Source organism: Pseudothioclava nitratireducens, assembly GCF_029210495.1.
Lineage (GTDB): Bacteria > Pseudomonadota > Alphaproteobacteria > Rhodobacterales > Rhodobacteraceae > Pseudothioclava > Pseudothioclava nitratireducens.
Genome location: NZ_JARGDK010000011.1, coordinates 1 through 90007, shown reverse-complemented (window position 1 = coordinate 90007; position 90007 = coordinate 1). Strand labels below are relative to the sequence as shown.

Sequence of the window (90007 nt, the reverse complement as noted above, 5' to 3'; positions counted from 1 at the left end):
TCAGCATAACCACGAAAGCCGCCTGATCATGACCTCAGGCCATCTGGGAAATTACACCACCTTGACGGACGCTACCAGTGCCTTCGCCACCGTCCACTTCAGGATCGGCGACCCCTGCAAGGTCAATTTCAGCTTCGAGTTCAATGTCTGGCTGCGCGAGATCATCGAGCACCTCGCGGATGGCGGCGCGGATCAGGTTCCGGGTGTCTCCGACGGTTGATTGTTCAAAGGCCTGCGGCGCCAACCGGTCGGGCAACGCCAGAAGGCGGGTGCGCAACAGCGCCAGCACGGCGATCCAGGCGGCCTCGATCTGTTCGGCCGCGATCAGCGACCGGCGCTTTTCTTCGGCTTCCATCTCGGCAAGGTCCGCCCGCGCTCGGATGAACCGCGCACGTTCAGCCGCATAGTCAGGAGCGCCCGCCTGCGCCTTCAGCGCCTGATCGCGCAGATAGCGGACATAGCCACGCACGGAGCCGATCAGATCATACTGGCCGCGCTCGGCCTTGGGGATCACGCCCTCGCGGCTCAGCTGCTGGACCCGCCGTTCCGAAAGATCCAAAAGCCGCGCGATCACGCCGATGGGCTGTGTAGCTGTCGACATTCGCAGACCTCGAGAGTTCTATTAACCGTATGGATTTGCGTCGAATTCACTGGATAAGCTTGGCCACCAGAGCGAAGGTCACGACAGCAGAAAACACAACTCAGGACGCCTCGAGATGAGCCACCGACCAACAGCCAAAGACGCGTTCATCGCCAAGAAGGCCGCGATCGACACGATGCTCGCGCGGCTGCAGGCGCTGAGCGCAGAGCACTTCGACACCCATCCCGACGAGGTTCATTGGGGGCATGTCGGCAACCTCGACTACTACGCCGAGCTCCTGAAGCGCATCACAGACAGCGCCTTCAAGGAAGGCGAGCACGCGGAGTAAACCCCATGGAAAGCACCAGCATTCGCCTCCCCATCCGAAACCTGCCCGAGCATTTTGACCGCAGCCGCATCGCCGTCGTCCTTGAGGAGATCGAAATGGCATTGATGGACGATGGCGGCGTTTACGCCCAAACCTCAGCCGACAGCTTCACCATCAAAATCGAAGTGCCGACCCATCAGCTGATGGACACAGCCAGCTGCCTGAAAGGCCTAGGTCTGATCTAGCCCTCGGGTTTTGCCACCCGAATAGCCTCGAAGAGCCGCCGCAGCAGGAACGAGCGGATTATGCTGACGCCGGTGAACAGCAAGCCCATTTGCAGATTTTGCGCGAGCGTCGTGTGCAGCCCAAAGATCGGAAAGATCAGGATCTGCGTCACAACCGCGACGCCATAGCCGACGATCACGTTGGTGATGGCCTCAACCAGAGACATGAGGCGCGACTGTTTCATGCCTCAAACCCCAAGCGGTTCAGGGCATGGCGAAAACTCGCTTCCTGAAACTCCCGATTCATGCTGCCATTTTGGAGGTAACGTTCACCTGGAACGCGCAGGGCAATGGTTTGATTGGAGCAATCAATGGCCGGTAGATAGGCGATTGCCTGTCTATCGAGCGCGACGAGGGCGTAAAGGTCGAACGCATTATCTGGATACCGACGCCGCCCACCTTTACCGGCGCGTCGAAGTTGGAACAAATACCCGGGCGTGACCCTTGTCTTAGGATCATGGTTTTTCGGCTTCCGGGTTGATTTGACCTGAACGCGAAGAAGCGACCCATCGACATCCACCAAGATATCGTACGGCAGGCCTTGATCGCTTAGAAACGCGCGATAGCCGCTCAGGATGAGGTCGGCACACACCAAGTGCTCGGCAGCCTTGCCCACTTCCAGATCATCACTGCATTCGACGTCTGGCCTGTCAAACTCGCTGTCGGGCAAATCAAATCCCAGATGTTCAAACAGCGATTGCTGCATGTTCCGCCTCCCGGCTCCGTTCGACGTCACCGAAGGTCTGTCCCGTCTGCGACAACTGCGCCTCTCGACCAGTGAACTCTTGCCAACGGCGGATGATGACATCGACGTATTTTGGATCGAGTTCGATCAGCGATGCGTGGCGCCCCGTCTTTTCAGCAGCGATCAGCGTCGTGCCGCTGCCGCCAAACGGGTCGAACACCAGGTCGCCTTTTCGGCTCGAGTTCCGGATAGCGCGTTCGACCAGCGCCACCGGCTTCATGGTGGGGTGCAGGTCATTCTTTGATGGCCGCTGGATGTTCCACACATCGCCCTGGTCCCGATCGCCACACCAGTGGCGCTTTACGCCGTCAGGCCAGCCATAGAGGATCGGCTCGTACTGGCGCTGGTAATCAGCACGGCCCAGCGTGAACCGGTCCTTCGCCCAGATGATGAAGGTCGACCAATGGCCGCCTGCCGACTTGAATGCTGCCTGCAGCGTCTGCAACTCGCTGGACGACATGCAGATGTAGACCGCACCGTCGGTATGCGCGTTGATCAGCACGCAGGCGTCGTAAAGGAATTGGCCGAAGCCATCGCCCAAGGCGTCATTCTTGATCCGCCGCCCCTTGCCAGCCTTCTCCGCGCCGACGCCGCCGGCGTAGTCCACGTTGTAGGGCGGATCGCAAAAGCAGAGGTCTGCCTTCACATCACCCAGCACCTTCTGCACGTCGGTAGAAACCGTGCTGTCGCCGCAGAGCAGCCGGTGATTGCCGAGGATCCAGAGATCGCCAGGTCGGCTGATCGGGTCTTCCGGCGTGTCCGGAATGTCGTCTTCACCCTCTTGCGGGCCAGTGCCCGCATCGAGGCTGTTCATCAGCCCGTTCAATTCATCATCCGTGAAGCCCGTCAGGCCAAGATCGAAATCAGCCTCCAGCAAGTCGGCCAGCTCAAGGTTCAGCAGATCCTTGTCCCACTCGGCATTCTCGCTGGAGCGGTTATCCATGATCCGGAAGGCGCGGGCTTGGGCCTCGGTCAGCCCCTTGGCCACATGCACCGGTGCGGATTTAAAACCGAGCTTGCGCGCCGCTTCCAGCCGCGTGTGCCCAGCCAGAACGACCATTGCCTCATCGACAACGATGGGCTGGCGCCAGCCAAACTCCTGGATCGACGCTGCGACCGTGGCGATGGCCTGTTCGTTGCGCCGTGGGTTGCGCGCATAGGGAATGATCTGCGCAAGCGGCAGGTCCAAAACGTCCATCGGTGTTTCCTTGGGATGTGTGACAAGCGAACGATACGTCCGCGAAACGAAACGGGTCTGGCCCGCGAAACGAAATGGGGTCAGACCCCCGTTTCGGTTCAGGCGGGTTGTGTCAGGCCGTCAGGCCTTTGTTTTCTTAGGGTTCGCGGCAAACCGAAACGAAACGGGTATTTTCAGGGGCGTCACTGGGAAACCCTCGCGCCTCGCCCCCCCGAAGACGGTTACAAACAGGAGGGACCCGTTCAATTTCAACAGGTTACGCGGCGCAGCATTTTGGGCGGAGACAGTTTTCTCGGAAAACCGGTAACCATTTGCCCCGAGAAAACCGCCAATCACACCTTACAGGAGAACGTTTTGGGCAAGGTAAGCGGTGGGAAATTGCCCCTCGCGCAACCCCGCGACCATCCCATTTCTGATCACCGTTGGACCCTGGCTGGTTTCCCGACTGGACCCCAGTGTCCTTCAGAGGATCGCCCTCGCTGTTTAGCTAAAGATCGAAGGCGCGCGTGGCTGGTTGTTTCCTCAGCTTGCAACGGCGGCTTCGAAATGGACGTTGGTCTGATCGAGATCGTGGATGATGTTGTTTATTGATGCAGTCAGAGTCTCAGTAACAACACAGAAGATGTCACCATGGGTTGGTTGGGCGGTACGGCTCTCGGTAGGTCTTTTTCGGTTTGTCCCACGGTTCGACCCGACTGGGCGGACGCCCTGGCAACAGGCATGGTGCACGCTTGGGAAGGTCATTGGTTTGCCGATACCAATCGTCATAGAGAAACTCCATCTCCAACTGGGTAAGGTTCCAGATCCCAATTTCTGAAATGGCACGATTGATCAATGCTTCCGCTTGCTCGGGCATCATATCAAACCATTCCCCACGGATGTTCCGTTCTGCCTGTTCGCGTTTGAAATCTGCCTCAATCTTTGAAGAAATCGCTATTCCGGGCAGCCACCAGAACCGGTGGAAAACCAGCTCCTCGTAATGGCCAGCCTGAATTGTACCAAGGCGCTGTATTGGGTCTTCGGATATTCCAATTTTTACCGGGGCGCCGAATACAGGAGTGATCAGGTAGACGGTGCGAAATCCATTGGAACGAACATAATCGCGAAATCCAATAGGACGCGCTTCAGCCATCGCCTCAGCCTTTCGACAGTTTGTCTTGGGATTTGTCAGCGCTGCAGGGTCATCCAACCGCAACTTCGCCATCATAGCTTTTCTATACCCTCCTGGAAGAAATCTGTCTTGCTTTCCGGTGTCTCACCAAAAAATTACCTCACTCACACAAAAGGGGTTGACAACAAAAACAGCGCTCAGACCGGCAATGGCTCAGTGCCACGGTCAAGAAGATCAAGGTAGTCGGTATATGCATAGATCCGATCACGCTGCTTGCCGGTCGTCTCACGCACGATTTGCAGCGCCACAAGCCTCTCAAGTGCCCCTCGAGCCGTCGGAAAGGACACTTGCAACGTCTCGACGACCGTCTGGATCGTTACGACAGGCCGGGCTTGCAGGAGTTCATGCACACGCAGCACAGAGGGCGCTGAACGTCCGAGCGCGCCTATTTCTCGGCGATGCTTGTCGAACATTGCGATCAGGGCACGCGCGGTCTCGGAGGCCTGTTCCGCCGCTTCAGCGACCCCTGTCAGGTAAAATTCCATCCATGCTTCCCAAGCCCCTACCTGCCGAACCTCTTGCAGCAGCCGATAATAGTCGTCACGGCGCGATTTCAGAAACAAGCTTAGATACAGGATTGGCTCACGCAAGATACCGGCATCGACCAGGATCAACGTGATCAACAAGCGCCCAAGCCGTCCGTTTCCATCAAGGAACGGGTGGATGGTCTCGAACTGGACATGGGCCAAGCCTGCCCGGATGAGCGGCGGAAGCCCCCGATCATCCTCATGCAAAAAGCGCTCGAAGGCATCAAGGCAGTCATTGAGCAAATGAGGCGGCGGCGGAACGAATAGAGCATTTCCGGGCCGCGTGCCACCGATCCAGTTTTGCGACCTGCGGAACTCTCCAGGCTGTTTGGTTGCCCCGCGGCCAGATTTCAGGATGATGGCATGCATTTCACGGATCAGGCGCAACGAAAGCGGAAAGCCGCCGCGGATGCGCTTAACGCCATGTTCGATCGCAGCAACATAGTTCGAGACCTCAGTGACATCGTCGAGCTCGACCGTCGGTGCTTCGTCACTCTCGAACAGAAGCAGGTCAGAGAGCGAAGATTGCGTTCCCTCGATCTGAGACGACAGCAATGCCTCCTTGCGCACGTACATGTACAGGAAGAGCGGCATGGACGGCAGGATCGTGGTGACATTATCCAGCCGCCCAACGGCGGCAACCGCCCGCTCGTAGACGTGCATGAGGTCTGACAGCTTCAAAGGCGGGTCTGGTGGCAAGCTAGCCGGGACATAGGCCCGTACACGTTCGCCACCAACGATTGTCTCCGCAAAGGTGCCCAGCCGTTGATTCCGTGCTTCCATCATCATCTCATCCTTTAATAGGGCCTCCGCGCTATTAAAGGATAATGCCTTAACCTTCAATAACGGTCCTGCCTTATTAAAGGTTACGGGACGCTCGCGATCACGAACTCCATCGAGCGCTTGCGAGGCACGGTTTTGCCGTTGAGTTTCCAGACGATCACGGCCAATCCAAACTCATGGCGCCGGTTTGCCGTAGCTCTGCTGACCCCATGTTCCCAACAGATCCCCTTCCAAGCTTTGCGGTTGGCCCGCGCCCAGAGGATCTGGCCGATGTCCTTGTCCACCCACCGCAACCAGAGCATCGCCTCGTCGGCCTGCGTGATCATCCGCGGTGATGGCAGAGGCTTTTTCATCCGCGGTTCCTGGCCCACCTGATCGGCGAAGGTTGAGAGGTATTCGGGCCAAGCGCTAACATAGCCCTGTGGACGGACCGGCGGCATGGACCGCATCACGTCGGCCGCGAGATCCAGCCTGTCCGCCACCATTGCTCGTGTCCATTGATCAGCCATGGCGCACCTCCCTCACCGCGGGCAGCGGCCCGTAGAGTTTGTCCCCCAGTTGGCGGACGAGTTCACGCTCGGGCCATGTCAGACGCGGGTCATCAAGGGACACGGCGAGCATGCGCTGCTCGTGCCAGCCGTCACGTTTGACCTGTTCGGGATCGCGGCGCTGGCCGCCGTAGCCTTTGGGGTAGAGCCTCATGCTGCACCTCCCTGGTTCTCCAGAGCCCAGTGCAGGATTGCGATCGCGTCAGCCTCGTTGTCGTCCGCTGGGCTGTAACCGCGCGCGCGGGCCGCCGCGATCATGGCTTGTTTGTTCGCATTGCCATGGCCTGTGGCATGGCGCTTGATGGTGCCCACGGGCACGCCCTCGTATGGAATGCCGCGCAATTCCCCCCACGAGGTCAGTGAGGCCATCAGCCCCCCATAAACATGGGCGGCGTCAGTGCCCGCATGGCGGCGGACCTCTTCGAACCAGATGGCTGAGATGGGTCCGGACAGCCGGTCGAGTTCCGTCAGCCAGTTGGTGAAGCGCAGGTAGCGCATACCGCCGCCGTCATAGCGTCCGGGTCGGAAACTGGCGGTGCCGGTCGTGATCAAACCGTCATAGCCACGGATCGCCCAGCCGGTGGTCGTGCCGAGATCGAGCGCCAGAATGCAGCGCAGGTGTTCGTTGGATTGGGTCATCGAGACCTCCTCTTCGCTTTGGCGAGCGTGGCGGGAGGGCTGGCCGGTGAGGGCTGCGGTCTCGCCAGGCCCCGAAGGGTGGTCTGGTCATGTCAGGCGCGGGGCGAGCGGGCCGCCCGGCATATTTTTCTTAGGCTTCAAAGAGCCAGAATGAAGCTTTTGCCTCGCTAACCCATTGGCGTCCCTATATAATATATATTATTCATATTATTATATAGTTATAGGAGGTAGTCATTCTTTTATTTAACCGCGCGCGCGTACACGCGTAAGGGATAAGGTGTCCTCTTGAAAGATTGAAGGACGTGATGGTTCCCACTTTCTCCATCATTATCATGCGCTTAAGCATAATCAAACTTCCTTCTGCAGGATTTTGCGCCCTGAAGCATCCCGCCAGGGGCCGCCCCAATGGGCCATGCGATAGACCATGGCCTGCCTTGTCGATGAGCCGCGCATGCCAGTTGTGATGTCCCTGCTCTCGATCAGGGTGAGCAGGATTTCATCGCGGTCGCGGGATTTGAGCCACTGTGAAGCCCGGGTGATCTCGGACTTGGTGATGCCCTTGGCACCTGACGCGCGGACGATCTCCTTCAGCCGCTTCAGGTGTGCCTCGGTCTCAGTGTCCGCGACATGCCGCTCGACCGCCTCCATGGTCCGCTGAGCATAGTGCCGCACGAAACTGATGGCCCAATCCGCCGCCGTGATCTCGATCTCGGGGCGTGCTGGATCGCGCCCCACCGCCACGATGAGTGCAAGCTTCAGGGCGTTTTCCCCGATGCGGGCGAGGATGGCCGTGAAGGCTGTGCCAGCGGCGGCGCGCAATTCCTCGGTCAGCTCGATGCTGAGCTGGCGGAACCGGGCGCGCGCCTCCTCGGTCATGGGCACGATCATCGGGTTCACGGCGGTGTTTTGATCGGCGGTCTTGCCTGTCAGGTTGCCCTTCTTGGTCCCACCGCCCGCCGCTATCAGTTGCAGCCCCAGGATCAGCGCGGCCGGCGCCTGCCGGATGCCGACGGCAATGTTCTCGTCGGGATAGTCCTCGTCGCTGGGCAGGATCAGGAAACGGGCAAGCGAGCCATCGACAACGTTGGCGCCCTGCAGCGCCCCCCAAAAATGCAGCGGCGTCGTGGTGCCATAGACGCAGAGGCATGGCTGATTGATGTCGCGCCTCTCATTCGTGCCGTCTCGGTTGGCATATTCTGCCCCGAGGAAGATCCCGCCGGCCGAGGTGTAGAGCTCAGTCATGTTATCGAGGATCTCGGTGATGTGGCGCGGGCTGCGCTTACGGTCGGCGGCGGCTGACAGGAACATGCCAAACTCGTCGATCTGAAACAGGATCGCGGGCTGGCGATGCAGCGCGGTCAAAAGCCCCGCGCCAGAGGCGATCTTGTTGCCCCCGAGGTGATGCGCGAGCCCCGCCTCGAAGAAGGTTTCGTTGATGATTTCTCGGGCGTGGTTCTTGCCAGATCCACTGTCCGCGATGCCCACGACATAAAGGTTCGAGCGCAGGTTGCTTTCGGTGCGGTAGTTTCGCCCCATCAGCGCGCCGATAGCGCAGAGGCTGGCCCCCAGTGACAGCAGCGGCTGCGGGCGCCGGGCAGTGGTCAGCATGTAATTGGTCAGATCGCCCACCAACCCGTCAGGGATGGCCAGCGCGAACGGCGGTGCGGCTGGGGCCTGAGACGCTGCCGTTGCTGTCACATCCAGCCTCGCCAGTAGACCCGCCGCTGGATGGTCTTCGGTCTCGGGTAGGCTGCCATCCAGACGAAGTTCCGCATCGGGCTGCCAGCCGCGTTCCATTGCCAGATGGTAGATCGTGCCAGCGCCGATCCGGTCGGGCTTGAAGCTGGCCCAAGCCTTCATCGTGGTGGCCGGCACATCCTTCGCCGCTTGCGCTGACCAATCGGCAAAGAGATCGACCCCGGCCGCGCCAAGTGCACCTTTCAGGGCCATGCCGACCCGCATCCAGCTGTCATAGTCCAGCTCGGCATTGGGCAGCCAAGCGAGCGCCGCCTCGATCGCGGGCAATGTGCCGATCTGGCTGTGGGAGCGCGCGATTTCGGCGGGTGCTACTTGGGAAGCAAGCCCATGCTGACGCAGTGCTTCCGGCAACAGCGCATAGGCCTCGTCCAGAAACGCTGCAGCAGCCTCGGCCGTGATTTCCGGCAAGTCGATGATGTCGATGTCCGCCAAGCCCTCCTCGGGCCACGCATAGGGTGCACCCGTGCCCGGGTGGTTTGCATAGGCGACGAACTGCTGCCCGAGGCAGAGCACCTCCAGCGGATGGCGCTTGATGCCCCGAAACGGGACGGCCGTGCGATAGACCAACATGCGCTTCGGGGCCCGACCAATACGCAGGGCGGGCGTATCACCGAGGCGTTCACGCGCCAGTTGCTCAATCCGTAAGGCAAGGTCAGCGTCGTCCTTGATATCGATATCGACCGCCGCAACAGCGCCACCGACAATACCCACACCGCACTCCGGCCAGCTGGCCCATGTGGCCACCTCGACCTCGGTGGTGCCGCGTTCTGCATGGCGGTTCCATTCCGGATAATCCGCCCAGGATCCACGCTGGAAGCGTCCGGGTTTCTTCGTGCCCGGGCCGATGGGCAGGATGGCATAGCCATTGGTCACAAGCCGCGCGCCGAAGCGCGCCATGAAGGATGTGTTGGTCATCAGAAAGGCACCTCGGGGGTCATGGCGTCGAGGCGTGTGCGGTCGTGGCCCGCCAGCTCGCGCAAGTGGTCGCAATATCCGGTGACAACCGCATCGATGAAGCGGTCCCACTCGGTCTCGGTCAGGGTGGCGAGATCGGATTTGCCGATGCTTTCGAGATACGCGCCACCTTGTTGGCCGCCGACAGTCATCGCCTGCATCTCATTCGGGGTGGGATCGATCATGCCCGTCCTCCCGTGGCAGATGTCTTGGCAGGTGCGGCTGCAGAGGTGCCTGCGGCTGGCATCACGGCGCGGGTCCGAGACCCGGAAATTCCGGTCGAACCAGCCAAACCCGCGAGGTTGCCGGTGGCAGACGGCGCAGAGGCCGGGGGAACTTTGGCGCATGGATCAAACCTGTAGCCGGAGACTTCGACATAGCGGCCCGCGGGGCGTACCGAGATTGCGCTGGGGCGCATCAGCTCTTGGGCCTGCAAAATGGCCTCATCCACGCTGAGCGGCACCGGACAGCCGGGGGCGCGCTTGCGCCACCACTCAGCCGCCTTCTGGCGCGCATAGCCCTGATGCTCGATGCAGACCCACTCACTGTAGGATTTAATCCCGCAGCTATAGATGACTTTCAGCGAGGGCTGCCCACCCAGCTTGTCGTGGCGGCTGTAGGAGACGCCGTGGACGGGCAACCATTGCAATTTCGGCGATAGGACCGGAAGTGTTGCCGCCGTCGGCGCGATTTTGACCTCGCGGGCCGGAAAGACGTAACCGCAGTCCGGACATTCCGCCGCCGAGAGCGCGATGATGCTGTCGCATTCGGGGCAGAGCTTGGTCGGGGCCTCGCCGACACCGGCCTCGCCGGGTCGTCGGGGCCGCACCAGATCGATGGGCCCGTGGCGGCGGACATTGCCCGCAAAATCGAGGACCAGGCAGTTTTCCTTGCCGGGGGCGAGGCGCGTACCGCGGCCGACCATCTGCACATAGAGCCCTGCGGATTTGGTGGGGCGCAGGAGCGCAATCAGATCGACCCCAGGCGCGTTGAAGCCGGTGGTCAGCACGCCCATTGAGGCGAGCGCCTGGATTTCACCGCGCTTGAAGGCGGCGATAATCGCGTCACGCTCGTCCTTTGGCGTATCGCCGAAGATCGTGCGGCAGCTGATGCCCTGGCGGGCGAACTCTTCGGCGACATGACGCGCGTGCTCGACGCCGGAGCAGAAAGCCAGCCAGGATTTCCGCTCGCGGCCGTGTACGATGATCTCGCTGACCGCCGCCTGCGTGATGGCCTCCTTGTCGACGGCTGCTGCCAAGTCACGCTGGATGAAGTCGCCTGCGCGGGTGCCGACCTTCGAGACATTCAGTCGAGTGGCGGGCTGTTTCGACACGAGTGGGCTCAGATAGCCCGCGTCGATCAGATCCCGCACCGGGGCCTCATAGGCGATGTCGGTGAACAGCGCGTTCTTGCCCTCGTGCAACATGCCGCTGTCGACCCGGAACGGCGTAGCAGTCAGCCCGATCACCTTGAGTGCAGGATTGATGCGGGTGAGGCCATCAAGGAAGCGCCGGTACATCGTGCTGGAATTGCTAGGGATGAGATGGGCCTCGTCGATCAGCACGAGATCCGTATGGCCGATTTCAGCCGCGCGGCGGTGGATCGACTGGATGCCTGCGAAGAGAATGCGGGCCTGTGCCTCGCGCTTGCCGAGGCCCGCCGAGTAGATCCCGGCAGGCGCCTCGGGCCAGAGGCCGATCATCTCGGCATGGTTCTGGGCGATCAACTCTCGGACATGGGTCACGATCAAGATGCGCTGGTCGGGCCAGGATTTCAGCACACCCTCAATGAAGGCGGCTGCAACGAGCGACTTTCCCGCAGCTGTTGGAAGAATTACGATAGGGTTACCTTTATTTACTTGGAAATAGCCGTAGATCGCGGCGATCGCGGCCTGTTGATAGGGACGCAAGGTCAGCATGGCGCGGCCTCCGTTGTGCGGGCGTCGTTTGCCCAGGTCGAGCCATCGGCCATGCGGTAGGTGACGACATCGTCGCCCGCATCGATGACCTCGCCCGGAACGAGATCGGGGATGAAGAGATGGCGGATGCAGGCCGCACGCTGTTCGAGCGCTGTCAGCATTCGGTCATGGCGGGCGCAGTGCCAGCCGCCCTCATTATTGCTGATCGCGCTTCCGGACGAAGAACCGGTGTCCACTTCTTCTGGAAGCGCTCCGACGGGCGTTGCATGCAAACAGGACCGGCACGTCACGGCCGCCCCACCACCCTCATGGCAGGCGCCATGGTGATCACAGAACCGGCATTCGAACCAGGCCGGGTCCTCGCTGATCCGCGTGGGCGTGTGCTGGGCGAAGATGATGCGCCCTGCCTTTTCCAGCAGGCGCTCGGCCATGGCGCGGTCCGCCTCGATGCGCTCGATATGCAGCGCGTCGGTGTCCTTGCAGACCGCGACATACAGCGCGCGGGTGATCCCCGTCAGATGCATGTAGATCTGCATCTGCGCGGCATGCTGGGGCTTGGCCAGAACGACACCCTTGGCGGTTAACTCGTTGAAGCTCTTGACCCCATGGGTCTTGAACTCGAGCACATGCCAGGTCTTTGGGGCCTCCAGAAGCCCAAGGGCCACGCCGTCGAGCGACCCGCCAAAATGCCCGCCATGGGCCTCGACGCGGAACTGACGGCCGGTTTCGGGATCGACCTCGAGCACGGTCGCGCCGGTGGCGCGCAGATTGCGTACGAGGCGGTCCTCTTCCAGCTGGCCGGTCTCAAAGAGGCGCAGCAGGCGACCGGAATAGCGCGCAGGCGTGACCCAGCGGAAATCATACCAGAGTGCGCGTGCGCAGGATTTGCCGATGATCGACGCCCCGAGGTGGTCGCGGAAACCATCACCCTGGCGGGCCTCGTAATCGGCATAGATCGCCGTCAACGTCGGTGTGGGGGCGCAGGGCAACTCTGCCATCACAAACCCTCCCGTTCACTGCGGGCCTGTGCCTCGGCCAGAATGCCGCTCCAAGTCTCGGGCTCATGGCGTTCGCGCAGGATGCCGATCAGAGCGTCCTTGAGTTTCTCTCGGCGACGGCGGCCGGTGCCTTGGGCGAGAAGTTCTGCCCGCTCGCGGCTCAGATGGCGGAGTGCCGTGCGGGCCCGGTGGAACCAGTCCGGGTCGATCGGCTTTTGGCCGCGCTGCCGGGCCAGATCGGCTGTGGCGATCTGCGTGCGGATCTTGGCAATGGCATCGTCGAGCTCGATCAGTCGCCGCTGGTCTTCAGGCAAGCCGGGGGTGTTCGCAGCCGCAGTGGCTACGTTGGTCATGTCAGTCATGGAAATGTCCTCAGATGGGGTTGCGCGCTGCCCAGTCAGTCAAGGCGCAGGGCAGCGCGAAGGCTCAGCCTTTCTTGTTCCAGGGTGCGGAGGCCATTTTGGGCGGCACCGCAGATCCAGCCGGGTCAGAGGCAGGCTTAGCCGGGCGGGTAGCCGAGGCTGCGCCCTTTTCAGGCAGCAGGTAGGCAATCGCGTTGCTCTCGCCGTAGCCGTTCTTCGGCGGCCGGATCTTCACCTGGATCGTCATCGGGATCAGGTGCAGCTCCTCGCTGTCGCTGACATGCATCCGGCCCGTGGCATGGCAGATCGCCGAAAGCGTGCGCTGCGCGATTTCCACCGTAGTCGGGTTCGGGTTCACCAGGTTCAGCTGGTCGAAGATTTTCCGGCCCTTCTGCTCCCCGTCGAGAATGTCGATCATCAGCCAGAGAAACTGGCCCATGCCGTTCTTAGTAACGCGCATCTCGCTCTCGACAATCTGGGCGCGGTATTTGCCGGCGGGCAGCAGTTCATAGGCCGTGGTGGGTTCGACGCTGGTGGCGTCAAAGGAGGTGTCGAAACGTGCCATGGTCTTATCCTTTCAAGGCGATCATTCAGGTTGGGGCATGGCTGCGAGGAACTCCGACCACTCAAGCGGCAGGGTGTCCGGCAGGCCGTAACGGTTCTTGGCAAGGAAGGCGGGGCGCTCTTCGGTGTGCATGACGCGCGCACCGGACCCGAGCGCCCGGGTCACCTTCTTGTTGAAGCCGACATCGGATTTGGCGACCGAGATCTGGTAGTTGGCAAAGAGCACGACATCTGAATGCTCCTGCAAGAGCGCCGAGGCGCGAGTCTGCAGCTTGATCACATAGCGGTCGTAGGGCTCGTGCTCGGGGCTGTCGAAACGCTTGATATCCGTATGGGCGATCTGGATGACCACCATGCCTTTCTGGTCCCGAAGCGCATTCAGCTTGTCGAGATACTCCCGCCAGACATTCAGCGCTTCGGCGTAGCCCTTGCCGAACCCTGGTGCTTCGATCGAGACCCAGTTGCTGCGCTTGCAGGTCTCAGCCCAAATGAGCGGCTCGAGCCAATCGATGCTGTCGATGACCACCGTGCCAAAATCGTGGTCCTCGTTCAGAAGCGCATCGAGGGCTTCAGCCACTTCTGCGTAGCTCGTCGCCAGCGGAAAATGCGGGACCTGAAGTTTGCCCAGGCCATCCTCGGTCATGATGAACACCGGCCGATCCGCAGCGGCGGCAAAGGTGGATTTGCCCACCCCGGCCACGCCGTGGATCAGAATGCGCGGTGGCGTCAGCGCAGAGGTCGTGCGCAGGGATGCGAGGGAAATGGCCATCAGTTCGCCTCCTCATTCAGAACCAGCCGGAACTTGGGCTTGCCAGTCCGGACAGTGCGCGCGGGCTCGAACCCCTTGCGCCAGCTTTCCGGCAGGGCACCGTATTTACGCTCGGAGACCGACAGCTTCGTATCGATGAATTCGGCCGGGTCTTCGCCAGCGGATGCGATGTTTGCAGCGATCTGGGCGAGTTTGGCCTGGTCCCAATCGATGCGCTTGGGCAGTTCGGCGATGACGGTGACGCCGTTATCATCGAAACGCGTCTTGCCCGTATCCTTGCCGTCTTCGCGGCGGCACTCTGAGGCTCGGGCGGCATAGCGTACTTCCAGCGCCAATTCGAACCGTTGCACGACCGCCTTCATTCGCTCCGATGCGGCATCGATTTCTGCTTGCACCGCAGCAAGCAATGCAGGCGGCATGAGTGCCAGCTCGGTCACCGGCATGTTGAGCATGTCATCCACGCTCGGGATGTTTTCGGGGAAAGCCATAGGGGCTCCTTTCAAAAAGACGTCAGTGGGCTGCGATCAGCCGTTCGGGGATGGACGGTGTGGGAGGTTTCGGCCGGGCGATGGCGCGGTACTCAAAGAGATCCGGGCCAAGGCGTTCCTGGACGAGATGCACCAGCTGTTGCTCGGAGGCCCGCCAGGCGGCATCCGCGATGCCGCGCAACGTGGCCTGCTGCGAGGGTGTCAGGCGCGACAGGAGCGAGCCGGTATCAACGGCCAAAAACCCACGGTGGTAGCTGACACTTGCACCTGCGTCTGCGAGCGAGACCCAAGCGTAAAAGCCAATGTCATCGCGTATCTGCGACGCCATCACGACACCTTTGCGCTTTGGGAGGCATCGCCTCGGCGCAAGGCCGCCGCCTCAAAGGTCATGATATCCTCGAGCCGGTAGATGACCCGCCCGCCGAGTTTGAGATAATCGGGGCCTTCGCCGGTCCAACGCCACCGTTCCAGTGTGCGATGCGAGATCGCCCAGCGTCGGGCCAACTCCTTTTGCGTGAGGCAGAGTTTTGACTGCATCCTTGTCTCCTGTCTTGGTTACCTGGAGACAATGCGAAACGCCGATGTGGGATGTCGTCGGGATCGCGGTGGGATGCAGTGCCGGATGAAGACAATTCGAAATTTCAACGCTCTAAAATGAAGTGGGGGATGGGCATCCGGCACCCATCCCCCAGCAGATCCCACACCCATCCCACAGCGGGCACAGTTGCGTGGCCCTTAATCAAAGCGCAATCGGTAGTTCCCGCGTCCGTCAGATTGAATCAATTCGCGCCACTCGGGCTTTGACTTGAAGACATCGACCATCTTCAAGCTGCGCGATCCGGCTGCCGTCAGAAGGGTTTTACCGTTTTGCCAAGGCTGACCGGCTTCAGCTGCGGCATGGAGCGCCTGCACAACATCGGCCTGAATGGCACCAAGTTGAAAGCAAAAACCGCGGCTGCGCACTTCACGGTAGCCGACGGTGTAGATGAACCCTTGCTCTGGAGTTTGCCCATCGCCTCTGTGAAATCCTGCTTTGATTTCATAGCGATCGCGCTCATGGCGGCGCATCAAAAGATCCCCAATAACAACGTATTGTGGTGCATGTGTTTCCGGAAACGCAGCGTAACCGCATCGATCATGGCAGAACTCATTCAGATGGGCTTCACCGCAGCGAAAGAGGTGAAAGACGTCGCAAGCGTGCAGATCGAGCAAGCCGCTGAACACCCTCTCCTCATAGGGCACCCGAAACCGCGCCCCATTGATGTCAGCGTCATAGTCGCCAAACTCCAGGAGTTGATTGAAGACCCGAATGGATAGACGGACTTGGTTATTTTCTGCGAGGTAGATCAGATCGTCTTCCTCAATCGACCAGCGCCGAAGGATCTCTGACAGCGAATAGTACTCCTTCTCAATCCGCATGGCTGCCTCCGACTCTCACCCCGCATATTCAATTATTGTTCTATCGTCTTGACGATCCCATAGCAATCATGTCTTATCCTATTATATCCACAACCGGATGGGGATAAGATGACCTCGCATCATAGTTTGGCCGACCGACTGCAGGCGCGTGCGGACCAGCTTGGGCTCAGCCCCGCGCATGTTGCCGAGATGGCCGGGGTCAATCGCTCCTTCGTCTACGACATCCTGAGAGGCCGCTCCTCTCGGCCTGGGTTAGACCGATTGATGGAGGTCGCGCGTGTTCTCAAAGTCGAGGTGGATTGGCTCATCCACGGCATCGGTGAAGTTGAGGGGCCACCCCCTTTCTTGGAGAACCCTGACGAAACCTTTGTGCCGATCGCGCAAGCTCCCGTGCGCCCCTCAATGGGCGGAGGTTCAGTCGTCCTCGAAGACCATGAAGAGCCAGGTCGCGCCTATCACTTCCGGAAGTCCTGGATCAAACACGGCTTGAAAGCTGCGCCCTCCCAATTGCGCATCATGAAGGTCGAGGGCGACAGCATGGAACCCACGCTCTTCGATGGTGACACCGTACTTGTGGACATGGATCGTAAGGCCCCAAACCCACCGGGCATCTTCGTTCTGGATGATGGCATGGGCTTAGTGGCGAAACGCTTACAGCATGTCCCGAACAGCGATCCGCCCGCCGTCCGCGTGATCTCGGACAACAAGCTTTATCCGGAGTATGAGCGCACGGCAGATGAAATCGTCATCGTCGGGCGCATTCGTTGGTTTGCACGGGAGATTTGAGGTGATCGAGTTCCGTTCCCTTGCAGACGATGAGCCATCCCTTAGCTATTCGCCGTTGCTGAGAGGCTTCCTCAAGACCTTCGCCTATGTTGCCGAACACGGTGGCATCGGCCTTACGGCCTCCAAGGGCTTCAAGCGCAATTTCGTGCATTGGGCTGCAGCCGAATTTGACTGGCCGGGCCATACCGAGGCGGACCTCTTTGCCGTGAACAAAGTCCTGAACGAGCAGGATTTCATACCGCTCAGCGATATCCACTTTTTGCTGACGACCCTCAAGATGGGGCGGCACTACAAGGGCCAGTTCAAGCTGATAAAGGCAGGCATGGAAGTCAGCCAGCACCCGGGTCGGCTCTTCGGGATCATTACGCCGTTTTATCTTTTCGAGATCGACCACAGCGTCTGGACCCGGTTTCCGGACACCGAAATCATGTTGAATTGGAATGTGTTTTTGAACGTTATCAACGTAGAGGCCGAAAACGGTGCCCTCGGTGCTGACCTGCGCCGAACCTTCTACGGCGAACCCACAGCGGAGCACTTTCCTCATTATGATGTCGTGATGGCCAATCTTTACACGCAAGTCTTGCGGCCATTGATCTGGACTGGCCTCCTCCAGGAAACACGTCCGGCAAAATCCTTCCGGTCGCAAGAGAGCGTTTTTATGAAGACGCCCCTGTGGAACGCGGCACTCAAGCTTGAAACAGACCCCCAAGTGAAGCGCGCCACGCTGCACTGACGGTGTTCCTCCCCGGTCCCTAGCACATACTCTAGACACCGCAGACCTTCACCAACCGATTGTTTCGGCTTGATTATCAGGCGCTATCGGGGCCCAAGTGGCTTCACCAACCCGAAAGGCGCTCCCATGCTTGATGAATTCGAAACCCCGGTTTCGGGGCCCAATCCCCTATGCCCTGATCGCATGTCAGCCGATGCACGTCTTGCCGAGATCGGGCGCATCCTGGCCGCAGGCGTGGTTCGGCTGAACGCCACGAAGTCCAGCGGTTTATCTGCCAAGAACGGAGACAGTTTCGTGGACTTCTCGCCCCGAAAGAGCGGTGGTCGTCGTGCAAAACGCATCCGCATCGGAGGAATTCATGAAGCATCACAATAAGATAACCCCTGCGCAACCGGGTCATGATCCACGCCTGGATCAGACGGTGCTATCGCGCCTGGCCGCCCTGAAGGCACTGTCGGTCAAGGAGCTGAAAGCAGAATGGGAAAAGCTCCTCGGCACCTCGGCGCCGAACAACAGCCGCGCGTTTCTCGAGCTGCGGATCGCGTATCGGCTTCAGGAACTGACCTACGGCGGACCTGACCGCGAGACCCGCCGCATGCTGGATCTTCTGGCCGATGAAGTCGAAGGTCATGCCCGGCGCAAGCACCAGATTGCCGATCCTCGCAATCCCGTGGCGGGCACGAAGCTGCTGCGCGAATGGGATGGCATAGAGCACACCGTCATCGTGCTGAAAGACGGCTTCGATTGGCGGGGACGTAAATTCAAATCGCTCTCCGCCGTGGCTCGCGAAATCACCGGCACGCGCTGGAATGGGTATCGATTCTTTGGCCTGCGAGAGCAAAATCGGGGAGGCAAGTGATGGATATGGCTTCCAAACCGGCGCGCCGCCTGCGCTGCGCCATCTATACCCGCAAATCCAGCGAGGAAGGCCTCGAGCAGGAGTTCAACAGCCTGCACGCGCAGCGCGAGGCCTGTGAGGCCTATATTGCCAGCCAGCGCTCCGAGGGCTGGGCTCTGGTGCGCGATCAATATGATGATGGAGGGGTATCGGGCGGCACCCTTGATCGCCCCGGCCTGAAGCAGCTGCTGGCCGATATCGACGACGGGCTGATCGACGTGGTGGTGGTCTACAAGATCGACCGCCTGTCGCGCTCGCTGATGGATTTCTCCAAGCTGGTCGAGGTGTTCGACCGCAACGGCGTGACCTTCGTCTCGGTGACGCAGTCTTTCAACACGACCACATCCATGGGGCGGCTGACGTTGAATATCCTGCTCAGCTTCGCCCAGTTCGAGCGTGAGGTCACTGCCGAGCGCATCCGCGACAAGTTCAAGGCCTCGCGCCAGCGCGGGCTCTGGATGGGCGGCTATGTGCCCTTGGGCTACGATCTGAACGAGCGCAAGCTGGTGGTGAACATGGCTGAGGCGGCTTCGGTGCGTCGGATTTTTGAGCGCTTTGTCGAGGTGGGTTCCGCTACCGCTCTGGCGCGAGAACTCCGCGCGGAGGGGTTCCGCACCAAGCAGGGCGCCGCCGCCGACAAGGGTTATCTCTACCGCCTTTTGACCAACCGCATTTACCGCGGCTATGCCGTTCACAAGGGGCAAGCCTATCCCGGCGAGCATGAAGCCATCATCGATGAGCGTCTTTGGGATCAGGTCCATAGCATTCTGGGCGAAAGCCCCCGCAAGCGCGCGAATAACAGCCGCGCCCAGACCCCTGCCCTGCTCAAAGGGTTAATATTCACCGCCACCGGCGCCGCCATGACCCCCTCGAGCACAAAGAAAGGCACGCGGCGCTATCGCTATTACGTGTCCATGGATCTTCTGAAAAATCGTGGCGCATCTGACGATGTCATCCCCAATCGCTTGCCCGCCGATACCGTCGAAGCCGCCGTTGTCACCGAAATCCGCCGCAGCCTGCGCACGCCGGAAACCACCGCACAGGTTCTGGCAGCGCTCGCGCACGATGGGAGTGCGGACATTTCTGAGCCCGAGGTCATTGCGGCGATGCAGGGATTCCAGGATCTTTGGGCGCAGCTGTTCCCTGCTGAGCAGGCCCGCATCATCCAGCTCCTCGTGCGCCGCGTCACCGTGACCCGCGATGGGTTGGTGATTGATCTGCGCACCGAAGGCATCACGGGCGTCATGCGGGACTTGATGACCAAGCCTAACTTGGAGGCGGCAGAATGAACGCTGAGCCAGACTCGATCCAGATCTTCGTTCCCCTGAAACTGCGCAAGAAGAACGGGCGGCCGAAAATCATGCCGCCTGCGGATTATTTACCCAGCGAAGACAACACCCAAGACCCGCATATCCTGCGCGCCATAGGCCGCGCCTGGTCCTGGCGGCGGCGCATGGAGGCGGGGGAGTTCTCGACCATGCAGGATTTGGCTAACGCTGTCGGCGTCAAAGACCGCTACATCGGGCGTCAGATTAGGCTGGCCTATCTCGCCCCCGAGGTGCTGAGGCGGCTCGTCTTCAAGCGCGAGGTTCCAGCAGTGACCCTCGTTGCGCTTGCGGATTGTGTCGAGCTGCCGTGGTGTGAACAGGCAGAGGCGGTGTTTGGTGGTGGCGCGCGAGAAAATTGATACAGTCGCGCCATGTATGCGCTCGTCATTTCGGGAGCAGGCAGCTTTCGTTTGGAAAGGCTGTTTTACGGCCTCACTGTGTTCATCACCCCTTATAAAGGCCAATTTGACGCCGCAGAAGTGCTTCCAAAGGCCGCGCATCGCCAAGATATGCCGCAATGGAAGCATCGATCATCTCCGCAGACGTCACGTTCTCCCAACTCAGCGGGTGCCCCGCTCGTTCTGCCAGATACCGAACATATTCTCGCAGCGCCCGGCCATTTCCCTCTCGAAACGGGTGCAGAACATTGAGTTCCCCCATGTAGTGCGCCATGCGTTGAGAAAATTCGTCTGGCGAAAGGGCTTCAAGCCAGTTCTCTGCGGCGAGCTCCTGCGTCAATCGCTGCCCTTCGGCCACAATATGCTGACAGTTTGCGAACCGCGTTGCCCCCTTGGAGATATCGACATCCCGAATATCGCCCGCCCACGCATAGACATCGCGAAACAGCGCGCGATGAACCTGCAGAAAATAGCTGAAATCTGGTCCCGTTTCTGGTTCGGGCAGAGGATTTTGCGCCAACTCGAAGGCGGCAAGCAAAACAATTGCAGCCTCAGCCTCGTCGAGTCCTGCCTGATCTCGGATACCGAGCTTATTGATCAGAACATCGGTGCCCGGATAGAGGCGGTGCTCACCGCCATCATAACGCGACATGGATCAGTTGGTGCCGGCGGGTTTGGCGTAGCGATTTAGCAGGCGCTGGCGCAGGTCGGACGCGCTCATCTTACCCGCCGCAAGGGCGCTAAACTCAGCGGCGGCGCGGGTGTCAAGCTCAAGCCCCTCGATACGCTGACTGGCAAGCGCGCTGGCCAAAATCCGCTGCGGGGCCAAGCTGACAGACAGGCGCTTCTTTGTGACGACTTTGAGTGCGGGCATGACAGATATCCAGATGTCTTTGGCAGAGAATAGCAGACCGGGAAAGCAAAAGCATTAGCAAGTTACCTTACGCTCGGCTGCGTGGCCCCACTTCTACCACCGCATGCCGCATAGATTCCGGCGCCTGCACCCCTCGATTGCCAAACCCACTTTGATTCCAAGCCATTGAAATCATTCATGCCCGCTGAGGGTTCAAATCCCACGTGCTCGCTCACCTCCAACAGCCAACCTCGTCGCCGCACGCTCGTTACGTGGAATAAATCTGGTGGACCGCGCTAGGCCCGACACTCCAGCTCACCGTGCCGCTTGAAATCATTACGCCTGAGAATATCTGGGTTTAAAAACTTAAAAAGAGAGCGTTAATCGTTCCAATTGGTGAGCACCTCGTCCCTGCATAATGCAGGCTTCCCCTGATGGATACGCTTGGCAGGCATCGATCAAACGTCGATCGCGAGATCAAATGGTACATACGGCGCTAAAATGTATTCCGCCGTCTCTGTATCAAAATCAGTGATTCGCAACCCACGATCGAAAGCATTGCGAAGTGCGGTGCGAGCGCGCAGTCGTTCTGACACAGCACGCTCCATATCATCCCGAAGGAGCGCGGCAAAATCGCTGGGAATGGCGATACGCTCAGTCACGCCCGTTTCGGTGCGCTGGTACTCGTTTGCGGCACGAAGCGCTACAGATCTGGCGTTAAGATCCCATTCGGCCAGCAGTCGATCAGAAGGGACGCCAGCGTTGATCCCTTCCATTTCGCCGTAGTAATCTTCGAAATAGGTTTGCACAGTCGCCCCAAGCCGAGAAATGTTCAGCCCTGCATTGATCCGACGCAAGGGGTCATAAGTCCATCGCACCATTGATATGCCGCGTTTCAGGCACCAGTCGCGCTGATACCATTTCAGCTTTTGACCGAGCCCCATGCCCTGACTGTCTGGGTGCACGGCTAACCGGTGCGAATGCTGAATCTGGGGGTCACTCGTAGGAAATCCGAACAAGAACCCGAGCATTCGCCCACCCACAAATGCGCCTGCGACGAGCCCGCCTTCGTGCTGGATCGCCAGCATCAAGTCCGAGTTGTCCGGAGGGTCGTCCGCGCCCCAGACCTCGCGCTGGAAGGCCTCAGAGCGTTTCAATTCGTCCACACCGTCAAGCTCACGCAGAACCAGATGTTCAATCATCGCATTCACGGGCGGATCTCCTTGGTTAGCTCGGTAACGGTCTTAAGATAGACGCGATCAAGGGTTACCCCGATGCCGGGACCCGATGTCGGGACCGGCATTTTACCGCCGACTGCCTCTAGCTGTTCGTTGATAATGTCGCGCTTGAAATAACGGCTAGCGCTGGAGGTATCGCCTGGCTTGGTGAAATTTGCGAGCGTCGCAAGGTGGATGTTGTGCGCACGCCCGATGCCGCTTTCAAGCATGCCGCCGCACCAGACGGGAGCCCCGAAGGCCGCGCTGATATCATGGATTGCCCGCGCGGCGGCAAAGCCTCCGACACGGCCGACCTTGATATTGATGACGCGTGCGGCCCGTGCCTCAAGCGCCTTGCGGGCATCGACAGGCGAGCGAATGCTTTCATCCAGACAGATCGCGGTTTTCAGAGCTGCTTGCACCTGCGCGTGGTCATGGATGTCGTCAAAGGCAAGAGGCTGTTCAATGTAATCCAAGCCAAACTCATCCAGCGCCCGCAGCGTCGCAAGATCGGCCAGCCCGTAATCGGTATTCGCGTCCACCGTCAGCTTGATATCTGGGAATGCTTCGCGCACCGCCTGAACGAGCGCAACATCATGGCCCTGCGCGATTTTCAGCTTGGTTCGCTTATAGCCAAGGTCAACGGCCTCTTCGACGCGCTCAAGGGTCTTTTTAATTGGAGCTATTCCAAGGCTGACACCGACATCGACCGCATCGCCCACCCCGCCAAGTGCAGCCTTAAGTGGCAATTTCAGGCTTTTGGCCCAAAGGTCCCAGAATGCCATCTCGACCACGGCCTTTGCCATGCGATTGCCACGCCAGGGATCAAGGATCGGCGCGAGTTCATAGGGCGAGCTAAAGCGCTTCCCAACGATCTGTGGCAGCAATACATCCTGCAAGAACGCCATCGTGCCCGCAATTGTTTCCTCCAGATAGTCTGGGGTTGGGTCCATGACGCCTTCGGCAATCCCCTCGATCCCTTGGCCTTTCAAGATCAGCAAAGGAAAGGTCTTGGCCGTCATCGTTCCGGTCGAGATCACGAAGGGGGTGAGCAGCGGCAAATGAACGATATGCAGCTCTGCCGCCTCGATCAAAATGGCGCCACGGGCAGTGGGCGAGGACGAGGGAATGACGTGTTCTTGCATCTGATGCTCTATTCTAACAGGGCTGGTGGGTCAGCGCGTGTTCGCGATGAACCGTTCGAAAACTTCGTTTCTGGGGTGGGTGAATATCTCGTCGGGCGGACCTTGTTCCGCGATCCGTCCCTGATGCAGAAATATCACCTCGGACGAAACCTCACGTGCAAAGCCCATCTCATGGGTCACCACGATCATCGTGCGCCCTTCGGCGGCCAAGTCCTGCATCACCTTCAGCACCTCACCGACGAGCTCTGGGTCCAGCGCCGAGGTCGGCTCATCGAATAGGATCGCATCCGGCTCCATCGCCAGCGCGCGGGCAATCGCGACGCGTTGCTGCTGGCCGCCTGAAAGCTGCGTGGGGTACATGTGCATCCGATCAGCAAGCCCAACACGGGCAAGCAGTGCCTCGGCCTTGTCGCGCGCTTCGGAGCGGGACTCGCGTTTGACTTGGATCGGGCCCTCCATCACGTTTTCCAGAGCGGTCCGATGGGTCCACAGGTTGAATTGCTGGAACACCATGCCAAGGCGCGTGCGCAGCCCCTCGATCTGGCGGGGATTGCCAGGTTTGCCGTTTTTCACCTGTATCTGCTGACCATGCACGCTGACCTTGCCCGACGTCGGTATCTCTAGGAAATTCAGACAGCGTAGCAGGGTCGATTTGCCTGACCCAGAACTGCCAAGAATTGAAATCACATCATGATTGCGCGCCTCAAGTGAGATGCCTTTGAGGACTTCGAAACTGCCAAAGGATTTGTGGATATCCTCGGCCTGCAAAATGATTTCTGCCTGCGTCATGACTGAGTTGCCTTAAGTGATTTGTCTTTAGAGCGCTCCCAAGCGTTCGGGTTTAGGTGGCGCGAGAGGCGATGTTCAGCCTGCCGCCAGACGATGACGAAAATAGCCGTAATGCACAGGTAGATGAGCGCCGCCCAGAGATAGACCGAAAAGTCGAAGGTCTTAGAAAACACTTGCCGGGTGCGGCCCATAAGATCAAAGACTGTCACAACACTGGCAAGCGCGCTGGCCTTCATCAGCAAGATCACCTCATTGCCAAGGGCTGGCCATGCAATGCGATACGCGTGGGGAAAGATCACCCGCTGCATCGTTTTCGCACGCGTCATGCCAATCGCCTTGGCGGCTTCGATCTCGCCAGAGGGCACCCCCAGGATACCGCCGCGCAAAATCTCAGTCTGGTAGGCGGTCGAATTCAGCGCAAATGTCAGCAGCGCGCAGTTGAACGGGTCGCGGAAAAAGCCCCACAGCCCCCACTCCTGTAAGAGCGGGCGGAACTGGCCCGAGCCATAAAAGATCAGGAATAGCTGCGCGAGGATTGGCGTGCCACGCACGAACGACACATAAAGCCGCAGCGGAGCCTGCACCAACGGCCCAGCCTGCGTGCGGATCAAGGCCAGCCCCGGCGAAACCACCGCCGCAATCAGCGCGCCCATCAGCGTCAGCTTGATCGTCATCAGCGTGCCATCCAGCAGTCGCGGCCAATAGGTCGAGAGGATATCGATCGGATTCATCACGAGGCCCTCCGAACACCGCGGCTCGCGTGGCGCTCCATTCGCGCCAGAACGACCTCAGAAAATACGCACATCGCCCAGTACAGCAGGCAAGCCGCAAGGTAGAAGGTAAAGGGCTTCTTGGTCACCCCTACGGCGACCTTGGTCATGCGCATCAGATCGTCCAGCGCGATGACCGATACCAGTGCGGTGTCTTTCAGCATATTGATCCAAAGGTTGCCCAACCCCGGCAGCGCAAAACGCCAGACCTGCGGCAGTTTGATACGGCGGAAGATCTGCCCCTCAGTCATGCCCACCGCGCGACCGGCCTCGATCTGGCCCCGGTCGAGCGACTGAAACGCCCCGCGCAGAACCTCGGCGGCAAAAGCTCCAACCACCATGCCAAGCGCGATGACACCGGCGGCAAATGGGCTGAAGTCACTGGGCGGAGCCTCGGGGTTCAGCTTTTGCATGACGATGTTCAGCAAAAGCCCCACGCCGTTATAGACCACAAACAAGGTCAGAATTTCGGGTAGGCCGCGCATCACCGTGGTGTAGCCAACACCCATAAAACGAAGGGCGCGAAGTTTGGACATGGAGGCCGAAGCCACAACAAACCCCAAGGCCAGCCCCAAGGGCAGGGTCACGATGGCCAACTGCACAGTGACAGCCAGCCCTCGCAGGATTTCATCCCCCCAACCGGTATCGCCGAATGCGAAGAGTTCAAACATGGGTCAGTCTTTCGGTCAGGGGATCTTTTGACATCACTTCATCGTATAGATGTCTATGTCGAAATACTTGTCATTGATGGCTTTATACGTGCCGTCTGCTCGGATGTCCTTTAGCGCCACATTCAGCTTTTCGCGCAGATCATCATCTTCCTGACGCACCGCAATACCTACACCGTCTCCCACAAACTTGGGATCGGTGATCGGCTCACCCGCGAGTTCACAGCAAGCGCCATCCTCGGTCTTTTTCGTCCAATCCAGCATCGGAAGCATATCACCGACCTGCAGATCGACGCGACCGCTCGCCATGTCGAGGTTCAGCTCATCCTGCGTCGGATAAAGACGAATATCGGCATCGGGATATGTTGCTTCGGCGTAATCTGCCTGCGTCGTTCCCGACTGTGCACCGATCACCTTACCCGCAAGGGCCTCATTGGTGAACTCCGTGATACCCGAGCCCTTCGGCACAACATGGGTCATCGCGGCAAGATAGTAGGGATCGGTGAAATCGACCTGCTTCTTGCGCTCTTCGGTGATGAACATCGAGGCGATGATAAAGTCATATTTGTTCGCCAGTAGGCCTGGGATAATCCCGTCCCAATCCTGCGCGACAAGGTCACATTCCACGCCGATGCGCTTGCACAGCTCCAACCCGATCTCGACGTCGAAGCCTGCGATTTTACCATCCGATTCAATATAGTTGAACGGAGGGTAAGCACCCTCTGTGCCCAGCCGAAGCGTCTCGGCCGAGGCGGAGGTCGCCACCAGCCCGCCCGCAAGCGTCAGCGCAATCGCCGCAACATGCCTATTAAAGAGTTTCATTTCGTTTCCTCCTGTTGGATTTCAGTTTTTATTTCGCAACTTGTGTCAGTGGATCGCCGACATGACCCGTCACGCGACCGTAGAGCCGCGCGATCTTTTCAAGTCGTAGATCCACCTCGGGGCCAAGCTCTTTAAAGACGCCGTTGATCATCAGGTTCGACAAGCTGGCCATGAGTGCCGTCGAATCCCAGAACTGGTTAAATTGGGTCGGCACCGCAAAAACCTCGTCTGCGGCGGCAAATCCCCAGTCACAATATACGTCCGTCACAAGAGTGACCGGAATTCCCGCAGCTTGTGCCTCTTGGGCCAGAACCTTTGCCAGACGCGAGTAGCGCCGCGCCTCGAACATCACGAGGCATGCATCCCCATCCGAGACCAGAGCCTCGACAAAGTTACCGCCCGAAAGATCAAGAAGTGTTACCCGGTCGCGGATATATTGAAGTTGGTTTGCAAAATATTGCGCGATACCGCGTTCAGTCTGAAACCCAGCAACAAAGACGCGATGTATGTTGGCAAGCCGTTCTACGACTTGTTGCCATTCGGCAGATCTGGCAATCTCGTAGACGCTAACAACACCGGCTATCTCCAACTCCATTCCTCGGGTCAAACCGGTGTCATCTCCAGCAGCGCTGTCTTGCAACTCGCGCAAGCGGTCGCTCATAAGCCAAGGATTATGCGCGATATCATTCTGCAGGTGGCTCTTGAGATCCTTGAAGCTGGCGTAACCAAGTGTTCTGCAAAATCGGCCAACCGTCGCTTCGCTCACCTTGACCTTGGTTGCGACACTTGAGGCGGTCTCGAACGGTAAATCGTTCAATGCGCCCTTCATGAAATTGGCGATTTTCTTATCCGACTTCGACCCATTGAGGAGCGCGTTTTCTAGGCGTTTTTCCAGCGAGTCAGTCACGAGCAAAACTTTCTGAAGCTAAGGACGATCACCAAATTGCAAGAAATATTTCATTCAATCAAGTATTAAATATAACTTGCAATAAACGCGCTCGTGGTCAGTGCTACCAGACGAATTCGAGCTTGTGTCCGTCCACGCACTTGCGCCGCTCCTTGAGAGCCGCAGCTTGGCTCAGATAGGTTCACACCGCGGTTCGGACCCCAAATGAAAGATCTGGCCACTGCTTCATATACTGCTGCCTGAGAAACTTGCCCAGCCGAGGCTGAAGAATGGCACAGGAGGCCGTGCGCAGCCTTGCAGCTGTTGCAACCATCAAGAATAGTCTGTTTTTCGTCGCCAGCGCCTCTCGAACATCACACTCACTCCCGAACAGTTCGGATTCACAAAATCCTCAAGTCACTGATAACGAATGAACTTTTGAATCCGAACTTTCAGAAGACCAGTTCGGTCGGAAAGAGACGTGAGGCGTTCAGAGACCGATTTTGGTGAATTTGCCAGTCTCCGAAGTTCGCATTGGACAGCTAAACCCCTTTGGAATAAAAAGAAAAAAGGCCCCGTGAGGGACCCATTTTCAGTTTCGCAACTGTAAGCTGGCGGACGGGAAGGGATTCGAACCCTCGAGACGGTTCCCCGCCTACACACTTTCCAGGCGTGCGCCTTCGACCACTCGGCCACCCGTCCGTCGGCGGGTCTAGCCGAAAGCGCCTACCGGATGCAAGGGGCAGATCGCGCAAAAACTCTTGGTTCTCCACTCTCCCCGCCCGCTGCTTGTAAAGCGGCGCGCGCGGTCTTAGGCTGAGGGGCGCGCGCCCCGAGATAAGCCGGGCCCCAAGGACAGAATGGCGATGAAAGACACAGCCGAGCACGGCACCCCCCCGCCCCTTCATGAGGAGCGGCGGCGCGAACCGCGCCAGTTGACGAACGTGCTTCTGGGCATCATCGCCTTCGCGCTCATTCTGTTCCTGCTGGTGCAGGCGCGGTTCATCCTGATTTCACTGGCCATTGCGATCATCCTGTTTTCGCTCACCTCCGAGGCAATCAACGCGATTGCGCGGCTGCATGTGGGCCCGGTGCGGATTCCGCCGTGGCTTGCCTCGGTCGCCGCGCTGATCCTGATCGCGTCGGGGCTGATGACGCTTTCGGCGGTGCTGCTGACACAGGCCAATGAGGTGGTGACGATGGTTCTCGCCTACGCGGGCCCTGCGCAGCGCGCCATTGCCGAGCTGTTCGGCTGGATGGGCGCGGATGTCGAGGCGGCGGTGCTGGAATCGATGCAGAGCATCGAGGTGGCCGGCTACTTGTCCACGCTGGCGGGTCAGGCCTCGAACCTGCTCTCGGCCACAGTGCTGATCACACTCTTCGTGGGCTTCCTCTTTGCCGAGCGGATCTGGTTCCACGCCAAGCTTGTGAGCCTCATGGGCGACGAACAAAGCGCCACGCGGGTGGCGGCTATGGGCAGCTCGATCATGCGCCGGGTCAACCACTATCTGCTGGTGAAGGCGATGGTCTCGGTGGTCACGGGCGCCGCGGTCTATGGCGTCTTCAAGGTGGCGGGCTTTGGCCTCGCGATGCCGGTCGCGGTGCTGACCTTCGCGCTCAATTTCATTCCCTCGATCGGCTCGATCATTTCGACGGTGCTCGCCGCGCTGGCGGTCTATGTGCTCACGCAGGATGCCCCCTCGGCCTTGGGAACCTTCCTTGTGATCGGGATGATCCAGTTCGTGATCGGCAATGTGATCGACCCGATGCTAATGGGCCGCGCGCTGCGGCTCTCGAGCTTCGGGATCATCATCTCGCTGGCCTTCTGGGGCGCGGTCTGGGGCCTGCCGGGGATGTTCCTCGCGGTGCCGATCATGGTGGCGCTGATGATCGTCTGCGCGACCTCTCCGACGCTGCGCCCGCTGGCCGTCATGCTCTCGCGCGAAGGGCTGCCCGAGCAGGACAACTAAGCCGGCTTCAGCCAGCCCGCCCTTTCAAGTAGCCGCGCAGCAGAGGCTCCGAGGCTTCATTGCCCCAGCCGAGGATCGACACGAAATTGCGCCCACGATGGGCGCCCGACACGATGTGGTGTCCCGACATCTTGGCGCGTTGCTCCCCAAGATTCACGGAGAACCCAAGCCCGTTGGCACAGGAGAAGGTGCTCATCCCCGTCTTGTCGTAGGCGCCCTCGCAAGCCCCCCAGTTGGGCCCGGTCAGCGCATAGCGCGCCGTGCCATTGGCATGCCCCAAGAGCGTGCCGGTCAGCACTTCCTCGCCGACGCGCTCGACCTGAACGATCATCACCGCCGGGAACTCGATCTCGAAGACGCTCCGCCCCTTGGTCAGCCATTTCCCGTCATTGGCCTCTGCGGCGATCATGACGGGCACTTCACAGCCTGAAAGACCCAAAGCCGCGCAGGCCGCCAGCATCGACTGTTTGAACATGGTCCCTCCAAGCGTTTGGTCGAGCATGGACCGCCAGCGTCAGAGCGGTCAACCTTTGAACCAAGGGACGGGACTTACCGGGCGTCAGGCCAGATGCAGGCTCACACGGCGATTGCGCTTGCCCTTTTTCTCCAGTTTGCCGATCCGCACCGGGCCAATTTCCGCAGTCGAGGCGACATGCGTACCGCCGCAGGGTTGCAGATCGACCTGCGCCGCACCCTCCCCGATCCGGATGAGCCGAACCCAGCCCTGCCCCGTCGGCGGCGCGACGGACATCGTTTTGACCAGCCCCGGATTGGCGGCAAGCTCTTCATCCGAAATCCACTCTTCGCGCACCTGCAGATCGGCGGCGATCATTGCGTTCAGCCGGGCGTCAATCGCGGAGATATCCTCGGGGGGTTCTGGCATGTCGAAATCGAGCCGCCCCTTCTCGGTGCCAATCGCGCCACCTGAAACCGGCAGGGGGATCACAACGGACAAAAGATGCAAGGCGGTGTGCACGCGCATATGGCGATGGCGGCGCTCCCAGTCGAGGCTCTGCGTCACCTGTGTTCCCACCGGCGGCAGCGGCGCGGGCTCGGCGGGCACGAGGATCACCGGCGCAGGGGCATTCTCGGGAGCCTTGATCGCGGTTGCGACCTCCAGCGCGCCGCCCGCCCAGACCAGCGTCCCTGCGTCGCCCGGCTGACCGCCACCGGTCGGATAGAAGATGCTATCGGCGCAGAGCACGCCGCCCTCTGGCGTATGACCGACAACCTCGGTCACCAGTTCGCGGGCATAGGGCTGAAGGCGATACATCTGCCCCTGCATCAGCGGTCGTCCCCCTCCTCGGCCCCGTCGTTATCGGAGAGCTGCGGGCTATCCTCGGCATCGCGGTGGGCAGGCTTCTCATAGCCCTCGCCCGGCATGGGCGTTCCGAGATCCCCGGCCCCCGCCGTCGCCTGCGCCGCCCCAAAGGAGCGCGGCGGCGGTGCGATGGTCTCGGGATTGCGCAGCCAGATGTCGCGCTGCGCGAAGGGAATTTCGACGCCTTCCGCAGTAAAGCGCTCGGCAATCTGGTGGTTCATCTCCGAGAGCACGCGCATCTTGAAATTCACGTCCGACAGCATCGCCCGGATCTCGAAATTGAGGCTATCCGCGCCAAAGCCCACGAACAGGCATTGCGGCTCGGGCTGCATCATCACAAGCGGGTGGCTTTCGGCGATCTCAAGCAGCGTCTTGGCAATCTTGCGCGTGTCAGAGCCATAGGCCACGCCCACCGGCACGATCAGCCGCCCCGTCTTGTTGCCGCGCGTCCAGTTGGTCACCTGCCCCGACACGAGGTCCGCGTTGGGCACGATCACATCGGTGCGGTCGAAGGTTTCAATGATGGTCGAGCGCACCGAGATCGCCTTGACGATGCCCTGCTGGGTGCCGACCTCGATCCAGTCGCCCTCCGAGATCGGGCGCTCGATCAGCAGGATGATCCCCGAGACGAAGTTCGACACGATATTCTGAAGGCCGAAACCGATCCCGACCGACAGCGCACCGGCAACGATGGCGAGCGAGCTGAGGTCAATGCCTGCCGTCGAGATCGCGATCAGCGCGGCGACGAAGATGCCGACATAGCCCGTGCCCGAAACGATCGCGTTCTGGCCGCCCTTGTCGATCCGGGTCTTGGGCAGGATCGAGGATTTCAGCGCGCTCTGCAAAAGCCGGGTCGCCATGTAGCCGATCACGAAGACAATCGCGAGGGTCAGGAACACGCCGGGCGAAATCCGCACGCCACCGACCGATATACCGGTGCGGAAGGCGGTCCAAAGCTCCATCAGGTCCTCGACCCGCACGCCCCAGATCAGCGCCAGAACCGGCAGCGCGAGCAACACCAGAACGAACCCCGCCAGCACCGGGATCAGCCCCTCGCGCGGGTGTTCTTCATGGCGCGCGACAAGCTCATAGGCTTCGGCAACGAACCCCTGAAGCACCGCCAGAACGGCCACCACGGCCAGCGTCAGCACGGCGGGCCAGATCAGCGCATTTGCCGCGCTGACATAGCCGATCACCCCAAGCGTCGGTGCCACGACCGAGATCACGATCAGCGCATTTCCCAGCCAGCGGAGCAGCCGGTAACGAAACGCGGCATCGTCATCTGTTGCGCGGCGCAGCCCCTCCTGCCGGCGCAGAAGCTGCCCCATGCGGAACAGGATCAGCGCCGCAAAAACCTGAAGCGGCACCGAAAGCACAGAGATGGCCGCATCCGCGCGCACTGCAACCTCGGCGGCTTTTTCCGGGGCGACATCGCCCGAGCCCCCCAGATAGTCCTGCGCGCGGGGCGCGATCCAATCGCTCAGAAGCGCATTCAAACCTAGGGCCAGCCCAAGCATCAGCGCATGGAACCGCCCTTCGGCGCGGCCTGCCTCGGCAATATTCAAGGCGCTGACCATGCCCGAACGGGTCGGGAAAATGCGGCCACCAAGCCACCACCCCATCAGGATCACGAAAAGCACCCAAGGCAGCAGATTGAAAAACCCGAGTATGATCGGGCCAAAGAAGGCTGTCCGTGCGAGGGCCAGCGTCAGCAGAACGGCGCCCAGAACCGGCAACAGGACCTGTCCGAAAGACACCACGCCAGAGATCAGCTCGCGCCCGCGCATCGAGGTCTTGTCGAGCAGCCACTCGGTCAGCCGCCCCATCCAGCGCCCGCCCCGCAGCAGCAGCACGGCGGCGACCAGCACAAGACCCGCAATCAGCGGCGCGTTGTTGCGCAGCGTGTCCCAGTTGATCGGCCGGGTGAATCGCCACACCGTCTCGTCGTAGATCCACGCCCCCATCCAGCGGAACAGCGACACCGCCGCGGGCCAGTTGACAGGGTTTGCCGCCGAGGGCGACAGCCGCAACAGCTTGTCGGCCTGTCGTTCACGGATCAGCCGGTCGATATTGCGGATGATCCCGTCGGCCCGGCTTGCGGCCTCGGTCGCAGCAAGGCTTGGCGCTTGCAGCTTCGCCAGCGTGCTGTTCAGCTCGCTGCGCCGCGCCGCGATGGTCGCGTCCTCGCTCTCCCCTTCGGCAGGGGCCGGGCCAAGCGCCTCGATCTGGGCTTTTAATGTGCCGATCTGATCGCTGCCCGCGCTCTGCGCGCCGATGAACTGATTGCGCCAGCGCACGATATCGGCCCGCATCTCGGACAGGCGCTGGTCCGAAATCTCGGCTCCGGACACCGCGTCCTGAACATCGGAGGCCACCCGCTCCCATGCCGCGTAATCGGGCGCGGTGCTTTCCTGCGCCGCCACCGGCATCGCACAGAGCAGCGCGAGGGCCAGAACCCGCAGGATATGCAAGATCATCCCTCGAAGACCTCCGGCAGGCTACGCCCGGCCATGTCCAGCCAGGACGGAACCGGCAGGCCCTTGGCATGGAGGAATTCGGGGTTGAACAGCTTGGACTGGTAGCGCGTGCCGTAGTCGCACAGAATGGTGACGATGGTGTGGCCCGGCCCCATCTCGCGCGCCATGCGGATCGCGCCGGCAACGTTGACGCCCGACGAGCCGCCCACGCAAAGCCCCTCATCGGCCAGCAGATCGAACACAACCGGCAGCGCCTCGGCATCGGGGATGTTGTAGCTCATGTCCGGGGTGAAGCCTTCAAGGTTGGCGGTGATCCGCCCCTGCCCGATCCCCTCGGTAATCGAGCTGCCCTCGGCCCTGAGTTCTCCGGCGGTGTAGAAGCTGTGCAGCGCCGCGCCATCCGGATCGGCCAGACCGATCTTCACGCCCTTGGATTGCAGCGCCATGCCGACGCCCGCCAGCGTCCCGCCCGAACCCACCGCGCAGATGAACCCATCCACCTTGCCCCCGGTCTGTTCCCAGATTTCCGGGCCGGTGGTCTCGATATGGGCCTGCCGGTTGGCGACATTGTCGAACTGGTTGGCCCAGATCGCCCCGTTCGGCTCGGTCCGTGCAAGTTCTTCGGCCAGCCTCCCCGAATAACGCACATAGTTGTTGGGGTTCTTGTAGGGCGCCGCTGGCACCTGCACGAGTTCCGCCCCGGCCAGCCGCAGCATGTCCTTCTTTTCCTGACTCTGCGTCTCGGGAATGACGATCACGGTGCGGAACCCCATCGAGGCCCCCACCAGCGCAAGCCCGATCCCGGTATTGCCCGCCGTGCCCTCGACGATCGTCCCGCCCGGCTTCAACAGCCCGCGCGCGACCGCATCCTTGATGATATAAAGCGCCGCGCGATCCTTCACGGATTGCCCCGGATTCATGAACTCGGCCTTGCCCAGAATGGAGCAGCCGGTCATCTCCGAGGCTTTCTTGAGCTTGATCAGGGGGGTGTTGCCGATCGCCCCGGCCAGGTCGTTACAAATCCGCATCTCAGTCCCTCCCTCGGCCCGATATGTTCAGGCCAGCATTCGCGCAAGTGTCTGTCCAGACTTAGGGCGCGCGCGCGCGGGCCTCAAGCCCTTTCGACCCCGGCCTGCGCGCGAAGCCGGTCACGCTGACGTGCGAGCCAGAGCGCAATCACCAGCAACGGCCCGTTTTCCGCCTCGCCAGTCTCGACCAATTCCATCAGCCGGTCGAAGGAAACCAGATGGCGGCGGATATCCTCATGCTCATCGGCCAGACCGCCCCCGCCCTCGGGCAAATCAGGAAGCTCCGCCAAGCCAATGTAACAATAAAGATATTCCGATTTCGCCGCGGGCGTCGGATAGAAATGTGGCGTCGGGATCAGATCGCCCAGCGTGATGCCCGCTTCCTCGACAGCCTCGCGGCGCGCCGCCTCCTCGGGGGTTTCCAGCGGATCGACCCGCCCCGCGACGGGTTCAAGAAGCCACGGGTTGCGATCGCCGCGCGCCATCGGCCCGATGCGGAACTGTTCGATCAAAAGCACCCGGTCACGGACAGGATCATAGGGCAGAACGCAGGCCGCATCGCCCGAAACAAAGGCCGCGCGGTCGAGTGTCTCGCTCTGGCCGCCATCGAATCTGCGATGCCGAAGCTGATAATCTTCCACCGCGAAGAAATGCGCATAGCCGGGCGCGACATGGTCGATCTCGACATCGCGCGGCTGCGCCGCCCGCCGCAGCGTGGCGGGGCTTTGGCTGGCCCGTGCGCGCAACCGCGAGGCTGCCCGCACCAGGATCATCGGAAAGCGCCCAAGCCCCTGCGTCGCCGGGATGTGATCAAGCCCGGACATGAACTCGGCCGCAGCCTCGGTCACGATGGCGCCCCACCGGGATTGCCAGTCGTCAAACACCCAAGCTGCGCCGGGCGCGAACTGGTCGAGCGGCGCGCGATAGGTCAATGCTTCTTGCGGCTCTGCGCCGATTTCGACGGCAATCGGCGCGGCCTGATAGCCCGCCTCGTAATAATCGAGCCTGCGGCGGTCCTCGGCGCTCAGGGTGACGACGATGCCCTCAGCGCTCGCCCCCCGCGCCTCGGCCAGAACCGGGAAAACATAGCTGCGGTTTGCGCGCGTGGCATGGAAGGCCGAAAAGCCCGCCGCGCGGGCCGAACGGGCCTCAACCGGATGTCCCAGAACCGCTTCGAGCAGCGGCACATGACGCAAGGTTCCGTAGAAAAAGTAATTGCAGGTCAAGTCTTTGCACGGCCTTCTTCATTCAAGTCGGCGCGTGCGAACCGCCCGTCAGCGCCAGCGCGCACGCCCCCATTCGGCGAAGATACCCGAAAGCACGCCGCCGACAAGCAGGGTCCCGATCACGGGCGGCTGGAACGAGGCGATCCCGAACTCGATCCCCTTGGCCACCACGTCGAGTACCGCTTCGGTCACGCTGTCATATTGCAGGCGCAGCGACAGGCGCAGCATCTGCGCCGCCCCCAGATAGATCAGTGCCCAGATCGCAACATAGAGCGCGCCGCGCAGACCCACCATCATCGCGTTCCGGTAGCCCTGACCGACCTGCGGACCGATCACGCGCCAGCCGACCAGCAATCCGAACGAGGCCGCGACCAGAGGCAGCACCCCCGCCCCCTTTAGAACGATCGGAAGGTAAGGCATCACCGTTGACCCGGCAAAGAAGCCGGTGAAGGCCAGCCCTATGCCCCCAAAAAGCCTCGAAATCGTTGGCAGGTGCGCAGAACTGCTGCCGCGCAAGACTACTCGTTGCATGAACTCGCCTCTGTGATCGGTCTCCCGTTTCGAGCGACGTTAACGCGCGAATATGGCAGAATTTGGGAATGACTTCCGCAGGGTTACCCGTCCGCAGCCTTGCGCGCCTCATATGCGTCGAGCGCCCGTGCCCGTCCCTGCGCCAGATCGACGACGGGCTTTGGATAGGCCTGCGAAGGGGCGAGACGCCAGCTGCGCGGGACCGCCTCGAAATAGGCGCGGGCAGTGTCGGGCGCGTGACGATTTCCCTCTGCAATAAAGCGTTTGCGATAGGTTCCGTCGGTGTCGAACTTCTCCGCCTGTCCGGCCGGATTGAAGATGCGGAAGTAAGGCGCGGCGTCCGGACCGGAGCCCGCGACCCATTGCCAGCCCATCGCATTCGAGGCCGGGTCCCAGTCGATCAGACAGTCCGCGAACCACGCAAGACCCACCCGCCAATCCGTCAGCAAATGTTTCGTCAGATAAGACGCTGCAATCATTCTGGCGCGATTGTGCATGGTGCCGGTCACATACATCTCGCGCATGGCGGCATCGACGAAGGGCTCGCCGGTCAGGCCCCGCCGCCATGCCTCGGCCTGATCGTTGTCGCCCCGCCAGCCGAAGGCGTCCCACTCCTCGCGCCAGTTCGCGCGGTCCATTTCGGGGAAGTGGTAAAGCAGGTGCCAGGCGAATTCGCGCCAGACCAGTTCCTTGAGGAAATGCTCTGCCCCTCGTGCGCCGTCCTGCATCTGCCGCCAGCCCGCATGCCAGATCACACGCGGTGAGATCTCGCCATAGGTCAGGTTCTCGGACAGGCCCGAACAGGCATCCACCGCCGGGAAATCGCGCTCCTCCTTATAGGCGCCGATCTTGTGCTGCACGAAGGCACCAAGGCGACCAAGCGCCACTTCTTCGCCCACATGCACATGTCGCGCGACGATCTCAGCCCCGCGCCGCATGGCCGCGCCCATCGCCCAATCCTCCAGCGCCTCACTCGCGGGCCAGTCCGAGGGCGCAGGGATCGCGTCGGGACGTTTCAGAGGGGCATCGACGCCACGATCTTTGACCGCGCGCCAATAGGGCGAATAAACCCGGTAGGGTCCGCCCGTCCCGGTCTCGACCTCCCACGGCTCGAATAACAGGTGGCCCGGATAGCTTTGCGCCTCCAGACCGCGCTCCTTCAAGGACGCCTTGATCTCGCTGTCGCGCGCCCTTGCGGCGCGGTCGTAGTAGCGGGTCCAGTAGACGGCCTCGGCCCCGGTTTCGGCAATCAGCGCCTCAAGCACGTCGCGCGCGCGACCGCGCCGCAGGATCAGACGACTGCCCTGCCCTTCCAGTGCCTTGGCGAAACGCGCCAGCCCAAGCCCCAACCGCCATTTCGGCGCCGCCCCCATCGCCTCGACCGTCTCGTCATGGATGAATACCGGAATCACCGGCCGCCCACTGTCGCAGGCCGCCACAAGCGCGGGATGATCATGCAGCCGCAAGTCGCGCCGGAACCACAAAATGATCGGAGCCGTCCCCATCGTCATTTCCTTCATGTTTCGTCTCGTCGCCCAGTTAGGCCCCGCGTGCCGCACGTCCAGCACAAGACGCGCGCGCGACGGGGATCAAATCCCGGCCAGCCGTGGCAAAAGCTCTTGCGGGGGCAAAAGCTCCGCTCTAGCGTCGAGAGCAGAACTCATCTCACCAACAGGGATATCTTTCGAAAAATGAAAAAACTCACCTCTCTGATGGCGGGCACCGCCGCCCTCGCCCTTGCGATTCCGGCGCAGGCCGCCGACCCGGACCTGCTGGTCTTCGACTGGGCGGGCTTCGAAGAGCCGGGCCTGTTCGCCACCTATACCGAGAAACATGGCGACAGCCCCTCCTACACCTTCTACGGCGATGATGACGAGGCCTATCAAAAACTCGCCTCGGGCTTCAAGGCGGACACCGCGCATCCCTGCTCGCAGATGGTTTCGAAATACCGCGATGCCGGGCTGATCGAGCCGTGGGATGTCTCGCGCATTCCCGAGTTCGCCAATATCGACCCGAAATACCTCAACTCGCCGATCTTCAAGGACGATCAGGGCGTGTGGTATATTCCGACCGACTGGGGCGCGACCGCGGTTGCCTACAACCCCGAAGAAGTTCCGGCTGAGGATGTCGCCTCGCTCAACGTCTTTACCAACCCCAAATATCAGGGCCGCACCTCGTTGCCCGACAGCTCGGACGACGTCTGGGCGCTGGCCTATCTTGCGACCGGCGTGACCGACTGGACCAATGTCACCGAGGAACAGTTCGCCGCCGCCGCCGCCTGGCTGCGCGAGGCGCATCAGAACGTGCAAAGCTATTGGGCCGACCCCTCGGAGCAGGCGCAAACCATGGCGTCGGGCGAAGTTCTGGTGTCGTGGTCGTGGAACGATGGCGTGACCTATCTGCGCGAAGATGATTACCCTGTCGCCTTCCAGCGCGAAGCGACCGAAGGCTCGTCCTCGTTCTTCTGCGGCTTCGTCAACATGAAGGACGGCCCCGGCTCGGAAGATAAGCTCTATGACTTCATCAACGCATGGCTGCGCCCCGAGGCAGGCCCCGCGCTGCTTGACGCGATCGGCTACGGCCACACCAGCAAGGCGGCGATGGCGCTGATCTCGGATGAGGAGCTGGTCGATGCGGGCCTGAACGAGATCACCGCCCCGGTGCTCGCCCAGACCCCGAACGATCCGGCGCTGCGCGAGCGTCAGCTGGCCGAGTTCGAAAAGATCAAGGCCGGGTTCTGATCCCGTTCAGAAAGATCAAAGGGCGCCTCCGGGCGCCCTTTTGCATTGGGGTCCGCAGGTCGCGCCCCGATCACACTTCAAGATTGAGCGCCTTGGCCTTGCGGTAAAACGTTGCCCGCCCGATACCCAGATCACGCGCCGCCGCAGAGACATTGCCGTGATTGCGCGCGAGAGCGCGGGCCATCTCGGCGCGCTGCGCCTCTTGCAGACCACCGCGCGCCCCGGCCTCTTCGAGAAGATCATTCGCGGGCAAGCGCCCGATCTGGCCGTCTTCCAGCCCCAGATGCCGCCGCGCCGCGCGCGTGGCCCCGATCACCAGATCGTCGCGGTCGAGCGCGAGCAGCATGACACCCTGCGGCGCGCTTTCGCCCGACCCGGTCGAGAGAATCCGCGCGCCGTCATAGCAGGCGCGGAACAGGTCAGCCTCGATCCGATGCGCCGCATCCTGCACCGTCAGCGCGACGAGCCGCGCATAGCCTTCGGTCATGTCGTGGCGCGCCGAGGAGACGTCGATCACACCCGCAAGCTCTCCGCCCGCGCCAAAGATCGGCGCGCCCATGCAGGTCAGCCCGGTATTGTTCGCGCGGAAATGCTGGTCACGCCAGACCACCACGGGGCGCCCTTCGGCGACACAGGTGCCGATCCCGTTCGTGCCCTCCGCCCCTTCAGACCAGTCCGAGCCGGGCGCGAGGTTCGAGGCATGAAAATCACCCAGATCGCCCGAGCGCACCCGCTCATCGAGGATAAGCCCCTCCGCATCCGACAAAAGCACCGTGCAGCCGGTATCGCAGGCCGCCCGCGCCAGACGGTCGAGCACGGGCGTCGCAACGGCGACCAAAAGCCCCGCCGCCTCGCGTCGCTCGCGCATCTCGCCCTCGGTCAGGCGGTCGAGCCGTTCCGCGCGACCGGGGTCAATCTTGTGATGGATCAGCGAACGCCGCCAACTGGCCGCAAAGCCCGGCCGCCCGGCCGCCGAGGACGAGGCGACGACGGATTTCACGATATCGGCGTGGTTGCGCGGTTGCGCGCGGTGGTGCAGCGACGTCATGACGAAAAGCCTCCCCTCTTTCCGCAAGCGTGGAGCGAACAGGATAAGCGCTTTTGGCCCCCAGACAATCGCCGGGGTCGCAGATGCCCTACGACCTTAGTCGTAGTCCCCCGCGCTCTCGCCCGCGCCATCCTCGTGGCGCTTGCCCCTAAAGCCCTGTGCCACAACGAACTTCTCGGAACTGTCTTTGCGGCTCGCCGGCGGTTTCACATTTGCGACCTTGGTGAAGTTCTTCTTGAGAACAAGCAGCAATTCCTGCTCCGCACCGCCCGCCAGCACCTTGGCGACAAAAGTGCCGCCCTCTTCGAGCACGTCGAAGGCAAAGTAGGCGGCGTGTTCGCACAGCGTGATGATGCGCAGGTGATCGACCTGCTGGTTGCCCGAGGCCGAAGCCGCCATGTCCGACATGACCACATCGGCCTTGCCGCCCAGCCAGTCCTTCACCTTTTGGTCCGCGCCCTCTTCGAGAAAATCGAGCTGGTGAATGTCCGCGCCGGCGATTGGATCGACCTCTTGCAGATCGACGCCCAGAACGGTGCCGCGCTTCTTGCCGGATTTCTCGCCAAGCGCATTCACCCGCTTCACCGCCACCTGACACCAACCGCCCGGCGCGCAGCCCAGATCGACCACCCGCGCGCCCGGAACGAGGAAGCGATACTTGTCGTCCAGCTCCATGATCTTGTAGGCGGCGCGGCCCCGGTAGCCCTCTTTCCTGGCACGCACGACATAGGGGTCGTTGAGCTGCCGTTCGAGCCAAAGCGTCGAACTCAGCTTGCGCCCCTTCGCCGTCTTGACCCGGACGCGCAGATCGCGCTGCCCGCGCCCGGAGGTGTTCTTGCCGGTAGGTGTCTTGACCATCAGATCTGTCCCAATTCTTCGAGCACGCCATCGGCGGCCATTTGTGCATAGAGCAGCCCCTCGCGCAGGCCGCGATCGGCGACCGACATCCGGTCGGTCGGCCAGACCCGCATCAACGCCTGCAAGATTGCGGCCCCCGACATGATCAGCGTGTGCCGGTCGCGCCCGATGCGCGGATCGAGGCGGCGGCCTTCGGGCCCGAGTTGCAGGAAGGAGCGGATGACCGCGTCGATCTGCTCGGAACTCATGGTGAGCCCATCGACCCGCGTCCGGTCGTAGCGTTTCAGTCCAAGGTGGCAGGCCGCGACCGTGGTCACGGTGCCCGAGGTGCCAATCACCTGAAACCCCTCTTGCGGACTGCCCGAGGCATAGGGGGTAAAATCGGCAAGCTTCTCTTCGAAAAACCAGCTCATCAACGCGAAACGCGCGGCGTCGTCCTCGACATCCGAGAACTGATCCTTGAGCGTCGCCACCCCCAGCGGCACCGAAATCCAGTCAAGCACCCGAGCCGCCGGTTCACCCGTATCGGGCTGATTGAACCCGCCCGACAGTCGCATGATCGCGCGGGCGCGGTCTGGCGGCGGCACGGCGGAAATGTCGATCCAGACCAGCTCGGTCGAGCCGCCCCCGATATCGACGACCAAGAGTTGCTCGGTCTTCGGGCTGACCAGCGAGGCGCAAGAGATTACGGCCAGCCGGGCTTCTTCCTCGGGCGGGATAATTTCCAGCGGCAACCCGGTTTCACGACGCACGAAACGCATGAAATCGCGCGCATTGCCCGCGCGCCGACACGCCTCGGTCGCCACAAGGCGCATCCGCTTCACGCCATGCGTCTCAATCTTGCGGCGGCAGATCTGAAGGGCCTGAACGGTGCGCGCCATCGAATTGCGTGACAAACGGCCAGAGGCTTCAAGCCCGTGACCGAGTTGGACAGCCTTGGAAAAGCTGTCGATCACCTGAAACTGATTGCCCTTCGGTCGGGCGATCAGCATCCGGCAGCTGTTGGTGCCAAGATCGAGCGCAGCATAAAGCTCGCCCTTCTCGGCGTTTTTACGGGTCGCGGGGTGCTCTACCGGTTTCTTCGGGAACGCGCCCGCAGACCGGGGACGCCTGGGCGCCATAGTCACGCCCTCCGATTTCAAGTTATCCCCAAGGTAACGGTTTGACGACCCCGGTTCAAGACGCCGCGACCCGATTGACCACGTTTTGACCCCGCCGCGGCGTCAGCCCGCTGCCGCCTGAGCCGCGTTCATCTTTATCTTGCGAAAGTTTCATGGGCCGGATGGTGGTCGCGCCCCCGCAAGCCGGGTAGAAGGGCCAAGTGTCGCACGCGCACGCCCAGAGGTCGAAAACCGTCATGGCTCGGGGCGGGACGGCGCGTAAAGCTGTGCTCAGGAGAGGATTCGAGATGGCGCAAATTACCCTTGTCACATGGCGCGACATTCCGGCCCAGATCATTGCGGGCGCGGGACGGCGCGGGGTCAAGAAAGCCCTGCCCGAACGCTTCGAGCAAGCGATCGACCGCTGTGCGATGAAGGTGGGTGCGAAGGACTCGGACGCTTATCTCGCCGAGTGGCGCAAAACGCCATGGATCGAGATCGAGGGCAGCGATGCCGAGGCCGCCGAGGCCGCGCTCGAACGTATCGTCTCCGACTATGACGCGGCCCGCATTCGCGCGCTGATCGACAATGACGGCTGGGACAGCCCCCCGCCCCCTGACGGAGAGTGACATGGCGCTTTTGCAATTTCGCCGCGAGGCACAGCCCCCGAAGAATGGCGACCTGACGGCGTTTCTTGATGGGTTCTCAATGGAGGTGATGCCGCGCACCGCCTCCAAGGTCGAGGATTTCCGCGCCATCATGCCCCAAGGCACCCGCGTCTATATCGCGCATATCGAAGGCACGCCCATCGAGGAAATGCTCGAAACCGCCAAGCGCCTGCGCAATGAAGGCTTCGAGCCGATGCCGCATATCCCGGCGCGCATCATCCGTGACGCGGCTGAATTGCATGACTGGGTCGCGCGCTACAAGGGCGAGGCCGGCGTCACACAGGCCCTTTTGCTGGGCGGTGGCCCGCGCACGCCGGTCGGTGATTTCGACAATTCGATGCAGCTCATCGAAAGCGGCGCCTTCGACGGCTTCGCACGCCTCCACGTCGCCGGTCACCCCGAGGGCAACCGCGACATCGACGCCGACGGCAGTGACAAGAACGTCATGGAAGCCCTTCAGTGGAAACAGAAATTCTCGGAACGCACCGATGCCGACATGGCCATCGTGACGCAGTTCTGCTTTGAGGCGAAACCGGTCATCGAATGGGTCAACCGCCTGACCGCCGAAGGCATCGACATCCCGATCCATATCGGCATCGCGGGCCCGGCCAAGCTGCAAACGCTTTTGAAATTCGCCATTGCCTGCGGCGTCGGCCCCTCGCTCAACGTGCTGCAAAAACGCGCGCGCGACGTGACCAAGCTGCTTTTGCCCTTTACGCCTGACGAGATCCTGCACGATCTCGCCGCACACAAGGCCGCCAATCCGAGCTTCGGCATCGAAGCCGTCCACTTCTTCCCCCTCGGGGGCATCACGACCAACGCGACCTGGATCGCGGAACACACGAAAGGCTGACCATGACCCGCACCGTACTCGAGTCCAAGACCAAGACCGTCGTGATCGGCTTCGACGAGCCCTTCTGCGTGATCGGCGAGCGCATCAACCCCACGGGCCGCAAGAAATTGGCGGCAGAGTTGGAGATGGGCGATTTCTCGACCGTCGAGAAGGACGCGCTGGAGCAGGTCGCCTGCGGCGCGACGGTGCTCGATATCAACTCGGGGGCGGTGTTCTCGAACAAGATGGCCGAGGACCCGCGCTATGCCGACAACAACTTTGTCGAGCCGCCGCTGATGGCGGAACTCATCGCACGCGTTCAGGCGATCACCGATGTGCCGCTGTGCATCGACAGCTCGGTTCCTGCCGCGCTCGAAGCGGGTCTCGCTGCCGCCGAGGGCCGTCCGCTCCTGAACTCGGTCACCGGTGAAGAAGAGCGTCTGGAACTCGTGCTGCCGCTGGTCAAGAAATACAACGTGCCGGTCGTGGCGATCTCGAACGACGATACCGGCATCTCCGAGGACCCCGATGTTCGCTTCGAAGTGGCCAAGAAGATCGTGCAGCGGGCGGCCGATTTCGGCATCCCCGCGCATGACATCGTGGTGGATCCGCTGGTGATGCCGGTGGGCGCGATGGCGACCGCAGGCCGTCAGGTCTTTACGCTGGTTGCCCGCCTCCGCGAAGAGTTGGGCGTGAACACGACCTGCGGCGCGTCGAACATTTCCTTCGGTCTGCCGAACCGCCACGGCGTGAACGCCGCCTTCCTGCCGATGGCAATTGGCGCAGGCATGACCTCGGCGATCATGAACCCGGTCCGCTCGGTCGAGATGGAGGCCATCCGCGCCGCCAACCTGCTGATGGATCACGACGCGAACGGGATGGAGTGGATCAAGCTCGCCAAGGTGCTCGAAGCGGTCAAGGAAGGCGCGAGCTTCGCCGAGGCCTCTGCGGCAGCGGCCTCAGGCGGCGGGCGCGGTCGTCGTCGCGCGCGCGGCTGATCCGGCACCAAACCTATGCGCGGGCCGCCCACGGGCGGCCCGTTCCTATTGAGCCCTTGGCGCAAGCTCGATTCGGACTCTGCCCGCGCGCATCGGAGCCTTTGTTTCGCATCAGGGCTTAATCCCTGCCGAACGGGCTGATTGATCGCAGCGAAATCGTAGAAACCCGCCCCGTTTCCACGAAGCTGCGCGCGTCATCACATTTTTTTCCAGAAAACCGTCCGCGCACGATTTCCGATTCGGAAACGATGCGTCTCAGCACCCCGCCAAATCCCGGACAAAGTCGTAGATTGGGAACCAAACTGTTTCCCGTTTGAGCGAAGTGCCCTGGGACCAGCGCAATTGTGGCAACAATAAGGCGTGGCCTGGGCCGGTTGCAGGCACAATATCTGGATCGGCCACAGAAAAATCGACTTGTTTCACAAAGATTTACTGGATGAACTTCACCCACTGTGCCTAATCTGAGCGCACCAACCTGGGAAGAACGCACTGCCATGCGTGATACATGTCTGCCGCTTGTGGCGGTCTCTGCACATCGCGCAGAGACCGCCCGGCCCGCGCGTATTCCAACGCGTCCGGGCCACCGTTTTCTGACGCGCCTGTCGAGCCTTGTGCTTGTAGCCGCGCTGGCTGCCTGCGGGGCGGCACCGACCGTGGAGAGCCCCACGGCGCGCGCCTCTTCTGCGGCCATTGACCTGCCGCTTGCCGATCCCGTTCCGGGTCTTTCGGCCCCGGTGCCACGCGCGGGGCTGCCGGCGAACGCACAGCTCGCCCGCGATTTCCTTGAACTCAGCTTTTCGCTCGAATCCGGCCGCGCGCTGCCACGGTTCACCCGGTTCGAGGGGCCTGTCTCGATTACACTTTCGGGGGCTGTGCACCCGGCCGCACCGCAGGAGCTTGGCCGTCTGGTCGCACGCCTGCGCAGCGAGGCGGGTCTGCCGGTAAGCACCGCACCGGGGGCACCCAACCGCATCAATGTCGAATTCCTCCCCAAGCGCGTGATGCAGTCGCAAGTGCCGAACGCGGCCTGTTTCGTGGTGCCGGGCGTGACCGGCTGGGAAGATTACAAAGCCTCCCGCCGCTCGGCCAAATCGGACTGGGCGCAGCTTGTGCGTCGTGAATTGGCGACGGTGTTCATTCCCTCGGATGCGACCCCGCAAGAGGTGCGTGACTGCCTGCATGAGGAAATCAGCCAGGCGCTTGGACCGGTCAACGATCTCTACCGCCTGCCCGATACGATCTGGAACGACGACAATTTCCATACGGTTCTGACCCGCTACGACATGACGATCCTGCGCGCGACCTATGCGCCGGAACTGCGGTCGGGCATGTCTCAGCCCGAGGTGATGGCCGCCCTGCCCGCGGTTCTGGCGCGGATCAACCCGGCTGGCGGCCCGGTTCATGCGCTGCGTGAGGACCCAACGCCGCGCGGCTATGTCGCCGCGATCGAGCGCGCCCTCGGAGCCAGTGCAAACCCCGCCCGGCGTCAGGCCGGCGCGCGCGAGGCGCTTCAGATCGCCGCCGCACAGGGCTGGACCGACACGCGCACCGCGTTCGCGTGGTTTGCGCTTGGACGTCTGAGCCTGCAATCCGACCCCGATCAGGCGCTGCGCGCCTTCATGAATGCGGGCGCAATCTATCGTGCGACGCCGGGCGCGGGGATTCAGGCGGCGCATGTGGATATGCAACTGGCCGCTTTTGCCCTCTCGGCGGGGCGCGCGCAGGATGCGATCCAGCTTGTGAACCGCTCGCTCTCGCCCGCGATCAGCGCGGAAAACGCCGCCCTGATGGCGACGCTGCACATGATCCGCGCCGAGGCCTATGAGCAGCTTGGCAACCTCGCGCAGGCCCGTCAGGCCCGGCTCGACATCGCGCAATGGGCGCGCTATGGCTTTGGTTCCGACGCGGCGGTGCAACGGCGCGCGGCAGAAGTTGCGGCCTTGGCGGACGCCGGGGCGCGCGTGAACTGAGCGGCTGGCGGTCGATCCCGCGCGGCCGATAGGCGAGCGGGAGAAGACCATGTTCGTGATCGCAGGACTCGTGATCGGCGCCATCTGGGGTGACCGGCGCGCCAAGGCGCGGGGCGGCAACGGGTTTGACCGCGCGCAATATGCCGCCGTGCACGCCATCGCACTGGCGCTTCTGGGGCTGATCATCACGCTGATCGTGGACCGGATGAGCCGGGGGGGCTGAGCGATGTTCCTGCCCTTCTTCGAGGCGCTCAGACGCGGCGGGGTTCCGGTCTCCCTGCGCGAATATCTGAGCTTTCTCGAAGGGCTGGCCGCAGGGCTGTGCACCTACGACATCGACGGGTTCTATTACTTCGCCCGCGCCGCGATGGTGAAGGACGAGCGCCATCTTGACCGTTTCGACCGCGCCTTCGCCGAGAGTTTCTCGGGCCTCGAAGCGATCACGCCCGAGCAGGTGCTTGAGGCGGTTGATCTGCCCGAAGAGTGGCTGCGCAAGCTCTCCGAACGCCATCTGTCCGAAGAAGAGAAAGCCCAGATCGAGGCGCTTGGCGGGTTCGACAAGCTGATGGAGACGCTCAAGGAGCGGCTCAAGGAACAACAGGGCCGCCATCAGGGTGGCAATAAATGGATCGGCACCGGCGGCACCTCGCCCTTTGGTGCCTATGGCTACAACCCGGAGGGCGTGCGGATCGGTCAGGACCGCTCCCGCCATCAGCGCGCGGTCAAGGTCTGGGACAAACGCGAGTTCCGCGATTTCGACGACACGATCGAGCTTGGCACCCGCAATATCAAGGTCGCGCTGAAGCGGTTGCGGCAATGGGCGCGGCACGGCGCGCATGAAGAATTGGACCTGCCCGCGACGATCCGTGCCTCGGCCGACGCGGGCTATATTGACGTGAAAACGCGCCCCGAGCGGCATAACGCGGTCAAGGTCGTGCTGTTTCTCGATGTCGGCGGCTCGATGGATGCGCATGTGAAACTGGTCGAGGAGCTGTTCTCGGCGGCCAAGGCCGAGTTCAAGCATCTCGAGCACTACTATTTCCACAACTGTCTCTACGAGGGCGTCTGGAAATCGAACCGTCGCCGCTGGGACGAGGTCACCCCCACCTGGGAGGTGCTGAACCGTTACGGGCCCGATTACAAATGCATCTTCGTGGGCGACGCCTCGATGTCGCCCTATGAAATCACCCATGCGGGCGGCGCGAACGAGCATTGGAACCCCGAACCGGGCGCGCTTTGGCTGGCACGGGCGCGCGAACAGTGGCCGAACCATGTCTGGCTGAACCCGATACCCGAGCGGCATTGGGGCTATACGCGCTCGATCGCGATCCTTCAGGAAGAGTTCGAGAACCGGATGTATCCGCTGACACTGGCCGGGATCACCGAAGCGATGAAGGTGCTCGGATGAGCCGCCTCAGGCATCTGTGGCACAACCACCGGATCGCCCTGATCGGCTTTGTGCTGGCTTCGGCTCTGGCGCTTGTCTTCGCGCTGCGAATACTGGTTCTCACGATCTATTGGGCGAACCCCGAGCATCACCGCCAGGACCCCGAGCCGTGGATGACGGCAGGCTATATCGTGCGCAGTTGGCATGTCTCGCGCGAGGATCTGGACGCGGTTCTGGGCGTGGAACGGGTCGGGCGCGTGCGGCTGATCGACATTGCGCAGAGGACCGGCAAACCCGTCGATCAGCTGATAGAAGAATTGCGGGTGGCCCTGCCCCAGATGCCGAAGCGACCGGAGAAGCAATGACCGCTCTCTTCGACAGCCTGCTGGCACTTTTGCCGGTCTATGGCCCGTGGCTCCTGGCATTGACCACGTTTCTCAGCTGCCTCGCCGTCCCGGTGCCGTCCTCGCTGATGATGATTGCCTCGGGGGCCTTCGTCGGCTCGGGCGATCTGTCGCTGCCGGTCATGGCGGGCGCGGCCTATGCGGGCGCGCTCAGCGGCGATCAGGCGGGCTATGCGCTCGGGCGACGCGCGGGCGGCTTGGTGCCCGAGGGCAAAAGCAAACGCGCCAAGCTGATCGCGCGGGCGATTGCGGGGCTACAGGCCCGCGGGGCTTGGGCGGTGTTCCTCACACGCTGGATGTTCTCGGCCTTGGGTCCATGGATCAATCTCGCCGCCGGGGCGACCGGCTACTCTCACCGCCAGTTCACCATCGCGGGCGCGCTCGGCGAGGCCGTCTGGGTCACCACCTATATCGGACTTGGCATCGTCTTCGGCGCTAACCTCGAAGCGGCAGCCGAATTCGCCTCCAACGCGCTCGGCCTTCTCGCGGCAGGTGCGGTGGCGGCGGGCTTTGGATGGTGGCTCTGGTCGGTCAGCAAACCGGCCAATTGACCACGCCCGCCCGACGCCCCATATCCAGAGCATGATCCGGTTCCTGCCCTTCCTCTTGCTGATCCTCTACGGTGTCGCGATGTGGCACTTCTCGGCCTGGTCGCTCAAGCGCCAGCTCGACGCCAACTCGCGGCGGCTCCGCGACACCCGTCTCGACCCGATCCTCGAGCGGCTGGCCCGCGCCCTCAACGTCCCAGAAATCCCGGTCTACATCTTTCAGGTCGAGCCAGTGAACGGCCTCGCCGCCCCCGATGGGCGCGTGTTTCTGACCGAGGGGTTCATGCACAAATACCGCGCCGGAGAGGTCACCCCCGAAGAGATCGGCTCGGTTGTCGCCCATGAGCTGGGCCATGTGGCCCTCGGGCATTCGCGCCGCCGGATGATCGACTTTTCAGGCCAGAACGCGCTGCGGGTGCTGCTGATGACGATCCTCGGGCGGCTCCTGCCCTTCATCGGCATCTGGATCGCGAACATCCTGACCACGGCACTGGCCGCTCGCCTCAGCCAACGCGACGAGTTCGAGGCGGATGAGTTCGCCTCGGCCCTGCTGATCAAGGCGGGGCTCGGCACAGAGCCGCAGAAGTCGCTTTTCGCGAAACTTGACGCGCTGACAAAGAACCCGGGCGAAGGCGTGCCGGCCTGGCTTCTGACCCATCCCAAGACGCCGCGCCGGATCGCCGCGATCGAGGCGAACGAGGCCCGCTGGACCGCGCCAACCGCCTGACTGATCTTACTTTCGCCGAAGTTTGTCTCTAGGGTCACCCGCGACGAGAGGCTTCAATGACCGCAGTGCCAGCACAGCAGGTGACACGCCGCCGGGTGTTCTACATCCCCGGCTATGACCCGATTCATCCGCGCCGCTACCGCGAACTTTACCGCAGCGAGGGCGCAGCACAGGCGGCGATCTCAGGCTACGAGATTGCGCTGGCCCCGAAGCGGTCGGGCGGCCCCTATGGCTGGCACGTCACCTCGACACAAGACGGCAAAACGATTGATAGCGAGATCGAAGTGCTGGTCTGGTCCGACATCGTGCGCGACTCGATGGGGGCTTCGATCCCTGCCACCTATGGCCAGCTTGCCCGCACGGCCTGGACCTATATTGCAACGGGGGCGCTCTTCCGGCTGATGAAGCTGCGCAAAGGGCCGGTGATCGCGGCGCTCTACCCGATCGGAATGCTGCTCTTGCAATTCGCCCTCGCGCTCGGCGCGGCCGCGCTCCTTTATGCGGGCCTCGCAATGCTCAGTGCTCACCCACTCTTGCGCCTTGCCGCCCTGATCCCCGCCCTTGCCCTCATCCCCCTTATCCTGCGCTGGTTTCGCAAACGGGACGGCAAATTTTTTGCCTATTACCTGATGCATGACTACGCCTTCTCGGCGCGCTGGCGAGGGGCGAACCCGCCCGCGCTCGAGCACAGGATGGCCCGGTTCGGCGAGATCATCGCCACGGCCCTCACCGAAGACTGGGACGAGGTGCTCGTCGTCGGCCACAGCTCAGGCGCGCATCTGGCGGTCTCGATCCTCGCCGACCTGAGCCGCACGGGGCGTATCCCCCCCTCCAATCGCGCCAAATATCCCGGGGGTCCGGGGGCAGCGCCCCCGGCCTTGGCCTTCCTCTCGCTCGGTCAGGTCGTCCCGATGATAAGCTTCCTGCCCGAAGCCCACCGGCTGCGCGCAGACCTCCATCACCTCGCCGCCTGCCCCGATCTGACCTGGGTCGATGTGACCGCGCCCGGCGATGGCTGTGCCTTTGCGCTCTGCGACCCGGTGGCGGTGAGCGGCGTCGCGCCTGCGGATCAACTCTGGCCCCTCGTGATCTCGGCGGCCTTCACCCAGACGCTCAGCCCCGAGCGGTGGGCCGAGCTACGCTGGCGCTTTTTTCGGCTGCATTTCCAATATCTGTGCGCCTTCGACCGCCCCGGCGATTACGACTATTTCCGCATCACCGCCGGCCCCCTGACGCTGGCCTCGCGCTTCGCCGGGCGTGCCCCGTCAAAAAGCCGCATTGTCCGTCCGGTCAACCGCTTTACGAGTATGACATGAGCACGCTCCCGCCCAAGCCCGCGCCCCGCCCCGACAAGGTCTCGCTCCTGCGCTATTTCCGGCTGTTTCGGCAAGACATCCTCTCAGCCCAGCCCGCACGGCTCTATCGCGCCTGGATGGCAGAGTTCAAAACGCCGTTCTTCAGGTCTTTCCTGTGCAATGACCCCGCGCTGGTCGACGTGATCCTGCGCGAGCGCCCGCTCGATTTTCCAAAGTCCGACCGGGTGCGCGAGGGGCTCAAGCCGCTTCTGCGGGACAGCGTCTTCATTACAAACGGGGCCATATGGGCGCGTCAGCGTCGCATCATCGACCCCGCCTTCGAGGGCGGGCGGCTGCGGGATACATTTCCCGCAATGTGGGATGCAGGTATCGCCTGCGTGGAACGCCTGCGCGCCAAGAACACCGCAGAACCCATTGAAATCGAAATGGAAACCTCACACGCGGCGGCGGATGTGATTTTCCGCACGCTGTTCTCGATCCCCATAGAGCATGAAGTTGCGGGGGCCGTATTCGACGAATTCCGCGCCCATCAACGCTCGGCGCCGGTGGTCAATCTCGGCGCCCTCCTGCCACTGCCGCGCTGGTTCCCGCGCTTTCACGGACGCGCCACGACCCGCACCGCGCGCAAAATCCGCGCGCTGATCGCAGGGCTGACGCACCAGCGCATGGCCGAGATCGCGGCGGGCACGGCGCCGGATGATCTGGCGACCAAGATCATGACCACGCCAGACCCCGAAACGGGCGCCTGTTTCGATACCGAGGAGATGGTTGATCAGGTCGCAATTTTCTTCCTCGCGGGGCATGAAACCTCCGCCTCGGCGCTGGCATGGTCGCTGTATCTGCTGGCCACGCATCCCGACTGGCAGGACCGGATCGCCACCGAGGCTGAGGTCGAGATCGGCCCGGAAATTCCTTATTTTTCAATTATCAACAAGCTGAAGCTCAGCCGGGCCGTGTTCCGCGAGGCGATGCGACTCTACCCGCCTGTGCCGATGTTCGTGCGCGAGGCAACCTGCCCCGAAACCTTCCGTGACCGCACGGTCAACCCCGGCGATCAGGTCGTCGTAAGCCCATGGCACTTGCACCGCCACGAACGGCTCTGGGATAATCCCGATGGCTTCGACCCGGCCCGGTGGGAGACCGAGAACGGCAAAGCCTGCCTGCGCAGCGCCTATATTCCCTTCTCGGCAGGCGCGCGGGTCTGCCCCGGCGCGGGCTTTGCGATGGCAGAGGGGCCGCTGATCCTGTCGATGATCGTGCGCGCCTTCAAGATTACCGCTCTGCCGGAACGGCCGCCCGTGCCGGTCGCGCATCTGACCGTGCGCGGGAAGGATGGGATCTGGCTGCGCCTCGAGCCGCGCGAACGTGGCGAAAGCTCCGTTTGAGGCTTTGAGGTTTGATTAAAGCTCAGTCGCTCGTCACGAAATCGGCGCCGCGATTTTCGCGCAGCATGGTCCGGCCATTGGGCAGGTCATTTTGCTCGACACGGCGGATAACTTCGTCAGCCGGGAGATCGAGATTTTCCCAACGCCGCGTAAGCCGCGCGCGCAGCTCTTCTTCGGACACGTCGAGCCGGATCGAGAGATCGAACAGCGGGTAGAGATCACGCCAACCGGGCCGGGTGAGCAGCAGGTAATTACCTTCGACAAGGATGTAGTGCGCAGCTTCGGGAATGGTTGCGCCATCGGGGACGACACGGTCGGCCTCGCGGTCGAAGGTCGGCACGGGGATCGCGCCGGGCGTCGTTTTAAGCTGCGACAGGAGCGCGAAAACACCTTCGACATCAAAGGTTTCCGGCGCTCCCTTGACGTGGCGCAGCCCGCGCGCATCCAGTTCTTCATTCGAAAGGTGGAACCCGTCCATCGGCAGGATCGCAGCCGAACCGGGCGCGTGCGCATTGAGCGCTTCGGCCAGTTCCTCGGCCAGATGCGACTTGCCCGCGCCGGGCGCTCCGACGATGGCGATCAGGTTGCGCGGCCCATCAAGCTGGCGAATATGGGCGGCCAGATCGGCGCGCGGCACCCGGAGTTCAGAGCGCATGAACGCCCCGTGATCGCCCATCGGCCCGTCGCTATCGCCCAGCCAGTCGCTCATTGTTCAGCCCATCGCCGCGATCAGCGCGCCAAGCGCCGCGACCGGATCGTCCTGCGTCCAGATTTCCTCGCCGATGGCGAAGAAATCGGTGACCGGGGTGAAGTCGCGGATCAGATCGGGCGTGAGCGCGCCCTCGGCCACGACCGGCACTTCGATCACCTCTGACCACCATTCGAAAAGCTCGCGCGGGGCGGGTTCGGTCGTGCCAAGCGCACTGGTGCCCACGGGGCCGAAACAAACATAATCCGCCCCCGCCTCGCCCGCGCCCATGCCCTCGTGGCGCGAGACGCCACAGAACGCGCCCACGATCGCCTCCGCGCCCAGTTCCTTGCGCGCATAGCGCACCGTGCGCGCGCCATCGTTCAGATGCACGCCATCAAGCCCGTGACGCTCCACGAGCTTCACATGGCTGTCGATCACCAGCGCCACGTCGCGCGCATGGGCGACCTCGCGCAGCGCATCCGCCCCGCGCCCGATGGTGTCTTCGTCGCGGGTCGCCAGCGCCAGACGGATGCAGGCGATCTCATGCGTATCGAGGACCCGGCCCAGAAGCGCGGGAAAGCTGCCCAGCTCGAAGCTCGGGGGCGTGACGAGATAGATCTGCGGACGGTCTTCGGCGGACATGGGGCTTCCTTTCGCTTTGCCGCCTTCTAGCGCAAGCGCCGCGCCCTTGCCAGTGGGCTTGCGCGCCCTTATGGCAGGGGCAAAGGAGAGCCCATGACCGACCAACCCGCGATCATCCTCGTGCGCCCGCAGATGGGCGAGAATATCGGCGCCGCTGCGCGCGCGATGTTGAATTTCGGGCTGACGCGGATGCGGATCGTCGATCCGCGGGACGGCTGGCCTAATCCGCGGGCGGTGGCGATGGCGTCAGGCGCGGCGAGCCGGGTGCTCGATCATGCGGGTGTGTTCGCGGACGTGGCGGGCGCGGTCGCGGATTGCGATTTCGTCTTTGCAACCACAGCGCGCGGGCGCGAATTGCCCAAACCAATCTACACGCCCGAGGCGGCCATGACCGAGGCCCGCGCCCGGATCAAGGCGGGCCAGAAGGTCGGCATCCTCTTTGGCCCCGAGCGGACCGGGCTTGAGAATGACGACATCACCCGTGCCAATGCGATCATCACCGTGCCGGTGAACCCCGAGTTCTTCTCGCTCAACCTGGGTCAGGCCGTGCTACTCACGGCCTACGAATACTCCCGCCATACGCTTGATGCGGTGCCCGTCGATCCGGGGCTCGCGGGGTTCGATCCCGCCAACCAAACCGAGATCGAGAAGCTTGGCGATCATTTCGAGGAGCGGCTCGAAGAGGCCGGGTTCTTCTTCCCGCCGCACAAGGCCGCGATGATGAAGCGCAACATGCGCAATATGTGGACGCGGTTCGGGATGACACGGGCGGAGGTGCAGACGCTCCACGGTGCGTTGCGCCAGCTTTTGCGCCCGCGCGACCAATAAGCGCGTTGCCCGCCGCGCCCGCCCGCCCCATCTTGGGCCGATGAGCAACCTGCGGATTTCCCTTCTGGCCATTCTCGCCGGCGCCATTCTGGGCGCGGTGGCGCTGATGTATTTCGTGCCGACGCTGCGCGTGGCCGCCTATCCCGAGCGGATGGGCTTTCGCACGATCGCGCCGGGCGTGATGGTCGAGGCGGCCTTCTCGGAGGCCGAAACCGCCCAGCTTTTGCGCGACATCGACACGGCGCGGGCACGGATCGCGCGCTTCTATGGCGCCTTCGATGCGAATGTGAAGCTGGTCGCGTGCAAGACGCTCGCCTGCAATCAGCGGCTTGGCGGCGAGGGTCAGGGTGCTGGCACCGCCGCCGCGATGACCTATGGCACGCCCTTCGTCTCGGTGCTGCGGCTCGCCCCGCGCGGGCTCAACCCCACGATCATCGCGCATGAGTTCAGCCATGCCGAGTTCAATCAGCGCGCGGGCTATTGGGCGCTGTTCCGGCGCAAGGTGCCCGCGTGGTTCAACGAGGGTCTGGCCGTCGTCGCCTCCGATGATGCGCGCTATATGCTTGACGGCGTGGGACATACGCGCTGCCTCGCGCCGCCCACCGGGCTGATCGAGGGCCTCACGGCGTTTCGGCGCGCAGGCGGCACCGACCCCGCGCTTTATGCCCGTGCGGCCTGTGGCGTGCTGATCTGGATGGAGGTGCATGGCGGGCGCGATGCGGTGCTGGCGGCGTTGGCCGATCTGCGCGGCGGCGCTGTGGGCCGGGAGGTCTTTGACCTGCCCGACATGGCCCGGCTTGCCCCGCGCTGACCCCAAGGCCGAACCCCGGCGCAATCCGCTTGAACGCCGCCCGCCCCGCGCCTAGTTTGAGCCGCGACAAGGAGAGCCCGATGAGCCAGAAACGCAGCATTTTCGAAGAGGTCGCAAGCGGCGACACCCGGCCCGCTGAACCCAAGGGCGGCATGATCGACACCCGCCCGCGCGGGGCGCGCAAGGCGATCCGGCTCTGGCTTCTGGTGCTGTTTGCGATGGTCTGGGCGATGATCCTTGTGGGCGGCGCGACACGGCTCACCGATTCCGGCCTCTCGATCACCGAGTGGAAACCGATCACCGGCGCCCTGCCCCCGATGTCAGAGAGCGCCTGGCAGGTCGAGTTCGAGAAATACCAGCAAATTCCGCAATTTGAGCTAATGAACCCGAACATGACCCTTGAGGAATTCAAGGGCATCTTCTGGTGGGAATGGGGGCACCGCCAGCTTGGCCGTGTCATCGGTCTGGTCTGGGCGGTGGGCTTCCTTGGCTTCCTGGTGACGAAACGCATCCCCACGGGCTGGACCGGGCGCTTGCTCGGCCTAGGCGTGCTGGGCGGGCTGCAAGGCGCTATTGGTTGGTGGATGGTGTCCTCGGGGCTGGAGGGTCGAATGGTTTCGGTCGCCTCCTATCGGCTGGCCGTGCATCTGGGGCTGGCCTTCGCGATCCTCGGCCTCATCACATGGTATGCGCTGCTGCTCAGCCGCTCCGAGGCAGAGCTGTTGCAGGCCCGCCGCGTCGGCGAGGCGCGGCTGTTCGGGCTTGGCACCGGATTGATGCATTTCGCCTTCCTCCAGATCGTTCTCGGCGCGCTGGTGGCCGGGATCGACGCCGGGCGCGGCTATATCGACTGGCCGCTGATGGGGGGCGAGTTCTTCCCCTCGGATGCCTTCAACCTCGAACCGCTCTGGAAGAATTTCTTTGAGAACCCGGCGCTCGTGCAGTTCATCCACCGGATGGTCGGCTATGCGCTTCTGGCTTTCGGCGTGATGGCGGTTCTCAAGGGACGCCGGTCCTCGCATGTCACGACGCAAACCGCCTTTAGCTGGGTCGGCGCGATGCTGCTCTTGCAGGTCGTACTGGGGATCGTCACCGTGATGCACGCGGCCCCCCTGCATCTGGGGCTGATCCACCAGCTCGGAGCGGTGGTGCTCTGGGTGCTGATCATCCGTGCGCGGCTGCTCGCACGCTATCCGATTGTCCAATCCATCCGGGGGAGCGCGAAATGAATGCCTTTGAGGACCTGACCGCCTTTCAGCGGGAAACCGAAGCGCTGGCGGCCATCGCGGGGCGTCTTGGCTGGGATCAGGAGACGATGATGCCGCGCGGCGCGGGCGAGCAACGCGCCGAGGAGATCGGCGCGCTGGAGGCCGTGCTGCATGCGCGCCGCACCGATCCCCGGATCGAGGATTGGCTCGCACGCGCCGAGGCGCCCGATCTGGCGGGCGGGCGCATCCTCGACCTGATCGGACGCAGCTATAACCGCAATACGCGCATCCCCGCGCGTCTGGCGGCGGAACTGGCGCGACTGACCTCTCTGGCCCAGGGCATCTGGGCCGAAGCCCGCGCGAATGAGGCGCCGACCGATTTCCTGCCGACGCTGAAACAGGTCGTGGACCTCAAGCGCGAGGAAGCAACCTGCCTCTCCGAGGGCGATCTTTATGACGCGCTGCTCGACGATTACGAACCGGGCGCCAAGGCCGCCGAGATCGCGGCCATGTTCGACCGGATGCGCCCCCGGCTTGTCGCCCTGCGTGACAAGGTTCTGGGACAGCCCGCACCCGCCGCCCTTGACCATATCTTCCCCGAAAACGGCCAGCTGCGCCTCGCCAAGATCTGCGCAACCGCCTTCGGCTATGACTGGACCCGCGGGCGGCTCGACATGGCGGTGCACCCGTTCTCCTCGGGCGGTGGCAATGACGTGCGCATCACCACCCGCGTCGCCGAGACCGACCCGTTCAACTGCATCTACTCGACGATCCACGAGGTAGGCCACGCTTGCTACGAACAGGGCATCGACCCCGACTACCTGTTCACGCCGCTGGGCGCCGGGGTCTCGATGGGCGTGCATGAAAGCCAGAGCCGCATCTACGAGAACCAACTCGGACGCTCAGCCGCCTTCACGGGCTGGCTCTACACGCGCATGGTCGAGATGTTCGGCGATTTCGGCGTGGCCGATGCCGAGAGCTTCCACGCGATCGTCAACCGTGTGGGCTCGGGCCATATCCGCACCGAGGCCGACGAACTGAGCTACAACCTCCATGTCATGCTGCGCTTCGACCTCGAACGTGAGCTGATTGCGGGGCGGCTCGAAGTGGCCGATCTGGAAGAGGCGTGGAATGCCCGCTTCGAAAATGATTTTGGCACCCGCGTCGAGCGCCCGTCGCAGGGCTTCCTGCAAGACGTGCACTGGTCGGTCGGGCTCTTTGGCTATTTCCCGACCTACAGCCTTGGCAATGTCTATGCGGGCTGCCTCAATCAGGCGATGCGCGCGGCAGTGCCCGGGATCGACGCGGGCCTCGCGCAGGGCGATGCGAAACCGGCAACCGACTGGCTGCGCGCGAACCTTCAGCGTCACGGCGGCTTGCGCACGCCGCGCGACACCATCGCCCATGCCTGCGGCTTCCCTCCGACCGAAGAGCCGCTCCTCGACTATCTCGAGACCAAATTCGGCGCAATCTACGGGCTGTGAACGCGGTCGGGGGCTCTGCCCCCGGCCTGCGGGCTCCCCCGGGATATTTGGAGCGATTGGAAAGCCTGAACCTCTGTGGGCTCCAATCGCGTCAAATATCCCGGGGGTGAATGGCGCGAAGCGCCAGAGGGGGCAGCGCCCCCTTTTGCACGCTCAGACAGGCTCGATATCGCCCATCGCGCGCATGGCGTGGAATTCTGCCACGAATTTCGAGAGTTGCCCGGCTGCGATGGCATCCCGCAGGCCCTGCATCAGTTCCTGATAGTAATGCAGGTTATGCCAGGTCAGTAGCATGCCCGAGATCATCTCCTGCGCGCGGAAGACGTGGTGCAGATAGGCGCGGGAATAATTGCGGCAGGCCGGGCAGGTGCAGTGCTCGTCCAGCGGGCGCGGGTCGTCTGCGTGACGGGCGTTCTTGATGTTGACCTGACCGCGCCGGGTCCATGCCTGCCCGGTCCGGCCCGAGCGCGACGGCAGCACACAATCCATCATGTCGATACCGCGCTCAACAGCGCCCACGATATCGTCGGGCTTGCCCACGCCCATCAGGTAGCGCGGCTTGTCCTGGGGCAAGAAACCCGGCGCGTAGTCGAGCACGCCAAACATCGCCTCTTGCCCCTCGCCCACGGCGAGGCCGCCGACTGCGTAACCGTCAAATCCGATCTCGATCAGGGCCTTGGCGCTTTCTTCGCGCAGGTCCGGCGTCACGCCGCCTTGCATGATCCCGAAGAGCGCATGGCCCGGGCGGTCGCCGAACGCGTCCTTGGAGCGCTGCGCCCATCGCATCGAGAGCCGCATGGATTTGGCGACCTCTTCCTCGGTCGCAGGGAGCGCGGGGCACTCGTCGAAGCACATCACGATATCCGAGCCCAAAAGCTTCTGGATCTCCATCGAGCGCTCGGGCGACAGCATGTGTTTCGAGCCGTCGATATGCGAGGAGAAGCGCACACCCTCTTCGGTCAGCTTGCGCAGGCTCGCGAGGCTCATGACCTGAAACCCGCCGCTATCGGTGAGGATCGGCTTTTGCCAGTTCATGAATTTGTGCAGCCCGCCGAGCCGCGCGATCCGCTCGGCGGTGGGGCGCAGCATCAGGTGGTAGGTGTTCCCCAAAAGAATATCCGCCCCGGTCGCCGCCACCGATTCCGGCATCATCGCCTTCACGGTCGCCGCCGTCCCCACGGGCATGAAGGCGGGCGTGCGGATTTCCCCACGCGGGGTCGAGATGACGCCGGTGCGCGCCGCGCCATCGGTGGCGTTGAGGGTGAAGCTAAACCTGCTCATCGCGGTCTCCTGTGGGTGCAACGGGCTGATAGACCCAAACGCCCGCAAAGAAAAGCGCAGCCTCACGGCGAAGTGAGCCGCGCGTCGTTCACCTCGGGTTAGGCTTGGTCAAAAGGGGAGCCGCCATGATCCGACTGCTTGCCATTGCCGCTGCCGTATTGGTCTTCGGGACCGGGGCCGAAGCACAGACCCGCCAGATGAGCCATTGCATAGCGATGGCCGATGCTGCGCCGGGCATCACCTATCTGCACAAGGCCTCCTGGACCGAACCGGTGCCCGAGCACTCGGTGCGGCTTCATTACATCGACCATTCGATGTTTCTCTTGCAGACCGAGGGCGGGCTGAGTGCGATTACCGATTACAACGGCTGGGTCGGCGGCTCGCGCTTCACCCCCGATGTCGTGACGATGAACCACGCCCATTCGAGCCATTGGACGACCGATCCGCCCGAAGGGGCGCAGGCGCTGCGGGGGTGGAGCGACCAATATGGCATCGCCGCCGAGCATTACGTCGATCTGGGCGAAATGCTGATCCGCAATGTCACGACCGATATCCGCTCTTATGGCGGGGTCGAGGAGAACGGCAACTCGATCTTCGTGTTCGAAGTGGCGGGGCTTTGCATCGGGCATTTGGGCCATCTGCATCACGAGCTGGACGACGCGCAATATGCGGCACTTGGGCGGCTTGATGTGGTGATGGCTGCGGTGGATGGCTCGATGACGGTCGATCAGGAGACCATGATCCGTATGCTCAAGCGCCTGCGCAGCTCCATCGTGATCCCGATGCACTGGTTCGGAGAGCCCACGCTGCAACGATTCCTCGACGGGATGGCGGCGGAATTCGAGGTCGAGCGGCCCTTGCAGAGCGATGTGATCGTCTCGCTGCGCACGCTGCCGCGCAAACCTACGGTTCTGGTGCTGGAGCCTTCGCGGCTGCGGTGAGGGCTACCAAAGCTCCGGACGATCAAAGGCGGGGACGCAGCGTGCCTCTCCGGTCAGCGGCGTGAAGGACACGGCACCAAGCGCCTGACCGATCCAGCCCTGCGGCATCGAAAGCCGATGCGGCGGCGCGGCCTGCGCTGCGGTCACGGGCGCGAATCCGACCCGCCCGTAAAAGGCCGGATCGCCGTAGCTGAGCACGATGTCGGCACCTGCCTTGTGCAAACTGTCGAGCGCATGGCGGATCAGGCGCTGCCCCAACCCCTGACCCTGGCGATCCGGGCGCACTGCCATCGGCGAGAGCAGCCACACCTGCCGGTCGTCCTGCGCGTAGCGCAGCGGCGTGAAGAACACGCCCGCCACAAGCGCCTCAGCCTCGCTCATGCAAAAGGCGCGCACATCGTCGGGCGGTGTCTCTCGCATCAGATCCGCCACAAAATCGCCAAGGAGCGCCCCTTCCTGCGGCCCTTCGGATGCGGTGAAGGTCGTCCGAAACAGCTCTGACAGGGCCGCTTCGCGCCCGGCATATCCGCTGCAGATCTCGACCTGGCTCATTTGGGTCCGCTTTCCGCTTTCTTCTCCCAACGACCGCCCTCTTCTGCCCAATAGGCGGCCTGTGCGCCAGCGGCGGTGAGGGCTTTCCATTGCGTGCGGGCGTGTTGGAGGGCGGCTTGGTCATGGCCGTCGAAGAGAATCCAAACCCGCTCGCGCGCGGCGATTTCCTCGGGCGTGACCTCCGCCCCGTCGACAGACAGAACCGCCTCCACCGGCTCCGTCCCTGGCGCGGTGGTGAGCAGGATCGGTTGCAGCGCGTCATGCGGGCCACCCGCGCGACCATGGGGCAGGAAACTGTCGCCGCCGCCCCAGAGCCGCTGATCGAACCAGTCCATCCGTCCGGCATCGCGGCCCCGCATCTCGACCCGCCAGCCCTGCGCGTGGGCGCGCGAGAGGAGGTTGCGGACAACCTCCTCTACGGGCGACTCGGTGATGTGGTAAAAATTGGCCGCGCCCAACGGGTTACGCCTCGAACTTGTCGCGGATCAGACGGTCCAGCGTCATCACGCCCCAACCGGTCGCGCCTTTGGGGGCAAGCGCGGTTTCCGAGGGCGGCAGGGCCACGCCCGCGATGTCGATATGGCACCACGGCACCTCGTCCTTGACGAATTTCTTCAGGAACGCGGCGGCGGTGATCGAGCCCGCCCAACGCCCGCCGGTGTTCTTGATATCGGCCAGACGCGACTTGATCAGCGGATCATAGGCGGGTTGCAGCGGCATATGCCACGCGCCCTCGCCCTCGGCCTTCGCGGCCTTGAGGATATCGTGCACAAGATCGTCGTCATTGGCGAAAAGGCCCGCATTCTCATGGCCGAGCGCCACGATGATCGCGCCCGTGAGTGTGGCAAGGTTGATCATCGCTTTCGGCTCGAACCGCTCTTGCGCATACCAAAGCACATCGGCCAGCACGAGGCGGCCTTCGGCATCGGTGTTGATCACCTCGATCGTGTCGCCCTTCATGGATTTGACGATGTCACCGGGGCGTTGCGCGCGCCCGTCGGGCATGTTCTCGACCAGCCCCACGAGGCCCACGACATTGGCCTTGGCCTTGCGCAGCGCGAGCGTGCGCATGACGCCCGCGACCGTGCCTGCGCCGCCCATATCCATGGTCATCTCTTCCATGCCCGCCGCCGGTTTGATCGAGATGCCGCCGGTGTCGAACACCACGCCCTTGCCGACAAGCGCCAGCGGCGCCTCGCCTTTGGCGCCGCCGTTCCATTGCATCACCACGACCTTGGAGGGGCTCTCCGAGCCCTGCCCCACGCCCAGAAGCGCGCGCATGCCAAGCGCTTCAAGCTGTTCCTCCTCGAGGATTTCCACATCGAGGCCAAGCTCCTGCATCGCCGCCAGACGGGCCGCGAAATCGTCGGTGGTCAGGATGTTGGCCGGTTCGTTCACAAGGTCACGGGTGAAGAACACGCCCTCGGCCAGCGCGGCATGCGGACCGGCCTTGGCCGCGACCTGCTCGGGTTTGGAGACCATCACGTCAACCGCGCCGAAGGGTTTTTTCTCTTCGGAATGATAATCGAACCGATAGGCCCGCAGCGCGACACCAAAGGCGATTTCGGCGGCACGCGGGTGGTTTTCCGCAAGGATCAGCGCCCCGGCTTCACCAAGCGCTTTGCCCACCGCAGCCCCGGCCTTGCGGGCATCGGCCTGCGTGGCCTTGCGGTCGAGCTTGAGGATCTGCACCGCTTCAGCCGACAGGCCCGCGGGCCAGCCCAGTTCCATCGCGTCGCCCGATTTCAGCTTGCCGAACGTCTCCGAGGCAATCGCACGGACCAGCGCCCCGCGCATCAGCCGGTCAAGTTTGCGACCTGCGGGGCTCAGCTTGCCCTCGGGGGCAACCACAAGGGCGATGCGCCCCGTGCGGGCGTCAAGTGCGCCAAGATCGGTTTCGCGGAAATGAATGGCAACGGGATGGGTCATGCGTCTCTCCGGTCTGGCCTGCCCCGGCGCGCGATGCGGCGGGCGGGCGGATTTCGGCCAAAGACTAGCGGTGGCGCGCAAAAATGAAAAGCAGGCTCAGGGCGGCCTTTTCCCGACCGGCCGGACGCGCTAGAGAGGAAAAAACATCCGGGGGGATGCACGGGTTTTGAAGCAGCTCGACAGATATTTGCTGTCCCAGTTCATGGTGCTTTTCGGCTTTTTCGCACTGGTGCTGGTGTCGGTCTATTGGATGAACCGGGCGGTGCAGCTGTTCGACCGGCTCATTTCGGATGGCCAGACGGCATGGGTCGTGCTGGAATTCACCGCGCTGACGCTGCCCAACGTGATCCGGGCGGTGCTGCCGGTGGCAGCTTTCGCGGCCACGGTCACGGCGATCAACCGGCTCAGTCAGGATTCGGAATTCGTGGTGATGAAGGCGCTCGGAGTCTCTCCGTGGCGGTTGTCGGTGGCGACGCTGTCGATGGGGCTGATCGTGGCGCTGATGATGTCGGCGCTCGTGCATTTCCTCGTGCCCGCCTCGCGCGCGCGGCTCGCCGACCGGCAGGCGGAGCTATCGGAGAACGTCACCGCCCGCTTTCTGACCGAGGGCAGTTTCCAGCACCCGATCAGCGGCGTGACGATCTACATCCGTGAGATCACCGAACTGGGCGAGCTGAAGGACCTGTTCCTGTCTGACCGCCGCTCGGCCGCACGGCGCACGAATTACACTGCCGAGCGCGCGCTGATCGTGAAATCCGAGACCGGGCCGAAGCTGGTGATGTTCGACGGCATGGCGCAGACGTTGCGCAGCGCGGATATGGCGCTTTCGATCACCCGGTTCTCCAGCTTCACCTATGATATCGGCGCGCTCATCTCGCCCGCGGATGGCGGTCTGCGGGCGGTGGACGAGGTGCCGACGCCCTATCTTCTTTCCGCCGATCCCGCGATCCGCACCCTGACCGGCACCACGGATGCGCAGATCCGCGCGGCCCTGCACGAGCGCTTTGCCCAGCCCATGCTCGCGCCCGCGGCGGTGCTGATCGGGTTCTCGCTGCTGATGCTGGGGTCATTTTCGCGCTTTGGGTTGTGGCGGCAGATCGGGGTCGCGGTGGTGGCGCTGATCGTGCTCAATATCATCGCCACAAGCGCAGGCAGTGCGGTGAGCGCCGATCCCACGCGCTGGCCGCTGCACTACGTCGCCCCGCTGGCCGGCATTCTCTTTGCGATTGCGGTGACCTGGCTGGCCGGCCGCCCGCGCCGTCTGAAACCGCCACGCAGGGCCCGGATTGCGGAGGCTGGCGCATGATCCTGTCTCTCTATATCGCGCGGCGCTTTCTGCGCGCGTTCGGCATCGTCGCAGGGTCGTTCTTCGGCATCCTGTTCCTGATCAACCTCGCCGAGGACGCGCGCCGCTTTGGCGACAAGGGGCTGAGCCTTGGAGAGTTGGCCGAGCTGTCGGCGCTCAAGGTGCCGAGTGCTTTCTACAATATCCTGCCGCTGATCACGGTGCTGGCGGCGGTGGTGCTGTTCGTGGGGCTGGCGCGGTCGTCGGAACTGGTGGTCATCCGCGCGGCGGGGCGTTCGGCGCTGCGGATGCTGATGGCGCCGGTGACGGTGGCGCTTTTGCTCGGGGTGATCGCGGTGGCGGCGGGCAATCCGATCGTCTCGGCGACCTCGAACCGCTATGACCTGCTGGCCAATCGTTACCGGGCGACGGCGGGCGGCGAAACTGTCTCGATCGGGCGGGAGGGCGTCTGGATGCGCCAAAGCGCGGGGCTGACGGAGGAGGATACCGTGCAGACGCAGGCGGTGATCCATGCCGTGCGCGCCAATCTCGATGCGACCCAATTGTTCGACGTGACATTCCTGATGTTCGAGCCGGGGCGCGGGCCGATCCGGCGCATCGCCGCCGCCGAGGCCGTGCTGGAGCCCGGCGCGTGGCTGTTGCGCGACGCGAAGGAGTGGAACCTCGCGGCCTCGACCAACCCCGAGCGCGACGCGGCTTCGGCGCGCGAGATGCGCCTGCCCTCGGACCTGACCGCGCAGCGCATCCGCGACAGTTTCGGTGAGCCCGCCGATGTGCCGCTCTGGGAATTGCCCAGCTTCATTGCGGCTCTTGAAAATGCGGGCTTCTCGGCGCGCAGGCATATGGTCTGGTTCCAACGCGAACTGGCGCTGCCGTTGCTCTTGGCGGCGATGGTTCTGGTGGCAGCCGGCTTCACCATGCGCCATATTCGCGCGGGCGGGACCGGCAAGCTGGTGCTGCTGGCCTTTGCGGGCGGGCTTGGGGTATTCTTCCTGCGCAACGTGGCGCAGGTTCTGGGCGAGAACGGACAGATTCCGGTGGTCCTCGCGGCCTGGGCGCCGCCACTGATCGGGCTGATCCTGCCGCTTGCACTGCTCTTGCATCTGGAGGACGGCTGATGCGGCCCCTGCTCACCTTGCCGAAGCCTCCCAAAACCGCCGCGGCGCTTGTGCTCGGGGCGTTGTTGACGCTCGCCGCCCCCGGCAGTGTCGATGCGCAGGACAACGGCGCGGCCACGCTCTTGGCGGATCGGGTCATATTGACCGGGCAGAACCAGTTGATCGCCGAGGGCAATATCGAGGTCTATTACGGGGCTTCGAAACTCACCGCTCAGCGGGTCGTCTATGACGCCGCAACCGAGAGCCTGCGGATCGAGGGACCGATCCGGCTTGAGGAAGGCGAAGGCGCAGGCACTCTTCTGATCGCCGATCAGGCCGAGCTGTCGCGCGATCTGCAAAACGGGCTGCTCACCGGGGCGCGGCTGGTGATGGCACGCGAATTGCAACTGGCCGCCGCGCGGATCGAACGGCAGGAGGGGCGCATCACCACGCTCACGCAGGTTGTCGCCTCGTCTTGCGAGATTTGCGTGACCGACCCGACGCCCTTGTGGGAAATCCGCGCGCGGCGGGTGATCCATGATGCCGACACGCGGCAACTCATGTTCGAGGGCGCGCAGTTCCGCGCGATGGGCGTGCCGCTGCTCTATCTGCCGCATCTGCGGATGCCCGACCCGACCGTCGAGCGCATGAGCGGGCTGTTGCAGCCGCGCTTCCGCACGACCTCGCTTCTGGGACCGGGGATCAAGCTGCCCTATTTCCTGACGCTGGGCGAGAGCGCGGACCTGACGCTGACGCCCTATCTTTCGACCGGCAAGACCGCCACGCTCGATGCGCGCTACCGGCGGGCGTTCGACTGGGGAGCGCTGGAGCTGAACGGCGCGCTGACCCGCGACTCGATCCGTGAGGGCGAGACGCGGGGCTATTTCTTCGGCGACCTGAATGCCGTGCTGCCGGGCGACTATCGGCTGGGCGTGGATCTGCGTCTGGTTTCGGACCCCTCCTACCTGCTCAACTACGACATTTCCGACGAGGACCGGCTCTGGTCCGGGATTGAACTCGAACGCATCCGCGACGCCGAACTGATCTGGGCGCGGCTGGGCAATACCCACTCGATCCGCGAGGGCGAGAGCAATTCCACAAGCCCGATGCTGGGCGGCACCGCGCAATGGGTGCAGGTCTTGCGCCCGGCGGCGCTTGGCGGAGAACTGGTGCTCGACTGGCAGGTCAATGCCGCCGCCCGCGCCTCGACGCTCTCGACCGATGGGCTCGATGACGATCTGGTGCCCGATGGGCGCGATATGCTGCGCGCCTCCATGGTGGCGGACTGGCGGCGCAACTGGCTGCTTTCGGGGGGGATTCTCGCCACCGCACAGGCAGAACTGGCGGTTGACCTGATCCAGACGCGCTCGGACCCGGCCTATGACGACACCACGCTGCGCGCCCTGCCCTCGTTCGGTGTGGAACTGCGCTGGCCCTGGGTTCAGACCACCGGGCGTGCGGCCCATGTGATCGAGCCTGTCGCGCAACTGATCTGGAGCCGCGACACGCTCAAGGACGCCCCGAACGAGGACAGCCTGCTCACCGAATTCGACGAGGGCAACCTGTTCTCCTTCTCGCGCTTCCCCGGCGGCGACGCCCGCGAACGCGGTCTGCGCGCCAATCTCGGCCTGAGCTGGACCCGCCATGACGCGGCGGGCTGGAGCCTTGGTGTGACCGCGGGCCGGGTGATCCATGCCGAGGATCTGGGGCAGTTCCCGACGGGGTCGGGCCTGTCGGGGACGCGCTCGAACTGGCTGCTGGCCACGCATCTCAATACCGCCAACGGTCTGACACTCTCGAACCGGGCGCTTTTTGACGACAGTTTCAACTTCACCCGTGACGAGCTGCGCCTTGCCTATGCCGGCGAGCGCCTGAGCATCGAGACCGGCTATCTGTGGATGGAAAGCAACCTCGCCGAGGGCCGCCCGCTCGACACCTCGGAACTCATGTTCGACACGAGCTGGAGATGGGCCGAAGGCTGGTCGGGCAGCTTTGGCACCCGCTACGATCTGACCGACAATCGCGCCAGCCGCGCAAAACTTGGCCTGCAATACGCCAATGAATGCGTGACGGTGGATCTTTCCCTCTCGCGCCGCTTCACTTCCTCCTCTAGTGTGAAGCCCGAGACGGATTTCGGCGTGTCCGTGGAACTGGCCGGTTTCGGTGGTAACTCGGGCGCCCGCAACGCGACGAGACGGGTCTGCGGCCGCTAGGCTGACAGTCCCCGCAGACGAAGAGACGAGCACGGATGACGATTATGACGCGACTTCTCACCCTCCTGACCCTGCTGATCGCATTGGCGCTGCCGCGTGGCGCGGCCGAGGCGCAGAGCGGCTTCGAGGGCAATCCTTTCGCACCGGTCGTCACGGTGAATGGCAAGGGCATCACCGGGTTCGAACTGAGCCAGCGGATGCGCTTCATGCAGCTCTTGCGCGCGCCGGGTGACCTGCGGGTCGAGGCCGAGAAGGCGCTGATCGAGGATCGGCTGCGGCTCTCGATCGCGGACTCGATGGGTATTCGTGTCTCCGAAGACGGGCTTCAGGAAGGCATGGCCGAGTTTGCGGGCCGCGCCAATATGGCACCCGAGCAATTCATCGAGGCCCTCGCTCAGGCCGGGGTCGAGTCGCAAACCTTCCGCGATTTCATTCGTGCTGGCATGGCGTGGCGCGCGGTCGTGCGCGAGAAATACGCAGGCCGCATCACCATCACCGAGGCCGAGATCGACCGCGCGATGATGCCGGAATCCGAACGCGGTCAGGGCACGCGGGTGCTGATCTCGGAAATCATCATCCCCGCCCCGCCCGGTCAGGAAGACCGCGCGATGGCGATTGCGCGCGAAGCCTCGGCCCTGCGCGGCGAGGATGCCTTTGCCGCCAAGGCGCGGCGGGTCTCGGCCACGCCCTCGCGCGGGCGCGGCGGGCGGCTCGACTGGATGCCGCTCGAGAACCTGCCCCCCGCGCTGCGCCCGATCATTCTCGGCCTCGCGCCGGGTCAGGCGAGCCAGCCGCTCACGCTCCCGAATGCGGTGGCCGTGTTCATGCTGCGCGCGATTTCGGATGGCGGCAGCTATGACGAGGCCCCGCAGCAACTCGACTACATGGAATTCATCGTCGGTCCGAGTGGCCAGAAGGCAACGCTGACCGAAGCCGTCCGCGTCGCCGACCGGGTGGATCGCTGCAACGATCTCTATGGTGTGGCCGATGGCTTGCCGCCCGAGCGGCTCATCGTCGAAAGCCAGCCCCAAAGCGCAATCCCGCAGGATATCGCGGTGGCTCTGGCCTCGATGGATATTGGCGAAACCAAACTGATGACGCGCGGCGCCAATGACGTGCTGGTGATGCTATGCGCCCGCCAGCGGGTTCTGGGCGAAGAGGATACCGCGCCGAGCCGGGACGAGGTGCGCGAGCGGCTCACGACCGAGCGCCTTGCGGGCTACGCCGAGAGCTTCTTCGCCGACGAGATGTCGAAAGCCGTCATCACCACGCCATGAGCACCCTGCCTGACCGCCCCGTCCTGCTGAGCTGCGGTGATCCTTCGGGCATTGGCCCTGAAATTGCCGCCAAGGCGCATGAGGCGCTCGGCGCGCGCCTCCCCTTCGTCTGGATCGGCGATCCGGCGCATCTGCCGCGCGGCACGAAGATGCGCGAGATCAGTCACCCTTCCGAGGCACTCAGCCATGCGGGGCGCGCGCTCCCGGTCCTGGTGCATGACTTCCCCGAGGCTGCCCGTCCGGGCGAGCCGCACCCGGCCAATGCCCGCGCCGTGATCGACGTGATCGCACGCGGCGTCGATCTGGTGATGCGTGGCGAGGGGGCGGCGCTTTGCACCGCGCCGATCAACAAGAAGGTGCTGAAGGATGGCGCGGGCTTCGCGTTCCCCGGCCATACGGAATACCTTGCCCATCTCGCGGGCGGCGCCGATGTGGTGATGATGCTGGCCTGCGATACGCTGCGCGTCGTCCCCGCGACGATCCATATCGCGCTTTCCGATGTACCACGGGCCTTTACGCCCGCGCTTCTGCGCGACACCGTGCGGATCACCGCAGACGGGCTGCGCCGCGATTTCGGCATCGAGAACCCGCGCATCGCTGTGGCCGGCCTTAATCCGCATGCGGGCGAAGGCGGCGCGATGGGGCGCGAAGAGATCGACTGGATGGAGGACACGATCTCCGGCCTGCGCGCCGAGGGGTATGCCGTGACCGGCCCCCTGCCCGCCGACACGATGTTCCATGCCAGCGCGCGGGCGCGCTACGACGCCGCCATCTGTGCCTATCACGATCAGGCGCTGATCCCGATCAAGACACTCGCCTTCGATCAGGGGGTGAATGTGACGCTCGGCCTGCCCTTCGTACGCACCTCGCCCGATCACGGCACCGCCTTCGACATCGCTGGGCGTGGCATCGCGAACCCTGCCAGCCTCATCGCCGCTCTTGAAATGGCTGCCCGGATGGGCGCCGCGCGCACGGCCTGATCGCCCGCCCGCCCCGCTTGCCCTTTCCAATCGCGTCAAATATCCCGGGGTGAGGCCGCAGGCCGAGGGGCAGAGCCCCTTTCGCTTCGCGGCGCCGACCCCACGCGCCGGGGGCTGTCTGCCCCCGGACCCCCGAGGATATTTCGGGCAATTGGAAAAGAGGACGAAGCAGCATGGCGGCCATCGACGGGCTCCCCCCTTTGCGCGAAGTGATCCGCGAGCACGAGCTGGTCGCAAAGAAGCAGCTTGGCCAGAATTTTCTGCTCGATCTCAACCTGACCGCCAAGATCGCCCGCGCGGCGGGGGATCTGACGGGGTGTGACGTGCTCGAGGTCGGGCCGGGGCCGGGTGGCCTCACGCGCGGTCTCTTGGCCGAGGGCGCGCGCAAGGTCCTCGCGGTCGAGAAGGACGCGCGCTGTCTCCCCGCGTTGGCCGAGATTGCCGCGCATTATCCGGGGCGGCTTGAGGTGATCAATGGCGATGCGCTGGAGGTTGATGTGGCCGCGCATCTGACGCCGCCGATCAAGATCGCCGCCAATCTGCCCTATAATGTCGGCACCGAGCTTCTGGTCCGCTGGCTCACGCCGCGCGACTGGCCACCCTTCTGGGAGAGCCTCACGCTGATGTTCCAGAAGGAAGTGGCCGAGCGGATCGTGGCGAAGCCGGGCAGCAAGCATTACGGGCGGCTCGCGCTGCTCGCGCAGTGGCGCGCCGAGGCCAGGATCGTGATGGTCCTGCCGCCCGAAGCCTTTACCCCCGCGCCCAAGGTGCATTCGGCGGTGGTGCATCTTCGTGCCCTGCCCGCGCCGCGCTATCCGGCGGATGCAAAGATCCTCTCGGAGGTGGTCGCGGCCGGGTTCAATCAGCGTCGCAAGATGCTGCGCGCCTCGCTCAAGGGAGTATCGCCGCAGATCGAAGCTCTGCTCGAAGAGGCGGGCATCGCGCCCACCGAGCGGGCCGAGCGGGTCAGCCTCGAGCAATTCTGCACGCTGGCGCGGATCGTCGAGGCCGCCCGCGCGAAATGAAAAACCGCGCCGATGGGGCGCGGTTCTATGGACAATTTCGCTTTGGCTTTAGCCGTCCGTGCCGGTGTCCGGTGCGGCAGCCGGTTCGCTGGCCTCGCCCGAGCTTTTCTCGGCGCGCGGCTTGCGCGGGCCACGGCGCGGGCGGCTGGCCTTTTTCGGCGCCTGCCCCTCTTGGTGCGATTCGGCCTTGCTTTCGGGCGTCTCGACGAGAGTCGAGCCCTCCGGCTCGGCGTCAGAAGCTACGGTCTCGGCGACAACTTCGGGCTGGTCCTGCGGCTGGTCCTGACCGTTGCCATTGCCGTTGCCGTCGTGACGGTTCTCCTGACGGGCCTGTTGCTGGCGCTGACGCTCCTCTTGCTCACGTGCCATTTCGCGCTGCGCCTCGCCCAGAAGGCGGGTGTAGTGCTCGGCGTGCTGGAGGAAGTTCTGCTCGGCCACGCGGTCGTTCGAGAGCTGCGCATCCCGCGCAAGCGTCAGGTATTTGTCGATGATCTGCTGCGGCGTGCCGCGCACCTTGCCCTCGGGGCCGGAACTGTCGAACACACGGTTGACGATGTTACCGACCGAGCGTTGACGGTTCGACTTGGAACGCGAACGGGATTTCGATGATCTCATGAGCTTTCGTGTCTACTGGCCCTTGGGCGGGCTTGCTGAGGTCTGGCCTATGATTGTGTGGCCATGCGGTCGGTCTGTTGCGCGAGATTTGCGCCGAAACCCTGAACCCGCAGTGTGAAGCTAAATCGTGCGGGGGATACAACTCCGCCCGGCACTGGGTTGAGTAAACATGTCAGAGGGGGGTGCGCAAGTCGGAATCTGCGGCGACGGCGGGTTTTGGGCGATCTGACGCGCATTTTTCAGTGGAAAACCCGGAAAACCCGCGCGATTGCGACGATTTTGCCTCAGGCGCAGCCACAGCCGGTGCCGTCATCGGGCTTTTGCGCCATGACCACACGGTCGCGCCCATCCCAATCCTTGCGGACCGCGATACCCTCGAAGCCCTGCGCGGCAAGAAACGCCGAGACCGCCTCACCCTGGGTTGGACCGATCTCCAGCAGGATACGCCCGCCCGGCATCAGCCGCGAGAACGCGCCCAGGGCAATCGCGCGGTAGGGATCAAGCCCATCCCCGCCGGGGGTCAGCGCGGCATGGGGCTCCCAGTCGCGCACATCTGGGTCGAGCCCGGCCATTTCATCGGCTGCGATATAAGGTGGGTTCGACACGATCAGATCAAAGCGCCCCGGCACTTGCGCAAACCAGTCTGAGCGGCGGAATTGGGCGCGCGCAGCAAGGCCCAACCTGTCCGCATTGTCTTGGGCCACCGCGAGCGCGGCCTCCGACAGATCGGTGCCAAGCCCTGTGGCAAAGGGCATGGCTTTCAGCAGCGACAGCAGGATGCAGCCGGTCCCGGTGCCGAGGTCCAGAAGTTTCAGGAACGGCTGTTCGAGCGCCGCCTCGACAAGGATTTCCGTCTCGGGGCGCGGGTCGAGCGTGTCCCGGGTGACGCGGAACTCAAGCCCCCAGAAGAGCCGGCTGCCGATGATCTGCGACACCGGCTGGCGGGCGGCGCGGGCGGCAATTCCTGCGTCAAACGCCGCCTGCTGGTCGGGCGCAATCGGATCGTGCAGCACCACGGTCAACCGCTCTGGCGCCACACCCAAGGCATGCGCCAAAAGCCTGCGCGCATCGCGGGGGGCGTCCGCCAGCCCCGCCTCGGTCAGACGTGCAATCCCTGCCCGAAGCGCGTCCTGCGCCCGGCTCACGCGCCCATCTCCGCCAGTTTGCTCGCCTGATCGTCGGCGATCAGTGCGTCGATCACCTCGTCGAGATCGCCATTCACGATCTGACCGAGCGCATAAAGCGTCAGGTTGATCCGGTGATCGGTCATCCGGCCTTGCGGGAAGTTGTAGGTGCGGATGCGCTCCGAGCGGTCGCCCGAACCGACCTGCGACTTGCGGCTGTCGGCGCGTTCCTTGGCCGCGCGGTCGCGCTCCATCTCGTAAAGCCGCGCTCGCAGCACGGCCATCGCGTTGGCGCGGTTCTGGTGCTGGGATTTCTCGGATGAGGTCACCACAATCCCGGTCGGCAGGTGGGTGATCCGCACCGCCGAGTCGGTGGTGTTGACGTGCTGCCCGCCCGCGCCCGAGCTGCGCATGGTGTCGATACGGATATCGCTCGCCGGAATGTCGATATCGACCTCTTCTGCCTCGGGCAGAACCGCCACGGTCGCTGCGGACGTGTGAATACGCCCGCCCGCCTCGGTCTCGGGAACGCGCTGGACGCGGTGAACGCCGGATTCGTATTTGAGACGGGCAAAGACCCCCTCGCCCTCGATCCGCGCAACCGCCTCCTTGACCCCGCCCAGCTCGGTTTCGCTGAGATCCATCAACTCGAAGCGCCAGCCCTTCGTATCCGCATAGCGCTGATACATCCGCAACAGATCGCCCGCGAACAACGCGGCCTCCTCGCCCCCCGTGCCGGGGCGAATTTCAAGGATCGCAGGCCGCGCGTCCGCCGCGTCCTTGGGCAAAAGCGCGATTCTGAGCGCCTGTTCCATCTCGGGGATGCGGGCCTTGAGACGGGGCAGTTCCTCTTCGGCGAGCGCCTTCATCTCGGGGTCCGAAAGCCAGCCCTCAGCCTCGGCCAGATCATCCTGCGCCTGCCGGTAGGCATGGATTTCCGTTACCACGGGTTTCAGCTCGGAATATTCCCGGCTGATCCGCGCGATCTCGGAGGGATCGGCGCCCGCGCTCAACTGCGCCTCGAGAAATTCGAAGCGTTGCAGGATCTGTTCGAGTTTCTCTTGCGGCACCATGGATCGCGGTTTGGCCCGAAGCGGCCTGCGGGTCAAGTGGCGCTCGCAATTGCCGCAGGCCGTGGCCTTTACGCCCTGCGGGGAATTCCCTATATAATCGCTCGACAATAGCGCACAGGCCCGGAAACCCATGACGTCAGATGCCAATCCGCCCCTTGAAGGCACGCCGCTGATCAAGCCCTCGAGCACCGATCACCCGCTGCATGACGATGTCGTCGAGGCGTGCCGCACCGTGTTCGACCCGGAAATCCCGGTCAATATCTACGATCTCGGCCTCATCTACACGATTGATATTTCTGACGAAAACGACGTGAAGGTGACCATGACCCTGACCGCGCCCGGTTGCCCAGTCGCGGGCGAGATGCCCGAATGGGTGCATAATGCGGTGGCTTCGGTCGCCGGGGTGAAGACCGTCGATGTCGAAATGACCTTCGATCCGCAATGGGGCATGGACATGATGTCCGACGAGGCGCGGCTCGAGCTTGGCTTCATGTAAGCAAGCGCGAAGACTAGCCGGATCAGAAAGCAAGTAAAAATACTTGCAATTTTGAAAGGCAAGCTTTAAAACTTGCAAATGGAACAGCATTACACCGTCCTGACCGGCGATCTTGTAAGCTCGCGCGCGCTTAGCGCCGAGGCGCTGGAGCAGGCTATGAACGCGCTTGCGCAGACGGCTGAGGGTATCGCGCTTTGGGCTGGCCCCACGCGATATTCGCGCCATCGCGGTGATGGCTGGCAACTGGCCTTCGCGGGCGGGCATTTCGTTCTGCGCGCGGCGCTGGTGATGCGCGCTGGCCTGCGCGCCGAGGGGCGGGCCTTTTCGACCCGGATCGGCATGGCGCAAGGCCCCGGCACGATCCCGGCGGATGGCGATCTGAACCGCGCGGATGGGGCGGCGTTCGTCGCGGCGGGCGACGCGCTTGATGCGCTTGGCCCCGGCGAGGGCGGGCTGGGACATGCGGGCGGCGGCACGCTTCAGGCGCTCGCCCGGCTGGCCGATCAGATCAGCGCGGGCTGGACCCCCGCGCAGGCACAGGCCGCAGCCCCCCTGCTCGCCCCCGATCCGCCCACGCATGCCGAGGTCGCCTCGCGGCTTGGGAAATCACGCCAGGCCGTCGATCAGGCCGCACAGGGCGCGGGGCTTTCCGCCCTGCGCGCAGCCCTTTCCCTTGCCGAAGCGGAGCGCGCCGATGCCTGAGACCTTCGCGGCCCTCCTCTTCGCGCATGTGATCGGCGATTTCATCCTGCAACCGGGCTGGATGGCGGCAGACAAGGCCCGGCGTGGACCGATGGGACGGATGGATCGCGCGGCCCTGTTTGCACTGGTGTTTCATATCGCGGTCCATGGCGCGCTGCTAAGCGTAGTGCTGCTCCCGCAGGCGCCGGGCTTTGCCTTCGCGCTGGCGCTTGTGATCGGGTCGCATCTGGTGATCGACTTTCTCAAGGGCTTTGCGCCAGCGGGCTCGCTTCTGGCCTTCCTGACCGATCAGGCGGCCCATCTGGCGGCGCTTGGGGCGATTGCTGCGCTGATGCCGGGCCTGTGGGCGGGGTCGTTCTGGGCGGCCGCGCCCTGGCTGCCCGGCGTCATGGCGCTGATCGCCGGCGCGATCCTGACGACCCGTGCGGGCGGGCTGGCGATCGGGCTCTTGATGGCGCCGCTGGCCGAGAACGCCCCCGCCGAGGGTCTGCCCTCGGGTGGCAAACTGATCGGCCTGCTGGAACGCGGGATGATCTTTGTGCTCGTGCTGGCCGGCCAACCGGGCGGCATCGGCTTTCTGATCGCAGCGAAATCCATCCTCCGCTTCGAGACGCTCAAGGATGGCGGCGCCAATCCGCGCAGCGAATACGTCATCATCGGCACGCTGGCCTCGTTCGGCTGGGCGCTGGTGGCGGGCTACCTCACGGCGCTGCTCGCCCATCTGCCCACCCTTGGAATTCTGCCTGATCCCCCCTAAATAAGGGTCCAGAACAGGAGCGCCCCGATGTTTGCAATCCCCGGCCAATCGCCCGTGACCCTTACCCCCGCCGCAGTGGACCAGATCGCCCGGCTGATGTCGCGCGAGAATGCTGCCGGTTTCCGGATCGGCGTCAAGAAAGGCGGCTGCGCGGGGATGGAATACACGATGGAGGTCGCACAAGAGGCGGGCCCGATGGACATCGTCGTCGAGGACGGCCCCGCCCGCGTGCTGATCGCGCCGATGGCGCAGATGTTCCTCCTCGGCACCGAGATCGACTATGAAACCGGACTTCTTGAAAGCGGCTTCAAGTTTCGTAATCCGAACGTGACCGAAGCCTGCGGCTGCGGGGAATCGATCAAGTTCAAGGACATGCCCGAGGCCGGCTGACCCCCGCCCCGACCCGGCTGCGCGGATTTGCCCTTTGCGCCCGCGCGGCCCCTGCCCTAATCTGCCCCGCAACGATCAGGGAGCGATCTGGGAGGACGCGATGCGCAAGAAACTGGCTGCCGGAAACTGGAAGATGAACGGGCTGAAGGCCGACCTCCATGAGGTTGCGGCGCTGATTGCCGCCCATCCCACCCCCAAATGCGATGTCCTGCTCTGCCCGCCCGCAACGCTGCTGGCGGCGATGTCGATGACCGCCGCCGGGCGGATCGCAGTGGGCGGACAGGATTGCCACATGGCAGCGTCGGGCGCGCATACCGGCGATGTCTCGGCACAGATGCTCGCCGATGCGGGCGCGCATTACGTGATCCTCGGCCATTCCGAACGCCGCGCCGACCACGGCGAAAGCGACGAGATCGTGCTCGCCAAGGCGCAGGCCGCGCAGGCGGCGGACCTCACGGCGGTGATTTGCGTGGGCGAAACCGAGGGCGAACGCGACGCGGGTGCCACGCTTGAGATCATCGGGCGCCAGCTTGCAGGCTCCACCCCCGAAGGCGCGACCGGCGCCAATACCGTCATCGCTTACGAGCCGGTCTGGGCCATCGGCACCGGACGCACGCCGACGCTCGAACAGATCGCCGAGGTCCATGACTTCCTGCGTGCACGGCTGATCGAACGCTTCGGCGCAGAGGGCGAAACCATTCGCCTCCTCTATGGCGGCTCGGTGAAACCCTCCAACGCGACCGAGATCTTCGCGGTCTCGAACGTGGATGGCGCGCTGGTAGGCGGCGCGAGCCTCAAGGCCAGCGATTTCGGCGCGATCATCGCGGCGCTCGACGCCGCCTGATCCGGCTTCCAATCGCCCGAAATATCCCGGGGGTGAATGGGCGTCAGCCCAGAGGGGGCAGCGCCCCCTCCTCCGCCCGGTTCAGGCCGCGTCGTAGCTGGCGTAGACCACGCCTTTGCCCGCCGCATCAAAGAGCACCACCTGATAGGCATCGCGCTCGTCCTCGGGACCCATACCCGGCGAGCCATAGGGCATTCCCGGCACGCTCAGCCCGACGCCCGCGGGGCGCTCGGCCAGAAGGCGGCGAATATCGGCGGGGGGCACATGGCCCTCGATCACATAGCCCTCGATGGTCGCGGTGTGGCAAGACGCCAGTTCGGGCGTCACGCCCATCTCGGCCTTGTAGGCGGCCAGCGCATCGTAATCGCGCAACTCGACGCTGACCTCGAACCCGTCGCGCTCCAGCACCTCGATCCAGGCCGCGCAACAGCCGCAATTCGGGTCCTTGACCACATGGATCGAGGGCGCCGCCGCGGCCAGCCCCGGCAATCCCATCGCGCCGAGCCCAAGAACCGCGCCCGACAGGCCGATCAGTCCGCGCCGCGTCATCGTATTATGTCCAGTCATGTGCCGTATCCTTTCCAAGTGTCTGGGTCAGAATAGCCGCATGGCTACGGCGCGCATTTGACATTTGTCGTCTTCACGCAGGCTTGAATGCGAAGGGCCGCCTCGCGGGCGGCCCTTCAGGGTCATTTGGTGATGATCTCCGGCCCCATCGCCAATGTCGGCAACCATGTCGACAGGAAGGGCACGTAGGTCACGAGGATCAGGAAGACGAAGAGCACCGCGAGGAAGGGCGCCGCCGCCTTGACCACGCGCATCATCGGCATTCCCGCCACGCCCGAGGTCACGAACAGGTTGAGCCCCACCGGCGGCGTGATCATCCCGATCTCCATGTTCACCACCATGATGATGCCCAGATGGATCGGATCGACGCCCAGCTCGATGGCGATCGGGAACACCAGCGGCGCCACGATCACGATGAGGCCCGACGGCTCCATGAACTGCCCGCCGATCAGCAGGATCACGTTCACGATCACGAGGAACATGATCTTGCCGAAGCCCGCCGAGAGCATCGCCTCGGCCACCATCTGCGGGATCTGCTCGTCGGTGAGCACATGTTTGAGGATCAGCGCATTGGCGATGATGAACATCAGCGTGATCGTCAGTTTGCCCGCGTCGAACAGCGTCTTGCGCGTGTCTTCGTGCCAGAGCGCGGTCACGAGGGCTTGCGGCTTTTGCCACAGGCTGATCGGCGCGGCACCATCGCGGCCCGCCAGCGGCCCCATGTCCCGATAGACGAAGGTAGCGACAAGGAAGGCGTAGATCGAGGCCACGGCCGCCGCTTCGGTCGGCGTAAAGATCGCCCCCGTCAGCCCCGGCACGCCATAGATGCCGACCATGATGATGACGATGAGCATCAGCCCCCAGAACGCGTCCTTGAAGGCCAGACCGATCTCGCCCCAACCGGCCCATTCACCCTTGGGCATATTCTTGAACCGCGCCATCACATAGATCGCGATCATCAGCAAAAGACCGGCCAGCAGGCCCGGAATGACGCCTGCAAGGAACATCCGACCGACCGACACGTCGGTCGCCGACGCATAGACCACCATCACGATCGAAGGCGGGATCAGGATGCCGAGCGTGCCCGCGTTACAGATGACACCGGCCGCGAAATCCTTGGTATAGCCCATCTGGCGCATCGCCGCGATGACGATGGAGCCGATGGCGACCACGGTCGCGGGGCTCGACCCGGACAGCGCGGCAAAGATCATGCAGGCGAACACCCCGGCAATGGCGAGACCACCCTGCATGTGGCCCACGCAGGCAATGGCGAAGCGCACGATCCGCTTGGCCACACCGCCCGTGGACATGAAGCTCGAGGCGAGGATGAAGAACGGGATCGCCAGCAGCGTATAGTGCCCCGCCATCGCCTGATAGAGCGACTGCGCCACGGAGGCGAGCGAAGTCTCGGAGAAGGCCAGCAGGAAGATGATCGAGCTGAGGCCCAGCGACACCGCGATCGGCACACCGATCAGCAGGAAGCCGACGATCATCACGAAGAGCAGAAGGACGGTCATCGGGGGTTACTCCTCATTGGCGCGGGCGACGCGCTCGACATCGTCTTCGGCCTCATGGCTGACGATCAGGCTCGATTGCTTCCCGGTCAGGATGCGCCAGCTCGCCTGCACGATGCGCAGAAGGATCAGGCCCACACCGAAGGGCAGCACGAAATAGGGGATCACGCGGGGCAGCTTGTCATAGGCCTCGCCCTGATTGATCAGCGGCTCGAGCCAGCGGAACAGCCCGATCATCGGGATCTGGTCGGTCTCGTACCACGCCTGATCGCGGGTCGCCTCGAAGCCGGTCGGGAACCAATGGCCCGAGGTGCGTTCAAGCGCGGCATAGGGCGCCCAATAGTCCCACGCGCCCTTCATCAGCAACAGCGCGTAGATCAGACAGGCCGCCGCCGCGATCAGCGCCATCACCCGCTGCGTGCCGGGCGCCAGCATGTTCACGATCGCGTCCACGCCCAGATGCGCGGTCTTCTTGAACGCGTACGAAATCCCGAGGATCACCAGCCATGCAAACAGCACCAACGTCAGTTCAAGCCCCCAGATCAGCGAGTGGTTGAAGACGTAGCGCAGGATGACGTTGACAAAGGTGATGACGGTCATCGCGCCCAGCAGAACGGCAATGACGGTTTCTTCGAGCGTATCGACAAACCCCCGCTTGTGATGCGGATCGGAACCGGTCGCGGACATCGCGCCCTCCCCCAAGATAAGATGATTGAGCGAAAGAGCCCTGCGCGGGGTTTCCGCGCAGGGTCAGGTGCGGCCCGCAGGCCGTCAGTGCTGCGCGTTGATTTCCTGCGCAGCGTCGATGTTTTCTTGACCGATGCCTTCAGCGAATTGCGCCCAGACCGGTTTCATCGCGTCGACCCAGGCCTGACGCTCGTCCGCCGTGAGTTCGATGATCTTGCCGCCCGCATCGAGGATCGACTGACGTGCGTTCGCTTCGACCTCTTCCACCGCCGCGTTGCGGGTGACCGTCACCTCGTTCATGATCGTGGCAAGCTGATCGCGGGTTTCGCCATCCAGCGCATTCCACCAATCGGTCGAAACGACGACCAGATAGTCGAGCACACCGTGGTTGGTTTCGGTGATCGCGGCCTGAACCTCGTAGTATTTCTGGCCATAAGAGTTCGACCAGGTGTTTTCCTGACCGTCCACGACGCCGGTTTGCAGCGCACCGTAAACCTCGGCAAAGGCCATCGGCTGCGGGGATGCGCCAAGCGCCTGCATCTGCGCCACCAGCACGTCCGACGGCTGCACGCGGAATTTCAGACCTTTCGCATCCGACGGCATACGCAGTTCGGATTTCGCCGAGAACTGCTTCATGCCCGAATGCCAGAATTCCAGACCCGTGAGACCGCGGCGCTCCATCGACGCCTTCATCGACTGGCCGATTTCCGAGTTCTGGAACGCATCAACCGCGCGCATGTTCTTGAACATGAAGGGCAGGTCGAAGATGTTGAACACCTTGGTGAAGGTCTCGAATTTCGACAGCGAGGGCGCAGCCATCTGCACGTCGCCTTGCAGCATCGCTTCAAGCACCTGGTCATCGTTGTAAAGCGTCGAGTTCGGATAGACTTCGACACAGGCCTTGCCGTTCATCTCGGCATTGACGCGGTCAGCGAAAAGCTGTGCGGCGATCCCTTTGGGGTGCTTGTCGGAGTTGGTCACGTGGCTGAACTTGATGACCATCTCGCCATCGTCGCATTGCGCCAGCGCGGCGCCGGTCGAAGTGACGAGGGCAATGGCCGTCAGGGCGGCGGTGGTGAATTTCATGATATCCTCCCATGGATAGGCTGTCAGGCCGATGCGCCCGGACCGGGCGCTCGCCCATAGCCAACCGCCTGACGCATAGCAGATCAACAAAATCGTGATAGCTCGTGAGGAGCGGGCATTTTCGAATGAATGCCATAGGGTTAGGCGACAAGGTCAAGACAGGGCCGCGCGGCCTATGTGCGGATTTTCACACAAGTGTTAGCGCCAAACGGGCGGAATGTCGCACAGCAGAATCGCCTAGCGGAAGGATTCGGGGCGCAGACCGTGCCGGGCGAGCTTGTCGTAAAAGGTCTTGCGCGGCAGCTTGAGCGCCGCCGCCGCCTCGGTGGCATTGCCATGCGCCCGGCTGAGCGCCTCGGCCAGAAACGACCGCTCGACCCGCGCCATACGCTCGGCCAGCCCAAGCCCCGCCTCCTCCGCCTCATCGCGCGCCAGCCCCATCGCAAAGCGCATCGCCTCGGACATGAGCGCGCGCGCATTGCCGGGCCAGTCCCGCGCCATCAGCCGCGCGCCAAGCTCGGGCGGGATTTCCGGCATCGGCAGGTTGGAATGTTCGCAGGCGAGCTGCACATAATGGGCGAAAAGCTGCGGAATATCCTCGGGCCGCTCGGACAGCGAGGGGATACGCACCCGCATCACTTCGAGCTTCCAGTAAAGATCGGGATGGAAGGCGCCGCTGCGCGCCTGCTCTGCGAGGTCCTGATAGGTCCCCGCGATCAGGCGGGTCGAAGGCTGGCTCTCCAGAAGGTCGATGAGCGCGAATTGTGCGGGTTGCGGCAGGACCGCCACCTCGTCGAGGTAGAGCGTCCCGCCCTCGGCGCGGGTGAACCCGGCTTCGAGCGCATCGGGCGTAAGATCGGCAGCCGGCAGTTTCACGAAGGGCCGCGTGGCACTGGCTGACAGCAGGTGAATGACCTCCGCCACCTTGGAATTGCCCGCGCCCGGCGCGCCGGTGATCAGCACCTCCGCCCCCGACCGCGCCGCCTTGCGCGCGGATTCGCGCAGCGCCTCGGCAACCGGGCTCGACCCGATCAGCAACCGCGCCGCCGCATCCCCACGCCGGATCTCACGCTTGAGCGCGCGGTTCTCCATGACCAGCGCACGGGTTTTGAGCGCCTTTTCCACAATCGCCAGCAAGCTTTTGGGCGGGCAAGGTTTTTCAAGGAAGTCAAAGGCCCCGTTGGCCATCGCCCGCACCGCCATAGGGACGTCCCCCTCGCCGGTCAGCAAGATCACCGGCAGTTCCGGGTCGGCAGCGCGCGCGAAATCCAGAAGCGCGAACCCATCCTTGCCGGGCATGCGGATATCGGTCACGACGACGCCCGCGAAATCGGGGCCGATATGGTCCTTGGCCTCGATGTAGCTGCCCGCCAGCAGCGGCACCAAACCGGCCAGATCGAGCGTCTGCCCCAGCGCCTCGCGCACCGCGCGATCGTCATCGACCACCAGAACCTTCATTGTGCCTCCTCCTTCGGCCCGCCCCTAGCGATCTCGGGCGCGGCCTGCAAGTCCACGGTAAAAAGCGCGCCGCCCTCTGACACGTTCTCGCCCCGCAAGGTGCCGCCAAAGCTTTGCACCAGCCCGTAAGAGATCGACAGGCCAAGCCCCATCCCCTCTCCGGTGCCGACCTCCTTGGTCGAATAGAACGGGTCGAAGATTTTCTCGGGCTCCGCAATCCCCGGCCCGGTGTCGCGCAGGCTCAGAACGATCCGGTCCGGCCTGTCGCCGCGGGCGATGCGGATGGTGATCTGGCGGGTCGCGCTGTCGGCCATGGCATCGGCGGCATTGGCGAGCAGATTGACGACCACCTGGCTGAGGCGCACCTCGCCACCCATGACGATCGCCGGGAAATCCGGCCTTTGCCAATCGACGCTGACCCCGGCACGGGCCAGCCGCATCTGGCTGATATCGAGCGCCGCCTCGACCACCGCCGCCAGACCCACCCGCGTCGCAGGCTCCGCCTCTTGCCGGGCGAAGGCGCGCAAGTTCTTGATGATCCGTCCCATGCGCCGCGCCATATCCGAAATCCGCGCGAGATTCTCACCCACTTCCGCGCCCCGCCCCCGTTCCAGCAGCAGCTCGGCATTTTCGGCATAAGAGCCGATCGCCATTAGCGGCTGGTTCAGCTCGTGGCTGATCCCCGCCGACATCTGCCCCAATGCCGAGAGCTTGCCCGCCTGCACCAGCTCTGCCTGCGTCTGGCGCAACCGCGCATTGGCGGCCGAAAGCTCTGCCGTGCGCGCCGCCACGCGCTGTTCCAGCGCGGCATTCGCCCGAGCCTCTGCTGCAAGCCGCGCCGCCAGCGCCCGCCGGCGCTCCCACAGCGCAAGGAACACCGCCCCCACCGCCAGCGCAGCAAGCGCCACCGACAGCGCCTGCGCCCGTGCGCTGCGCATCACCCCGGTCGCGTCGGCCAGCGCATGACCCGTCATTGAAATCACCGGCAAGGGCTGTGAGACCGGCAGCGCAAGCGCGGGCAGATAGGCGCCGCCCTCCTGCAAGGGGGTGCCCGCGACCATCCGCGTGCGTCGCGCGGGCGCGTGCAAGGGCGTGCCGGGCGGATAGACGCCCTCGAGCGATACCGGCCGTGCCTCGGTCTCGAAAACCATCTCGGAGCGGTTGGCGACGAAGGCCACGCCCGCCGTATCGGTGAACCAGACCGGCACCGGGTCGCCTCGCCCCGGCGCTTCGACCTGCTCGGCCTCGATCCGGAGCAACACGATCCCCGCGACCGGCCCGTTCTCACGAAAGACCGGCGCGGCAAAGGTGAACATCCGCTCGCCGGTGGCCGGATCGACAAGGTGATGGCGCCCGCTCGCCCCCCGCGCCGCGCGCCGCAAATCGGGCGTAAGCGGCCAGCGGTCCAACGGCACCGCCTCCCCCGCCAGAACGCGGCCCTCGGGCGAAAGCAACAAGATATCGCGCGCCCCCGCCTGATCCGCGATCCGGCGCAATACCGCCGCCACCGCCTCCGGCGCGACCCCGGCTTCCGCGCGCGCCAAAGCCGCAACATCCGGATGCGCAGCCGCCAGAACGGCGATCTCGCGGAACTGCAACAATGCCGATACCAGCCGGTCCGAGGCCAGCCGCAGATCCGCCTCCGCCCTCTCCTCAAGCCGTGCCAGACCCTCGCGCGCGGCCATCATCCAGACCTGCGCCGCGCCCGCCACGACGGCGCCCAGGAAACAGAACACAAGGATCAGACGCCCCGCCATGGCTCAGGGCGTCACCGCATAAAGGATGAAACCCGATGCAGGGGTGTAGCTGTCGTAAAGCTTGCGCGCCTCGAGATTGCCCTCATGGGTGAGCCAGCGCACTGACACATAGCCGCGCGCCCGGGCGAAATCGCGCACATGGTCGATCAGCGCCCGCCCGACGCCCAGCCCCCGCGCCTCGGGCACCGTGAAGAGATCGGAGAGATAGACCACCATCCCCCCCGAAAGCGAGCGGTGCATCAACTGATATTGCACGAGCCCCAGGGCCCGCCCCGCCTCGTCCCGGGCGATCTGCGCGTAGAACGGCTCATCGGGGTCCATGATCCAGCGCCAGACCGTGTCACGCGCAGGCGCCGGGTCGGTCTTGTAGAACGCCGCATAGCCGTCGAACAGCGCGACCCACTCCGAATGATCGCCGCTTTCGACCGGGCCAATCCGCAACTCCATCTCACCGTCTCCTTCTGATCCCTGCCAGTTGCGCCGCTCAGGCTGAAAAATTCAACCCACTGCGTCCAATCGCTTGAAATATCCCGGGGGTGAATGGGCGAAGCCCAGAGGGGGCAGCGCCCCCTGCACCTTCACAACGGCAAGAGCGTGGTCGATTTGATCTCTTCCATCGACAGGAGCGCCGTGACGTTGTGGATTTTCACCTCGGAGATCAGCGCCTGATAGAATGCGTCATAGGCGCGGGCATTCGGCACGCGGACTTTCAGGATATAGTCGATGTCACCCGCCAGCCGATGCGCCTCGAGCACTTCGGGGCGCGCGCGAAGGGCATTGAGAAAGCGGTTCTGCCAATCGGCCTCATGCTCCGAGGTGCGGATCAGGACGAAGAAGCAGGCCTCCAGCCCGAGCGCCTCGGGGTCGAGCAGAACCGTCTGACGCCCGATCAGCCCGGCCTCTTTCATCTTGCGGATTCGGTTCCAGACCGGGGTCTTCGACGAGCCGACCTTGCGCGCGATCTCGTCGAGAGACTGGCTCGCATCCTCCTGAAGCTGGGAGAGAATTTTCCGATCCATATCGTCAATCCGGACAGTCATTCGCCATTTCCTCATTTTGTGGGATCACAACCCCAATCTCGCGCCAACCCGGAACATATGTCCTTATTCGCGCGACCATATAGCGAAATAGCAGGAAAATTTTCTATATTCCAGCACAGAAACCACGGAGCCCGGCGATGCCCGAGATCAACGAACAGACCGCCCAGACAAATGCCACCGGCCTTGTGACGCTGGCGGGCGCAGGTCCGGGCGACCCGGAGCTGCTCACGCTTGCGGTCGCGCGCGCGCTCGAGGCGGCGGATGTGGTCCTGCATGACCGGCTGGTAAGCGCCGAGATTCTGGCGCTTGCGGGTCCGCAGGCGCTCGTGATCGAGACCGGCAAGGCGGGCTTCGGTCCGGCCCTCCCGCAGAGCGAGATCAACGCCCTCATCGTCGCCTTCGCGCGGGATGGTCGCAACGTGCTGCGCCTCAAATCGGGCGATGCGGGGATTTTCGGGCGTTTGGGCGAGGAACTCGACGCGCTGGACGCGGCTGGTATCGCCTATCGCGTCCTGCCCGGCATCACCGCCGCCTCCGCCGCCGCGGCCAGCCTTGGCCAAAGCCTCACCGAGCGCGGGCGCAACAGCGAGCTGCGCCTTGTGACCGGGCACGACACTGAGGGCTATGCCGAGGCGGACTGGACCGCGCTGGCCCGTCCCGGCGCGGTCGCCGCGATCTACATGGGCAAGCGTGCCGCGCGCTTCATCCAGGGCCGCCTGATGATGCATGGCGCATCGGGCAGCACCCCGGTCACGCTGGTCGAGAATGTCTCGCGCGCGGACCAACGGGTGATCGAAAGCTGTCTGGCCACCCTGCCCCGCGATGCCGAGGCCCTCAAAGGCCCGGCCGTCATTCTTCTCGGGCTTGCCCCGCGCAAAGCCACCCAAACCGTTTTCCCGCTGGAGGCCCTGAAATGAGCCGCAAATTCACCCCGAAAGTCGTCACCGCAAATGATCTGCGCGAGGGCGATGTGATCTATCTGACCGCCGCAGGCGAGTGGACCCGCGAGCACGCGCAGGCCGAGTTGATTGAGGACGAGGCGATCGCCGAACTGCGTCTGCTCAAGGCGATGGGTCAACCCGACCGGGTGGTCGGCCCCTACCTCGCCGACGCCCGGCCCGGCCCGAATGGCCCCGAACCCACCCATTTCCGCGAGGCGTTCCGCACCCGCGGTCCCTCGAACTACGCCCACGGCAAACAGGAGCGCGCGCATGTATAACTACAGCGATTTCGACGAAGCTTTCTTGCGCGAGCGCTGCGCCCAGTTCCGCGCGCAGGTCGAGCGCCGTCTCGATGGCAGCCTGACGGAAGAGGAATTCCGTCCGCTGCGCCTGATGAACGGGCTCTACCTGCAACTGCACGCCTATATGCTGCGGGTCGCAATCCCCTATGGCACGCTCAGCGCGCGCCAGATGCGCCAGCTCGCCCATATCGCCGAGACATGGGACAAGGGCTACGGCCATTTCACGACCCGTCAGAACATCCAGTATAACTGGCCGAAGCTGACCGATGTGCCGGACATTCTCGATGCACTGGCCGATGTCGGGCTGCACGCGATCCAGACCTCGGGCAACTGCATCCGCAATGTGACCGCGGACCATTTCGCAGGCGCTGCCGCCGATGAAATCGCGGACCCGCGCCCCTATGCCGAGCTGATCCGTCAATGGTCCACCGACCACCCGGAATTTCAGTTCCTGCCGCGCAAGTTCAAGATCGCAATCACCGGGGCCGAGGCCGACCGCGCCGTGATCCGCGCCCATGATATCGGGCTGCAAATCGTCGCGCGCGGCGAAGAGATCGGCTTCAAGGTTCTCGTGGGCGGCGGTCTGGGCCGCACACCGCTGATCGGTCAGGTGATCCGCGATTTCCTGCCCGAGAGTGACCTTCTGCCCTATCTCGAAGCGATCGTCTCGACCTACAACCTGATGGGTCGACGCGACAACAAATACAAGGCGCGTATCAAGATCACCGTGTTCGAGAACGGCATCGACGCCTTCCGCGACGCGACCGAAGAGCAGTTCGCGCGCCTGCGCCCGGCCTTTAGCGGCGTGGATCAGGCGCTTCTGGCCGGGATCAAGGCGCAATTCGCGCCGCCCGCCTTCCGCAACGCGGACCCTGCCCCTTATGAGGCTGCGCTCGCCGTCGATCCGCTGCTGCGCGCATGGGCCCGCCAAAGCGTGACCGCGCATCGCGTCGACAGCCACGCTATCGTGACGGTCTCGCTCAAGGCGCATGGCCAAACGCCGGGCGACGCCAGCGCAGATCAGATGCGCACCCTCGCCGATCTGGCCGAGGCCTATGGCTATGGCGAGCTGCGCATCAGCCATGAGCAGAATGTGATCCTGCCCCATGTCGCCCGCGCCGACCTGCCCGCACTCTTCGAGGCGTTGCGCAAGGCCGATCTGGCGACGGCGAATATCGGGCTCGTGTCCGACATCATCGCCTGCCCCGGCATGGATTACTGCGCATTGGCCACCGCTCGCTCGATCCCGGTCGCGCAAGGCATTGCCACGCATTTCCAAACGCTCGGGCTCGAGCAGGAGATCGGCGCGCTCAAGATCAAGATCTCGGGCTGCATCAATGCCTGCGGGCATCACCATGTCGGCCATATCGGGATACTCGGCCTCGATCGCGCGGGCGTCGAAAACTACCAGATCACGCTGGGCGGTGACGGCACCGAGACCGCCTCGATCGGTGAGCGTGCCGGTCCGGGTTTTGCCTATGACGAGGTGATCCCCGCGATCGAGCGCATCCTGCGCGCCTATCTGGACCTGCGGACGACCCCCGAGGAGCCCTTCCTCGAGACCTATCGCCGTCTGGGGGCACAGCCCTTCAAGACGGCGCTCTATGGCGAAGGGGCGCGGCATGCTGCCTGACATCGACAAACGGGTCGCTGGCCTCAATGACCGCTACCGCCATCACGCGGCGGTGTCGGTCATGGAGAAAGCGCTCAAGGACCCCGATACCGGCGAGGTCGCGCTGGTCTCGTCCTTCGGGGCGGAATCGGTCGTGCTCTTGCATATGGTGTCGGTGATCGCGCCCGGCACCCCGGTTCTTTTCATCGACACGATGATGCTGTTTCAGGAAACGCTGGACTATCAGCAAGAGGTCGCCGCCAAGCTGGGTCTGACCGATGTGCGGGTGATCCGCGCGGCGGATGCGGCGCTCAGGCTCGATGACCCGGACGGGACGCTGCATCAGTTCAACACCGATGCCTGCTGCGCACTGCGCAAGACCGTGCCGCTCGAACAGGCGCTCTCTGGGTTTGATGCATGGATCACCGGGCGCAAGCGCTATCAGGGCGACACGCGCGCGACGATCGACTTCTTCGAGGTGGAAACGCCTGCGCGGATGAAGATCAATCCGCTGGCGCATTGGGGCCGCGAGGACCTTGAGGAATATATCATTCAGAACCGCCTGCCGCGCCACCCGCTGGTCGCGAAGGGTTACCCCTCGATCGGCTGTGCGCCCTGCACCTCGCCGGTGAAACCCGGCGAAGACCCGCGTGCGGGCCGTTGGCGCGGCCAGAGCAAGACCGAATGCGGCATCCACTTCATCGGCGGCAAGGCCGTCCGCGTGAAGAACGACGCGCAAGAGACCGAGACCAAGGAGAAAGTGGCATGAGCACCCTGATCCGTGACGATGGCTTCCATGCCGAAGACTATACCGGCCCGATCATTGATCTGGCCTCGGACACGCAGCCCGATCAGTTGGCCCAACTGACCCAAGGCGCGGCGCTCGTGCGTATCGACTTTCCGAGCTTCGCGGATGGGCGCGGCTTCACGCTGGCCAGCCGTCTGCGCGCACAAGGCTTTGCCGGGCGGCTGCGCGCGCGCGGCCATGTCATCGCGGACCAATATGCGATGGCCCGCCGGATGGGTTTTGACGAGGTGGAAATCTCGGACGAACTCGCCGCGCGCCAGCCGGAATCGCAGTGGCGCGCGCGCGCGAACTGGCGCGGGCATGACTATCAGTCGCGGCTGCGCGGCTGATTTGCGCCTTTCCTCACAGGTAAAAACCCCCTATTAGCCCCCTAACCCCGCAGATTTGCGTTAGATCAAGGCGCCTGCGCCCTGAACCGATATCTGCGGGATATCTTTTCCCGCCGGGTCCTGCCCGGCCCCAAGACATGAGACCGACGTGACCGAGACCGCCATTCCGCCCGTGAAGACGCTCCCCGACGCCCAGACCGTGACCGAGGTCACGCATTGGACCGACCGTTTGTTCTCGTTCCGGGTCACGCGCCCGCAAACGCTGCGCTTCCGCTCGGGGGAGTTCGTGATGATCGGGCTGCTCGACGACAACGGCAAACCGCTGCTGCGCGCCTATTCGATCGCCTCTCCGAACTGGGACGAGGAGCTGGAATTCTATTCGATCAAGGTGCCGGACGGGCCGCTGACTTCGCGGCTTCAGCATATCAAGGTGGGTGACGAGATCATCTTGCGCCCCAAACCCGTAGGCACGCTGGTCCATGACGCGCTGCTGCCCGGCAAACGGGTCTGGTTCCTCGCCACCGGCACCGGGATCGCCCCCTTCGCCTCGCTGATGCGCGACCCGGAGACCTACGAGAAATTCGACGAGGTGGTGATGATGCACACCTGCCGCACCGTCGAGGAACTCGAATACGGTCGGCAACTCGTCGAAAACCTGATCAACGATCCGCTGATCGGCGAGATGGTGGATGGCAAGCTGAAATACTACCCGACCACCACCCGCGAAGAGTTCCACCACATGGGCCGGATCACCGACAATCTCGAATCCGGCAAGGTGTTCGAGGATCTGGGGATCGCGCCGATGGACCGCGAACACGACCGCGCCATGGTCTGCGGCTCGCTTGCGTTCAACAAGGACGTGATGAAGGTGCTCGAAGGTTTCGGCCTGCGCGAGGGCGCCAATTCCGAACCGCGCGAATATGTGGTCGAAAAGGCCTTTGTCGGCGACGGTATCTAAGTCGCCATCCTGTCCGCCTATCCCCCGTGCGAGGCCTGCCGCCCGCGCGGGTTTTTCATGCGCTTTCATCAACCCCGAAATATCGTGGCGCGCGGGGGCAACGCGCCTTCCGATACCATCAAATGCAAAAGGCCGCCCAACCGGGCGGCCTTCGTGTTCATCGCATGACGGCGATCACATGCCGAGTGCGGTCTTGATCTGCTCGATGACCGCCGGGATCATGTCAGAATTGGCCGAAGCCTGCTCGACCGCCATGGACAGCGTCGATTTCACACCATCCGAGAGCGCCGAGGACTGGATCATCTCCGTGACCTTGGCAGCGTCGAAATTCTCGACGGTCAGCGCTTTGGCCGCCTCGAGCAGATCGCCGCCCATGCCGGTCATGGCATCGGTCGCCGCCGAAGCCGCATCCCCCGCAGCCGCTGCCGCGTCCCCTGCCGCATCCGCAGCCGCCGTGGCCGCATCCGACGCGGCCTCGGTCGCTGCCGCAGCGGCATCCGTCGCGGTCTCGGTCGCTGCCTCGGTTGCCGCTGCTGCAGCATCACCCGCAGCTGCCGCAGCGTCGCCCGCAGCCGCTGCCGCATCGCCCGCCGCATCCGCAGCCGCCTGCGCCGCATCGCCTGCCGCATCAACCGCGCCTTGCGCCGCTTCGGTGGCCGCGCCCGCAGTTTCACCCGCGCTCTCGACCGCGCTCGAAACCGCGTCCTGCGCCTCTTGCGAATTCATGTAGAAGAACGCCCCAGCGGGTAGCGTCCACGGACGTGGTGTAAATTCAGCGCCGTCTTCGGTGTAATCTCAGGTGGCCATCGAGGTGTATGGTC

Annotated in this window: 100 protein-coding genes and 1 tRNA gene; 43 read left to right on the top strand and 58 right to left on the bottom strand. The window is 63.5% G+C overall.

Going from position 1 to position 90007, the window contains the following annotated elements; all coding sequences use genetic code 11:
- Window positions 1–34 precede the first annotated feature (34 nt).
- On the bottom strand, window positions 35–601 hold the full coding sequence (locus P0X85_RS12770; RefSeq protein ID WP_275813940.1) for a terminase small subunit, Nu1: 567 nt from the start codon (window positions 599–601) through the stop codon (window positions 35–37).
- Window positions 602–716: 115 nt separating this feature from the next.
- On the opposite strand from P0X85_RS12770, the gene P0X85_RS12765 reads away from it, so the two are divergent.
- Together P0X85_RS12765 and P0X85_RS12760 are read left to right on the top strand one after the other, a co-directional pair.
- Entirely contained in the window at window positions 717–929 is a 213-nt protein-coding gene (locus tag P0X85_RS12765) for a hypothetical protein (protein ID WP_173496021.1), read from the top strand.
- Window positions 930–934: 5 nt separating this feature from the next.
- A complete protein-coding gene (locus P0X85_RS12760) occupies window positions 935–1153 on the top strand; it encodes a hypothetical protein (RefSeq protein WP_173496020.1) in 219 nt (72 codons plus the stop codon).
- Here the strand turns inward: P0X85_RS12760 and P0X85_RS12755 are convergent.
- From P0X85_RS12755 to P0X85_RS12665, 19 genes are all read right to left on the bottom strand, one after another.
- A complete protein-coding gene (locus tag P0X85_RS12755; protein WP_173496019.1) occupies window positions 1150–1377 on the bottom strand; it encodes a DUF7220 family protein in 228 nt (75 codons plus the stop codon). The genes P0X85_RS12760 and P0X85_RS12755 overlap by 4 nt on opposite strands.
- Complete coding sequence (locus tag P0X85_RS12750; RefSeq protein ID WP_173496018.1) at window positions 1374–1898, bottom strand: group I intron-associated PD-(D/E)XK endonuclease; 525 nt, start codon at window positions 1896–1898, stop codon at window positions 1374–1376. Before P0X85_RS12750 ends, P0X85_RS12755 begins: the two co-directional genes overlap by 4 nt.
- The gene (locus P0X85_RS12745; RefSeq protein WP_173496017.1) at window positions 1879–3135 is read right to left on the bottom strand and encodes a DNA modification methylase; all 1257 of its coding nucleotides are present in this window, start codon (window positions 3133–3135) and stop codon (window positions 1879–1881) included. The genes P0X85_RS12750 and P0X85_RS12745 overlap by 20 nt, the downstream gene beginning before the upstream one ends.
- Before the next feature lie 625 nt (window positions 3136–3760).
- The gene (locus P0X85_RS12740; protein WP_275813929.1) at window positions 3761–4342 is read right to left on the bottom strand and encodes a GIY-YIG nuclease family protein; all 582 of its coding nucleotides are present in this window, start codon (window positions 4340–4342) and stop codon (window positions 3761–3763) included.
- 101 nt (window positions 4343–4443) lie between these two features.
- Window positions 4444–5619: a Fic family protein gene (locus tag P0X85_RS12735; RefSeq protein ID WP_275813926.1), complete on the bottom strand. Its 1176-nt coding sequence runs from the start codon at window positions 5617–5619 to the stop codon at window positions 4444–4446.
- Window positions 5620–5699: 80 nt separating this feature from the next.
- The gene (locus tag P0X85_RS12730) at window positions 5700–6125 is read right to left on the bottom strand and encodes a DUF6362 family protein (protein ID WP_275813923.1); all 426 of its coding nucleotides are present in this window, start codon (window positions 6123–6125) and stop codon (window positions 5700–5702) included.
- A complete protein-coding gene (locus tag P0X85_RS12725) occupies window positions 6118–6318 on the bottom strand; it encodes a hypothetical protein (RefSeq protein WP_275813920.1) in 201 nt (66 codons plus the stop codon). Before P0X85_RS12725 ends, P0X85_RS12730 begins: the two co-directional genes overlap by 8 nt.
- The gene (locus P0X85_RS12720) at window positions 6315–6803 is read right to left on the bottom strand and encodes a crossover junction endodeoxyribonuclease RuvC (protein ID WP_275813918.1); all 489 of its coding nucleotides are present in this window, start codon (window positions 6801–6803) and stop codon (window positions 6315–6317) included. The genes P0X85_RS12725 and P0X85_RS12720 overlap by 4 nt, the downstream gene beginning before the upstream one ends.
- A gap of 348 nt (window positions 6804–7151) precedes the next feature.
- On the bottom strand, window positions 7152–9458 hold the full coding sequence (locus tag P0X85_RS12715; RefSeq protein WP_275813915.1) for a PriCT-2 domain-containing protein: 2307 nt from the start codon (window positions 9456–9458) through the stop codon (window positions 7152–7154).
- Window positions 9459–9475: 17 nt separating this feature from the next.
- Window positions 9476–9700: a DUF6511 domain-containing protein gene (locus tag P0X85_RS12710; RefSeq protein WP_275813912.1), complete on the bottom strand. Its 225-nt coding sequence runs from the start codon at window positions 9698–9700 to the stop codon at window positions 9476–9478.
- Window positions 9697–11433, bottom strand: coding sequence for a DEAD/DEAH box helicase (locus tag P0X85_RS12705; protein WP_275813907.1), 1737 nt, complete (start codon window positions 11431–11433; stop codon window positions 9697–9699). The genes P0X85_RS12710 and P0X85_RS12705 overlap by 4 nt, the downstream gene beginning before the upstream one ends.
- A complete protein-coding gene (locus P0X85_RS12700; protein ID WP_275813904.1) occupies window positions 11427–12431 on the bottom strand; it encodes a PDDEXK family nuclease in 1005 nt (334 codons plus the stop codon). The genes P0X85_RS12705 and P0X85_RS12700 overlap by 7 nt, the downstream gene beginning before the upstream one ends.
- Complete coding sequence (locus P0X85_RS12695; RefSeq protein WP_275813902.1) at window positions 12431–12793, bottom strand: hypothetical protein; 363 nt, start codon at window positions 12791–12793, stop codon at window positions 12431–12433. The genes P0X85_RS12700 and P0X85_RS12695 overlap by 1 nt, the downstream gene beginning before the upstream one ends.
- A gap of 64 nt (window positions 12794–12857) precedes the next feature.
- Window positions 12858–13358 (bottom strand): DUF669 domain-containing protein, encoded by a 501-nt coding sequence (locus P0X85_RS12690; RefSeq protein ID WP_275813899.1) that lies wholly within the window; start codon window positions 13356–13358, stop codon window positions 12858–12860.
- A gap of 21 nt (window positions 13359–13379) precedes the next feature.
- The gene (locus tag P0X85_RS12685; protein ID WP_275813896.1) at window positions 13380–14126 is read right to left on the bottom strand and encodes an ATP-binding protein; all 747 of its coding nucleotides are present in this window, start codon (window positions 14124–14126) and stop codon (window positions 13380–13382) included.
- On the bottom strand, window positions 14126–14614 hold the full coding sequence (locus P0X85_RS12680; protein WP_275813893.1) for a hypothetical protein: 489 nt from the start codon (window positions 14612–14614) through the stop codon (window positions 14126–14128). The genes P0X85_RS12685 and P0X85_RS12680 overlap by 1 nt, the downstream gene beginning before the upstream one ends.
- 22 nt (window positions 14615–14636) lie before the next feature.
- Complete coding sequence (locus tag P0X85_RS12675; protein WP_275813889.1) at window positions 14637–14942, bottom strand: hypothetical protein; 306 nt, start codon at window positions 14940–14942, stop codon at window positions 14637–14639.
- On the bottom strand, window positions 14942–15151 hold the full coding sequence (locus tag P0X85_RS12670) for a helix-turn-helix transcriptional regulator (protein ID WP_275813886.1): 210 nt from the start codon (window positions 15149–15151) through the stop codon (window positions 14942–14944). Before P0X85_RS12670 ends, P0X85_RS12675 begins: the two co-directional genes overlap by 1 nt.
- 198 nt (window positions 15152–15349) lie before the next feature.
- Window positions 15350–16033, bottom strand: coding sequence for a hypothetical protein (locus P0X85_RS12665; protein WP_275813882.1), 684 nt, complete (start codon window positions 16031–16033; stop codon window positions 15350–15352).
- A 108-nt stretch (window positions 16034–16141) separates the two neighbouring features.
- On the opposite strand from P0X85_RS12665, the gene P0X85_RS12660 reads away from it, so the two are divergent.
- The 6 genes from P0X85_RS12660 to P0X85_RS12635 all read left to right on the top strand — a co-directional run bounded on the left by P0X85_RS12660 (window position 16142) and on the right by P0X85_RS12635 (window position 20137).
- A complete protein-coding gene (locus P0X85_RS12660; RefSeq protein ID WP_275813879.1) occupies window positions 16142–16819 on the top strand; it encodes an XRE family transcriptional regulator in 678 nt (225 codons plus the stop codon).
- Window position 16820: 1 nt separating this feature from the next.
- Entirely contained in the window at window positions 16821–17552 is a 732-nt protein-coding gene (locus P0X85_RS12655) for a hypothetical protein (RefSeq protein WP_275813876.1), read from the top strand.
- A 126-nt stretch (window positions 17553–17678) separates the two neighbouring features.
- A complete protein-coding gene (locus tag P0X85_RS12650; protein WP_275813873.1) occupies window positions 17679–17927 on the top strand; it encodes a hypothetical protein in 249 nt (82 codons plus the stop codon).
- Window positions 17911–18411, top strand: coding sequence for a DUF2924 domain-containing protein (locus P0X85_RS12645; protein WP_275813870.1), 501 nt, complete (start codon window positions 17911–17913; stop codon window positions 18409–18411). The genes P0X85_RS12650 and P0X85_RS12645 overlap by 17 nt, the downstream gene beginning before the upstream one ends.
- The gene (locus P0X85_RS12640; RefSeq protein ID WP_275813866.1) at window positions 18411–19739 is read left to right on the top strand and encodes a recombinase family protein; all 1329 of its coding nucleotides are present in this window, start codon (window positions 18411–18413) and stop codon (window positions 19737–19739) included. The genes P0X85_RS12645 and P0X85_RS12640 overlap by 1 nt, the downstream gene beginning before the upstream one ends.
- The gene (locus P0X85_RS12635) at window positions 19736–20137 is read left to right on the top strand and encodes a hypothetical protein (RefSeq protein WP_275813863.1); all 402 of its coding nucleotides are present in this window, start codon (window positions 19736–19738) and stop codon (window positions 20135–20137) included. Before P0X85_RS12640 ends, P0X85_RS12635 begins: the two co-directional genes overlap by 4 nt.
- Before the next feature lie 85 nt (window positions 20138–20222).
- Here the strand turns inward: P0X85_RS12635 and P0X85_RS12630 are convergent, their stop codons facing one another.
- The 10 genes from P0X85_RS12630 to P0X85_RS12585 form a co-directional block, all read right to left on the bottom strand.
- A complete protein-coding gene (locus P0X85_RS12630) occupies window positions 20223–20828 on the bottom strand; it encodes a Fic/DOC family protein (protein WP_275813859.1) in 606 nt (201 codons plus the stop codon).
- A 3-nt stretch (window positions 20829–20831) separates the two neighbouring features.
- Window positions 20832–21050 carry an antitoxin VbhA family protein gene (locus P0X85_RS12625; RefSeq protein ID WP_275813856.1) on the bottom strand — a complete coding sequence of 73 codons (219 nt, stop codon included), beginning with the start codon at window positions 21048–21050 and terminating at the stop codon, window positions 20832–20834.
- A gap of 437 nt (window positions 21051–21487) precedes the next feature.
- Window positions 21488–22231: a GNAT family N-acetyltransferase gene (locus P0X85_RS12620; RefSeq protein WP_275813950.1), complete on the bottom strand. Its 744-nt coding sequence runs from the start codon at window positions 22229–22231 to the stop codon at window positions 21488–21490.
- Between the two features lie 5 nt (window positions 22232–22236).
- Window positions 22237–23391, bottom strand: coding sequence for an o-succinylbenzoate synthase (menC, locus tag P0X85_RS12615; protein WP_275813853.1), 1155 nt, complete (start codon window positions 23389–23391; stop codon window positions 22237–22239).
- 30 nt (window positions 23392–23421) lie between these two features.
- Complete coding sequence (locus P0X85_RS12610; protein ID WP_275813850.1) at window positions 23422–24180, bottom strand: ABC transporter ATP-binding protein; 759 nt, start codon at window positions 24178–24180, stop codon at window positions 23422–23424.
- Window positions 24177–24911, bottom strand: coding sequence for an ABC transporter permease (locus P0X85_RS12605; RefSeq protein WP_275813847.1), 735 nt, complete (start codon window positions 24909–24911; stop codon window positions 24177–24179). The genes P0X85_RS12610 and P0X85_RS12605 overlap by 4 nt, the downstream gene beginning before the upstream one ends.
- A complete protein-coding gene (locus tag P0X85_RS12600; RefSeq protein ID WP_275813844.1) occupies window positions 24911–25621 on the bottom strand; it encodes an ABC transporter permease in 711 nt (236 codons plus the stop codon). Before P0X85_RS12600 ends, P0X85_RS12605 begins: the two co-directional genes overlap by 1 nt.
- A gap of 33 nt (window positions 25622–25654) precedes the next feature.
- Entirely contained in the window at window positions 25655–26440 is a 786-nt protein-coding gene (locus P0X85_RS12595) for an ABC transporter substrate-binding protein (RefSeq protein ID WP_275813841.1), read from the bottom strand.
- Window positions 26441–26468: 28 nt separating this feature from the next.
- Window positions 26469–27347, bottom strand: coding sequence for a MurR/RpiR family transcriptional regulator (locus P0X85_RS12590; RefSeq protein ID WP_275813838.1), 879 nt, complete (start codon window positions 27345–27347; stop codon window positions 26469–26471).
- A 591-nt stretch (window positions 27348–27938) separates the two neighbouring features.
- Window positions 27939–28028: transfer RNA gene (locus tag P0X85_RS12585), tRNA-Ser, on the bottom strand.
- A 164-nt stretch (window positions 28029–28192) separates the two neighbouring features.
- On the opposite strand from P0X85_RS12585, the gene P0X85_RS12580 reads away from it, so the two are divergent.
- The gene (locus P0X85_RS12580; protein ID WP_275813835.1) at window positions 28193–29296 is read left to right on the top strand and encodes an AI-2E family transporter; all 1104 of its coding nucleotides are present in this window, start codon (window positions 28193–28195) and stop codon (window positions 29294–29296) included.
- A 7-nt stretch (window positions 29297–29303) separates the two neighbouring features.
- Here P0X85_RS12580 and P0X85_RS12575 read toward each other — a convergent pair whose 3' ends face one another.
- The 7 genes from P0X85_RS12575 to P0X85_RS12545 form a co-directional block, all read right to left on the bottom strand.
- On the bottom strand, window positions 29304–29771 hold the full coding sequence (locus P0X85_RS12575) for a beta/alpha barrel domain-containing protein (protein WP_275813832.1): 468 nt from the start codon (window positions 29769–29771) through the stop codon (window positions 29304–29306).
- Window positions 29772–29855: 84 nt separating this feature from the next.
- The gene (locus tag P0X85_RS12570; protein WP_275813829.1) at window positions 29856–30581 is read right to left on the bottom strand and encodes an alanyl-tRNA editing protein; all 726 of its coding nucleotides are present in this window, start codon (window positions 30579–30581) and stop codon (window positions 29856–29858) included.
- The gene (locus P0X85_RS12565) at window positions 30581–33094 is read right to left on the bottom strand and encodes a DUF3772 domain-containing protein (protein WP_275813826.1); all 2514 of its coding nucleotides are present in this window, start codon (window positions 33092–33094) and stop codon (window positions 30581–30583) included. The genes P0X85_RS12570 and P0X85_RS12565 overlap by 1 nt, the downstream gene beginning before the upstream one ends.
- On the bottom strand, window positions 33091–34122 hold the full coding sequence (locus P0X85_RS12560) for a cysteine synthase A (RefSeq protein ID WP_275813823.1): 1032 nt from the start codon (window positions 34120–34122) through the stop codon (window positions 33091–33093). Before P0X85_RS12560 ends, P0X85_RS12565 begins: the two co-directional genes overlap by 4 nt.
- An 83-nt stretch (window positions 34123–34205) precedes the next feature.
- On the bottom strand, window positions 34206–35348 hold the full coding sequence (locus tag P0X85_RS12555) for an NUDIX domain-containing protein (RefSeq protein ID WP_275813820.1): 1143 nt from the start codon (window positions 35346–35348) through the stop codon (window positions 34206–34208).
- 48 nt (window positions 35349–35396) lie between these two features.
- A complete protein-coding gene (locus P0X85_RS12550; RefSeq protein WP_275813817.1) occupies window positions 35397–35879 on the bottom strand; it encodes a TrgA family protein in 483 nt (160 codons plus the stop codon).
- Window positions 35880–35962: 83 nt separating this feature from the next.
- The gene (locus P0X85_RS12545) at window positions 35963–37384 is read right to left on the bottom strand and encodes a cryptochrome/photolyase family protein (RefSeq protein ID WP_420851839.1); all 1422 of its coding nucleotides are present in this window, start codon (window positions 37382–37384) and stop codon (window positions 35963–35965) included.
- Between the two features lie 186 nt (window positions 37385–37570).
- On the opposite strand from P0X85_RS12545, the gene P0X85_RS12540 reads away from it, so the two are divergent.
- A complete protein-coding gene (locus P0X85_RS12540) occupies window positions 37571–38620 on the top strand; it encodes an ABC transporter substrate-binding protein (RefSeq protein ID WP_275813814.1) in 1050 nt (349 codons plus the stop codon).
- A 70-nt stretch (window positions 38621–38690) separates the two neighbouring features.
- Here the strand turns inward: P0X85_RS12540 and P0X85_RS12535 are convergent, their stop codons facing one another.
- The 3 genes from P0X85_RS12535 to P0X85_RS12525 form a co-directional block, all read right to left on the bottom strand.
- A complete protein-coding gene (locus tag P0X85_RS12535; protein WP_275813811.1) occupies window positions 38691–39668 on the bottom strand; it encodes a GAF domain-containing protein in 978 nt (325 codons plus the stop codon).
- 96 nt (window positions 39669–39764) lie between these two features.
- Window positions 39765–40526: an RlmE family RNA methyltransferase gene (locus P0X85_RS12530; protein WP_275813808.1), complete on the bottom strand. Its 762-nt coding sequence runs from the start codon at window positions 40524–40526 to the stop codon at window positions 39765–39767.
- Window positions 40526–41647 carry a Ppx/GppA phosphatase family protein gene (locus tag P0X85_RS12525; RefSeq protein WP_275813805.1) on the bottom strand — a complete coding sequence of 374 codons (1122 nt, stop codon included), beginning with the start codon at window positions 41645–41647 and terminating at the stop codon, window positions 40526–40528. Before P0X85_RS12525 ends, P0X85_RS12530 begins: the two co-directional genes overlap by 1 nt.
- Window positions 41648–41934: 287 nt before the next feature.
- Here P0X85_RS12525 and P0X85_RS12520 point away from each other — a divergent pair, with 287 nt between their 5' ends.
- The 11 genes from P0X85_RS12520 (at window position 41935) to P0X85_RS12470 (ending at window position 51861) form a co-directional block, all read left to right on the top strand.
- The gene (locus tag P0X85_RS12520; protein ID WP_275813802.1) at window positions 41935–42255 is read left to right on the top strand and encodes a virulence factor; all 321 of its coding nucleotides are present in this window, start codon (window positions 41935–41937) and stop codon (window positions 42253–42255) included.
- A gap of 1 nt (window position 42256) precedes the next feature.
- Window positions 42257–43147, top strand: coding sequence for a methylenetetrahydrofolate reductase (locus P0X85_RS12515; RefSeq protein WP_275813799.1), 891 nt, complete (start codon window positions 42257–42259; stop codon window positions 43145–43147).
- A 2-nt stretch (window positions 43148–43149) separates the two neighbouring features.
- Window positions 43150–44124: a methyltetrahydrofolate cobalamin methyltransferase gene (locus P0X85_RS12510; RefSeq protein ID WP_275813797.1), complete on the top strand. Its 975-nt coding sequence runs from the start codon at window positions 43150–43152 to the stop codon at window positions 44122–44124.
- Window positions 44125–44618: 494 nt separating this feature from the next.
- On the top strand, window positions 44619–46094 hold the full coding sequence (locus P0X85_RS12505; RefSeq protein ID WP_275813794.1) for a DUF2927 domain-containing protein: 1476 nt from the start codon (window positions 44619–44621) through the stop codon (window positions 46092–46094).
- A 49-nt stretch (window positions 46095–46143) separates the two neighbouring features.
- The gene (locus P0X85_RS12500) at window positions 46144–46317 is read left to right on the top strand and encodes a hypothetical protein (protein WP_275813792.1); all 174 of its coding nucleotides are present in this window, start codon (window positions 46144–46146) and stop codon (window positions 46315–46317) included.
- Between the two features lie 3 nt (window positions 46318–46320).
- Window positions 46321–47502 carry a vWA domain-containing protein gene (locus tag P0X85_RS12495; RefSeq protein ID WP_275813790.1) on the top strand — a complete coding sequence of 394 codons (1182 nt, stop codon included), beginning with the start codon at window positions 46321–46323 and terminating at the stop codon, window positions 47500–47502.
- Window positions 47499–47846 (top strand): hypothetical protein, encoded by a 348-nt coding sequence (locus tag P0X85_RS12490; RefSeq protein WP_275813788.1) that lies wholly within the window; start codon window positions 47499–47501, stop codon window positions 47844–47846. Before P0X85_RS12495 ends, P0X85_RS12490 begins: the two co-directional genes overlap by 4 nt.
- Window positions 47843–48436, top strand: coding sequence for a DedA family protein (locus tag P0X85_RS12485; protein WP_275813786.1), 594 nt, complete (start codon window positions 47843–47845; stop codon window positions 48434–48436). Before P0X85_RS12490 ends, P0X85_RS12485 begins: the two co-directional genes overlap by 4 nt.
- Before the next feature lie 31 nt (window positions 48437–48467).
- Entirely contained in the window at window positions 48468–49160 is a 693-nt protein-coding gene (locus P0X85_RS12480) for a M48 family metallopeptidase (RefSeq protein WP_275813783.1), read from the top strand.
- 56 nt (window positions 49161–49216) lie between these two features.
- Window positions 49217–50476 (top strand): hypothetical protein, encoded by a 1260-nt coding sequence (locus tag P0X85_RS12475; protein ID WP_275813779.1) that lies wholly within the window; start codon window positions 49217–49219, stop codon window positions 50474–50476.
- On the top strand, window positions 50473–51861 hold the full coding sequence (locus tag P0X85_RS12470) for a cytochrome P450 (protein ID WP_275813775.1): 1389 nt from the start codon (window positions 50473–50475) through the stop codon (window positions 51859–51861). The genes P0X85_RS12475 and P0X85_RS12470 overlap by 4 nt, the downstream gene beginning before the upstream one ends.
- A gap of 22 nt (window positions 51862–51883) precedes the next feature.
- On the opposite strand, the gene P0X85_RS12465 is transcribed toward P0X85_RS12470, so the two are convergent.
- The gene (locus P0X85_RS12465) at window positions 51884–52570 is read right to left on the bottom strand and encodes a nucleoside/nucleotide kinase family protein (RefSeq protein WP_275813773.1); all 687 of its coding nucleotides are present in this window, start codon (window positions 52568–52570) and stop codon (window positions 51884–51886) included.
- Window positions 52571–52573: 3 nt separating this feature from the next.
- Complete coding sequence (locus tag P0X85_RS12460) at window positions 52574–53194, bottom strand: thiamine phosphate synthase (protein WP_275813770.1); 621 nt, start codon at window positions 53192–53194, stop codon at window positions 52574–52576.
- A 93-nt stretch (window positions 53195–53287) separates the two neighbouring features.
- Between P0X85_RS12460 and P0X85_RS12455 the strand changes: the two genes are divergently transcribed.
- From P0X85_RS12455 to P0X85_RS12440, 4 genes are all read left to right on the top strand, one after another.
- A complete protein-coding gene (locus tag P0X85_RS12455; protein WP_275813767.1) occupies window positions 53288–54022 on the top strand; it encodes an RNA methyltransferase in 735 nt (244 codons plus the stop codon).
- A 40-nt stretch (window positions 54023–54062) separates the two neighbouring features.
- Window positions 54063–54833: a hypothetical protein gene (locus tag P0X85_RS12450; RefSeq protein ID WP_275813764.1), complete on the top strand. Its 771-nt coding sequence runs from the start codon at window positions 54063–54065 to the stop codon at window positions 54831–54833.
- An 80-nt stretch (window positions 54834–54913) separates the two neighbouring features.
- The gene (gene ctaA, locus P0X85_RS12445; protein WP_275813761.1) at window positions 54914–56062 is read left to right on the top strand and encodes a heme A synthase; all 1149 of its coding nucleotides are present in this window, start codon (window positions 54914–54916) and stop codon (window positions 56060–56062) included.
- Window positions 56059–57525 (top strand): carboxypeptidase M32, encoded by a 1467-nt coding sequence (locus P0X85_RS12440; RefSeq protein WP_275813758.1) that lies wholly within the window; start codon window positions 56059–56061, stop codon window positions 57523–57525. The genes ctaA and P0X85_RS12440 overlap by 4 nt, the downstream gene beginning before the upstream one ends.
- Before the next feature lie 153 nt (window positions 57526–57678).
- Here the strand turns inward: P0X85_RS12440 and tgt are convergent, their stop codons facing one another.
- Window positions 57679–58806, bottom strand: coding sequence for a tRNA guanosine(34) transglycosylase Tgt (gene tgt, locus P0X85_RS12435; protein ID WP_275813755.1), 1128 nt, complete (start codon window positions 58804–58806; stop codon window positions 57679–57681).
- Window positions 58807–58931: 125 nt separating this feature from the next.
- Between tgt and P0X85_RS12430 the strand changes: the two genes are divergently transcribed.
- Window positions 58932–59747, top strand: a complete 816-nt coding sequence (locus P0X85_RS12430; protein WP_275813752.1) for an MBL fold metallo-hydrolase — start codon at window positions 58932–58934, stop codon at window positions 59745–59747.
- A gap of 3 nt (window positions 59748–59750) precedes the next feature.
- Here the strand turns inward: P0X85_RS12430 and P0X85_RS12425 are convergent, their stop codons facing one another.
- The 3 genes from P0X85_RS12425 to P0X85_RS12415 are packed head-to-tail and all read right to left on the bottom strand — an operon-like array spanning window position 59751 to window position 62228.
- Window positions 59751–60299: a GNAT family N-acetyltransferase gene (locus P0X85_RS12425; RefSeq protein WP_275813749.1), complete on the bottom strand. Its 549-nt coding sequence runs from the start codon at window positions 60297–60299 to the stop codon at window positions 59751–59753.
- Window positions 60296–60757, bottom strand: a complete 462-nt coding sequence (locus tag P0X85_RS12420; protein ID WP_275813746.1) for a DNA polymerase III subunit chi — start codon at window positions 60755–60757, stop codon at window positions 60296–60298. Before P0X85_RS12420 ends, P0X85_RS12425 begins: the two co-directional genes overlap by 4 nt.
- A gap of 4 nt (window positions 60758–60761) precedes the next feature.
- The gene (locus tag P0X85_RS12415; protein ID WP_275813743.1) at window positions 60762–62228 is read right to left on the bottom strand and encodes a leucyl aminopeptidase; all 1467 of its coding nucleotides are present in this window, start codon (window positions 62226–62228) and stop codon (window positions 60762–60764) included.
- Between the two features lie 166 nt (window positions 62229–62394).
- Between P0X85_RS12415 and lptF the strand changes: the two genes are divergently transcribed.
- The 6 genes from lptF to rsmA all read left to right on the top strand — a co-directional run bounded on the left by lptF (window position 62395) and on the right by rsmA (window position 70126).
- Window positions 62395–63534, top strand: a complete 1140-nt coding sequence (lptF, locus tag P0X85_RS12410) for an LPS export ABC transporter permease LptF (RefSeq protein ID WP_275813740.1) — start codon at window positions 62395–62397, stop codon at window positions 63532–63534.
- A complete protein-coding gene (gene lptG / locus P0X85_RS12405) occupies window positions 63531–64652 on the top strand; it encodes an LPS export ABC transporter permease LptG (protein ID WP_275813737.1) in 1122 nt (373 codons plus the stop codon). The genes lptF and lptG overlap by 4 nt, the downstream gene beginning before the upstream one ends.
- The gene (locus P0X85_RS12400; RefSeq protein WP_275813735.1) at window positions 64652–66844 is read left to right on the top strand and encodes an LPS-assembly protein LptD; all 2193 of its coding nucleotides are present in this window, start codon (window positions 64652–64654) and stop codon (window positions 66842–66844) included. Before lptG ends, P0X85_RS12400 begins: the two co-directional genes overlap by 1 nt.
- 44 nt (window positions 66845–66888) lie before the next feature.
- Entirely contained in the window at window positions 66889–68121 is a 1233-nt protein-coding gene (locus tag P0X85_RS12395; RefSeq protein WP_275813732.1) for a peptidylprolyl isomerase, read from the top strand.
- A complete protein-coding gene (pdxA, locus tag P0X85_RS12390; RefSeq protein ID WP_275813729.1) occupies window positions 68118–69101 on the top strand; it encodes a 4-hydroxythreonine-4-phosphate dehydrogenase PdxA in 984 nt (327 codons plus the stop codon). Before P0X85_RS12395 ends, pdxA begins: the two co-directional genes overlap by 4 nt.
- Window positions 69102–69274: 173 nt before the next feature.
- On the top strand, window positions 69275–70126 hold the full coding sequence (rsmA, locus tag P0X85_RS12385; RefSeq protein ID WP_275813726.1) for a 16S rRNA (adenine(1518)-N(6)/adenine(1519)-N(6))-dimethyltransferase RsmA: 852 nt from the start codon (window positions 69275–69277) through the stop codon (window positions 70124–70126).
- A 48-nt stretch (window positions 70127–70174) separates the two neighbouring features.
- On the opposite strand, the gene P0X85_RS12380 is transcribed toward rsmA, so the two are convergent.
- The 3 genes from P0X85_RS12380 to prfA form a co-directional block, all read right to left on the bottom strand.
- Window positions 70175–70741: a DUF4167 domain-containing protein gene (locus P0X85_RS12380; RefSeq protein WP_275813721.1), complete on the bottom strand. Its 567-nt coding sequence runs from the start codon at window positions 70739–70741 to the stop codon at window positions 70175–70177.
- A 284-nt stretch (window positions 70742–71025) separates the two neighbouring features.
- A complete protein-coding gene (gene prmC, locus P0X85_RS12375) occupies window positions 71026–71886 on the bottom strand; it encodes a peptide chain release factor N(5)-glutamine methyltransferase (protein WP_275813719.1) in 861 nt (286 codons plus the stop codon).
- Window positions 71883–72938 (bottom strand): peptide chain release factor 1, encoded by a 1056-nt coding sequence (prfA, locus tag P0X85_RS12370; RefSeq protein WP_275813944.1) that lies wholly within the window; start codon window positions 72936–72938, stop codon window positions 71883–71885. The genes prmC and prfA overlap by 4 nt, the downstream gene beginning before the upstream one ends.
- A gap of 130 nt (window positions 72939–73068) precedes the next feature.
- Between prfA and P0X85_RS12365 the strand changes: the two genes are divergently transcribed.
- From P0X85_RS12365 to tpiA, 5 genes are all read left to right on the top strand, one after another.
- Window positions 73069–73434 carry an SUF system Fe-S cluster assembly protein gene (locus P0X85_RS12365; RefSeq protein ID WP_275813716.1) on the top strand — a complete coding sequence of 122 codons (366 nt, stop codon included), beginning with the start codon at window positions 73069–73071 and terminating at the stop codon, window positions 73432–73434.
- A gap of 78 nt (window positions 73435–73512) precedes the next feature.
- Window positions 73513–74136 carry a MarR family transcriptional regulator gene (locus P0X85_RS12360; protein WP_275813713.1) on the top strand — a complete coding sequence of 208 codons (624 nt, stop codon included), beginning with the start codon at window positions 73513–73515 and terminating at the stop codon, window positions 74134–74136.
- Entirely contained in the window at window positions 74129–74893 is a 765-nt protein-coding gene (locus tag P0X85_RS12355) for a DUF3307 domain-containing protein (RefSeq protein WP_275813710.1), read from the top strand. Before P0X85_RS12360 ends, P0X85_RS12355 begins: the two co-directional genes overlap by 8 nt.
- Window positions 74894–74920: 27 nt before the next feature.
- A complete protein-coding gene (locus P0X85_RS12350; RefSeq protein WP_275813707.1) occupies window positions 74921–75283 on the top strand; it encodes a HesB/IscA family protein in 363 nt (120 codons plus the stop codon).
- Window positions 75284–75383: 100 nt separating this feature from the next.
- Complete coding sequence (gene tpiA / locus P0X85_RS12345; protein WP_275813704.1) at window positions 75384–76127, top strand: triose-phosphate isomerase; 744 nt, start codon at window positions 75384–75386, stop codon at window positions 76125–76127.
- Window positions 76128–76208: 81 nt separating this feature from the next.
- On the opposite strand, the gene P0X85_RS12340 is transcribed toward tpiA, so the two are convergent.
- From P0X85_RS12340 to P0X85_RS12305, 8 genes are all read right to left on the bottom strand, one after another.
- Window positions 76209–76694, bottom strand: coding sequence for a DUF411 domain-containing protein (locus P0X85_RS12340; RefSeq protein WP_275813701.1), 486 nt, complete (start codon window positions 76692–76694; stop codon window positions 76209–76211).
- Window positions 76695–76816: 122 nt separating this feature from the next.
- Window positions 76817–78211, bottom strand: a complete 1395-nt coding sequence (locus tag P0X85_RS12335) for a TRAP transporter large permease (protein ID WP_275813698.1) — start codon at window positions 78209–78211, stop codon at window positions 76817–76819.
- A 6-nt stretch (window positions 78212–78217) separates the two neighbouring features.
- Window positions 78218–78895: a TRAP transporter small permease gene (locus P0X85_RS12330; RefSeq protein WP_275813695.1), complete on the bottom strand. Its 678-nt coding sequence runs from the start codon at window positions 78893–78895 to the stop codon at window positions 78218–78220.
- An 84-nt stretch (window positions 78896–78979) separates the two neighbouring features.
- Window positions 78980–79981 carry a DctP family TRAP transporter solute-binding subunit gene (locus P0X85_RS12325; protein WP_275813692.1) on the bottom strand — a complete coding sequence of 334 codons (1002 nt, stop codon included), beginning with the start codon at window positions 79979–79981 and terminating at the stop codon, window positions 78980–78982.
- 237 nt (window positions 79982–80218) lie between these two features.
- The gene (locus P0X85_RS12320; RefSeq protein WP_275813689.1) at window positions 80219–81439 is read right to left on the bottom strand and encodes a sigma-54-dependent transcriptional regulator; all 1221 of its coding nucleotides are present in this window, start codon (window positions 81437–81439) and stop codon (window positions 80219–80221) included.
- The gene (locus tag P0X85_RS12315; protein ID WP_275813686.1) at window positions 81436–83196 is read right to left on the bottom strand and encodes an ATP-binding protein; all 1761 of its coding nucleotides are present in this window, start codon (window positions 83194–83196) and stop codon (window positions 81436–81438) included. Before P0X85_RS12315 ends, P0X85_RS12320 begins: the two co-directional genes overlap by 4 nt.
- Before the next feature lie 3 nt (window positions 83197–83199).
- Entirely contained in the window at window positions 83200–83643 is a 444-nt protein-coding gene (locus tag P0X85_RS12310) for a GNAT family N-acetyltransferase (RefSeq protein ID WP_275813683.1), read from the bottom strand.
- Between the two features lie 131 nt (window positions 83644–83774).
- Window positions 83775–84236, bottom strand: coding sequence for an Lrp/AsnC family transcriptional regulator (locus tag P0X85_RS12305; RefSeq protein ID WP_275813680.1), 462 nt, complete (start codon window positions 84234–84236; stop codon window positions 83775–83777).
- 137 nt (window positions 84237–84373) lie between these two features.
- Between P0X85_RS12305 and cobA the strand changes: the two genes are divergently transcribed.
- The 6 genes from cobA (at window position 84374) to P0X85_RS12275 (ending at window position 89186) form a co-directional block, all read left to right on the top strand.
- Complete coding sequence (gene cobA, locus P0X85_RS12300) at window positions 84374–85153, top strand: uroporphyrinogen-III C-methyltransferase (protein ID WP_275813679.1); 780 nt, start codon at window positions 84374–84376, stop codon at window positions 85151–85153.
- Complete coding sequence (locus P0X85_RS12295) at window positions 85150–85455, top strand: DUF2849 domain-containing protein (RefSeq protein WP_275813677.1); 306 nt, start codon at window positions 85150–85152, stop codon at window positions 85453–85455. Before cobA ends, P0X85_RS12295 begins: the two co-directional genes overlap by 4 nt.
- The gene (locus tag P0X85_RS12290; RefSeq protein WP_275813675.1) at window positions 85448–87112 is read left to right on the top strand and encodes a nitrite/sulfite reductase; all 1665 of its coding nucleotides are present in this window, start codon (window positions 85448–85450) and stop codon (window positions 87110–87112) included. Before P0X85_RS12295 ends, P0X85_RS12290 begins: the two co-directional genes overlap by 8 nt.
- On the top strand, window positions 87102–87860 hold the full coding sequence (locus tag P0X85_RS12285; protein ID WP_275813673.1) for a phosphoadenylyl-sulfate reductase: 759 nt from the start codon (window positions 87102–87104) through the stop codon (window positions 87858–87860). Before P0X85_RS12290 ends, P0X85_RS12285 begins: the two co-directional genes overlap by 11 nt.
- Window positions 87857–88228, top strand: a complete 372-nt coding sequence (locus P0X85_RS12280; protein ID WP_275813671.1) for a DUF934 domain-containing protein — start codon at window positions 87857–87859, stop codon at window positions 88226–88228. Before P0X85_RS12285 ends, P0X85_RS12280 begins: the two co-directional genes overlap by 4 nt.
- A gap of 148 nt (window positions 88229–88376) precedes the next feature.
- Complete coding sequence (locus tag P0X85_RS12275; protein ID WP_275813669.1) at window positions 88377–89186, top strand: ferredoxin--NADP reductase; 810 nt, start codon at window positions 88377–88379, stop codon at window positions 89184–89186.
- Window positions 89187–89360: 174 nt separating this feature from the next.
- On the opposite strand, the gene P0X85_RS12270 is transcribed toward P0X85_RS12275, so the two are convergent.
- Window positions 89361–89912 (bottom strand): hypothetical protein, encoded by a 552-nt coding sequence (locus P0X85_RS12270; RefSeq protein WP_275813667.1) that lies wholly within the window; start codon window positions 89910–89912, stop codon window positions 89361–89363.
- Window positions 89913–90007: the final 95 nt, after the last annotated feature.

What these genes read in the sequence shown, in the direction of transcription:
- P0X85_RS12770 (WP_275813940.1), bottom strand. Translation starts at nt 601, where the DNA reads ATGTCGACAGCTACACAGCCCATCGGCGTGATCGCGCGGCTTTTGGAT.
- P0X85_RS12765 (WP_173496021.1), top strand. Translation starts at nt 717, where the DNA reads ATGAGCCACCGACCAACAGCCAAAGACGCGTTCATCGCCAAGAAGGCC.
- P0X85_RS12760 (WP_173496020.1), top strand. Translation starts at nt 935, where the DNA reads ATGGAAAGCACCAGCATTCGCCTCCCCATCCGAAACCTGCCCGAGCAT.
- P0X85_RS12755 (WP_173496019.1), bottom strand. Translation starts at nt 1,377, where the DNA reads ATGAAACAGTCGCGCCTCATGTCTCTGGTTGAGGCCATCACCAACGTG.
- P0X85_RS12750 (WP_173496018.1), bottom strand. Translation starts at nt 1,898, where the DNA reads ATGCAGCAATCGCTGTTTGAACATCTGGGATTTGATTTGCCCGACAGC.
- P0X85_RS12745 (WP_173496017.1), bottom strand. Translation starts at nt 3,135, where the DNA reads ATGGACGTTTTGGACCTGCCGCTTGCGCAGATCATTCCCTATGCGCGC.
- P0X85_RS12740 (WP_275813929.1), bottom strand. Translation starts at nt 4,342, where the DNA reads ATGATGGCGAAGTTGCGGTTGGATGACCCTGCAGCGCTGACAAATCCC.
- P0X85_RS12735 (WP_275813926.1), bottom strand. Translation starts at nt 5,619, where the DNA reads ATGATGGAAGCACGGAATCAACGGCTGGGCACCTTTGCGGAGACAATC.
- P0X85_RS12730 (WP_275813923.1), bottom strand. Translation starts at nt 6,125, where the DNA reads ATGGCTGATCAATGGACACGAGCAATGGTGGCGGACAGGCTGGATCTC.
- P0X85_RS12725 (WP_275813920.1), bottom strand. Translation starts at nt 6,318, where the DNA reads ATGAGGCTCTACCCCAAAGGCTACGGCGGCCAGCGCCGCGATCCCGAA.
- P0X85_RS12720 (WP_275813918.1), bottom strand. Translation starts at nt 6,803, where the DNA reads ATGACCCAATCCAACGAACACCTGCGCTGCATTCTGGCGCTCGATCTC.
- P0X85_RS12715 (WP_275813915.1), bottom strand. Translation starts at nt 9,458, where the DNA reads ATGGCGCGCTTCGGCGCGCGGCTTGTGACCAATGGCTATGCCATCCTG.
- P0X85_RS12710 (WP_275813912.1), bottom strand. Translation starts at nt 9,700, where the DNA reads ATGATCGATCCCACCCCGAATGAGATGCAGGCGATGACTGTCGGCGGC.
- P0X85_RS12705 (WP_275813907.1), bottom strand. Translation starts at nt 11,433, where the DNA reads ATGCTGACCTTGCGTCCCTATCAACAGGCCGCGATCGCCGCGATCTAC.
- P0X85_RS12700 (WP_275813904.1), bottom strand. Translation starts at nt 12,431, where the DNA reads ATGGCAGAGTTGCCCTGCGCCCCCACACCGACGTTGACGGCGATCTAT.
- P0X85_RS12695 (WP_275813902.1), bottom strand. Translation starts at nt 12,793, where the DNA reads ATGACTGACATGACCAACGTAGCCACTGCGGCTGCGAACACCCCCGGC.
- P0X85_RS12690 (WP_275813899.1), bottom strand. Translation starts at nt 13,358, where the DNA reads ATGGCACGTTTCGACACCTCCTTTGACGCCACCAGCGTCGAACCCACC.
- P0X85_RS12685 (WP_275813896.1), bottom strand. Translation starts at nt 14,126, where the DNA reads ATGGCCATTTCCCTCGCATCCCTGCGCACGACCTCTGCGCTGACGCCA.
- P0X85_RS12680 (WP_275813893.1), bottom strand. Translation starts at nt 14,614, where the DNA reads ATGGCTTTCCCCGAAAACATCCCGAGCGTGGATGACATGCTCAACATG.
- P0X85_RS12675 (WP_275813889.1), bottom strand. Translation starts at nt 14,942, where the DNA reads ATGGCGTCGCAGATACGCGATGACATTGGCTTTTACGCTTGGGTCTCG.
- P0X85_RS12670 (WP_275813886.1), bottom strand. Translation starts at nt 15,151, where the DNA reads ATGCAGTCAAAACTCTGCCTCACGCAAAAGGAGTTGGCCCGACGCTGG.
- P0X85_RS12665 (WP_275813882.1), bottom strand. Translation starts at nt 16,033, where the DNA reads ATGCGGATTGAGAAGGAGTACTATTCGCTGTCAGAGATCCTTCGGCGC.
- P0X85_RS12660 (WP_275813879.1), top strand. Translation starts at nt 16,142, where the DNA reads ATGACCTCGCATCATAGTTTGGCCGACCGACTGCAGGCGCGTGCGGAC.
- P0X85_RS12650 (WP_275813873.1), top strand. Translation starts at nt 17,679, where the DNA reads ATGCTTGATGAATTCGAAACCCCGGTTTCGGGGCCCAATCCCCTATGC.
- P0X85_RS12645 (WP_275813870.1), top strand. Translation starts at nt 17,911, where the DNA reads ATGAAGCATCACAATAAGATAACCCCTGCGCAACCGGGTCATGATCCA.
- P0X85_RS12640 (WP_275813866.1), top strand. Translation starts at nt 18,411, where the DNA reads ATGGATATGGCTTCCAAACCGGCGCGCCGCCTGCGCTGCGCCATCTAT.
- P0X85_RS12635 (WP_275813863.1), top strand. Translation starts at nt 19,736, where the DNA reads ATGAACGCTGAGCCAGACTCGATCCAGATCTTCGTTCCCCTGAAACTG.
- P0X85_RS12630 (WP_275813859.1), bottom strand. Translation starts at nt 20,828, where the DNA reads ATGTCGCGTTATGATGGCGGTGAGCACCGCCTCTATCCGGGCACCGAT.
- P0X85_RS12625 (WP_275813856.1), bottom strand. Translation starts at nt 21,050, where the DNA reads ATGCCCGCACTCAAAGTCGTCACAAAGAAGCGCCTGTCTGTCAGCTTG.
- P0X85_RS12620 (WP_275813950.1), bottom strand. Translation starts at nt 22,231, where the DNA reads ATGATTGAACATCTGGTTCTGCGTGAGCTTGACGGTGTGGACGAATTG.
- menC (WP_275813853.1), bottom strand. Translation starts at nt 23,391, where the DNA reads ATGCAAGAACACGTCATTCCCTCGTCCTCGCCCACTGCCCGTGGCGCC.
- P0X85_RS12610 (WP_275813850.1), bottom strand. Translation starts at nt 24,180, where the DNA reads ATGACGCAGGCAGAAATCATTTTGCAGGCCGAGGATATCCACAAATCC.
- P0X85_RS12605 (WP_275813847.1), bottom strand. Translation starts at nt 24,911, where the DNA reads ATGAATCCGATCGATATCCTCTCGACCTATTGGCCGCGACTGCTGGAT.
- P0X85_RS12600 (WP_275813844.1), bottom strand. Translation starts at nt 25,621, where the DNA reads ATGTTTGAACTCTTCGCATTCGGCGATACCGGTTGGGGGGATGAAATC.
- P0X85_RS12595 (WP_275813841.1), bottom strand. Translation starts at nt 26,440, where the DNA reads ATGAAACTCTTTAATAGGCATGTTGCGGCGATTGCGCTGACGCTTGCG.
- P0X85_RS12580 (WP_275813835.1), top strand. Translation starts at nt 28,193, where the DNA reads ATGAAAGACACAGCCGAGCACGGCACCCCCCCGCCCCTTCATGAGGAG.
- P0X85_RS12575 (WP_275813832.1), bottom strand. Translation starts at nt 29,771, where the DNA reads ATGTTCAAACAGTCGATGCTGGCGGCCTGCGCGGCTTTGGGTCTTTCA.
- P0X85_RS12570 (WP_275813829.1), bottom strand. Translation starts at nt 30,581, where the DNA reads ATGCAGGGGCAGATGTATCGCCTTCAGCCCTATGCCCGCGAACTGGTG.
- P0X85_RS12565 (WP_275813826.1), bottom strand. Translation starts at nt 33,094, where the DNA reads ATGATCTTGCATATCCTGCGGGTTCTGGCCCTCGCGCTGCTCTGTGCG.
- P0X85_RS12560 (WP_275813823.1), bottom strand. Translation starts at nt 34,122, where the DNA reads ATGCGGATTTGTAACGACCTGGCCGGGGCGATCGGCAACACCCCCCTG.
- P0X85_RS12550 (WP_275813817.1), bottom strand. Translation starts at nt 35,879, where the DNA reads ATGCAACGAGTAGTCTTGCGCGGCAGCAGTTCTGCGCACCTGCCAACG.
- P0X85_RS12545 (WP_420851839.1), bottom strand. Translation starts at nt 37,384, where the DNA reads ATGGGGACGGCTCCGATCATTTTGTGGTTCCGGCGCGACTTGCGGCTG.
- P0X85_RS12540 (WP_275813814.1), top strand. Translation starts at nt 37,571, where the DNA reads ATGAAAAAACTCACCTCTCTGATGGCGGGCACCGCCGCCCTCGCCCTT.
- P0X85_RS12535 (WP_275813811.1), bottom strand. Translation starts at nt 39,668, where the DNA reads ATGACGTCGCTGCACCACCGCGCGCAACCGCGCAACCACGCCGATATC.
- P0X85_RS12530 (WP_275813808.1), bottom strand. Translation starts at nt 40,526, where the DNA reads ATGGTCAAGACACCTACCGGCAAGAACACCTCCGGGCGCGGGCAGCGC.
- P0X85_RS12525 (WP_275813805.1), bottom strand. Translation starts at nt 41,647, where the DNA reads ATGGCGCCCAGGCGTCCCCGGTCTGCGGGCGCGTTCCCGAAGAAACCG.
- P0X85_RS12520 (WP_275813802.1), top strand. Translation starts at nt 41,935, where the DNA reads ATGGCGCAAATTACCCTTGTCACATGGCGCGACATTCCGGCCCAGATC.
- P0X85_RS12515 (WP_275813799.1), top strand. Translation starts at nt 42,257, where the DNA reads ATGGCGCTTTTGCAATTTCGCCGCGAGGCACAGCCCCCGAAGAATGGC.
- P0X85_RS12510 (WP_275813797.1), top strand. Translation starts at nt 43,150, where the DNA reads ATGACCCGCACCGTACTCGAGTCCAAGACCAAGACCGTCGTGATCGGC.
- P0X85_RS12505 (WP_275813794.1), top strand. Translation starts at nt 44,619, where the DNA reads ATGCGTGATACATGTCTGCCGCTTGTGGCGGTCTCTGCACATCGCGCA.
- P0X85_RS12500 (WP_275813792.1), top strand. Translation starts at nt 46,144, where the DNA reads ATGTTCGTGATCGCAGGACTCGTGATCGGCGCCATCTGGGGTGACCGG.
- P0X85_RS12495 (WP_275813790.1), top strand. Translation starts at nt 46,321, where the DNA reads ATGTTCCTGCCCTTCTTCGAGGCGCTCAGACGCGGCGGGGTTCCGGTC.
- P0X85_RS12490 (WP_275813788.1), top strand. Translation starts at nt 47,499, where the DNA reads ATGAGCCGCCTCAGGCATCTGTGGCACAACCACCGGATCGCCCTGATC.
- P0X85_RS12485 (WP_275813786.1), top strand. Translation starts at nt 47,843, where the DNA reads ATGACCGCTCTCTTCGACAGCCTGCTGGCACTTTTGCCGGTCTATGGC.
- P0X85_RS12480 (WP_275813783.1), top strand. Translation starts at nt 48,468, where the DNA reads ATGATCCGGTTCCTGCCCTTCCTCTTGCTGATCCTCTACGGTGTCGCG.
- P0X85_RS12475 (WP_275813779.1), top strand. Translation starts at nt 49,217, where the DNA reads ATGACCGCAGTGCCAGCACAGCAGGTGACACGCCGCCGGGTGTTCTAC.
- P0X85_RS12470 (WP_275813775.1), top strand. Translation starts at nt 50,473, where the DNA reads ATGAGCACGCTCCCGCCCAAGCCCGCGCCCCGCCCCGACAAGGTCTCG.
- P0X85_RS12465 (WP_275813773.1), bottom strand. Translation starts at nt 52,570, where the DNA reads ATGAGCGACTGGCTGGGCGATAGCGACGGGCCGATGGGCGATCACGGG.
- P0X85_RS12460 (WP_275813770.1), bottom strand. Translation starts at nt 53,194, where the DNA reads ATGTCCGCCGAAGACCGTCCGCAGATCTATCTCGTCACGCCCCCGAGC.
- P0X85_RS12455 (WP_275813767.1), top strand. Translation starts at nt 53,288, where the DNA reads ATGACCGACCAACCCGCGATCATCCTCGTGCGCCCGCAGATGGGCGAG.
- P0X85_RS12450 (WP_275813764.1), top strand. Translation starts at nt 54,063, where the DNA reads ATGAGCAACCTGCGGATTTCCCTTCTGGCCATTCTCGCCGGCGCCATT.
- ctaA (WP_275813761.1), top strand. Translation starts at nt 54,914, where the DNA reads ATGAGCCAGAAACGCAGCATTTTCGAAGAGGTCGCAAGCGGCGACACC.
- P0X85_RS12440 (WP_275813758.1), top strand. Translation starts at nt 56,059, where the DNA reads ATGAATGCCTTTGAGGACCTGACCGCCTTTCAGCGGGAAACCGAAGCG.
- tgt (WP_275813755.1), bottom strand. Translation starts at nt 58,806, where the DNA reads ATGAGCAGGTTTAGCTTCACCCTCAACGCCACCGATGGCGCGGCGCGC.
- P0X85_RS12430 (WP_275813752.1), top strand. Translation starts at nt 58,932, where the DNA reads ATGATCCGACTGCTTGCCATTGCCGCTGCCGTATTGGTCTTCGGGACC.
- P0X85_RS12425 (WP_275813749.1), bottom strand. Translation starts at nt 60,299, where the DNA reads ATGAGCCAGGTCGAGATCTGCAGCGGATATGCCGGGCGCGAAGCGGCC.
- P0X85_RS12415 (WP_275813743.1), bottom strand. Translation starts at nt 62,228, where the DNA reads ATGACCCATCCCGTTGCCATTCATTTCCGCGAAACCGATCTTGGCGCA.
- lptG (WP_275813737.1), top strand. Translation starts at nt 63,531, where the DNA reads ATGATCCTGTCTCTCTATATCGCGCGGCGCTTTCTGCGCGCGTTCGGC.
- P0X85_RS12400 (WP_275813735.1), top strand. Translation starts at nt 64,652, where the DNA reads ATGCGGCCCCTGCTCACCTTGCCGAAGCCTCCCAAAACCGCCGCGGCG.
- P0X85_RS12395 (WP_275813732.1), top strand. Translation starts at nt 66,889, where the DNA reads ATGACGCGACTTCTCACCCTCCTGACCCTGCTGATCGCATTGGCGCTG.
- pdxA (WP_275813729.1), top strand. Translation starts at nt 68,118, where the DNA reads ATGAGCACCCTGCCTGACCGCCCCGTCCTGCTGAGCTGCGGTGATCCT.
- rsmA (WP_275813726.1), top strand. Translation starts at nt 69,275, where the DNA reads ATGGCGGCCATCGACGGGCTCCCCCCTTTGCGCGAAGTGATCCGCGAG.
- P0X85_RS12380 (WP_275813721.1), bottom strand. Translation starts at nt 70,741, where the DNA reads ATGAGATCATCGAAATCCCGTTCGCGTTCCAAGTCGAACCGTCAACGC.
- prfA (WP_275813944.1), bottom strand. Translation starts at nt 72,938, where the DNA reads ATGGTGCCGCAAGAGAAACTCGAACAGATCCTGCAACGCTTCGAATTT.
- P0X85_RS12365 (WP_275813716.1), top strand. Translation starts at nt 73,069, where the DNA reads ATGACGTCAGATGCCAATCCGCCCCTTGAAGGCACGCCGCTGATCAAG.
- P0X85_RS12360 (WP_275813713.1), top strand. Translation starts at nt 73,513, where the DNA reads ATGGAACAGCATTACACCGTCCTGACCGGCGATCTTGTAAGCTCGCGC.
- P0X85_RS12355 (WP_275813710.1), top strand. Translation starts at nt 74,129, where the DNA reads ATGCCTGAGACCTTCGCGGCCCTCCTCTTCGCGCATGTGATCGGCGAT.
- P0X85_RS12350 (WP_275813707.1), top strand. Translation starts at nt 74,921, where the DNA reads ATGTTTGCAATCCCCGGCCAATCGCCCGTGACCCTTACCCCCGCCGCA.
- tpiA (WP_275813704.1), top strand. Translation starts at nt 75,384, where the DNA reads ATGCGCAAGAAACTGGCTGCCGGAAACTGGAAGATGAACGGGCTGAAG.
- P0X85_RS12340 (WP_275813701.1), bottom strand. Translation starts at nt 76,694, where the DNA reads ATGACTGGACATAATACGATGACGCGGCGCGGACTGATCGGCCTGTCG.
- P0X85_RS12335 (WP_275813698.1), bottom strand. Translation starts at nt 78,211, where the DNA reads ATGACCGTCCTTCTGCTCTTCGTGATGATCGTCGGCTTCCTGCTGATC.
- P0X85_RS12330 (WP_275813695.1), bottom strand. Translation starts at nt 78,895, where the DNA reads ATGTCCGCGACCGGTTCCGATCCGCATCACAAGCGGGGGTTTGTCGAT.
- P0X85_RS12325 (WP_275813692.1), bottom strand. Translation starts at nt 79,981, where the DNA reads ATGAAATTCACCACCGCCGCCCTGACGGCCATTGCCCTCGTCACTTCG.
- P0X85_RS12320 (WP_275813689.1), bottom strand. Translation starts at nt 81,439, where the DNA reads ATGAAGGTTCTGGTGGTCGATGACGATCGCGCGGTGCGCGAGGCGCTG.
- P0X85_RS12315 (WP_275813686.1), bottom strand. Translation starts at nt 83,196, where the DNA reads ATGGCGGGGCGTCTGATCCTTGTGTTCTGTTTCCTGGGCGCCGTCGTG.
- P0X85_RS12310 (WP_275813683.1), bottom strand. Translation starts at nt 83,643, where the DNA reads ATGGAGTTGCGGATTGGCCCGGTCGAAAGCGGCGATCATTCGGAGTGG.
- P0X85_RS12305 (WP_275813680.1), bottom strand. Translation starts at nt 84,236, where the DNA reads ATGACTGTCCGGATTGACGATATGGATCGGAAAATTCTCTCCCAGCTT.
- cobA (WP_275813679.1), top strand. Translation starts at nt 84,374, where the DNA reads ATGCCCGAGATCAACGAACAGACCGCCCAGACAAATGCCACCGGCCTT.
- P0X85_RS12295 (WP_275813677.1), top strand. Translation starts at nt 85,150, where the DNA reads ATGAGCCGCAAATTCACCCCGAAAGTCGTCACCGCAAATGATCTGCGC.
- P0X85_RS12290 (WP_275813675.1), top strand. Translation starts at nt 85,448, where the DNA reads ATGTATAACTACAGCGATTTCGACGAAGCTTTCTTGCGCGAGCGCTGC.
- P0X85_RS12285 (WP_275813673.1), top strand. Translation starts at nt 87,102, where the DNA reads ATGCTGCCTGACATCGACAAACGGGTCGCTGGCCTCAATGACCGCTAC.
- P0X85_RS12280 (WP_275813671.1), top strand. Translation starts at nt 87,857, where the DNA reads ATGAGCACCCTGATCCGTGACGATGGCTTCCATGCCGAAGACTATACC.
- P0X85_RS12270 (WP_275813667.1), bottom strand. Translation starts at nt 89,912, where the DNA reads ATGAATTCGCAAGAGGCGCAGGACGCGGTTTCGAGCGCGGTCGAGAGC.